At 54.3% G+C, this 113,904-nt stretch carries 112 protein-coding genes (1 of these 112 only partly in view); 34 read left to right on the top strand and 78 right to left on the bottom strand.

The features are described 5' to 3' along the window. Together AC16KF_RS16000 and AC16KF_RS15995 are read right to left on the bottom strand one after the other, a co-directional pair. A protein-coding gene (locus tag AC16KF_RS16000) for a CTP synthase (protein WP_484038349.1) crosses the window boundary here: on the bottom strand, window positions 1-1,300 show its 5' portion. The gene continues 308 nt to the left of window position 1, outside the view; 1,300 of the gene's 1,608 nt are visible here — the first part of the coding sequence; the start codon lies at window positions 1,298-1,300; the stop codon falls past the left edge of the window. A 166-nt stretch (window positions 1,301-1,466) separates the two neighbouring features. Then, window positions 1,467-1,841: a roadblock/LC7 domain-containing protein gene (locus tag AC16KF_RS15995; protein WP_484038348.1), complete on the bottom strand. Its 375-nt coding sequence runs from the start codon at window positions 1,839-1,841 to the stop codon at window positions 1,467-1,469. Window positions 1,842-2,020: 179 nt separating this feature from the next. Between AC16KF_RS15995 and AC16KF_RS15990 the strand changes: the two genes are divergently transcribed. The 3 genes from AC16KF_RS15990 to mfd all read left to right on the top strand — a co-directional run bounded on the left by AC16KF_RS15990 (window position 2,021) and on the right by mfd (window position 6,858). Beyond that, window positions 2,021-2,629, top strand: a complete 609-nt coding sequence (locus AC16KF_RS15990; RefSeq protein WP_484038347.1) for a hypothetical protein — start codon at window positions 2,021-2,023, stop codon at window positions 2,627-2,629. A 31-nt stretch (window positions 2,630-2,660) separates the two neighbouring features. Beyond that, window positions 2,661-3,242 carry an aminoacyl-tRNA hydrolase gene (gene pth, locus AC16KF_RS15985; protein WP_484038346.1) on the top strand — a complete coding sequence of 194 codons (582 nt, stop codon included), beginning with the start codon at window positions 2,661-2,663 and terminating at the stop codon, window positions 3,240-3,242. An 88-nt stretch (window positions 3,243-3,330) separates the two neighbouring features. Then, window positions 3,331-6,858: a transcription-repair coupling factor gene (mfd, locus tag AC16KF_RS15980; protein ID WP_484038345.1), complete on the top strand. Its 3,528-nt coding sequence runs from the start codon at window positions 3,331-3,333 to the stop codon at window positions 6,856-6,858. 129 nt (window positions 6,859-6,987) lie between these two features. Here the strand turns inward: mfd and AC16KF_RS15975 are convergent, their stop codons facing one another. The 3 genes from AC16KF_RS15975 to AC16KF_RS15965 all read right to left on the bottom strand — a co-directional run bounded on the left by AC16KF_RS15975 (window position 6,988) and on the right by AC16KF_RS15965 (window position 8,584). After that, window positions 6,988-7,611, bottom strand: coding sequence for a hypothetical protein (locus AC16KF_RS15975; protein ID WP_484038344.1), 624 nt, complete (start codon window positions 7,609-7,611; stop codon window positions 6,988-6,990). 355 nt (window positions 7,612-7,966) lie between these two features. Then, window positions 7,967-8,380 carry a type II toxin-antitoxin system HicB family antitoxin gene (locus tag AC16KF_RS15970; protein WP_484038343.1) on the bottom strand — a complete coding sequence of 138 codons (414 nt, stop codon included), beginning with the start codon at window positions 8,378-8,380 and terminating at the stop codon, window positions 7,967-7,969. Between the two features lie 6 nt (window positions 8,381-8,386). Beyond that, window positions 8,387-8,584, bottom strand: coding sequence for a type II toxin-antitoxin system HicA family toxin (locus tag AC16KF_RS15965; RefSeq protein ID WP_484038342.1), 198 nt, complete (start codon window positions 8,582-8,584; stop codon window positions 8,387-8,389). Between AC16KF_RS15965 and AC16KF_RS15960 the strand changes: the two genes are divergently transcribed. Further along, window positions 8,583-8,738: a hypothetical protein gene (locus AC16KF_RS15960; RefSeq protein WP_484038341.1), complete on the top strand. Its 156-nt coding sequence runs from the start codon at window positions 8,583-8,585 to the stop codon at window positions 8,736-8,738. The genes AC16KF_RS15965 and AC16KF_RS15960 overlap by 2 nt on opposite strands. Before the next feature lie 100 nt (window positions 8,739-8,838). Here AC16KF_RS15960 and AC16KF_RS15955 read toward each other — a convergent pair whose 3' ends face one another. After that, a complete protein-coding gene (locus AC16KF_RS15955) occupies window positions 8,839-9,426 on the bottom strand; it encodes a hypothetical protein (RefSeq protein ID WP_484038340.1) in 588 nt (195 codons plus the stop codon). Window positions 9,427-9,465: 39 nt separating this feature from the next. Then, window positions 9,466-9,645 (bottom strand): hypothetical protein, encoded by a 180-nt coding sequence (locus AC16KF_RS15950; protein ID WP_484038339.1) that lies wholly within the window; start codon window positions 9,643-9,645, stop codon window positions 9,466-9,468. A gap of 446 nt (window positions 9,646-10,091) precedes the next feature. Between AC16KF_RS15950 and AC16KF_RS15945 the strand changes: the two genes are divergently transcribed. Next, on the top strand, window positions 10,092-12,425 hold the full coding sequence (locus AC16KF_RS15945; protein WP_484038338.1) for a bifunctional metallophosphatase/5'-nucleotidase: 2,334 nt from the start codon (window positions 10,092-10,094) through the stop codon (window positions 12,423-12,425). Window positions 12,426-12,479: 54 nt separating this feature from the next. Here AC16KF_RS15945 and AC16KF_RS15940 read toward each other — a convergent pair whose 3' ends face one another. Next, window positions 12,480-13,247, bottom strand: coding sequence for a class I SAM-dependent methyltransferase (locus tag AC16KF_RS15940; protein WP_484038337.1), 768 nt, complete (start codon window positions 13,245-13,247; stop codon window positions 12,480-12,482). Here AC16KF_RS15940 and AC16KF_RS15935 point away from each other — a divergent pair. The 3 genes from AC16KF_RS15935 to AC16KF_RS15925 are packed head-to-tail and all read left to right on the top strand — an operon-like array spanning window position 13,240 to window position 15,447. Continuing rightward, window positions 13,240-13,425, top strand: coding sequence for a hypothetical protein (locus tag AC16KF_RS15935; protein WP_484038336.1), 186 nt, complete (start codon window positions 13,240-13,242; stop codon window positions 13,423-13,425). The two genes, AC16KF_RS15940 and AC16KF_RS15935, sit on opposite strands and share 8 nt — an antisense overlap. Window positions 13,426-13,473: 48 nt before the next feature. Further along, on the top strand, window positions 13,474-14,526 hold the full coding sequence (locus AC16KF_RS15930) for a hypothetical protein (RefSeq protein ID WP_484038335.1): 1,053 nt from the start codon (window positions 13,474-13,476) through the stop codon (window positions 14,524-14,526). Window positions 14,527-14,538: 12 nt separating this feature from the next. Next, the gene (locus AC16KF_RS15925) at window positions 14,539-15,447 is read left to right on the top strand and encodes a hypothetical protein (RefSeq protein ID WP_484038334.1); all 909 of its coding nucleotides are present in this window, start codon (window positions 14,539-14,541) and stop codon (window positions 15,445-15,447) included. 116 nt (window positions 15,448-15,563) lie between these two features. On the opposite strand, the gene AC16KF_RS15920 is transcribed toward AC16KF_RS15925, so the two are convergent. The 3 genes from AC16KF_RS15920 to AC16KF_RS15910 all read right to left on the bottom strand — a co-directional run bounded on the left by AC16KF_RS15920 (window position 15,564) and on the right by AC16KF_RS15910 (window position 19,761). After that, window positions 15,564-16,724, bottom strand: coding sequence for a LysM peptidoglycan-binding domain-containing protein (locus AC16KF_RS15920; RefSeq protein WP_484038333.1), 1,161 nt, complete (start codon window positions 16,722-16,724; stop codon window positions 15,564-15,566). A 537-nt stretch (window positions 16,725-17,261) separates the two neighbouring features. After that, the gene (locus AC16KF_RS15915) at window positions 17,262-18,590 is read right to left on the bottom strand and encodes an acetyl ornithine aminotransferase family protein (RefSeq protein WP_484038332.1); all 1,329 of its coding nucleotides are present in this window, start codon (window positions 18,588-18,590) and stop codon (window positions 17,262-17,264) included. A gap of 211 nt (window positions 18,591-18,801) precedes the next feature. Next, on the bottom strand, window positions 18,802-19,761 hold the full coding sequence (locus AC16KF_RS15910; protein WP_484038331.1) for an ROK family protein: 960 nt from the start codon (window positions 19,759-19,761) through the stop codon (window positions 18,802-18,804). A gap of 356 nt (window positions 19,762-20,117) precedes the next feature. Between AC16KF_RS15910 and AC16KF_RS15905 the strand changes: the two genes are divergently transcribed. From AC16KF_RS15905 to pyk, 10 genes are all read left to right on the top strand, one after another. Continuing rightward, window positions 20,118-21,449, top strand: coding sequence for a gluconeogenesis factor YvcK family protein (locus AC16KF_RS15905; RefSeq protein ID WP_484038330.1), 1,332 nt, complete (start codon window positions 20,118-20,120; stop codon window positions 21,447-21,449). 210 nt (window positions 21,450-21,659) lie between these two features. Continuing rightward, window positions 21,660-22,670: a type I glyceraldehyde-3-phosphate dehydrogenase gene (gap, locus tag AC16KF_RS15900; protein ID WP_484038329.1), complete on the top strand. Its 1,011-nt coding sequence runs from the start codon at window positions 21,660-21,662 to the stop codon at window positions 22,668-22,670. 85 nt (window positions 22,671-22,755) lie between these two features. Further along, complete coding sequence (locus tag AC16KF_RS15895; protein ID WP_484038328.1) at window positions 22,756-23,928, top strand: phosphoglycerate kinase; 1,173 nt, start codon at window positions 22,756-22,758, stop codon at window positions 23,926-23,928. Between the two features lie 225 nt (window positions 23,929-24,153). Then, a complete protein-coding gene (locus AC16KF_RS15890) occupies window positions 24,154-25,971 on the top strand; it encodes a protein kinase domain-containing protein (protein WP_484038327.1) in 1,818 nt (605 codons plus the stop codon). Window positions 25,972-25,980: 9 nt separating this feature from the next. After that, window positions 25,981-26,742 carry a triose-phosphate isomerase gene (tpiA, locus tag AC16KF_RS15885; RefSeq protein ID WP_484038326.1) on the top strand — a complete coding sequence of 254 codons (762 nt, stop codon included), beginning with the start codon at window positions 25,981-25,983 and terminating at the stop codon, window positions 26,740-26,742. Window positions 26,743-26,809: 67 nt separating this feature from the next. Continuing rightward, window positions 26,810-27,565: a hypothetical protein gene (locus tag AC16KF_RS15880; RefSeq protein ID WP_484038325.1), complete on the top strand. Its 756-nt coding sequence runs from the start codon at window positions 26,810-26,812 to the stop codon at window positions 27,563-27,565. 167 nt (window positions 27,566-27,732) lie between these two features. Then, a complete protein-coding gene (locus AC16KF_RS15875) occupies window positions 27,733-29,475 on the top strand; it encodes a M20/M25/M40 family metallo-hydrolase (RefSeq protein WP_484038324.1) in 1,743 nt (580 codons plus the stop codon). Beyond that, window positions 29,472-30,551, top strand: a complete 1,080-nt coding sequence (gene ald / locus AC16KF_RS15870; RefSeq protein ID WP_484038323.1) for an alanine dehydrogenase — start codon at window positions 29,472-29,474, stop codon at window positions 30,549-30,551. The genes AC16KF_RS15875 and ald overlap by 4 nt, the downstream gene beginning before the upstream one ends. A gap of 1 nt (window position 30,552) precedes the next feature. Continuing rightward, window positions 30,553-31,863 (top strand): acetyl-CoA hydrolase/transferase family protein, encoded by a 1,311-nt coding sequence (locus AC16KF_RS15865; protein ID WP_484038322.1) that lies wholly within the window; start codon window positions 30,553-30,555, stop codon window positions 31,861-31,863. A gap of 110 nt (window positions 31,864-31,973) precedes the next feature. After that, a complete protein-coding gene (gene pyk / locus AC16KF_RS15860) occupies window positions 31,974-33,413 on the top strand; it encodes a pyruvate kinase (RefSeq protein WP_484038321.1) in 1,440 nt (479 codons plus the stop codon). 120 nt (window positions 33,414-33,533) lie between these two features. On the opposite strand, the gene AC16KF_RS15855 is transcribed toward pyk, so the two are convergent. From AC16KF_RS15855 to AC16KF_RS15780, 16 genes are all read right to left on the bottom strand, one after another. After that, entirely contained in the window at window positions 33,534-34,409 is an 876-nt protein-coding gene (locus AC16KF_RS15855) for a DMT family transporter (protein ID WP_484038320.1), read from the bottom strand. 68 nt (window positions 34,410-34,477) lie between these two features. Then, window positions 34,478-34,894, bottom strand: coding sequence for an alternative ribosome rescue aminoacyl-tRNA hydrolase ArfB (gene arfB / locus AC16KF_RS15850; RefSeq protein WP_484038319.1), 417 nt, complete (start codon window positions 34,892-34,894; stop codon window positions 34,478-34,480). Between the two features lie 49 nt (window positions 34,895-34,943). Continuing rightward, window positions 34,944-35,996 carry a 2-oxoacid:ferredoxin oxidoreductase subunit beta gene (locus AC16KF_RS15845; protein WP_484038318.1) on the bottom strand — a complete coding sequence of 351 codons (1,053 nt, stop codon included), beginning with the start codon at window positions 35,994-35,996 and terminating at the stop codon, window positions 34,944-34,946. Beyond that, complete coding sequence (locus tag AC16KF_RS15840; RefSeq protein WP_484038317.1) at window positions 35,996-37,873, bottom strand: 2-oxoacid:acceptor oxidoreductase subunit alpha; 1,878 nt, start codon at window positions 37,871-37,873, stop codon at window positions 35,996-35,998. Before AC16KF_RS15840 ends, AC16KF_RS15845 begins: the two co-directional genes overlap by 1 nt. Before the next feature lie 12 nt (window positions 37,874-37,885). After that, on the bottom strand, window positions 37,886-38,563 hold the full coding sequence (locus tag AC16KF_RS15835; protein WP_484038316.1) for a FadR/GntR family transcriptional regulator: 678 nt from the start codon (window positions 38,561-38,563) through the stop codon (window positions 37,886-37,888). Window positions 38,564-38,907: 344 nt separating this feature from the next. Beyond that, window positions 38,908-39,501, bottom strand: coding sequence for a hypothetical protein (locus AC16KF_RS15830; protein ID WP_484038315.1), 594 nt, complete (start codon window positions 39,499-39,501; stop codon window positions 38,908-38,910). 7 nt (window positions 39,502-39,508) lie between these two features. Further along, window positions 39,509-40,423 carry a hypothetical protein gene (locus tag AC16KF_RS15825; protein ID WP_484038314.1) on the bottom strand — a complete coding sequence of 305 codons (915 nt, stop codon included), beginning with the start codon at window positions 40,421-40,423 and terminating at the stop codon, window positions 39,509-39,511. Window positions 40,424-40,638: 215 nt separating this feature from the next. Beyond that, on the bottom strand, window positions 40,639-41,442 hold the full coding sequence (yqeB, locus tag AC16KF_RS15820; RefSeq protein ID WP_484038313.1) for a selenium-dependent molybdenum cofactor biosynthesis protein YqeB: 804 nt from the start codon (window positions 41,440-41,442) through the stop codon (window positions 40,639-40,641). After that, entirely contained in the window at window positions 41,429-42,187 is a 759-nt protein-coding gene (locus AC16KF_RS15815) for a DUF1361 domain-containing protein (protein WP_484038312.1), read from the bottom strand. The genes yqeB and AC16KF_RS15815 overlap by 14 nt, the downstream gene beginning before the upstream one ends. 7 nt (window positions 42,188-42,194) lie before the next feature. Then, window positions 42,195-42,692 carry a DinB family protein gene (locus AC16KF_RS15810; protein WP_484038311.1) on the bottom strand — a complete coding sequence of 166 codons (498 nt, stop codon included), beginning with the start codon at window positions 42,690-42,692 and terminating at the stop codon, window positions 42,195-42,197. After that, window positions 42,689-43,393, bottom strand: a complete 705-nt coding sequence (locus AC16KF_RS15805) for a DUF1361 domain-containing protein (RefSeq protein ID WP_484038310.1) — start codon at window positions 43,391-43,393, stop codon at window positions 42,689-42,691. The genes AC16KF_RS15810 and AC16KF_RS15805 overlap by 4 nt, the downstream gene beginning before the upstream one ends. Next, the gene (locus AC16KF_RS15800) at window positions 43,390-44,271 is read right to left on the bottom strand and encodes an alpha/beta fold hydrolase (protein ID WP_484038309.1); all 882 of its coding nucleotides are present in this window, start codon (window positions 44,269-44,271) and stop codon (window positions 43,390-43,392) included. Before AC16KF_RS15800 ends, AC16KF_RS15805 begins: the two co-directional genes overlap by 4 nt. An 8-nt stretch (window positions 44,272-44,279) precedes the next feature. Further along, window positions 44,280-46,493 (bottom strand): xanthine dehydrogenase family protein molybdopterin-binding subunit, encoded by a 2,214-nt coding sequence (locus AC16KF_RS15795; protein ID WP_484038308.1) that lies wholly within the window; start codon window positions 46,491-46,493, stop codon window positions 44,280-44,282. 8 nt (window positions 46,494-46,501) lie between these two features. Then, window positions 46,502-46,924: a hypothetical protein gene (locus tag AC16KF_RS15790; RefSeq protein ID WP_484038307.1), complete on the bottom strand. Its 423-nt coding sequence runs from the start codon at window positions 46,922-46,924 to the stop codon at window positions 46,502-46,504. Further along, window positions 46,917-48,374, bottom strand: a complete 1,458-nt coding sequence (locus tag AC16KF_RS15785) for an FAD binding domain-containing protein (RefSeq protein ID WP_484038306.1) — start codon at window positions 48,372-48,374, stop codon at window positions 46,917-46,919. The genes AC16KF_RS15790 and AC16KF_RS15785 overlap by 8 nt, the downstream gene beginning before the upstream one ends. Window positions 48,375-48,481: 107 nt before the next feature. Further along, window positions 48,482-49,003 carry a hypothetical protein gene (locus tag AC16KF_RS15780; protein ID WP_484038305.1) on the bottom strand — a complete coding sequence of 174 codons (522 nt, stop codon included), beginning with the start codon at window positions 49,001-49,003 and terminating at the stop codon, window positions 48,482-48,484. A gap of 198 nt (window positions 49,004-49,201) precedes the next feature. On the opposite strand from AC16KF_RS15780, the gene AC16KF_RS15775 reads away from it, so the two are divergent. Beyond that, window positions 49,202-50,266 (top strand): class I fructose-bisphosphate aldolase, encoded by a 1,065-nt coding sequence (locus tag AC16KF_RS15775; protein WP_484038304.1) that lies wholly within the window; start codon window positions 49,202-49,204, stop codon window positions 50,264-50,266. Between the two features lie 92 nt (window positions 50,267-50,358). Here the strand turns inward: AC16KF_RS15775 and rnk are convergent, their stop codons facing one another. From rnk to AC16KF_RS15755, 4 genes are all read right to left on the bottom strand, one after another. After that, window positions 50,359-50,775 carry a nucleoside diphosphate kinase regulator gene (rnk, locus tag AC16KF_RS15770; RefSeq protein WP_484038303.1) on the bottom strand — a complete coding sequence of 139 codons (417 nt, stop codon included), beginning with the start codon at window positions 50,773-50,775 and terminating at the stop codon, window positions 50,359-50,361. Window positions 50,776-50,978: 203 nt separating this feature from the next. Beyond that, the gene (locus tag AC16KF_RS15765) at window positions 50,979-51,401 is read right to left on the bottom strand and encodes a DUF6194 family protein (RefSeq protein WP_484038302.1); all 423 of its coding nucleotides are present in this window, start codon (window positions 51,399-51,401) and stop codon (window positions 50,979-50,981) included. Between the two features lie 155 nt (window positions 51,402-51,556). Continuing rightward, window positions 51,557-52,045, bottom strand: coding sequence for a hypothetical protein (locus tag AC16KF_RS15760; protein WP_484038301.1), 489 nt, complete (start codon window positions 52,043-52,045; stop codon window positions 51,557-51,559). Between the two features lie 50 nt (window positions 52,046-52,095). Further along, the gene (locus AC16KF_RS15755; RefSeq protein WP_484038300.1) at window positions 52,096-53,304 is read right to left on the bottom strand and encodes a CaiB/BaiF CoA transferase family protein; all 1,209 of its coding nucleotides are present in this window, start codon (window positions 53,302-53,304) and stop codon (window positions 52,096-52,098) included. 176 nt (window positions 53,305-53,480) lie between these two features. Here AC16KF_RS15755 and AC16KF_RS15750 point away from each other — a divergent pair, with 176 nt between their 5' ends. The 5 genes from AC16KF_RS15750 (at window position 53,481) to AC16KF_RS15730 (ending at window position 61,616) form a co-directional block, all read left to right on the top strand. Next, window positions 53,481-55,121: a thiamine pyrophosphate-binding protein gene (locus AC16KF_RS15750; RefSeq protein WP_484038299.1), complete on the top strand. Its 1,641-nt coding sequence runs from the start codon at window positions 53,481-53,483 to the stop codon at window positions 55,119-55,121. Window positions 55,122-55,225: 104 nt separating this feature from the next. Next, window positions 55,226-57,313, top strand: a complete 2,088-nt coding sequence (locus tag AC16KF_RS15745) for a hydantoinase/oxoprolinase family protein (protein ID WP_484038298.1) — start codon at window positions 55,226-55,228, stop codon at window positions 57,311-57,313. 57 nt (window positions 57,314-57,370) lie between these two features. Continuing rightward, window positions 57,371-59,062, top strand: a complete 1,692-nt coding sequence (locus AC16KF_RS15740; RefSeq protein WP_484038297.1) for a hydantoinase B/oxoprolinase family protein — start codon at window positions 57,371-57,373, stop codon at window positions 59,060-59,062. Window positions 59,063-59,185: 123 nt separating this feature from the next. Further along, window positions 59,186-60,568, top strand: coding sequence for an NAD(P)/FAD-dependent oxidoreductase (locus tag AC16KF_RS15735; protein ID WP_484038296.1), 1,383 nt, complete (start codon window positions 59,186-59,188; stop codon window positions 60,566-60,568). A 223-nt stretch (window positions 60,569-60,791) separates the two neighbouring features. Next, the gene (locus tag AC16KF_RS15730) at window positions 60,792-61,616 is read left to right on the top strand and encodes an SDR family NAD(P)-dependent oxidoreductase (RefSeq protein ID WP_484038295.1); all 825 of its coding nucleotides are present in this window, start codon (window positions 60,792-60,794) and stop codon (window positions 61,614-61,616) included. A 68-nt stretch (window positions 61,617-61,684) separates the two neighbouring features. Here the strand turns inward: AC16KF_RS15730 and AC16KF_RS15725 are convergent, their stop codons facing one another. Both AC16KF_RS15725 and AC16KF_RS15720 read right to left on the bottom strand, forming a co-directional pair. Next, window positions 61,685-62,902, bottom strand: a complete 1,218-nt coding sequence (locus tag AC16KF_RS15725; protein WP_484038294.1) for a glycosyltransferase — start codon at window positions 62,900-62,902, stop codon at window positions 61,685-61,687. Window positions 62,903-62,922: 20 nt separating this feature from the next. Further along, the gene (locus AC16KF_RS15720) at window positions 62,923-63,918 is read right to left on the bottom strand and encodes a glycosyltransferase family 4 protein (RefSeq protein WP_484038293.1); all 996 of its coding nucleotides are present in this window, start codon (window positions 63,916-63,918) and stop codon (window positions 62,923-62,925) included. 74 nt (window positions 63,919-63,992) lie between these two features. Between AC16KF_RS15720 and AC16KF_RS15715 the strand changes: the two genes are divergently transcribed. The 5 genes from AC16KF_RS15715 to AC16KF_RS15695 all read left to right on the top strand — a co-directional run bounded on the left by AC16KF_RS15715 (window position 63,993) and on the right by AC16KF_RS15695 (window position 69,512). Beyond that, window positions 63,993-65,387 carry an O-antigen ligase family protein gene (locus tag AC16KF_RS15715; RefSeq protein WP_484038292.1) on the top strand — a complete coding sequence of 465 codons (1,395 nt, stop codon included), beginning with the start codon at window positions 63,993-63,995 and terminating at the stop codon, window positions 65,385-65,387. After that, entirely contained in the window at window positions 65,384-66,889 is a 1,506-nt protein-coding gene (locus AC16KF_RS15710) for a cellulose synthase family protein (RefSeq protein WP_484038291.1), read from the top strand. The genes AC16KF_RS15715 and AC16KF_RS15710 overlap by 4 nt, the downstream gene beginning before the upstream one ends. A gap of 11 nt (window positions 66,890-66,900) precedes the next feature. Next, window positions 66,901-67,839: a hypothetical protein gene (locus AC16KF_RS15705; protein ID WP_484038290.1), complete on the top strand. Its 939-nt coding sequence runs from the start codon at window positions 66,901-66,903 to the stop codon at window positions 67,837-67,839. Continuing rightward, entirely contained in the window at window positions 67,836-69,314 is a 1,479-nt protein-coding gene (locus tag AC16KF_RS15700) for a B12-binding domain-containing radical SAM protein (RefSeq protein ID WP_484038289.1), read from the top strand. Before AC16KF_RS15705 ends, AC16KF_RS15700 begins: the two co-directional genes overlap by 4 nt. Window positions 69,315-69,389: 75 nt before the next feature. Then, window positions 69,390-69,512 carry a hypothetical protein gene (locus AC16KF_RS15695; RefSeq protein ID WP_484038288.1) on the top strand — a complete coding sequence of 41 codons (123 nt, stop codon included), beginning with the start codon at window positions 69,390-69,392 and terminating at the stop codon, window positions 69,510-69,512. On the opposite strand, the gene AC16KF_RS15690 is transcribed toward AC16KF_RS15695, so the two are convergent. Further along, window positions 69,477-70,253, bottom strand: coding sequence for an SDR family NAD(P)-dependent oxidoreductase (locus tag AC16KF_RS15690; RefSeq protein ID WP_484038287.1), 777 nt, complete (start codon window positions 70,251-70,253; stop codon window positions 69,477-69,479). The two genes, AC16KF_RS15695 and AC16KF_RS15690, sit on opposite strands and share 36 nt — an antisense overlap. 98 nt (window positions 70,254-70,351) lie before the next feature. Here AC16KF_RS15690 and AC16KF_RS15685 point away from each other — a divergent pair, with 98 nt between their 5' ends. Beyond that, window positions 70,352-71,161: a hypothetical protein gene (locus AC16KF_RS15685; RefSeq protein ID WP_484038286.1), complete on the top strand. Its 810-nt coding sequence runs from the start codon at window positions 70,352-70,354 to the stop codon at window positions 71,159-71,161. 12 nt (window positions 71,162-71,173) lie between these two features. On the opposite strand, the gene AC16KF_RS15680 is transcribed toward AC16KF_RS15685, so the two are convergent. From AC16KF_RS15680 to AC16KF_RS15560, 25 genes are all read right to left on the bottom strand, one after another. Then, window positions 71,174-72,013, bottom strand: a complete 840-nt coding sequence (locus AC16KF_RS15680; protein ID WP_484038285.1) for a DMT family transporter — start codon at window positions 72,011-72,013, stop codon at window positions 71,174-71,176. Window positions 72,014-72,086: 73 nt separating this feature from the next. After that, complete coding sequence (locus AC16KF_RS15675; protein WP_484038284.1) at window positions 72,087-72,623, bottom strand: REP-associated tyrosine transposase; 537 nt, start codon at window positions 72,621-72,623, stop codon at window positions 72,087-72,089. A 21-nt stretch (window positions 72,624-72,644) separates the two neighbouring features. Then, window positions 72,645-73,529, bottom strand: a complete 885-nt coding sequence (locus AC16KF_RS15670; RefSeq protein WP_484038283.1) for an HpcH/HpaI aldolase/citrate lyase family protein — start codon at window positions 73,527-73,529, stop codon at window positions 72,645-72,647. A gap of 121 nt (window positions 73,530-73,650) precedes the next feature. After that, a complete protein-coding gene (locus tag AC16KF_RS15665) occupies window positions 73,651-74,094 on the bottom strand; it encodes a MaoC family dehydratase (RefSeq protein ID WP_484038282.1) in 444 nt (147 codons plus the stop codon). Between the two features lie 40 nt (window positions 74,095-74,134). Continuing rightward, window positions 74,135-74,635, bottom strand: coding sequence for an acyl-CoA carboxylase biotin carboxyl carrier protein subunit (locus tag AC16KF_RS15660; protein WP_484038281.1), 501 nt, complete (start codon window positions 74,633-74,635; stop codon window positions 74,135-74,137). A gap of 6 nt (window positions 74,636-74,641) precedes the next feature. Then, window positions 74,642-75,124, bottom strand: coding sequence for a hypothetical protein (locus AC16KF_RS15655; RefSeq protein ID WP_484038280.1), 483 nt, complete (start codon window positions 75,122-75,124; stop codon window positions 74,642-74,644). A gap of 4 nt (window positions 75,125-75,128) precedes the next feature. Beyond that, window positions 75,129-75,263 (bottom strand): hypothetical protein, encoded by a 135-nt coding sequence (locus tag AC16KF_RS15650; RefSeq protein WP_484038279.1) that lies wholly within the window; start codon window positions 75,261-75,263, stop codon window positions 75,129-75,131. Then, window positions 75,260-76,129, bottom strand: a complete 870-nt coding sequence (locus AC16KF_RS15645; protein ID WP_484038278.1) for a hypothetical protein — start codon at window positions 76,127-76,129, stop codon at window positions 75,260-75,262. Before AC16KF_RS15645 ends, AC16KF_RS15650 begins: the two co-directional genes overlap by 4 nt. Further along, the gene (locus tag AC16KF_RS15640) at window positions 76,113-77,606 is read right to left on the bottom strand and encodes an acetyl-CoA carboxylase biotin carboxylase subunit (RefSeq protein WP_484038277.1); all 1,494 of its coding nucleotides are present in this window, start codon (window positions 77,604-77,606) and stop codon (window positions 76,113-76,115) included. The genes AC16KF_RS15645 and AC16KF_RS15640 overlap by 17 nt, the downstream gene beginning before the upstream one ends. Next, window positions 77,606-78,091 (bottom strand): DUF1579 domain-containing protein, encoded by a 486-nt coding sequence (locus tag AC16KF_RS15635; protein ID WP_484038276.1) that lies wholly within the window; start codon window positions 78,089-78,091, stop codon window positions 77,606-77,608. Before AC16KF_RS15635 ends, AC16KF_RS15640 begins: the two co-directional genes overlap by 1 nt. Before the next feature lie 120 nt (window positions 78,092-78,211). Next, window positions 78,212-78,709 carry a hypothetical protein gene (locus AC16KF_RS15630; protein ID WP_484038275.1) on the bottom strand — a complete coding sequence of 166 codons (498 nt, stop codon included), beginning with the start codon at window positions 78,707-78,709 and terminating at the stop codon, window positions 78,212-78,214. 28 nt (window positions 78,710-78,737) lie between these two features. Further along, a complete protein-coding gene (locus AC16KF_RS15625) occupies window positions 78,738-80,363 on the bottom strand; it encodes a carboxyl transferase domain-containing protein (RefSeq protein WP_484038274.1) in 1,626 nt (541 codons plus the stop codon). Between the two features lie 166 nt (window positions 80,364-80,529). After that, complete coding sequence (locus AC16KF_RS15620) at window positions 80,530-81,468, bottom strand: carboxylesterase family protein (RefSeq protein ID WP_484038273.1); 939 nt, start codon at window positions 81,466-81,468, stop codon at window positions 80,530-80,532. A 202-nt stretch (window positions 81,469-81,670) separates the two neighbouring features. Then, window positions 81,671-82,717: a sensor histidine kinase gene (locus tag AC16KF_RS15615; RefSeq protein ID WP_484038272.1), complete on the bottom strand. Its 1,047-nt coding sequence runs from the start codon at window positions 82,715-82,717 to the stop codon at window positions 81,671-81,673. A 78-nt stretch (window positions 82,718-82,795) separates the two neighbouring features. Next, window positions 82,796-83,470 carry a response regulator transcription factor gene (locus AC16KF_RS15610; protein WP_484038271.1) on the bottom strand — a complete coding sequence of 225 codons (675 nt, stop codon included), beginning with the start codon at window positions 83,468-83,470 and terminating at the stop codon, window positions 82,796-82,798. A 132-nt stretch (window positions 83,471-83,602) separates the two neighbouring features. After that, the gene (locus AC16KF_RS15605; protein WP_484038270.1) at window positions 83,603-85,147 is read right to left on the bottom strand and encodes an aminotransferase class V-fold PLP-dependent enzyme; all 1,545 of its coding nucleotides are present in this window, start codon (window positions 85,145-85,147) and stop codon (window positions 83,603-83,605) included. A 78-nt stretch (window positions 85,148-85,225) separates the two neighbouring features. After that, entirely contained in the window at window positions 85,226-86,191 is a 966-nt protein-coding gene (locus AC16KF_RS15600; protein ID WP_484038269.1) for an NAD(P)-dependent alcohol dehydrogenase, read from the bottom strand. 210 nt (window positions 86,192-86,401) lie between these two features. Continuing rightward, on the bottom strand, window positions 86,402-86,689 hold the full coding sequence (locus tag AC16KF_RS15595) for a DUF1905 domain-containing protein (protein ID WP_484038268.1): 288 nt from the start codon (window positions 86,687-86,689) through the stop codon (window positions 86,402-86,404). Window positions 86,690-86,691: 2 nt separating this feature from the next. After that, window positions 86,692-86,886 carry a KOW motif-containing protein gene (locus AC16KF_RS15590; RefSeq protein ID WP_484038267.1) on the bottom strand — a complete coding sequence of 65 codons (195 nt, stop codon included), beginning with the start codon at window positions 86,884-86,886 and terminating at the stop codon, window positions 86,692-86,694. A gap of 44 nt (window positions 86,887-86,930) precedes the next feature. Then, entirely contained in the window at window positions 86,931-87,470 is a 540-nt protein-coding gene (locus tag AC16KF_RS15585) for a hypothetical protein (RefSeq protein WP_484038266.1), read from the bottom strand. Continuing rightward, on the bottom strand, window positions 87,454-87,918 hold the full coding sequence (locus tag AC16KF_RS15580; RefSeq protein ID WP_484038265.1) for a hypothetical protein: 465 nt from the start codon (window positions 87,916-87,918) through the stop codon (window positions 87,454-87,456). The genes AC16KF_RS15585 and AC16KF_RS15580 overlap by 17 nt, the downstream gene beginning before the upstream one ends. 62 nt (window positions 87,919-87,980) lie before the next feature. Then, the gene (locus tag AC16KF_RS15575; RefSeq protein ID WP_484038264.1) at window positions 87,981-88,328 is read right to left on the bottom strand and encodes an antibiotic biosynthesis monooxygenase family protein; all 348 of its coding nucleotides are present in this window, start codon (window positions 88,326-88,328) and stop codon (window positions 87,981-87,983) included. Further along, window positions 88,325-88,672, bottom strand: a complete 348-nt coding sequence (locus AC16KF_RS15570; protein WP_484038263.1) for an NIPSNAP family protein — start codon at window positions 88,670-88,672, stop codon at window positions 88,325-88,327. The genes AC16KF_RS15575 and AC16KF_RS15570 overlap by 4 nt, the downstream gene beginning before the upstream one ends. Before the next feature lie 218 nt (window positions 88,673-88,890). After that, on the bottom strand, window positions 88,891-89,259 hold the full coding sequence (locus tag AC16KF_RS15565) for a DUF2200 domain-containing protein (RefSeq protein WP_484038262.1): 369 nt from the start codon (window positions 89,257-89,259) through the stop codon (window positions 88,891-88,893). 232 nt (window positions 89,260-89,491) lie between these two features. Beyond that, the gene (locus AC16KF_RS15560) at window positions 89,492-90,955 is read right to left on the bottom strand and encodes a hypothetical protein (protein ID WP_484038261.1); all 1,464 of its coding nucleotides are present in this window, start codon (window positions 90,953-90,955) and stop codon (window positions 89,492-89,494) included. 157 nt (window positions 90,956-91,112) lie between these two features. On the opposite strand from AC16KF_RS15560, the gene AC16KF_RS15555 reads away from it, so the two are divergent. Beyond that, the gene (locus tag AC16KF_RS15555; RefSeq protein ID WP_484038260.1) at window positions 91,113-91,610 is read left to right on the top strand and encodes an NUDIX hydrolase; all 498 of its coding nucleotides are present in this window, start codon (window positions 91,113-91,115) and stop codon (window positions 91,608-91,610) included. A gap of 38 nt (window positions 91,611-91,648) precedes the next feature. Here the strand turns inward: AC16KF_RS15555 and AC16KF_RS15550 are convergent, their stop codons facing one another. The 7 genes from AC16KF_RS15550 to AC16KF_RS15520 all read right to left on the bottom strand — a co-directional run bounded on the left by AC16KF_RS15550 (window position 91,649) and on the right by AC16KF_RS15520 (window position 98,668). Next, a complete protein-coding gene (locus tag AC16KF_RS15550) occupies window positions 91,649-92,815 on the bottom strand; it encodes an ATP-binding protein (RefSeq protein ID WP_484038259.1) in 1,167 nt (388 codons plus the stop codon). Window positions 92,816-93,109: 294 nt separating this feature from the next. Beyond that, window positions 93,110-93,904 carry a DUF1295 domain-containing protein gene (locus tag AC16KF_RS15545; RefSeq protein WP_484038258.1) on the bottom strand — a complete coding sequence of 265 codons (795 nt, stop codon included), beginning with the start codon at window positions 93,902-93,904 and terminating at the stop codon, window positions 93,110-93,112. Between the two features lie 226 nt (window positions 93,905-94,130). Then, window positions 94,131-94,694 (bottom strand): 16S rRNA (guanine(966)-N(2))-methyltransferase RsmD, encoded by a 564-nt coding sequence (rsmD, locus tag AC16KF_RS15540; RefSeq protein WP_484038257.1) that lies wholly within the window; start codon window positions 94,692-94,694, stop codon window positions 94,131-94,133. Continuing rightward, window positions 94,691-96,340: a hypothetical protein gene (locus AC16KF_RS15535; protein WP_484038256.1), complete on the bottom strand. Its 1,650-nt coding sequence runs from the start codon at window positions 96,338-96,340 to the stop codon at window positions 94,691-94,693. The genes rsmD and AC16KF_RS15535 overlap by 4 nt, the downstream gene beginning before the upstream one ends. Next, window positions 96,337-96,966, bottom strand: coding sequence for a GNAT family N-acetyltransferase (locus AC16KF_RS15530; RefSeq protein WP_484038255.1), 630 nt, complete (start codon window positions 96,964-96,966; stop codon window positions 96,337-96,339). Before AC16KF_RS15530 ends, AC16KF_RS15535 begins: the two co-directional genes overlap by 4 nt. Continuing rightward, window positions 96,963-98,180: a magnesium chelatase ATPase subunit I gene (locus AC16KF_RS15525; protein WP_484038254.1), complete on the bottom strand. Its 1,218-nt coding sequence runs from the start codon at window positions 98,178-98,180 to the stop codon at window positions 96,963-96,965. Before AC16KF_RS15525 ends, AC16KF_RS15530 begins: the two co-directional genes overlap by 4 nt. Next, a complete protein-coding gene (locus AC16KF_RS15520) occupies window positions 98,177-98,668 on the bottom strand; it encodes an acyl-CoA thioesterase (RefSeq protein ID WP_484038253.1) in 492 nt (163 codons plus the stop codon). Before AC16KF_RS15520 ends, AC16KF_RS15525 begins: the two co-directional genes overlap by 4 nt. Window positions 98,669-98,820: 152 nt before the next feature. On the opposite strand from AC16KF_RS15520, the gene AC16KF_RS15515 reads away from it, so the two are divergent. Next, window positions 98,821-101,499 carry a non-ribosomal peptide synthetase gene (locus tag AC16KF_RS15515; RefSeq protein ID WP_484038252.1) on the top strand — a complete coding sequence of 893 codons (2,679 nt, stop codon included), beginning with the start codon at window positions 98,821-98,823 and terminating at the stop codon, window positions 101,497-101,499. Window positions 101,500-101,624: 125 nt separating this feature from the next. Here AC16KF_RS15515 and AC16KF_RS15510 read toward each other — a convergent pair whose 3' ends face one another. Genes AC16KF_RS15510 through AC16KF_RS15490 form a run of 5 tightly spaced genes read right to left on the bottom strand, consistent with a single transcriptional unit; the run spans window position 101,625 to window position 105,654 of the window. Next, a complete protein-coding gene (locus AC16KF_RS15510; protein WP_484038251.1) occupies window positions 101,625-102,008 on the bottom strand; it encodes a 4-fold beta flower protein in 384 nt (127 codons plus the stop codon). A 2-nt stretch (window positions 102,009-102,010) separates the two neighbouring features. Then, complete coding sequence (locus tag AC16KF_RS15505; protein ID WP_484038250.1) at window positions 102,011-102,466, bottom strand: GtrA family protein; 456 nt, start codon at window positions 102,464-102,466, stop codon at window positions 102,011-102,013. Further along, complete coding sequence (locus AC16KF_RS15500; RefSeq protein WP_484038249.1) at window positions 102,463-103,419, bottom strand: UDP-glucuronic acid decarboxylase family protein; 957 nt, start codon at window positions 103,417-103,419, stop codon at window positions 102,463-102,465. Before AC16KF_RS15500 ends, AC16KF_RS15505 begins: the two co-directional genes overlap by 4 nt. Window positions 103,420-103,422: 3 nt before the next feature. Further along, entirely contained in the window at window positions 103,423-105,042 is a 1,620-nt protein-coding gene (locus AC16KF_RS15495) for a G5 domain-containing protein (RefSeq protein WP_484038248.1), read from the bottom strand. A gap of 24 nt (window positions 105,043-105,066) precedes the next feature. Further along, window positions 105,067-105,654, bottom strand: coding sequence for a hypothetical protein (locus AC16KF_RS15490; RefSeq protein WP_484038247.1), 588 nt, complete (start codon window positions 105,652-105,654; stop codon window positions 105,067-105,069). A gap of 122 nt (window positions 105,655-105,776) precedes the next feature. On the opposite strand from AC16KF_RS15490, the gene scpB reads away from it, so the two are divergent. Continuing rightward, window positions 105,777-106,358, top strand: coding sequence for an SMC-Scp complex subunit ScpB (gene scpB / locus AC16KF_RS15485; RefSeq protein ID WP_484038246.1), 582 nt, complete (start codon window positions 105,777-105,779; stop codon window positions 106,356-106,358). A gap of 114 nt (window positions 106,359-106,472) precedes the next feature. On the opposite strand, the gene AC16KF_RS15480 is transcribed toward scpB, so the two are convergent. After that, window positions 106,473-107,453, bottom strand: a complete 981-nt coding sequence (locus tag AC16KF_RS15480; RefSeq protein WP_484038245.1) for a C40 family peptidase — start codon at window positions 107,451-107,453, stop codon at window positions 106,473-106,475. A 122-nt stretch (window positions 107,454-107,575) separates the two neighbouring features. Between AC16KF_RS15480 and AC16KF_RS15475 the strand changes: the two genes are divergently transcribed. Then, window positions 107,576-108,574, top strand: coding sequence for a dipeptide epimerase (locus AC16KF_RS15475; RefSeq protein WP_484038244.1), 999 nt, complete (start codon window positions 107,576-107,578; stop codon window positions 108,572-108,574). Between the two features lie 201 nt (window positions 108,575-108,775). On the opposite strand, the gene AC16KF_RS15470 is transcribed toward AC16KF_RS15475, so the two are convergent. The 6 genes from AC16KF_RS15470 to AC16KF_RS15445 all read right to left on the bottom strand — a co-directional run bounded on the left by AC16KF_RS15470 (window position 108,776) and on the right by AC16KF_RS15445 (window position 113,759). Continuing rightward, window positions 108,776-109,030, bottom strand: coding sequence for a DUF4342 domain-containing protein (locus AC16KF_RS15470; RefSeq protein WP_484038243.1), 255 nt, complete (start codon window positions 109,028-109,030; stop codon window positions 108,776-108,778). A 133-nt stretch (window positions 109,031-109,163) separates the two neighbouring features. Further along, window positions 109,164-109,826, bottom strand: a complete 663-nt coding sequence (locus AC16KF_RS15465) for an REP-associated tyrosine transposase (protein ID WP_484038242.1) — start codon at window positions 109,824-109,826, stop codon at window positions 109,164-109,166. A 63-nt stretch (window positions 109,827-109,889) separates the two neighbouring features. Beyond that, window positions 109,890-110,462, bottom strand: coding sequence for a pyridoxamine 5'-phosphate oxidase family protein (locus AC16KF_RS15460; protein ID WP_484038241.1), 573 nt, complete (start codon window positions 110,460-110,462; stop codon window positions 109,890-109,892). Between the two features lies 1 nt (window position 110,463). Continuing rightward, on the bottom strand, window positions 110,464-111,048 hold the full coding sequence (locus AC16KF_RS15455; protein WP_484038240.1) for a hypothetical protein: 585 nt from the start codon (window positions 111,046-111,048) through the stop codon (window positions 110,464-110,466). Between the two features lies 1 nt (window position 111,049). After that, window positions 111,050-112,288, bottom strand: a complete 1,239-nt coding sequence (locus tag AC16KF_RS15450) for an aminopeptidase (RefSeq protein ID WP_484038239.1) — start codon at window positions 112,286-112,288, stop codon at window positions 111,050-111,052. Between the two features lie 208 nt (window positions 112,289-112,496). Further along, a complete protein-coding gene (locus AC16KF_RS15445) occupies window positions 112,497-113,759 on the bottom strand; it encodes an aminopeptidase (protein WP_484038238.1) in 1,263 nt (420 codons plus the stop codon). Window positions 113,760-113,904 lie beyond the last annotated feature (145 nt).

Genomic DNA, 113,904 nt, shown 5'->3' with positions numbered 1-113,904 from the left:
GCATCGTGCCGCCCATGTCGGTGATCGCGCGTTGGTCGAGCATCAAGTCAATGACGGGATATTCCGAGCCGCGATCAAACTCAGAGGAGTTGGCATCTTCGTGATTCAACACGCCGCGCGCGAATTCAATGCACATCACTTGCATCCCCAAACACAGACCGAGATACGGAACTTTCTTCTCGCGCGCATACCGCGCCGCTAAAATTTTCCCTTCGATGCCGCGCGAGCCGAACCCGCCAGGGACGAGGATGCCATCCGCGTTTTGCACCACATCCCAGCCTTTGTCTTTTTCGAGGTCAGCCGCGTGCACCCAGCCGATCTCCACTTCCACGTCGTTGGCGAGCGCGGCATGTTTCAACGCCTCGCGCACCGACATATACGCGTCTTGCAGTTCGACATATTTTCCAACCAAGGCAACTTTCACCGTTTGCTTCGGTTTTCTCACGCGCTCCACAAGTTTCTCCCATGGCTTCATGTCCACCCTGCGCGTGGCTTTCATGTTCAACTTCTCAACGAGATAATCGCTGACGCCCGCCTTCTCCAACAAAAGCGGGACTTCATACAACACATCGCTCGTGATCATCGGCACGACGGCTTCTTTTTCCACGTCGCAGAACAGCGCGATCTTGTCGCAAATATCTTTGTCAACAGGATAATCTGAACGCGCGATGATCATGTTTGGCGAAATACCGATCGAGCGCAACGCCGCCACGGAGTGTTGCGTGGGCTTGGTCTTGATCTCGCCCGTCGCTTTGATGTACGGCAACCACGTCACGTGGATGAAGAACACGTTCTCGCGCCCGACCTCGTTGCGGAGTTGTCTCAGCACTTCGAGAAACGGCTGCGACTCGATGTCGCCAACCGTCCCGCCGACCTCGACCAGTACAATATCGGCATTCGTCTCTTTGCCAATGGACGCGACTCGCCGCTTGATCTCATTCGTAATGTGCGGAATGACCTGAATCGTCCCGCCAAGAAAATCGCCGCGCCGTTCTTTGCCGATGATCTCGGCGTAGACCTGTCCGCTGGTGAAGTTGGACGAACGGCTGAGGCGGATGTCAATGAATCGTTCGTAGTGACCCAGATCGAGGTCCGTTTCCGCGCCGTCATCGAGCACGTACACCTCTCCATGTTGGTACGGACTCATCGTGCCAGGGTCCACGTTGATATACGGATCCAATTTCTGCACGGTCACATTGAAACCTCGTTCCTTCAGCAAGAGTCCTGTCGCCGCCGCAGTCACGCCTTTGCCAACCGAAGAAACAACCCCGCCCGTGAAAAATAAATATTTTGTGGTCATAAAATAATTCTCCAATTCTCTAATCCTCTAACCTCTAATCCTCTAATTCTCCAATCCTCTGCCTCAACCCCGCCCTGCCTCCACCCCATTAAAAGAAACGGGGAGGGCGTTTCAGCCCTCCCCGTCGGGGATTGCATTTCCTGTGTGTTCTGGCAGTTCTTCGATTTCATCCGACCAGTTTCACAATATCTTCCGCGGCGCGCCGCATCTCGAGAAAGATCAAACCGAGTTTCGCTTCATGCCGCGCCATGGCAGTTAACACTGCTTCCTGCCCAATAGACGTCAACACGATCGACCCCGCATCGCCTTTGATGTACACCTGCTCCAACCCTCCGCGTCCCAACTCGTTGGAGATCCGCTCGCCGAGCGAGAGCATCGCCGCCGACATTGCCGACACGCGATCTTCCTCCACGCCTTGCTGCAAAGCCGAAGCCATGATCAACCCGTCCACAGAAACAACGGCCGAAGCCTCGATATCGGGCGCGGCGGCTTGCATGTTTCGTAATCGGTCCACGATCTGGTCGGCGCGGGATTTTGCCATAACAATTCTCCTAAAATAAATCTGCCAAAGTTTACCATACTTCATTTTGCATGTCATTGCGACGGTTCCGCGCTTCGACTTCGTGGCGCGTGGTGTTCGCGCCACGAAGTCGAAGCGTCACTTGCATCATACAAAATTGACCCATGTATCCCTTCGTGTTAAACTTGAACGTTCGACTAATGAAGACCCGCCTCCTTCTCCCCTTCGTTTTGTTGCTCCTCGCCGCGCAGGATTCGCCGCCCGTAGCGATCACCTCTCCCGCGGCGGGCGAAGTTTTGCATGGAGAAATTACGGTCATCGGCTCGACGGATATTCCAAATTTCTTCTCCGCTCAACTGGACTTCAAATACGCTTCAGACGACGGGGATGGCTGGTTCCCCCTAGCCGCGTTATCTCAGCCCGCGCTTGACTCGCCTCTCTACCTCTGGAACACTGCCTCCATCACCGACGGCGCCTACATCCTGCGCTTGCGCGTCACCCTCGCCGACGGGACATTCCAAGAAGCGACAGTCCCCATCACCATCCAAAACGACGCGCCGATATTCACTCCAACGCCTGTTGTGACTTCCACGCCCGAATCCTCCATTGGAGTACAAATCCCAACCCCATTCCTCCTCGCCGCCTCGCCCACTCCCACCGAAGTCCCGCGCCCAACCCCGACGCCTCTCCCAGCCAACCCCGCCTCATTGACTCGATCCACCATCCTCGCCAGCCTCGCTCGCGGAGCCTTGGTCATCATCGGCTTATTCATTTTCTCCGCCATCCTCCTCCGCCTCCGTAATACTTGAAACTTGAAACATGAAACTTGGAACTTGACACATGACAGACCCCTACCTCCTCATCGGACTCGGCAACCCAGGACGTGAATACGCCAACACACGTCACAACTTTGGCTTCATGGCAATTGACCGTCTCGCAGTGCGACTCAACGCGCGCGGCATGAAAGTCCAATCGAAAGCCATCGTGATGGATTCAAAATATGAGGATCACAAACTCATCCTCGCCAAGCCGCAGACGTACATGAATCTCTCAGGTCAATCGGTGCAGGGACTGGCTCACTTCTATAAGATTCCCAACGAAAACCTAATGATCCTCTCCGATGATCTCGATCTGCCCTTCGGCACCATCCGCATCCGCGCCTCGGGCGGACCTGGCGGACAGCGCGGCTTGTCGTCCATTTTGGAAAAACTCGGCACGAAAGATATTCCCCGCATGAGACTCGGCATCGGTCGCCCGCCTGGTCGCATGGACCCCGCCGATTACGTCCTGCAAAACTTTTCGCGCGACGACTTGAAATCCCTCTCCGAACTCCTCGACCGCGCCGCCGACGCCGCGCTTGAGTTTGTGGTGAATGGTTTGAATGCGGCGATGAATAAATTTAATGGTGACGCAAGAGATTAGATGACTAGAGACTAGATGACTAGAGACTGGTTCGTTACCAATCCTCTACTTTCTACTCTCTAATCCTCTAATCCTCTGCTCTCTACCTATGCTCTCCATCCTCAACTCCATCCGTTCGCTCCCACAATATCAGAATCTTCTTTCCCAACTCAAAGCGGGGAAACAAATCGCTGGGCTGGGACTTCCGCGCGCGGCACGATTGCCTGTGCTTGCGGCGTTGCTGGAGGATATTGGGCAACCAATCCTCTTCATCACCGATCGCGCCGACCACGCGTTGTCCATGTTCGATGAGTTGGGATTTTGGGTCAAGTCGCCGCGTTATCATTTTGCGGAGCCGAATCCGTTGTTTTACGAGCAAGCCGCGTGGGGCGTGACCACTCGCCGCGACCGCCTGCAAGCGTTGACCGCACTTTCCACTTACCATTTACCATTTACTCCAAAACCCGAAGCCCCTCCCGTGTTCGTGACCTCCATTCGCTCGTTGATGACGCGCACGATGCCGCGGCGCGACTTCCTCAAGGCGTGCAAGAAGTTATCGGTCAATCAAACCATTCAACCCGATTCGCTCTTGCGGAGTTGGGCAGAGATCGGCTACCAGCGCGTCAACACCGTGCTGGAGCCTGGACAATTCTCCAGCAGGGGAGGGATTCTCGACATCTGGGCAACTGCCGAGACGATGCCTGTCCGTTTGGATTTCTTCGGCGACGAGATCGAAACGATTCGCAGATTCGACCCCGCCTCCCAGCGCACGATTGAAAAATTGGATTCGGTCCTCGTCACGCCCGCGCGGGAATATTTGGTTCGTCACGATCCGTCAGCAGTTCAACTGCTGACGGAACAATCGAACGAAGAGCAATCCGCAGTTCAACTGCGGATTGAACGGGAAGATAATATTTCCGAATTCCACATCCCTCTTCTTCATTTACAACCCGCGACGTTGCTCGATTATCTCCCTCAAAAAGCCATCGTGTTGATTGACGACCTGTCCATCATCGAATCGATGGCGGAGGAGGTCGAGGCGCAGGCGGTCAAGTTCAGGCAGGAGAGTATCGCGGAAGAGACGTTGTCCGCTGAGTTCCCGTTGCCGTATGTTCCGTGGTCGGAGTTGTACGATGGCGTGCAGGGTGGGTTGGTGGAGTTGGGCTACTCTGCGAGGGAAGAGGTTGGAGAGCAGAGACTAGAGACTGGAGACTTTGAGGAGTCTTTGGCTTCTCGCTTTGGTCATGACGAAAGATTCGGGGGGAGGCTGAAGAATTTTGTTGACTATGTTGCGGGATTGATCTCGAAAAAGGAATCCGTCATCGTCGTGTCGCGGCAGGCTAAAAGGTTGGAGGAACTTTGGGGAGAGGCGAACCAGCCCGACCCGTCGAATGAACCGCCGCTCTTTATCGAGTCATCTTTATCAGAGGGATTCGTCCTCAATCTCCAATCCTCTAATTCTCCAATTCTCGACTCGCAATTACCAATTACTAATTACGAATCTTTACCACGACTTCACTTGATAACCGATTCGGAGATCTTCGGCTGGGAACGCCCTCAACCCCGCACGCGCCAGCGACCTGTTGCCGAGACTCCCGAATCGGTGTATGCCGATTTGAACGTGGGCGATTATGTGGTGCACATTGATCACGGCGTCGGGCGGTTTGGCGGATTGGTGCAACGCGAGTTGGATAATCACGCGCGCGAATTTCTCGCGGTGGAATATGACGGCGGCGGGCAGTTGTTCGTGCCTGTGCATCAAGCGGATCGGTTGACGCGTTATGTGGGCGCGGAGGGCGCGGCGCCCGCGTTGGATCGTTTGGGCGGGCAGGAGTGGCACGAGAAAAAAGGACGCGTGAAAGCCGCGGTGTTGGAAGTGGCGCAAGAGATGTTGGACTTGTACGCGCGCCGTCATGTGGCGCTGGGATATTCTTTCAAGCCCGATACCGCGTGGCAAAAAGAATTGGAAGATTCTTTTCCGTATGTGGAGACCGAGGATCAACTGCGCGCGTTGAACGACATCAAGCGCGATATGGAATCGTCGCGCCCGATGGATCGTTTGTTGTGCGGCGATGTTGGTTATGGAAAAACCGAAGTGGCGTTACGCGCCGCGTTCAAAGCCGTGATGGACGGCAAGCAAGTAGCGATCCTTGTGCCAACGACTGTATTGGCGCAACAACATTACGAAACATTTTTGCAGAGGCTCGCCGCGTTCCCTGTGAAAGTAGAAATGCTTTCGCGCTTCCGCACGCCGCGCGAGCAAACAACAATTCTGCACGGACTCGCCATCGGCGAAATTGATATCGTTGTCGGCACGCATCGTTTGATCTCTGGCGATGTGCAATTCAAAGAACTCGGCTTGGTCGTCATTGACGAAGAGCAACGCTTCGGCGTCACACACAAGGAGCATCTCAAAAAACTCCGCACCGAAGTGGACGTGTTGACTCTCACCGCCACGCCGATCCCGCGCACGTTGTACATGGCGCTCACGGGCGTGCGCGACATTTCGAATCTCAACACGCCGCCCGAGGAGCGACTGCCCATCGTCACGCATGTCGGTCCGTATTCGCCGAAACTTGTGCGGCAGGCGATCCTGCGCGAACTCGAACGCGGCGGACAAATTTTCTTTGTGCATAACCGCGTCCAGACCATCGACGCGATGCGCGCGCATCTCAATCAACTCGTCCCCGAAGCGAACGTGGATATCGGTCACGGGCAGATGCCAGAGAATCAACTCTCGGAAGTGATGCATCGCTTCAACAACGGCGATACCGATATTTTATTGTCAACGACGATCATCGAATCGGGATTGGACATCCCCAACGCGAACACGCTCATCGTGGACCGCGCCGACACCTTCGGCTTGGCTCAACTCTATCAACTACGCGGTCGTGTCGGACGTGGAGCTGCGCGCGCCTACTCCTACTTTTTTCGCCACAACAAGCTGACCCCCACCGTGGACGGTCAACAGCGGCTCGAAGTGATCGCCGAAAACACGCAACTCGGCGCGGGCTATTCGATCGCCATGCGCGACCTTGAGATCCGCGGCGCGGGCGAATTGCTCGGCACGCGTCAATCGGGTCACATTCAAGCGGTGGGATTTCATTTGTACACGCGGTTGTTGGCGGATGCGGTGAGACGGATAAGAACGGTCAAAGGTCAAATGTCAAAAGTTGAAGAACCAAGTTTGACTTTTCGACCTTCGACCTTTGACTTGCCTTTGTCCATGCCCGTGAACGTTGACCTCCCCCTCGCCGTCGGAATCCCTGCTGAGTACATCCCCGATCAGGATTTGCGCTTGCGTCTGTATCGTCGCATCGCGGATTTGCGCGACGAAACCGAAATCGACGCGCTGGCGTCCGAGTTCAAAGATCGCTTTGGCGAATTGCCCGACATGACCGCGAATCTGTTTTACCAGATGCGAGTCAAACTGCGAGCCGAGAAGGCGGGATTGTCATCCATCAATTGGGAAAGCGGACAGATCGTCCTGCGTTACCCAACTCCCACAAACGGCACGGAACCCAAACGCCTCGCTGATCTTGGCGCAGGCATCCGCGGCGGCAAGTCCGCGTATTGGTGTTCGTTCGGGGAGGAATGGGAGGGGAAATTGTTGGATGTGTTGGGGAGGTTAGTTTAACGGCTGGCGTGACTTGCGCTGGGGTGGGCGGCGGTACGCCGTCCGACTGGAAAAATTCCCAGGGGTAGAACAAAGTTTGGAATCGCGCCTGAATCCCCAGCGTTGGGTGCGCGCTTTTTGGAGCAGACTTTATTGTATGAATTCAACTGTGCTTACCATAGACTCAAAAATCTTTTGACCTCGTGTGTACCATGCACCTACATTGTACCTGTGATCTCTGTTTGAAAAACCATATGCAATTAAATATTGGTTCGTAGAAATCTGTAAGACAATTATTTCACCGCTGAAAGTGAATCCCATAAATTTCTCACTCTCAATAATCAATTCTACGGCAGTGCCTTCATTGCCATTTGCAATTATGGAAGTTTCTATTGCTTGAGTTATTACTACTTTTTCCTCCTCTTTATCCATAAAGCTGGACACCCAATAATCCGATAAATCGGATGTAGATTTGAAACGAGGGTCAGTTTTTGTTCCATAAATACAAAAAGTAAACTCATCGTTTTGTATACAGATAGAATGAATATCGTTATCTAATTCGGATAAACTTATTTCATCTTTCGCAGCTTGTTGATATGGTTCAAACGAGAATCCTGCTTGTTGATAGTACAGGCGCCCCCCTATCTCATAATTTGGATCTACGACCAGTTTTCGAGGAGCATCCTTATTGGGCGCAAAATTAATTTGAGGCATGTCGCATCTAAATAATGCAAAAGCCAAGAGAAGAAGCAAAAATTTATGAACTTTTTTCATGCTCATCCTTACAGGTATATTAATTCACATTGTTTTGGTATTTGTCTGCTCAACTAGGGTTATACCGCCGAAAGTTAAAATTTGATGAATAAATTATAGCACTCACTCCCTTGCTCTTTATCCCTTCACAACCTTCCCACCCCTCATCACCAGCGCGATAGTATCGTTGTTCTCCAGTGAACGAATATCCTGAATCGAATTTATTTCCGCCCTCATTCTACATCTTCACCGCCCGCGTGGCAATGTAGTTAGGATGATATTTCCCCAGCGGCGAATCGGTCATCACGTCTTCGTACAGGTCGGTGAGGACGAATCCCGCCGTGCATTGTCCGCCGAGCAGATTGTCCCTTATGCCTTATTCCGCAGTTCCCTCATGCGACGCAATGTATTCGAGAGTCGCTTGAGTGATTAACCCTGAGCGGGTTTCTCCATTGTCGGAGGCGAATTTATCCATCAAGTTCAACACTCGTTCGGGCAACGTAATATTTACCCGCTTCGACTTGCCCGAAAGTTTCGCCGCGTCCACTGAAACGACCGCCCAAACGCCGTCGGCATAGTCGGGGTTGTTCTGATGATATTCGATGGTTTGAGGCGTGGGTATGGCTTCCCCGTCAATTAGCATACCTTCTAAATGTGCCTCGATGGCTTCGACAACTTCCGATAATGCTTCATCGAGGGTTGCGCCCGCGCTAAAGCATCCCGCCACATCTGGAACGGTCACGCCGTAATCGCTGTTAGGGTCTTTGTGAATAACAACTGGATAGCGCATTTTCTCTCACTTTTTCTCTGACCAGGACCAACCTGCCTGACGGTAAATACTGCGAAGGGTTCCGATTGGCAAATCTCTTTTCGGGTGCGGAACAGTCACCCTGCCAGGTTTTACGGGATGTTTGAAATGATGGTGACTGCCGCGCACATGCACAAGTGACCAGCCGTCTGCTTTGAGTTTTGTGATAACATCCCGACTGTTCATGGCGCAATTATACACACCCTACACACTGCGTCAATGCTCACACGAAATGCCTCGCCGATCTGGGCGCGGCATCCGCGGCGGCAAGTCTGCGTATTGGTGTTCGTTTGGCGAGGCGTGGGAAGGGAGGTTGTTGGAGGTGTTGGGGAGGTTGTAACAAAGTCCGTCATTGCGAGCCGAAGGCGAAGCAATCTCCGTTTGGGCGAAGAAAATGCCTGAAAACGTCACAGAATCCCCATAACCAGGTATAGTCGTCGTTAGGTTGTTTTTTCTTCACTCACAACTTTTAATCGTGCTTTTGGTTCGCGAAAAACAAAGATCGCGATAGCCAATCCGATCGCGCCTCCACCGAGTATGCCAAGTAGTCCAAAGATAGGCGGGATTACAAGAATGGTATCTGGCATAGGTTTACTATCAAATTCCCAAACTATGCCTTGATCGTCAATAAGCGCGGTATAACGTCGGAAGCCAGTGCCCCATAAGAATCCTGACTTAAAACATTTATTCTGGAAGGGTGACGGTGCTGGTGAAATAGAAAACTCATAGTCATCGAGAGCACATGGCATCTGAAGCTCATCGACAGCGACGATATCTACCGTTGTCAAATCCTTGACCCACTTACTCTGCGGCTCAGCCTGATAATGATATATGTTGCCGTCGAGAGTTTCAATGTACAGTGGAGGTTCACCTGCAGCCGGAATGAGTCGGATGACCTCCGCAGGCGGTAAGGGAAGTTGCTTCCATGCCGGCTGGTCGGCAGTAAGTGAACTTACACTAATACCGAAGCCGATAAGGTAGCCCACAACAATCATAATAAGAACAATGAGGATTCGAAGAACAAGCATATCAGGAAATTGGAGTCGGAATTTGTCTTCGCGCTCATTCTACATCTTCACCGCCCGCGTGGCAATGTGGTTGGGATGATATTTTCCCAGTGGCGAATCGGTCATCACATCTTCGTACAGGTCGGTGAGGACGAATCCCGTCGCGCATTGCCCGCCGAGCAAATCCGTCAGCGAGTGACCGAATTCGAGGGGTAGACCTTTTGCGAGATATTCATCCAAGTCCTCTTTCGGGAGGCTGGTCGCGTCTGAGTCGTTCGTAGGTCAGGCTTTTAGCCTGACGTGCTTCTAGCATTTGACATATGGCGGGTTAAAAACCCGCCCTACAAATACTTATGCAATAGGTCCAGTTTTTCAACTATCTTTATACCCTCTACATCTTCACCGCCCGCGTGGCAATGTAGTTGGGAAGAAATTTCCCCAGCGGCGAATCGGACATCACAGCTTCGTACAGGTCGGTGATGACGAATCCCGCCGAGCAGGTCGGTCAGTGAGTGACCGAATTCGAGGGGCGTGTAACCTTTTAATTCTTTGAAATTCAGTTTGTGTAACTTATAATAACCCAAGAACTTGATTTCTGTTCATTCAAGGAGGTGGCTGGCAAAGATTTTCAGGGGCGCTCATGAACTAAAGCAAACGATCCAATTAGACAACCATGAGGAGATTGTATGAAACGATCAGTTCGTATGTTAGTTGTATTCCTATTAGTGGGATTGATCCTGATGCCAGCCCAAACCTTGGCGCAGGCATCGAATCTGGCAGGCGTGGGTCTGCTGGACGACTTCAACCGGGCGAACGGGGTATTAAACGGAAATTGGTCTGGCAACCGATCGAAGTATCGCATCTTGAATAACCAGTTGTACGTCAATAGCAACGCGTCGAATGCGGATATTTACTGGAAGACCGCACTTGGCGTCGACCAGGAAGCCTACGTTACATTCGTCGATGTGAAAGACACCGCCACCGAACAAAACCTCCTGCTCAAAGCGCAAAGCAACCGCACGTGGGGCGATGGCGTCATTGAAGTCCTGTATGACGCGAATCAGCACATGGTACAAGTGTGGACGTGGGAGTGGCCCAAAGGCTGGGTCAAATATGGCGGAGATATGCCCGCCACCTTCGCGGACGGCGACACCTTCAGCGCTCGCGCTTATGGCAACGGGTTTGTCGAAGTCTATCAAAACGATACCTTGTTGGGCGCGCGCGATATCACAGCCTGGCCCCATTACGCCAAAGGCGGATATGTCGGTCTGTGGTTCATCGGCGGGCGCGGAGCCATCCTCGATGATTTCGGCGGCGGGACGATCATCGATCCTCCGTACCAGCTTGTCGACCTCCAATTGCTCGCTTTCAACGACTATCACGGGTACCTCGAGACCTCTGGCAACCCGGGACCCGGCAACGTGGGTAGCGACCCGGCTGGCGGCGGCGAATTCCTTTCCGCGAAACTTACCCAACTCCGCGCGGGGAATGCAAACAGCCTCACCGTGGCGGCAGGCGACTTGATCGGCGGTTCGCCCTTCCTCTCCGGCATGTTCCACGATGAGCCATCCGTCGAAACGTTGAATGCCATGGGGCTGGATGTCTCCAGCGTCGGTAATCACGAATTCGATGAAGGCGTGGTGGAACTCCTGCGTATGCAAAACGGCGGCTGTCACCCAGTGGACGGTTGTTACTTCCCCAGTGACCCGTACCCCGGCGCAAACTTCAATTGGCTCGCCGCGAACGTCGTCAACGATGTGACCGGTGAAACGCCCCTGCCTCCGTACTGGATCGATGAGATCGACGGCGTGAAAGTCGGCTTCATCGGCATGACCCTCGAAGCAACCAACACGCTTGTGTCGCAATCCGGCATCAATGGCTGGACCTTCCTCGATGAGGCAGATACCGCCAACGCGCTCGTTCCCGAGTTACAGGCGCAAGGCGTCGAAGCGATTGTGGTGCTCATGCACGAAGGCGGCTCGCAAACGCCTCCTCCGGGCGCGGTTAATGCTTGTGTCGGCATCAGCGGGCCCGTTGTGCAGATCAACAACCTGCTCGACCCCGCCATCGACGTGGTGGTCACAGGACACACGCACCTCCCGTATAACTGTCTGCTCAACGACCCGAATGGGAATCCCCGTATTGTGACGAGCGCGTACTCGTTTGGTCGCGTGGTCTCTGAGATTAACCTCGTTCTTGACCACCGCACAGGCGACATCCGCCGCGACCTCAGCTCCGCCACCAACCATGCCGTCGTTCGCGCGCAATTGACGGCTGATGCCGCCATCACCGCCATCATCAACAAGTGGAAGGTGATCAGCGACCCGATCGGCAAAGCGCAAGTGGGCACGATCACGGCTGATATCCGTCGCGCCTTCAACGGCGCCGCCGAAGATCGCGGCTCCGAGTCGAACGCGGGCAACATGATCGCCGATGCCCAACTCTTTGCAACCCAAGTTAATGGCGCGCAGATCGCGTTCATGAACCCGGGCGGCATCCGCTCCGATTTGATCTTCGCCAAGTCCGGCGCAGAGGCGGTGGATGGTATCGTCACCTACTCGGAAGCGTTCACCTTCCAGCCTTTCAGTAACGTCCTGATGACGATGCCCATGACCGGCGCTCAAGTTCAATCGGTGCTTGAAGATCAGTGCCAGCCTGCCGGCTCGAGCCGTCCGTTCCTGCACCTCGGCGTATCGGTCGGGTTCAGTTACGATCTCTCCAAGACATTTGGCTTGGTGGATCACGACAACAACCCCACGACGGCGCCGATCAACTCGTGCACCTCGATCACGGTCTCGAACATCATGTTGAATGGCGTCCCGCTCAACCCGGCGGATACGTATATGGTAACGGTCAACCAGTTCCTTGCCGACGGCGGCGATAACTTCGTCACCTTCCGCGATATCGACCCGTCCCTGCGTATCGGCGGCGGTATCGACCTCGATGAGTTGATCGCCTACTTTGCGGCGAACAGCCCGGTCTCCCCTCCGGGAACGAATCGAGCCAACGAACTGCCGTAAAAACAAGCAAGTCGTTTCAATGAATCAGGGTCGCAGAAATGCGACCCTGATTTTTTATCCCTTCATCGCCCGCGTGGCAATGTAGTTGGGATGAAATTTCCCCAGCGGCGAATCGGACATCACGTCTTCGTACAGGTCGGTGATGACGAATCCCGCCGCGCATTGTCCGCCGAGCAAATCCGTCAGCGAGTGACCGAATTCGAGAGGCAGACCTTTGGCGAGATATTCGTCCAAGTCCTCTTTCGAGAGGCTGGTCATGTCTGAATAGGGGATCGAGTGCGCGACTTCGAGGATGCCCTCGTCCATTTTGTACAGGTCGAAAATGTAGTGGACGGGATTCATCGAGCCTGTCAACAAAATCCCGCCGTGACGGAGAACGCGATAACATTCGCGCCACACCACGCGGACATCTTGCATGAACACCGTCGAAACGGGATTGAAGATCAAGTCGAATGATTCATCGGGGAACATGGATAAATCCGCCGCGTCACCTTCGATGGTTTTGAGAGTCAAGCCTTCGCGTTCGGCGACGAGCGTGTCTTGCTTGAGTTGGGCAGGGGAGTTGTCGAAGACGGTCACGTTCGCGCCGAGCGCGGCGAAGATGGGTCCCTGCTGACCGCCTCCGCTGGCGAGGCATAACACGTCCGCGCCATTGAGGGGAGGAAACCAGCGATGCGGAGTTGGAATATTTTCCGTGAGCAAAACTTGGAACTCGCCGCGTTTTGCTTGTTCGATGACTTCGTGAGTCACGGGCTGAGTCCAGCGGTTGTTCGATTCGACTTCGCGGTTCCATGCCTCGCGATTGTAGGTGCGGATGTCCATATCACTTCCTTCGTTTTTAATCGGGACGCTGATGAACGCTGAAAACGCAGATTTTATTCTTTTAGAAATCAGCGCAGTCAGCGCGCTTCGCGGTCTGCGTCCAAAAGTTTTCAGCCCAAACAAAACCATCAATCATCCTTGCGGTTCTGTCAATTACAGGGATTTTACATGGGGATAATATTGTTGTAAATCGGATTCGTAGAATCACAGGTAAGGAGAATTGCCCATGAAAAAATTGTTGCCAATTATCGCCCTCTTGTTGTTGGTGTCCGCCTGCGCCGCGCCTGCGACACAATCCGCGCCGACGCAGGCGCCAGTGGTGGAGTCGCCTCCCGCAACGGCGACCCAGCCGCCCGTCGAGAATGAAGCGGCTGTTCCCGTCACAGAAGATTACGCCATCTTCTCGATCAACGTGCAGGATTTTTCGCATCCCGCTGAATCTGCCGCAGTGTTGAATCACATCATTGACTTGCACGAAGAATTGAACGTGCCAGTGGATGTCTATCTCACCGATGTGATGGCAAAGATTTATGCCGAACAATATCCCGACTTGTTGGCGCGTCTGAAAACATCGCCCGTTGTTGCTGTCTCGTATCATTATCGCGCGCCGCGACCGTATGCCAACAATTACGATTGGCTCGGCTTGAGCACGATGAGCGCCGACGAGTTGTATCAAACGGTGATGCGTTACGAAACGCGCGAGGTTGATCCTGTGACGGGGCAAACAACGGATGCGGCGGGCGGTTATCAATACGTGGCGGACATGATCGGGTATGCGCCGTACGCGGCGTCGTCCATTGCGGACTCGGCGGAAATTGACAGCGCGATCTTACAAGTGTTCGACGAACTCGGCGCGCAGATGACGGTGGTGCATGGGCGCGCGTTGAATCTTGGCGACGTGAAAAAAGGTTTGCCGATCCGACCCGAACATTACGATTACAAATTGTTTGAATTCATCGGGCAGGACGCGGTCGCGAGTTTTGAGTCCGCGCTCACGCAGGCGCATCAATCGGGCGGCGTCGCGCCGTATTTCGTCGGCGTGAAGATGCACGATAACGATTTCTTCGCAACAAAATCCGCGTGGCTCACCGTCTATGTCGATGGCGGCAAACGCCCGAACTGGGACACGTCGCTCGCCGCGCCGCTACTCTCACAACCCGAACAAGATGCGATGTGGGCGATGTATGAACAAACCGTTCGTTATGTCGCGTCGCAAATGGATCGCGTGACGCCAGTGAATATTCCGATGGTTTTGGAAATGTTGAAATACCTACACTAAAAAGGATTTCCCATGAAAAGACTTTTCACCCTCGTAATCGGATTTCTTCTTTTGACGGCGTGTGTGACAGCCCCATCAGCGCCTCAGACCCAGCCTCCGCCTGATTCAGTTTCCCCAACCGAATCTCAGCCCACGCTTTCCCCCGCGCCTGAGGCATCTGGCACAACCCTCTACCTCTCCGCCACCTTGCACATCGAATCGAAGTTTGACTCATGGCCCGCAGACACCGAATCCTTCCTCAACTTCCTCCAACAAACAACCGATGCGGGCATCCGCTGGTCCATCGGCGGCGACATTGGCTGGCTCGAGTCCGCGGACAATGCGCAGGAGATCGTGCAACGTTCCGCGGCAATGGGCGCGCAATGGGACAATCACGCGCACAGCCCGAACGACTTGGGGAAGATCGCGTCCATTCTCTCTTCGTGGGGCGTCACGCCAACGGGCGTCGTCAGTGGATTCTTGATTCAAGACTTCGACGGCTTGCAGTCGAGTTACGCGTACCAAGGAAATTCGTGGTCGCCATCCGTGATTTGGGGCGGGGTGGTTTGCCCGGGACATAAAGAGGGATGCGATGATCTCTCTGTAAGTTTATATCGCCCCACGAGCAGTTCGCAATTTGAAGTCCATGACCCGAGTGGGAAATTGATCAAGCTCGGCGGAGGAAGCCACCAGTTGGCAGACGCTGAAGCTCTCGCCGCGCAAATTGCGCAAGGACAGCATCCGTATCCCGTGATCGGGTACACCATCATGGTCGAGCCTGAGACGTTGCGCATCTCAACGTCTGCTACCGATGATGTCAATGTGATTTTGGCTTTTGTCGAGCGCATGAACGCGTATCCGTTCGTCCGCTGGGCGACGATTGCCGAAACCGCGCAAGCATGGACTGACGCGGGCGAGGTCGCGTTTCAGATCAACGAATAAGATAGGACTTACGCAATTGAACCTGTTGCGCCGCAGTGCAACTGCTCGCTAATTGCTAAACTCCTGAAAATAAAACGACTTCCGCGAGGAAGTCGTTTTTATGTTCGTGTTTACATTTACGGATTCGGCGTTCCCTGCACCGCCACGCCAACCCACGTAAACCCGCGTTTCTCGCTAACCGCACCAGCCGAAACCCACACGGGCTGACCTTGCTCGTCCACGCCGTTCTGGCGGACGGTTGTTACCCACCATTGGATCAAGTGTGCAAGATTATCGTTCGGGCGGAAGGATGTGGGAACGATGAATTTCGTATCCGTCACATATTCGGTGATGCGCAATTCGCCTGTGGTCACATCTTCGATGATGACCTGATATCGTTCGTTATCGCGCAATGTTCCCACAGACGCCCACTGCAAGGTGACCACATCGTTGGCAAGGGTGAACGCCGCGCCGTTGGCGGGGAGGAGCAGGCTCGGGGCGGGATAAGGAGGCGGAAGCGTCGCAGTAGGAGTGGGTCCCGGTGTGGCGAATCGGGCGCATAAGGGGATCACCAGGGTTGTCCCAAGTAATACATTGTCCGATGCCAGTCCGTTGTAAAATTTGATCGCATCCTGTGGGACGTTGTAGTTGAGGGAGATCGTTGAAAGGGTGTCGTTTGCCTGCACGGTGTAGAGAGCCGTTTCGCAGGCTTGGAAGGTTTGCGTTGCTTCGTTTGGAATATTGGTAGGCGGCGGCGCGGGCGTTGCCGTTGGGTAGGGAATTTTCAAGGGTTGCCCAACCGAAATCAAACATTCCGATGATAGTTGGTTGGTGATAATAATACTTTGCACTGAAACCTTGAACGTTGCCGCAATGACGCCGCAGGTTTCACCCTGACGCACGGTGTAGTCGAATGGCGGCAGGGGTGTTTCAGTCGGGATGGGCGTTCCCGTTGGGAGTTCCGTCACTGTGGGCGTGATGGTTGCGGTGGCGGTCGTTGTGCCTTCGGCTGTCGGAGTCACAAGCGATGCGCCGGTCGCGCCGGATTGCAACAGGGCATAGATTGCGACAGCGCCGATCGCCAGCACAATGACAATCGCGGCAAGCGCGGCGGGCAGGCTGAGCGTGATCTCAGGCATGCGGCTGGCTTGAACAACCGTTTCGGCTTTCTTGGCTTTGGTTGCGGCTTTGGCGGTGAGTTCTGTCCCGCACACGAGACAACGCGTGGCGTTTTCACTTAAGCGCGTTCCGCAGGTGGGGCAGACTTGTGATTTTTGGGGTGAAGGTTCTTGAAGCATACGGGCGGGAATTATACCATCTAACGTTTTTCGAGATTTTGAACCGTTATCCGCAGTTAAAGTTGCTTTGACTATCGTCAATGCGACATTTTGCAAGTTAAGAACTTAAACGAGCGCTCCTGCCATACCTGATTGAGCCGCGGAGACACCGAGTCGCGGAGTTTTTCACCGGCTCAGGACTTACGCAATTGGCGGGCAGTTGCACTGCCGCCGCAGTGCAACTACGGCGCAACAGGTTCAACCGCAGATGTCCTATGGCTTTATTTCGGCAGGCTCAATACAAGGTCTCTGTGTCCCCATGTCTTAGTGTGCGATCTCTATTGTGTAAGGTGAGTTAATGACTCCTGTAATCCGAGATACATCTCGCCTTTCAGGTTATTCTTGAGCAAGAGCGACATGAGTATCGCGTTATGGGGATCAGGCTGGCTTCAACTGCATAACATCAGTTAATGAAACTGCGGCTGTTCGATTTGCTTGACAGATCGCGCTGAACGCATTCGTTGGCGCGGCAGTCGTGACTGCCGCGCCAACGAATATTTACCTTAACCCCTGTTCTTTCTCCGCCATCGTTACGGCTTCCTCGAAGATGGTAAGTCCCTCATCTGCCTCCTTCTTGGTGATGCACAACGGCGGCGCAAAGCGCATGGTGGACCTGCCGCACCCGAGCGTGAGCAAGCCATGTTCGAAGGCGGTATGCTCGATCATGTTGCGGATTTCCTCGTTGGGTTCTTTCGTATTCTTGTCTTTCACGAACTCCACGCCGATCATTAGCCCCTTGCCGCGCACATCGCCAATGGACGTGTGCCGAGCCTGAATTTCTTCCAGCGCGTCTTTCATGTAGTCGCCCACCTCCGCCGCGTTGGCGAGGTATTTTTCTTCGAGCAGATCAATGGTTGCAAGCGACGCGGCGCAAGCGATGGGGTTCCCGCCATACGTGTTGCCGTGAGTCCCTTTGGGCCACGTCATTACTGATTCGCGCGCAATACACGCGCCCAGCGGCAGACCCGAAGCGATTCCCTTTGCGGAGACAACGATGTCCGGTTCCACATCCCAGTGTTCGATTGCCCACCATTTACCCGTGCGCCCCATGCCGCTTTGCACCTCGTCCACGATGAGCAGGATTCCATATTTATCGCACAACTTCCGCAACGCGGGGAAAAATCCATCCGGTGGGACGACGTAACCGCCCTCGCCCTGGATCGGCTCCACGAGAACGCCGGCGATCTCATCGCCGGGCACATTGTGCGCGATGATCTCCTCTTCGATGAAGCGCACGCAAGTTTCGCCGTAATCCTCGCCCATCTTGCGGTGCAGGATCGGTCGATATTCATCGGGAAATGGCACATGCGTCACGCCAGGCATGAGCGGATAAAACCCGCGATGATAATGCGGCTTGCTGGCGGTGAACGATACCGACCCCATCGTGCGTCCGTGGAACGCGCCGAAGAAACCGATGAAGTTGTGCCGCTTGGTGTGATACTTTGCCAGTTTGATCGCGGTCTCCACTGCTTCGGTCCCCGAATTGGTGAGAAATGTTTTTGCATGTTCTTCAAACGGCGCGATCTCGTCCAGTTTTTCGCTTAGGCGCACCCAACCCTCGTGATAAAAGTCGGACGAGATGTGCAGAAAATTTTCGGCGGCGTCCTTCACCGCTTTGACAACTTTCGGGTGTGAATGTCCCGTGGATAACACCGCAATGCCCGCCATCATATCAATGAAGCGGTTGCCGTCGGCGTCCCATACTTCCACGCCTTTGCCGTGATCCATCACCAGCGGATACGCGCGCGGGTACGACGATGAGACGACCTTCTGGTCTCTCTCCAGCATTGCCTTGGCTTTCGGACCAGGCAGATTCAATTTTTTCATTACGAACTCCTTAGTGGATGAACGTCCCGCAGGTTTATTTGGATGGATTACGTTTTACGAGAAAACCTGCGGGACTATGATAGGCGGATAGAAAACAACGCGTCAGACTCAGGTCAGCCTGAGTCGCCCATGGACAATGTTTCCCCATCCCGGTCCGCGGTCCACCATTTTGTGATCAGCCACAAAGGGGCTGTCACGCAGATCCGACTCTTCATGCCACCCTTGCCATTTCATTGCTTCGTTTGAAGCGCGCCCATGCGAGCGCGCCCAGCAAACCCACATCATCGCCGAGCGCGGCTTTGGCAATGACTAAGTCATCCAAATAATGCGGATGAAACGTATGCTCGCGCAAACTTTTTTCAAACGGCTTGAACAACAGATCGCCCACCTGTGAAACGCCTCCGCCAAAAATTACAATGGACGGATCGAAGATGGCGAGATAATTCGCAACTGCAATGCCGAGATAATGTCCCGCGCGCGCAAAGGCTGAAACAGCGAGCGAGTCGCCTGCAAGCGCCGCCTCCGCTATCTGTTTGGCGGTCAGCTGTCCCTGCGAAGGAAGCGAGGAACTTACTCCTGCTTGAATTTGTTCCATCGTATGTCGCGCGATGGCAGTCCCCGATGAAAATGATTCCACATGTCCGTTTTTGCCGCATCCGCACGGCGGACCGTCCGGGTCGATGATCATGTGACCGAGTTCGGTTGCGAGTCCGTGAAAGCCTTGCAAGAGCGCGTCGTTGCAGATCACGCCGCCGCCGACGCCCGTGCTGATGGTGAGATAAACGAGGTTGTGATGACCCTTGCCCGCGCCGAACGTCCATTCGCCGAAACCCGCCATGTTCGCGTCGTTGTCGAGGTGCACCGGCACGCCGAAACGCGCGGAGAGTTTTTGCGCCAGCGGAAAATTTCGCCACTCGGGAATGTTCGGAGTGGCGAGGATGGTTCCTGTATACGGATCAAGCGGACCGGGGGACGCAACGCCCATCGAAGTGACGTTGGGGTCCCACACATTTTCGATCGCTTGCACGAGGCGATCGAACACGCCGGGCTCATGCGCGTTCGTGCGCGCGCGATAACGAGCAATGGGTGTGATGCTTTCAGAGTTGTATGATGCGGTGCGGATGTGCGTCCCGCCGAGGTCTACGGCTATCGTGAGTGACATGGGGGTCATTATAACCGAGCATCTACCAGCCTAAAGTTTCCGCATGACTTGGGCAATCGCTTACCGCGAAGAACGCTAAGAGCGCGAAGATTAAAAAGATTTTCTTGGCATTCTTCGCGCGCTTTGCGGTTAATGGGTCTCCCGTAATTAACGGGAAAGAGCTTCACCACGAAGGGCACAAAGTCTTGCGCTGAGTTCGTCGAAGCGACACAAAGGCAAAAAAGAGCCTAGATTCCTTGGGTTTTCCTTTGTGACCGTCGTGTCCTTTGTGTTTGAAAAAAGGTTTCCCGTTAAAAACGGTAGAGCCCGGTTAATGAAAAATTGGCAGAGTTGACTCTGTTTTCCATCCCTGCTAGACTCGTTTCATGCCAAACAAAAAGAACTCCCAGGTTACTCGCTTGCTCGAAGAGTTTCGAGAGATCGCCCGTTGGTTTGCGCCGGGGCTGGGAATCAAACGTTGGTTCCTTTTTATCATGGCGGGTATCACACTGCTGGGGGTGGGGCTGGCCATGCTCCTGCTTGATCTCTATCGCACCGATTCAACCAACGAGACCCTCCTGGCGATCCTTTCATATGCCTCGCTTCGATTCTTGCCGCGTATTCTTCGTATTTTGGTGTTCGGCGGGATCGGCCTTTGGCTGGTGGGATACGGCATCGTGCGACTCAACCGCTCGCTTCTTCGCCCTTACCTTCGGTCTGGTCGCATTTTGCTGAACGATTTGACCGACTTTCGCCGCCGCGAACGCGGACCACGTATCGTTGCCGTCGGCGGCGGGCACGGGCTGGCATCCCTGCTTAGAGGTTTGAAAACGTGGACGCGGAATTTAACGGCGGTGGTCACAGTTGCAGACGACGGCGGTTCGTCGGGTCGCCTCCGCGCAGATTTTGGGATTCTGCCTCCGGGCGATATCCGCAACTGTCTCGCCGCCCTTTCCAACGACGAGCAGATGCTCACGCAGTTGTTCCAATATCGCTTCAGCGGCGCGGGCGATCTGAGCGGTCATTCGTTTGGGAATTTATTTATCACCGCGCTGGCAGACATCACCGGCAGTTTCGAAGGCGCGGTTGAGGAATCGGGCAGGGTGCTTTCGGTGAGTGGGCGCGTGCTTCCATCGACACTGCATGACGTGAAACTGGTTGCGGATATGCAATTGCCTCACACGATGAATCAAGTTCGGGTGGAGGGGGAGAGTCGCATCCCACAGATGGCGGGGCGCGTCAGCCGCATCTGGCTGGAACCGAACGACGCGCCGGCGTACCCGCCTGTGTTGAAAGCCATCCTCGGCGCAGATATGATCGTGATCGGACCCGGCAGTTTGTACACCAGCATTCTGCCCAACCTGCTCGTGCAAGACCTGCTGGGAGCCATTCGCGCCAGCCGCGCCGTCAAAGTGTATGTATGCAACCTTGCCACGCAAAGCGGCGAAACGGATTTGTTCTCATGCTACGATCATGTCCGCGCGTTGGAGGAACATGTGGGCGATAACCTGTTCGATGTGGTATTGTGCAACAGTAATTACGAGGGCGCGCTCAACGAAGGCTCGCAATGGGTGAAAGCAGATGAAAAAATCCTCGCCGACGCGCGCGCCTTTTGCACCGACTTGATCCACGAAACGCAACCCTGGCGGCACGACTCATCCAAACTGGCTACCGCGCTGAACGATGTGTTGGAAGAATACTCGAGCCCATTGGGCTGACGGTTACTTTCATCCTCGTTTCACTTCAAACTGTCACATCCCGCGCATTGTTCGTCTTGATCGAAATTTCTCTGTGATAAAATCTCATCGAAACAGATACAGGACTTATGCGTTGGCGGGCAGTTGTACTGCCGCCGCAGTGCGACTGCGGCGCAACAGGTTCGCCTGCGTAAGTTCTAAGATATCAAATATCATTTTCGGAGGATTGAAATGACAGTAAAAATCGGCATTAACGGATTTGGGCGCATTGGGCGGCTCGTGTTCCGCACCATCAAACAACGGCACCCGGGCGAGATCGAAGTAGTTGCGGTGAACGATTTGTTCGACTCCGCGACCAACGCGCATTTATTGAAATACGATTCAACGTATGGCCCATTCGAAGGGACCGTTGAAGTCAAAGATGGCGATCTTGTCATTGACGGCAAGACGGTCAAGGTCACAGCTGAGAAAGACCCCGCGAATATCAAATGGAAAGATATGGGCGTGGATATTGTGATCGAGTCGACGGGATTTTTCACCGACGCGACCAAAGCCAAAGCGCACATCGAATCGGGCGGCGCGAAGAAGGTCATCATCTCCGCGCCTGCAAAGAACGAAGATATCACCGTTGTTCTCGGCGTCAACGACGACAAATACGACCCGAAGAAACATAACATTGTTTCCAACGCTTCCTGCACCACGAACGGACTCGCTCCCGTGGCCAAAGTGCTCAACGATAAATTCGGGATCGACAAAGGTTTTCTCACCACTATTCACGCGTATACCAACTCGCAGAAACTGCAAGACCTCGGCGCGAAAGACGTGCGCGATGCGCGCGCCGCGGCGCAGAACATCGTTCCATCCGCAACGGGCGCGGCAAAAGCAGTGGGGCTTGTCATCCCCGAACTCAAAGGCAAGTTTACCGGCATGGCGTTCCGCGTTCCCACGCCGACCGTTTCGGTTGTGGATTTCACCGCCACCCTCAACAAAGAAGCGACCGCCGACGAAATCCGCGCGGCGATGGTCGAATATGCGCGCGGTCCCATGGAAGGCGTTCTCGATGTGACCGACGAGCCGCTCGTTTCCACCGATCTGCGCGGCACAACGTATTCGTCCGTGTTCAGTTCGATGGACACGATCGTCCTCGGCAACATGGTCAAAGTGGTGGCATGGTACGACAACGAATGGGGCTACGCCTGCCGCACCGCCGATCTCGCCGCGATGATGGCGAAAAGCCTTTAGTCTGTTAGCCTGCTAGTCTGCTAGTCTCCTAGTCTGCTGGTCTTGACTAGGGGACTAATGACAAGAAGACTAGGAGACTATTGCCATGAACAAGAAAACAGTCAAAGATATTGATCTCAAAAACAAGCGCGTGCTCATGCGCGTGGACTTCAACGTGCCGATGGCAGACGGCAAAGTGACCGACGACAAACGCATCCGCGCCGCGTTGCCGACGATTCAATACGTGCTGGATCAAAACGCGTCGTTGATTCTGATGAGTCATTTGGGGCGACCCAAATCCGCTTCGGATTCCCAGTTCAGCCTGCGCGCGGCCGCGGAAGTTTTATCCACGCTTCTGGCGCGTCCCGTTCAAATGGCGCCCGATTGCGTGGGACCCGAAGTGGAAACAATGGCAAAAGACTTGAAGCCCGGCGAAGTGCTGATGCTCGAAAACACGCGCTTCCACCCGGAAGAAGAGAAGAACGATCTCGATTTTGCCAAACGACTCGCCTCGCTCGGCGAAGTCTACGTGAACGACGCGTTCGGCTCGGCGCATCGCGCGCATGCTTCCACCGAAGGCGTGGCGAGATTTCTCCCTGCTGTTTCTGGCTTTCTCATGGAACAGGAACTCGAATACCTCGGTCGGGCGGTAGCGAATCCTGAACATCCCTACATTGCGATTCTCGGCGGCGCGAAGATCAGTGACAAGATTCTCGTCGTCGAAACCCTGCTCTCCCAATGCGACAAACTCATCATCGGCGGCGGCATGGCAAATACATTTCTCGCCGCGCAGGGACTCAACATGCAAGACAGCCTCGTCGAAGAAGCATCGCTTGAAACCGCCAAGGGAATCATGGCAAAGTCTGCCGACAAATTGATCCTGCCTGTGGACGCGGTCATCGCGGATAAATTTGCCGAAGACGCGAACACGCAAGTCGTGGACGTGGGGAAAATCCCTGCTGGCTGGCGCATGTTGGATGTGGGACCGAAAACTGTCGGTGTGTATCAAGCCGCGTTGAGCGGAGCCAAGTTGATCGTCTGGAATGGACCCGTCGGCGTCTTCGAGATGCCGAAGTTTGCCGAAGGGACGTTTGCCCTTGCGCGCATGTTGGCAGAATCCAACGCGGTCACGGTGATCGGCGGCGGCGATTCGGCGAGCGCGGTCAAAAAGGCGGGCGTCGCCAAACAGATGACACACGTCTCCACTGGCGGCGGCGCGTCGCTGGAATTTTTAGAGGGGAAAGAGTTACCCGGCGTCGCGGCGTTGATGGATAAGTAATCAATCAGACCTGACAGGTTTTAAAAACCAGTCAGGTCTATTTCTTTAATTTCAACTTCCCAACAATTTACAAAGCGATAAACCCGGTTTAACAAGCCTCGGCTATAATTTGGCGAGTTGAATTCTTGACCAAGAATGCTTTGCCACAGAGCGCGCAGAGATATTGAGTTTTTCTCAGGGTTCTCTGTGATCTCTGTGGCTAAATAAGATTGCATGGAGCAATGAATGTCTTTCAACGTCGGCGATAACGTCGGACCATACAAGATCATCGAACAGTTGGGGCAGGGCGGCATGGCAACCGTCTACAAAGCCTATCACGCCTCATTGGATCGCTATGTCGCGGTCAAAGCCTTGCATGCGGCGTTCGGTGAAGACGCCACGTTTTCGGCGCGGTTTCAACGCGAGGCGCGTGTCGTTGCAAAACTCGAACATCCGAACATTGTGCCGGTGTACGATTATGCCGAACATGAAAAACGTCCGTATCTCATTATGAAATACATCGAGGGGGATACGCTCAAAGCGCGGTTGAATAAAGCTCCGCTGACCGCGCAGGAGATCGAAAAAGTCGTCGACTCGATCGGTTCCGCGCTGGCGTATGCGCACAAGCAGGGAATCCTCCACCGCGACATCAAGCCGTCGAATGTGTTGGTGGCGAACGACGGTGTGATCTATCTCGCGGACTTCGGCTTGGCGCGTATTGCCCAGTCCGGCGAATCAACGCTTTCCTCCGACATGATCATGGGCACGCCGCAATACATCTCGCCCGAGCAGGCGATGGGCAAGAAAGAGCTCGACAACGGCACGGATATTTATTCGTTCGCCGTGATGTTGTATGAGATGGTGGTGGGGCAGGTGCCGTTCAGCGCGGACACGCCGTTTTCCATTATCCACGATCACATTTACACGCCCCTGCCGCTTCCACAATCGATTAACCCGAAAGTGCCGGAGCCTGTGCAACGTGTGTTGTTGAAGGCGCTTGCCAAAGAACGCGCCGACCGTTATGAAACAGTTGATGGACTGGTTGCGGCTTTTAAGTCCGCATGGAATGAGGCGGGCGTGCCTATGCAGGGCACGTTGATCACGATCGCCAAACCCGTAGAGCCGTCGCCTGCCGATAAAACGCGGATGAAGCCCACTGCCGAGCCGACGAAGATGGCGGCAAAGGCTGGGGCGGCTGAACCCGTTGCACTGGCGGAAAAGAAGCGTTCGCCGTTTGTCTGGGTGGGAGTCATCGCAGTCGTCGCAATTTGTTTGGGGTCTTTGTTTGTCGCGCGTCAGAATCGCCTGTTTACAACATTCTTGAATCGACGCGCCACTGCCACCCCAACGTTTACCGCGCCCGCCACTGTGACGAAACAAGCCGCGCCGCCGGTTCAAACTCCCCTTCGATCGATCACCCCAAACCAACCGTTGAATCTTCCGCCTGAGGCGCTGGTTGCGCAACAACGCGTAAAAGATAACCCCAATGATCTGCAAGCGCGGCTTGATCTTGCGGTGGCGTTATGGTCGGCTGAAATGCCGGGCGCATCGTATGATACCCTGGCGGAATTGATCAAGCTTGCCGGCGCGAATAATGAGGCGTTTTACATTCAAGCCGGGGATAAGTTTGTTGCCATTGAAGGCTGGTTACCGGCGGCGGCGTTATATTTTCAGGCAAGAAAAACATACGGGTTGGGCGGCAATGTGCCGAATAATATATTGGATGGTTTCCACCAATCTTATTACAGAGGCGCAGAGCGCGCCGAAGCCCCGTCTGTTCTGCCGTTTGACAAGGTGGCGCAGGTGGATCAGCCGATCGCATTAGTCGCGCAGGCGCGTAACGCCTTCTATTCCGGTCACATCGACGATGCCGCTACGTTCTTGAATCAGGTGAAGCGGTTGTCGCCGAATATGCCCGAGGCGTTTTTGCTGGAAGCGGAGATGAACTCGGTGACCGGTGAAAATGAAAAAGCGCGGTTGATCGCAAACGGTTTGCTGGCAGACTTGAGCGCGCCGGATTGGGTGCGGGCATTTGCCGAGGAAATCATCAAAAAACTTCCCTGAGGGAGCATCATGAGAAAACCATTGGTTGCCGGTAATTGGAAGATGAACAAGAACTCTGCCGAGGCGCGCGAACTCGTTGCGGCGATGCTGAATCCGTTGCGCGCGATCGCGGGCGTCGAAAAAGTGTTGTGCCCGCCATCCACCTCGTTGCCCGCGATCGCGCCGATGTTGACCGGCTCGGATATCGGTCTTGGCGCGCAGAACATGCATTGGGAGGAGAAGGGCGCGTTCACCGGCGAACTCTCGCCGAACATGGTTAAGGAATTTTGCGCGTACATCATCATCGGTCACTCGGAGCGACGCGCGTATTTCGGTGAAACCGATGAGCAGGTGAACAAGAAATTACATGCCGCGATGAAGGCGGGCTTGATTCCCATCGTGTGCGTGGGCGAGACGCTGGACGAATACGAATCTGGTCGGACGGGGGAGGTTGTTTCGCGCCAGATCAAGCTTGGGTTTGCCAGTGTGGATTCCGCATCCGCATCGCGCATCGTTGTCGCGTATGAGCCGGTGTGGGCGATCGGCACCGGCAAAGCCTCGAGCGGCGAGAATGCCAACGGGGTGGTGAGGCAGGTCATACGTCGCGCATTGAGCGAAGTGTTCAACGAGAATGCCGCGCAATCGATGCGGGTGTTGTATGGCGGGTCGGTCACCGGGTCCAACGCGCCTGAATTTTTCTCCCAGCCCGAAATCGACGGCGCGCTCGTGGGTGGCGCAAGCCTCAAGCCCGATGAGTTCGTGGCGATTACCAAAGCGGCTTCCGCGCGATAGGCAATCGACCGTAGACGATGAACTGTAGTCTATCGTCCGTTGTCTGTGGTTGCGACCGGGGAAATGGATGAATCAACTTGCGGGTTTTTTCTGGTTTGTCTTGATGCTCGCGCCGCTGATCTTTCTACAGCGGCTTTTGCATCGCGAATTGCAAGCGGTCTTTCTGATCGCCACCCGCAGCGCGCGCTTCACGATCGGGTTGTTCCAGTTGATCTTTTTGCCCGGCGTGTTCCTGCACGAATCGAGTCACTATCTGATGGCGAAAGTCCTGCGCGTGCCGACCGGGCGTTTTTCGGTTCTTCCGCGCCCCTTGCCGAATGGGCGACTGCAAATGGGGTATGTCGAAATCGCCCGTTCAGACATTGCGCGCGATTCGCTCATCGGCGCGGCGCCTCTGATCGTGGGAACGCTGTTCACCGCCTATGTGGCAGTGTACGCGCTTGATATGCGGGTGCTGTGGGACACATTGCGTAACGGGCAGATGAGCATGTTTTGGATGGGGATCAACGCCCTGCCAACGGTCAACAACTTTTACCTCTGGGCGTATCTGGCTTTTGTGGTCAGCAGTATGATGATGCCCTCGCAATCGGACCGTCATGCATGGTTGGAACTGGTCATATCGGTGAGCATTTTATTCGTGGTTGCCCTGCTCGTCGGCGCGGGTCCGTGGATGTTGACCAACGTTGCCCCTGCAGTCAGCGATTTTCTCAGTTCGGTGGCGGTGATCTTCGGGTTGAGCGCGGCGGTCCATGGAATTTTGGCGCTTCCCGTTATGCTCCTCCACAAGTTGTTGGCGCGCTTCACCGGCACGGATGTGCGCTAGTCGTTTTATTTTCAGGGCTTACGCAGTGGGCGGGCAGTTGTATTGCCGCCGCCGCTGCAACTACGGCGCAACAGGTTCAACTGCGTAAGCCCTATTTTGATAAAAGTTATATCTTTAGGGGACATTCATAACTTGGAACAAGGCGAAACTTCGGTACAATTCAATCGATGATGAAATATTCCTCCCGCTGGTTCGACACCGTCCGCGAAATGACCGCAACGCTGGTTGCGATTCCCAGCGTCAGCCCGGATGCGGAGGCGGAGAATCGTTGCGCGGAGAGAATCCGCGAGATGCTCTCGGTTGATTCTCTCTCGCCGACTTTCTGGGATACAAACGACGGGCGGAAAAATATCGCGTGTTTGTTGAAGAGCGAGGACCCGAACAACATGGGCGCGACGATCGTGTTGATGAGTCACTTCGACACGGTTGGCGTGGAAGACTTTGCCCGCTTTGGCGATTCAAATCTTGCTTTCCAGCCCGATGAATTGGCAAAGATCATGCAAGCGACTCTCGAACAAAAAGAGTCGCTGACCTCTGCGGAGCAATCCGCGTTGACCGCATTGCACAGCGGCGAGTGGATGTTCGGTCGCGGCTCGGTGGATATGAAATCGGGCGTCGCGGTCAACATTGCGATCATGCGCGAGTTTGCGCGCACGCGGGAGAATGGGAAAAGATTGATCGACGAACTCGCGGGCAACCTGCTCTTCCTCTCCTGCCCCGATGAAGAGACCGAATCAACCGGCATCCTTTCGGCGGTTCCCGAATTGCTCAAACTCCGCGACAAGGAAAACTTGAACTACCTCGGCGTGATCAACACCGATTACACCGCCCCGCGCGATTCGAATCAGGACGCGCGTTTTGTCTACTCCGGCACGGTGGGGAAGTTGCTGCCATCGTTTTACATCCTCGGCGCGCGGACTCACGTTGGCGAGGTCTATCGCGGGGTAGACGCGTCGCATATTGCGGCGGAACTGGTCAGCCGTATCAACCTCAGCCTCGAATGGGTCGACTCGTGGCAGGGCTTGCTGGGAGGGGAGGAGGTCGCCGAAGTTGCCCCTCCGCCGGTGACGTTGCGGATGCGCGACCTCAAGTCTTCGTACAATGTGGAAACGGCTGGCGAAGCGTTTGTGTATTTCAACTGGCTCACCTTGACTCTCGCGCCCGATCACGCCATGACCAAAATGAGGGAAGCCGCTCGCGCCGCGCTGGAGGCGGTTCGTTTCAGGCAGGAGGAATCGTTCAAAGAGTTTTCTCGGCGCGGCGGGCAAACGCGTTCTCCGCTCAAGTGGCACTCGGTTGTGTTCGATTACGCTTCGCTGTGCGAGCAGGCGCAAGCTTGCTGGAACGAGGAGAATGCGGGCGGGGATTTTGCAGAATGGCTGAAAAAACGCATTGAAAAATACGCCGCTCTGACAACAGACCGACGCGAATTGAGCCGCATGATCGTCGCCGAGTTGGCGAAGGTTGCCAAACTCGGCGGACCCGCCGTCGTTGCGTTTTTCTCGCCGCCGTATTATCCGTCCATTGCGCCGCGGGAGAATCAGGTCACACGCGCGATGAATGCCGCGCTGGCGCAGCAGGTTGAGGCGCCGATTCAGAAGCGTGGTTTTTATCCGTATATTTCTGATTTGAGTTATGTCCAGTTGGAATCGAGTGTGCAAATCGAATCGCTCTCGAAGAATATGCCGTTGTTTGGGTTGAAGAATTCTTCAGGCGAGTTGGCATCTGCGCTCGATGAAAAAAAGTTGGAGGAGATCCGCGCGTTGAATTGCGCGGTCGTCAATATCGGTCCGTTTGGGAGCGACGCGCATGGGTTGTACGAGAGAGTCCACATGCCGTATTCGTTCGAGACGGTTCCACAGATTATTTTCGAGACAATACACAGCGTATTGAAGGAGGCGACGACATGATCGTTGGTATACCCAAAGAGACGCGCCCGTTTGAATACCGGGTGGGGTTGAATCCCGCCGGGGCTGAGATTCTCGCCCAACACGGGCATCAGGTGTGCGTCGAGAGAGATGCGGGTGTGGGAGCGGGGTTCAAGGACCGGGAGTACGAATCGGCCGGCGCGCGCATCGTCTACTCCGGCGAGGAAATCTTCGCCCGCGCCGACCTGGTTTTGAAGGTGGCTCGTCCATTGCGAAACGAGCTGGATTGGCTGAAGCCCGGCGCGGCGATCGCGGGCTTGTTGCATCTTGCCTCGGCGCGGCGCGACAAGGTGGAGGCGTTGCTCGAAAAGAAAGTCACGTCCATCGCGTACGAGCAGATCCAATTGGCAGATGGATCACTGCCGCTCTTGCGACCGTTCAGCCAGATCGCGGGGAGCATGACGGCGCAAGTGGCGGCGAGGTTGTTGCAAAATAATTGGGGCGGCAAGGGAATTTTGCTCGGCGGCGCGCCGAGTGTTCCGCCCGCCGAAGTGTTGATCCTGGGTTCGGGCGTGGTTGCCACGCATGCGGCGCAGGCGTTCCTTGGGCTGGGCGCGCACGTGACCGTGATGAGCGACGATCTCGACGGATTGCAAAAACTTCTCGATCGGTTTCCCGGCATCGTCACGATGATGTCTACGAAGCGAAATATCGAACGCGCCACCACGTATGCGGATGTAGTCGTCGGCGCGGCGCTGATCACAGGCGCGCGAACGCCGATCCTGGTCACGCGCGACATGGTGAGCGCGATGAAGCCCCGCTCGGTGGTCATTGACGTGAGCATCGATCAGGGCGGGTGTTTTGAAACCTCGCGCCCGACCACGCACGACCAGCCGACGTTTGTCGACGAAGGCGTAATCCATTATTGCGTGCCGAATATGCCCGGTGTTGTGGCGCGCACGGCGACGCACGCGTTCGTCAATGCCGCCATGCCTTATTTGATTCGGATGACCGACGATGGGATAGCCCCCGCGATTGCGAACGACCCCGCGCTCGAACGAGGCGTCAACACGCATCAGGGCGGGCTTGTTCATCTCACCCTGCTCGAGGAGCGATAACATGGATTGGACAAAGATCTACGAATCGCGCGTCATATCGGCGCGGGAAGCGGTGCAAGCGGTCAAATCCAACAGCCGCATTTTTTTGACCGGCAACGTGTCGGTGCCGCAAAAACTTCTTGGCGCGTTGGCAGACTACGCCCCAAATCTTTCGGAGGTGGAAATTTGCCAGGCGCTGACGATCGGTCCTGCCGAGTACGTCAAGCCCGAACTCGAGGGACATTTGCGCGTCAACACGATGTTCATCAGCGCGAACGTGCGGAAAGCCGTGCAAAGCGGCAAGGCGGATTTCACCCCGGTTCTTCTTTCGGAATTTCCTCTGCTCTTCAAGCGCGGCATTCTCCCGCTGGATGCGGCGCTCATCCACGTTTCGCCTCCCGACGAGCATGGCTTTTGCAGTTTGGGCGTCGAAGTCGGGCTGACGAAATCTGCCGCGGAAACGGCGAAGATCATCATTGCCGAGGTGAACCAGCAAATGCCGCGCACGCTGGGCGACGCGTTCATCCACGTCAGCCGCCTGACGCATATTGTGCCGGTGGATTATCCCATTCCGGAAGTGCCGATGGGAGACGAGGGCGACCCCGCCATTGTGCAGAAGATCGCGGGCTTCATCGCCGAACTCATCCCCGACGGCGCGACGATGCAAATGGGGATCGGCGCGATCCCCGACGCGGTGTTGAAATACCTGCGCGACAAAAAAGACCTCGGCGTGCACAGCGAGTTATTTTCGGACGGCGTGATCGATCTGGTCAACGAAGGCGTGTTGACCGGCGCGCGCAAATCCCTGCATCCGGGCAAGATCATCGCGGGCTTCATCCTCGGCACGAAAAAATTGTACGATTGGGTGGACGATAACCCGCTCATCGAACTGCATCGCACGGAATACATCAACGACCCGTTCGTCATCGCGCAGAACGAGCGCATGGTGGCGATCAACTCTGCCATTGAAGTTGACCTCACCGGTCAAGTCTGCGCCGACAGCATCGGACCCAAGTTATACAGCGGCGTGGGCGGTCAATTGGATTTTATCTACGGCGCGTCGCGCTCGAAGGGCGGGGTGCCGGTCATTGCCCTGCCGAGCACGACCATGCTGAAAGATGGTACACTGGTGAGCCGCATCGCCGGGATGTTGAAACAAGGCGCGGGTGTGGTGACCAGCCGCAATCACGTCCGATTCGTGGTGACCGAGTACGGCGTGGCTGACCTGTACGGCAAATCCATCCGCCAGCGCGCGGGGCAGTTGATCGGCATCGCGCATCCCGATTTCCGCGCCGAGTTGGAAAAGCAGGCGAACGAATTGCATTATCTTTAAGTGCGTCAGAGCGGATGGTATCGCGCGGCTCGCTCTGCCATAAATCGACAGCAACTCACTGCAGGGCGTGGTGTTCTTGCCTGCGGTGAGTTTATTGTATTGAGGATGATATGACGCGTAATGTAAAAATTGTGGCGACGGTGGGACCTGCCAGCCAAAGCGAAGAAATACTCGAACAACTCATTCAAGCGGGTATGAATGTGGCGCGTATGAATTTTTCGCATGGCACGCACGAACAGCACTTGGCGCGGATTGAATTGATCCGCAAGGTCTCGAAAAAACTGGGCGCGCCTGTGGGTATCTTGCAGGATTTGCAGGGTCCGAAGATCCGCGTCGGCGACCTGACAACCCCGCTTCAACTTTCGGACGGGGAGCGGGTTTACCTCTATGCGACTGAGTCTACGCCCCCGGAAGATAGCGGCAAAAAAATCCCTGTGGATTTTCGACAGCTCTTCGATTCGGTGCGGCCCGCAGACCGGCTTCTCCTCGACGATGGGCGCCTGACGTTGGAGGTTGTGTCGGTGATCGGTCGTAACGCGTTGGCGGCAGATGTGGTGATTGGCGGACCCCTGTCTTCTCATAAAGGCATCAATCTCCCCGGTGTTCGCCTGCGTATTGCGGGTTTCACCGAAAAAGACGAGGCTGATCTTGCTTTTGGCATTTCGCAAAATGTAGACGCGGTTGCGATCTCGTTTGTGCGCAGCGCGGAGGATGTGAAAAAAGTCCGCTATGCGATGGAGCGATTCTCCAACGGCAAGCGTATGCCGATGCTCATCGCCAAATTGGAAAAACCCGAAGCGCTCGATAACCTCGACGCGATTTTAGAGATCGTGGATGGCGTGATGGTGGCGCGCGGCGATCTCGGCGTGGAACTTCCGCCGGAGCGCGTGCCGGCGTTGCAGAAACACATCATCCGCGCGGCGAACGCGCGCGCCAAACTTGTGATCACCGCCACGCAAATGCTGGAATCGATGATCTCGAATCCGCTTCCCACGCGGGCAGAGGCGTCGGATGTGGCGAACGCGGTCTTTGACGGGACCGACGCGGTGATGCTCTCCGCCGAGTCGGCGTCTGGAAAATATCCGGTCGAATCGGTTCAGATGATGGACCGCATCGTCCGCGAAGCCGAGTCTCATTTTGTGGAGTGGGGGCTGGAACCCAGTGTGAACGGCTTTGAGCATTCCGACGCGGCTTCGATGGCGCGCGCCGCGCAGGCGTTGGCGAACGATAAAAACGTGACGGCGGTGGCGTGTTTCACCACGCAGGGACGAACCGCATGGTTGATGTCGAAGATCCGTCCGCGCGTGCCGGTGATGGCGTTTACCCCCGATGAAGTAACGTATCAACGGCTGGCTTTCCTGTGGGGTGTGCGTCCGCAATTGATTGCGTTTGCTAATTCGCTGGAGGAAATGCTCGATCTTTTAGACGCGGCATTGATGCGTTCGGATGTGGTGCAAGCCGGTGACCAGGTTGTGTTGATATGCGGATACCCGGTCGGCGATGTGCGCCCGCCGAATATGGCATTGTTGCATACGGTGGGGGAGAATTGAATACATTTTAAACACGAAGGACACAAAGTTCACAAAGGGTTTGAGTCTTAAGGGTTTGTCTCTTCGTGACCTTAGTGTCACTTCGACAGGCTCAGTGCAAGCCTTTGTGGTAAAGTGGTTTTAGTTTTCCCTCGTCGAAATCCAAATCCCGATCCCGATCAACACGCCGCCGAATAAAAACAGCGGCGTGATTTTTTCACCGAGGAAAAACCAGCCGAGTAAAGTGCCGACAACGGGCTGGGCAAAGAAGGTCAGCGATGCGAGCGAAGCGGGCAACTCTTTGAACGCGTAATTCCACATGAACATGGCAACGGCAGTGGAAATGATGCCGAGGTAAAGAATCCCGCCGATGACGCCCGCTGTGATCGTTCCAATTCCTTGCGAGTTGACTTCGTAGAATCCGAGAACTGTGGAAGATGGGATCCCTCCCAACAACATGACCGCGCTGGAGATGAGCAGGTCGCTGTCTCTGGCAACCTTGCGCACAAGCGTGGAATATAACGCCCACGTGAGCCCTGCACAGAACAACAACACATTTCCTGTAAATAATGAGGGAGATAGTTCGGCTGTGCGCGGATCAATGACCGCCAGCACGCCGAACGTTGAGACTGCCAGCGCAAAAACTTGCCTGCCGGTTATCTTTTCCTGAAGCAGGAAGAACGCGAACAACAAAACGAACGCAGGCGTGGCGGAGGTGATCAACGATCCGTTCGAGGCGGTGGAAAGTTTGGTCCCTGTGAATTGGAAGCCGAGCGAAATTCCATAACCCATAACGCCGACGAGAAAACTTTGCCAAAATTCTTTCTGCGTGAACGTGCTTTGTGATTTGCGAAACCAAATTACCGCGCCGAGCGAGAGGCACCCCAGCGCGAGGCGGATCGTCAGCAACGCGAACGGCGGGATGACCTCCAGCACCACTTTGCTGACCACATACATCCCGCCCCAAATAGATGCGGCGCCTAGTCCGCAGAGGAGGGCGATAAACTTTTTGTCCATGAAGTGGGGATTATAACTGGGTTGGATAGCAAATGTTCATGCGGCAGTTCAACTGCCGCATGAACATTTTACTCAAAAGACTTGCTCTGCCTGTTCTTCTTGACTTCCCCTCTTCGTTTCTTCGACTCCAATCTCTTTTCCTTCGCCGCCTTTGTTGGCTTGGTCTTTTTGCGGGGCTTGGGTTTTATCAGAGCCTTTCTCACCAACGCGATCAGTCGTCGAATCGCGTCCTCGCGGTTTTGCTCCTGCGCGCGGAATTGCTTGGCTTCGATGAGCAAAATTCCATCATCCGTGACTCGCTTTCCCGCAAGATGAATCAAACGCGACTTGACCTCATCCGGCAACGACGAAGCGCGGACATCGAATCGCAACTGCACAGCCGTCGCTACTTTGTTCACGTTCTGCCCGCCCGGTCCCGACGCGCGGATATAGTCGAAGGCGAGTTCGTTTTCGCGGATGTAGATGGAGGACGCGATTTGAATCATAAGACAAACCCCTCTTCCCAATGGGAGAGGGGCAGGGGTGAGGGATGACTTAGAACATCAACGCGTTGACTTTGTCGATCATTTCGCGAGCAGGTCGCAGGTCCGCGTCGGTGAGGCGGTTGAGTGGAGTGTCCACGAGGGTATGCGTTTCAGCGAGCGCGGGCTTGTCGGTCGAAACGTAGATCAATCCCGTTGTCAGCCAGTTATTACGCTGCGCTTCTTCGAGCGCGCGCAAGGCTTCAAAGCGGTTGGTAGGATCGTATCCCTTTTCGAGATTCTTGAGGATGATAACCGAACCGTCGTGCATGGCAACTTCGCGGACCTCGCCTTCCGCCAATTCGCGTTCCAGCACGATCTCGTTGCGCGGCGCGATGTAGGTAATATCGTGAAGCGGCTCTTCGTGATCCTTGCCCCAGGCGTACGAATAATGCGCGTTGTCTTGGTTGTTGAACGTAACGCACGGGCTGATGATATCGAGCACGGCGATACCCTTGTGGGCAAAGGCGGCTTTGATCAACTCTTTCACCTGCTTGGCGTTGCCCGCAAACGAACGCGCAACGAACGTGGCGTTCGAGATCAATGCTTCCATACAAATATCCACAGGCATGTAGGGGTTGGTGCCTTGCTTCTTGAGTTCGAGTCCGCGCTCGGCGGTGGCGGAAAATTGACCTTTAGTCAGCCCATATACGCCATTGTTCTCGACGATATACACCATGTTCAAATTGCGGCGCATCACATGTTTGAACTGTCCCATACCGATGCTTGCCGTATCGCCATCGCCGGAAACGCCGATGCCTTTGAGCGAATGATCGCCAAAGAGCGCGCCGGTCGCGATCGAGGGCATACGTCCGTGCAGGCTGTTAAACCCGAACGAGCGGTTCATGAAATACGTGGGGCTTTTGCTCGAACAACCGATGCCGCTGAACTTGATCACGTTTTCCGGTAACACACTCAACTCGTACATGGCGGCAATGATCTGGTTCGAGATCGAGTTGTGACCGCACCCCGCGCACAGCGTCGTCGGCGCGCCGCGATAATCGTTCTTCGTGAGACCCACCGTGTTCACGTTTGCGGGCACGCCCGCCATAGGTAATGCAGACATTATTTCGCTCCTTTTCTAGCGTTCTTCTTGACGGAAGGTTTCTTTGCCGTTGATTTTTTTACGACGGATTTCTGGACAGGCTTCCCAGCCGTCGATTTTGCCAGAATGCCCTCGCGGATCCATTTTGCGGAGGCTGGCAACCCGTCACCGTAGGCGACAGAAATGAGACGCGTTGCCGCTTCGGGATTCGCCAGGCTCAACAATTGATGCAACTGCCCGTCACGGTTCATTTCCACCACGTATAGTTGCTCATGCTCCCGGACAAACTCATCCACCTCAGCGGTGAATGGATAGGCGCGCACGCGGAGGATATCGATCTTCATGCCATGATCGCGCGCCAGTTGGTCTCGCGCCTCCAGGATGGCAGACTCGGTCGACCCGTAGGCAAGGATGCCAATCTTGGCGCCTTTTGCGCCGTGGAGCACAGGTTTCGGCAAATAGGTCTTTGCGGTCTCGTATTTTTTCTTCAAACGCTCCATATTGCGGATGAAGACGCTCGAATCTTCCGTGTATTTTGCGTATTCATCATGACCAGTGCCGCGCGTAAAATACGCGCTCATCGGATGTTTGTTGCCCGGTAAGGTACGGTAGGGAATGCCGTCGCTGTCCTTGTCGAGATAGCGACCCCAATTGCCTTTGATCTCTTCGAGGTCTTTCTCCCAAAGTACCTTGCCGCGATCCATTGGCGTGTTTGGGTATTCAAACGGTTTGCTCATCCACTGGTTCATGCCCATATCGAGATCGGACAGCACAAAGACCGGCGCTTGCATCCTTTCGGCAATATCAAACGCCCGCCAGCCAAACTCGAAACATTCGAACACGTCGCCAGGCAGGAGCACAATGCTGTCGCTGTCGCCATGCCCCATGCCGATGGTGAACGACAAGTCGGCTTGCGAGGTGCGCGTGGGTAAACCGGTAGATGGACCGATACGTTGCACATCCCAGATCACGACCGGCACTTCGGCGTAATAGGCAAGCCCGGCAAACTCGGTCATCAAACTCAAGCCGGGTCCGGAGGTGGAGGTCATCGAGCGTAGACCGCTCCAGCCTGCGCCAACGGTCATACCGATGGCGGCTAGTTCATCCTCCGCCTGCACAACAGCGTAGGTGTGTTTCCCATCCTCGCGTTTTCTGAGCATGGGCATGTAATCATTGATCGCCTCTGCCAGCGAGGAGGCTGGCGTGATCGGGTACCACGCCACAAACTGAGCGCCTCCAAACACAGAGCCGATTGCCGCGGCGGTATTACCGTCAGCCATGATCATGCCGTCGGTTTTATTCATCGGTTCAAGGGAAAACGGGTCTTTCTTTTCAAGGTTCCCCTTTGCCCATTCCATGCCGGCTTGCACGGCATGGAAGTTCATGTCGATGGGTTTTTGCTTGCCTTTGAAATGGAACGTCAGCGCGGCTTGAATTTTTTCAATATCGATGCCGATCATGTGCGCGAGCACGCCCACATACACCATGTTCCCCACCAGGTCGCGATAACCTGCCGGGACGTTCGGGTCCTTCTTTACCAACTCCTTGATGGGCATCGGGTAGATGGCAACGTCTGCGCGGGTGATGGGGAGTTTGATATCGTCGGCGTAGAAAAATGCCCCGCCCGGCGCAACAGACGCAAGGTCGCGGGTGAACGAGTCGGGGTTGATGGCGATGACGATATCCTGCTGATCGCGCCGGCCGAGATAGCCATCCTTGCTGGCGCGGATCGAGTACCACGTGGGCAGTCCCTGAATGTTCGAGGGGAAGAGATTCTTCCCTGAAACTGGAATGCCCATCTTGAAAATTGCCCGCAGGATGGTATTGTTGGCGGTCGAACTGCCGGAGCCGTTCTTTGTGCCTACAATAATGGAAAAATCGTTGACTACTTTGTTCATGTGTTCCTCGTGTTACGGTCTGTGATACAAAAGGTCGGTATGGGCGATCAGCGCCTCATGACCAGCCTTATAGTTTTCATTGCAAATGGATTCGACCATCGCCTGGTGATATCGCCAGACTTCTTGCAAGTATTCATAGCCGCCTGTAAATACGTTTAATCCAACCGCTTCGTAGGCATCCCAATACGCCTCGAGCACCCCGGTGACAAAAGGGTTATCGAGGCGGCTGTAGATCAACAGATGCAGAGCGCGATGTTCTTCATGGGGAACTTGTACCGGCGCATGATTTAATTTTTCGTGGGCGCGCGCGATCAGGGCTCGCAATTCGGCTTTATCTTCGGTCGATAATTTTTCCACCGCTTCGTACCAGAATGCCGCTTCGATGTGATTCCGCAGGTCGGAATATTTGCGGAAGTACTCATCGTTCAGCGCCAGGGCATACCCAAGACTCTGACGGATCGCCGGCGTGAAGGAAAAATTCAACCGCCGTGTCTTTCCTCTCCCTGGTTTGACTTCCACCAGCCCCAGCGCGCGCGCCACTTCCAACTGTTCCCGCAAAGACGCAACGCTCACACCGAGTTCTTGTCCTAATTCGGTGAGGGTGGGTAAGCCGCCTTCCGCCTCTTGATGCGCGGCAAGATATTTGAGAAACTCTGAGATATTTGGAGAAATTCTTTCTCGAACTATCATATTAATCTGATTAATTCGAGTATAAGGCGATGCTTACTGTAAGTCAAGGAGTTATTGCGAAAGCCCGTACTTCATTTGACCTTCGATTCTCTTTTTATCGCGAAGGGCGCGAGGAGCGCCAAGTTTCTAAAGGTTTTCTTTGCGTTCTGCGCAGTTGAGTATTGTCATTTGCGCGGCCGCAAATATATCCATTGCCGTTCATTCGTAGTTGCCTTGCAAACAAACAACCATGACAGAGGTTTTAATAGAGGGCTTACGCAGTTGAACCTGTTGCGCCGTAGTCGCACTGCGTCGGCGGCAGTACAACTGACCGCCAACTGCGTAAGTCCTGTAATATACAGGTCTTATGGAGTTGTAATTGGCACAGGCGTATCGGTGGAGGGCGGAGGTACTGGGGTATCTGGCGGAGGTACTGGGGTGTCTGTTGATGGTTCAGGCACGGGAGTTTCTGTGGGCGGTTCCGTGGAAATTGCTGTGCCGGTGTAGGTGACGATCACGACAGCCGTTTTTGTCGGAGGGAGGGTTGTCGGTTTTGGAGTGGAAGTTGGGGGAATCGCTGTTGGTTGTTGGGGCTGAGACTCTTTCGTCTCGGTTCTTGTTGGAACTACATGTGTTCTGGATGCGGTCATGGTTGCAGTGGGCGAAGAAGTCCATGTTGGGCTGGGTGTGAAGGTGTTGGTAGGGGTGCCTGTGGCTACCAGTTGGGCAAACGCCTGGGCAGTTTGCGCCGCGATAGTATTTAAATTCGAAAATGCCAGGTTGGGAATATCGCGCGCTTCGATCACGATAGGAGTGGGCAGAGATGGGTCAGACAGCGCGATGGCAGAGGTGGCGCAAAACATGCTGAACCCCAACATGCTGGCGGCAAAAATCCATAAGAGCCCGGCGTAATCTCTTGGGCGGTTGGCTAATGCGATATCTTCCTGTTCTGCATTCACAATGGGATTATCTCATACCTTGCATGAAAATTCTATCGAACGTCCGCGATACGAACTCAAGGGTTTGCGCGGGCGTCTCTGGTTCGATCAGGGCGGTATCGGTAAACCCGTGTTTGAATCCTAATTCACGGTTCAAGGTGCGGACATCGTGTCCCACGTTCAATGGATGATAGTTCACAACCGTTTTGCGCCATTTGATCAATTGGTGCAATTTCTCGTATATCTGCCCATCAGATATCTCGCGGGCAGACTCGAACCAGCGCGAACTGACGACGATCACATCCGGGAAGTCGTTGTGATTGAATTCATTCACATCCGCGAGATCGACGTAGCGCGTGATGAATTCGGGAATATAGCCGTGTTGCAAGAAAATACCCTCGAAGCGCGCAAAGTCAGCCTGCTCGCCTGGCGAAATGAAGATATGAATTTTGGCGCAGTAACTTTGCCCCAGCAGATCGGATTCAAAATCAATATCGCGACGGCGAATATTCAACTCTAGCGGCTCATGTCCAGGCTTGGGAAACCATAACTCCATTTCACGGATATTTTGAAGAACACCATCTGAGGGATAACAGGCTTTTACCCGTCCAAAAACTGCCGAGGGACGATACTCAGCCGCCTGCGCGAGGGGAATGAAACAGAAATAACCGGGAGCAACCCAGCCAGGCGTGTCACTCGGAATGAGGATGGGTAGAAAATTGTGAAAGGCTTGCTGGACCTCCCCAAATTTGATGTGAGACAGGCTGTGGTAACTGCCGGAAGATTTCCCGCCTGAATTATGATCCCCGTTTTGCGCATGATTTTGCTTCGGCTCAACCGGCGCCTTGCCTCCAACCCAATGGACTTTTCGGGGCGAGTCGCTACCTGAAGAAATTTCCTGAGGTAGAAAGATAGAGCGCCGAAACGATATGGCAAGCGTCATTTCGCAAGCATACAACGGATGCGCGTTCGTTGCAAGTCTCCCAATACATGGCTTTTGCTAACCCGGGAAAGATTTAACGCGAATTTTTCACGGTTTTCGTTGCGCTCTGAGCGGGCTGTGCGGTTCAACTTTGCCGTTTGCTCGGTAGTAAATTCGCCTTCCAGCGACTCGGTCTTGTCGCGCGACTTTACCAAAGCTCTGAGAACTCTGATATCTTACGCCAATACCTTTGAGCGTATCTCGGGCTTGGCAAGGATCGCCTCCAGTACGCCTCCGCCAATCGCAAGCGATTTGTCGGACACGAGAGCGCAGGCGCCGGGGTCGTTGCGAACATCCACGTCGCCGATCTTCAATCCTTTGGTGACTTGCAAGCCCGAACGAATTAAGCCGCGCAACATGCCGCCGAAGGGGCTGGTCACCGTGTGTTCACTGTCGATCACAGCGACTACTTCACCCTCCACGCAATACTCACCGATATTTTTTATAGCGGTGATGACTCCATTCGCAGGCGCCCGAAGTACGCGGCGCGAATCGCCCTCGGGTTCGCCTGAATCGGGTTGGGTTGACCCCGACCAATACACCCGCCCAAGCGTATGGCTTCGGCGGGTTTCGATCACGGCGTGGCAATCGCTCCCCGCTGTGAAACCAGGTCCAAGTCCGATGTGAAGCGGGGCGGGGGCTGGGAGCGGCGCCGGGCGACTCTTCAAAAGTCGCGCATCGACAACAACCATGAATCCGATCGATGTGAGCAGATTTGCCTCCGGGTCGACGATCACGGGGATGCAATCCGCTTCCTCCCACGCGGACAACTGATGCGCTTCGATCAGCCTTGACCCGACCCCTTCGACTATGTGCGCGCCCTCGTAAACCGCTTCGGAGAATGAGACCGTTCTACGCACCGCCAATGGTTGCGGAAGTTCGGTGATCGCCACGCGCATGCCCGACCGATGCAAACGTAACGCGACGCCTGTGGCGAGATCGCCGCCGCCTCGAATTAAAACCGCTTTATCGCCGCGCATCGGATGGTTGAGTCCCTGCCAGTTGCTCTGGCGTTTCGCTCGCTCTCAGATTTTGTACCTGCAACATGTGACTAAATGAATACAACAGGAGATAAATGTAAATAAAGAAAATCGCATAGAGCAACGTGAATGCCGCCAGCCGCCGGCTGGGGTCGATGACCAGACCAAGGATCCCCATGGCGGTTTCTGCCGGGTTTTGCAGAATGTCCCACGAATTCAAGCGCACGAACCGCCCGATGTAAATCCCAAAACTGCTCAGGGCAGAGATGGCAAAGACGAATATCCAGCCGATGAAACGTCCGAACGACCGCTGGACGATATCTTGCATCAGATAGAGCGAGACAACGCCCAACAACATCGCGGTCCACGAACACCAAACGACGATGATCACGTCGTACCAAAGCGGCGCGCCAAAGGAACCGCGCGCCAGGTCTTGCAGATCAGTGAGCATGTATGGCGCGTTGGGGAAAAAGATCAACCAAAGGAACGAGACGAAGGGGATCAAGATGTACAACGTCAATCGCCGCCAGGAGAAGGCGTGCGCAACGTAGGAGAGGATGAAGGGAATCCACGCGAGGAATAAATTCCAAATCAGGTCCAGCCTCCGCCCGGAATCGGTGTACGCCACGCGCGCGCCGACGAGAGCGATGCACATGGCGCACGCCACATTGAGCAATGTGAAGACCGCCAGGTTGTACCGGTTACGGATGAGGAAATTGCGAAGCCGATTTTTCAAAGGCGTCATGGTTGAGTTACTTGTGTTCCGCCGCAAACCAGATCATGTCAATATCGCCCGGTGAGTGACCGAGAGCCGTGAGGATTGCCGCGGCTTCTGTTTTGTGTTGTGTTCCGTGGTTGACCACGTGCGCCATGGACTGCCACAGGATTCTTGTTAACGCCTTGCCCTCGGTGTTGGTGTAATTGAAGGGATTGTTCAACCGTTCATCGCTCACTTCACCCACAAACTGTAGCAGAAGGCTTTCCTCCTCCAGCCAGCGCGCGCGGAGGGACTCAAGGGTGGGGAACTCCTCGGGTTGGATGCGCTGGGCGGGCGATGTTCCCTCCCAGCGATTCCGCCAGATCCACTCTGCAAACAAGGTGTGGGTGAGCGTGCCGCGCAAGCCTCCTTGTGGAAAACCTGCGGGCGCGAGGAACTGGTCCGGCGTCAGGTTTGACGCGGCGTCCATGATTTTCTTCGTCGACCATTGGTTGTATTTGAAGAGGAATTGAATATCTTGTTTGTTCATCATTGTCCCTGTAAGTTTGCCTGCCGTTCCAATAAAAGATGCCCGAACGTATACAGCGTAATGTATAAGAACAGGAAGAACACTCCGAACAGGCTGGTGAAGCCGATGGATTGCAGGCTGGGTTCTTGAATACTTTGCAACGTGTGTTGCGCCATCCCGGCGGGGTTGTAAAAGATATCCCACGAATTCCAGCGCAGGAAGCGACCGACATACACCCCCGCGCTGCTCAACGCGGCGACCACGGCGACAAATCCCCAGCCAGCCCAACGCCCAAACTCGCGCCGAATGATCTCTTGCATGAGAAACAACGAGACCATTCCCAACAGCAACCCGGTGAACGCGAACCAGATCAGCAACATCACATCGTACCAAACGGGAACGTCGTGCCAATAATCCAGATGCTGAAAATCGGTCAAGATGTAGGGCGCGTTGGGGAAGAAGATCAACCAGAGAAACGCGGCCACCGGCACAACGGCATACACCCACCGCCTCGATAACGTGAGCGTGTAGGTGAAATAGGCAATGAGGAACGGAATCCACGCCAGGAACAAATTCCAGATCAGGAAGTTGTAATTGCCGCTCCCGCTGTACTCCACGCGGAACCGCCAGATGGCGACTGAGAGGACCGTCGCGCCAGCCAGCAGGGAGAACATGGTGAGACGATATTTGTTGTGAGAAAAATAATCGATCGATGCGCGGATCATGCCTGCCTCAAAAATTCCAACAAGATCGGGTTGACCTGTTCGGGCTTCTCGTAATGCGGAAGGTGCCCGCACCCTTCGATGGCGTGAAATTCGATGGTTGAGATTGCCGCGCGAAGCAACGCGCTATGCTCAAATGGGACCGTGTGATCGTTCCGCCCCCACAATAACAGAACGCGCGTTTCTGTGGCGCCGAGTTGCCGATAGATATCCAAAAAGGAGTTGAGCATCCCATGTCGGATCGTGGAAAGGATGGCGCGCATGAATCCCTTGTATTGCATTTGTGCCTTGTACCTTTCCTGAAAATGCGCCACCAGCGCGGGATCGAAGAAATCTTTTGCAATGCTTTTTACCATGAAATCGCTTCCAACCAGATATAAAACTGCTTCTGCCACCTTCGGCAGTTTCGCCGCCCGTAGCAGTGGAGACATGGAGATGGGCTGGGCGCCGGCAGGGTCGATCAGCACAAGGTTGCGAACCCGCTCTGGGTGGCGGAGGGTGAACGCCGAGGCGATGGGTCCGCCCATGGAAAGCCCGACCAAACTGACTGGAGAGGAGAGACGCAGGGCGTCCAGTAAGCCTGCAAGTTGGTCGACGAAGAAGTCGATATCGTATTTGGCTTGCGGGCGGTCCGAATAGCCGCGCCCGAACAAATCATACCGTATGACGCGAAACCCCGATCGTGAAAGAAATTCAAAAGTAGGGTCAAAAATAAAATATGGGACGGAAAAGCCATGCACCAAAACGACAGTATCGCTTGTTTCGTTCCCGCCGGCTTCGTAGTGGGTGACGCCGCCGGGCAGTTGTATGAACGAACCGCCCGCTGAGTTGCGGGCGTCGGCATTGATCTCTTTCGTTTCGTTACGAACAGGGAACAACATTGCCGCATTTAGGATATTTTGCCCAACGCTCTGAGGATGCGCTCGGGCGTGAACGGAAATTCGTCGATCCACACGCCGGTGGCATCGTGGATCGCGGAGGCGATGGCGGGAGCGACGCCGAGGTAGGGGAGTTCTCCCACGCCGCGCGCGCCCCAAGGTCCGTTCGGGTCGGGGATTTCGAGAATGACCGATTCTACTTTTTCGGGAATGTCTCGAATGGTTGGGATGAGATACGTGCTGAGTTGATCGGTCAGCACGCGCCCGTTCTTGGTTTTGTAATCTTCGAGGATGGCATAGCCTTGCGCCTGCACAACCGCGCCTTCGATCTGTCCTTCGACAAGCGCCGGGTTGATCGGCTTGCCCAAATCATCGGCAGAGATGAAGCGGATCACACGCATGTGGCCGGTTTCGGTATCCACTTCCACTTCGGTGGCTTGCGCTACAAAAGCGTAGGCAAAATTGGGTGTGGAGTAACCGGTGTCATGATCGAATTGTGTGGTGCGCGGCGCGAGGTATTTGAACTCGCCAACGGCGGGACGTTCCTCGGAATTCCATTTTTTCAACGCCAAATCAGCCGCGCCCCGGATGGCGTTGCCCGACATGAACGTCATGCGCGAGGCGGAGACCGAACCGGAGTTGCCCGTCCTGGCTGTGTCCGACGCGACCAACTCCACTTTCTCAAACGGAACGCCTGTCGCTTCCGCCGCCATTTGCATCATCACGGTGTGCGCGCCTTGCCCAACTTCCGCGCCGGAGTGATACAAGACCACCCGCTCGATCTTGGTGGCGCCATGCAGTTCGATCTTTGCCCAGCAGTTTTCTTGATAGCCAAAAGAAAAGCCGATGTTCTTGAAGCCCGCGGCGAATCCTTGACCGCGTTTGAGATGGCTTATCCCTCTTTCCTCTTTCTTCCCTTCGAGAGCCTCAGGGCGGCGCTTTCCTTTCTCCCACCCGAACCGATCCCTCGCCGCCTCGATGCACTGCGCCACACTGACCGGACTCGGCGATGGCGTGCCAACGCCCAGCGGGTCGCCGTCGCGCAACGCGTTCTTCAAGCGGAACTCGACCGGGTCCATGCCGAGTTTTTCCGCGAGTTTGTCCATTTGCATTTCAGCCATGAACAATGCCTGCGGCGCGCCGAACCCGCGGAATGCCGCGCCGGGCACATTGTTGGTGTATACGCCGTACACATCGGTTTTCACATTCGGGATGAAGTATGGACCCGTGGACGTGATGGCGGAATTCCCCAGCACCTTGTTCGACGTGTACATGTACGCGCCGCCGTCGCCGATGATCACATTTTCGATCGCATTGATTTTTCCATTATTCGTCGCCCCCCATTTGGCGCGGATGACCGTCGCATGGCGTTTGCCGTGCCCGATCATCGATTCCTGCCGCGACCAGATGATGCGCACCGGGCGCTTTAACTTCCACGCGGCGAGCGCGAGCGCGATCTGCACCGACATATCCTCGCGCCCGCCGAACGCGCCGCCGATCGCCGGGTAGATCACGCGGATCGTTTCGTCTGGCATACCCAGCGCGTGCGCCACTTGATGTTGGTCTTCATGAGTCCATTGCCCGCCGCAGACGAGCGTGATCAGCCCCGCCTCGTCGATGTACGCCAGCCCCGCTTCCGGTTGCAGGTAGGCGTGTTCCTGCACGGGCGTCCGATACTCGCTTTCGACGATCACATCCGATCGTTGGAAGGCTTCGTCCACATTGCCCCGGCGGATCTTGTAGTGAACGCAGATATTCGAATCGCCGATGTGTTCATGGATGCGCGTTGCGCCGGGCTTCATCGCCTCTTCCGCGTCGATCACGACGGGGAGGTCTGCATACTCCACCTCGATCATTTTCACCGCCGACGCGGCTTCGGCTTCGGTGTTTGCCACGACCAACGCAACCTGGTCGCCGACGAATCGGACCACATCCGCGCCGGGCTTTGTGGAGCCGGGTCCGCATAGCACAGGCTGATCCTGCCATTGCAAGCCATACTCGTTGACCGGCACATCCTTTGCCGTATACACCGCCGCCACACCCGGGGCGGTTTCCGCTTTGGACGTGTCGATGCTCAGGATGCGGGCATGCGGCCGCCCGGCGAACAGCATTTTCATGTGGAGCATACCCGGCATCGATAGATCGCCTGAATACGGCGAACTGCCGGTCACTTTTCCGCGCGCATCCACGCGGGGCAGAGATTTGCCGATCGTTTGAACAGTCATTGCAACAATTACCTTTTGTAGCGTTTCACTTTCGCGCGGATCGGAGGCACATCCATGGGACCGTACTCGGAGGGCCCGAGAAAACGGTATAAGTAGCCGAAGAAGATCGCCATGAATCCGCCGATCACCACCCAAACTCCCAGCGCAATAACAATGTTGGCGTAGAGGTTGGTTTGGGTCTGCAAGAATCCAAGGATGTAAGCCAACCCGCTCGACTTCCACAGCCAGGGATGGAACTGCGGTGTTCCCAGCCATTCGGTGGGAAGGGGCCACCCTTTTCCGATTCCATAATTGACCAGAAGCATTGCCACACCGTAGGAAATGACGGGCACGATGATCATGATGAAACACCCCAACCCTTTCATGATCGGGTGCACGCCGCGCACGCGCGCGGTCTCTTTTTGTTTTACCTGGGTTGTATATTTACCCATGCTTCACCTCCGTCATTGACTTGGCATCTTCAATGGCTTGAACGATCTTGTAATAGCCTGTGCATCGGCACAGGTTACCGGTAATTGCCTGTTCGATCTCGTTCTTGGTTGGGTTCTCTTTTTCTTCCATCAACATCGCCGCCGACATGACGAAGCCCGGCGTGCAATATCCGCATTGTACCGCGCCATGCTTAATGAACGCTTCTTGAACGGGGTGCAGCGCTTCGACTGCGGTCTTCGTCTCGCTTCGCTCGCTCAGACCTCCGCTCAGCGCGAGACCTTCGATGGTTGTGATCTCTGCCTCATGCGCGCGCGGGGCAGGGACGAGACATGCCATCACTGCTTTGCCGTTGAGGAAAATTGTACACGCGCCGCATTCGCCCTCGGCGCATCCCTCTTTTGTGCCGGTCAAGCCGATGTCTTCGCGCAGGAAACGCAGTAATGTTTTTTCGTGACCGGTCTTCAGCGAATATTTTTTGCCATTGATCGTTGTTTCAATTTCTGCATGTGGCTCAGGGCGGACTGAAAGTCCGCGTTCCGTAGATTGTTTGCCCCACAACAAAACCGCATCAGACGGCATCCCGGCTTGTTCCTGCCCATCGCGGATTGACTTCAGTCCGCGCATTGTACACACGCGGACCATCTCGCGGCGATATGACGCGCTTCCGCGAATGTCGTCAATCGGTTTGGAGGCGTCCATTGTCAATCGCGCGGCTTCGGCGATGACATCGTCTGTCAGTTTTTTGCCAGCGAGATATTTTTCCGCTTCGGGCGCGTGGATGATCGTCGGGGCGACGGCTCCAAGCGTGATGGAGGCTGAGGAAACTGAATCAGAATCAAGGTCGAGAAGAATCGCCGCGTCCACGAGAGAGATGGCTTGCGCGCGGCGTAACGCGAGTTTGATGAACGTGCCGCGCTGGGTCGTCTTCATCGCGAGGAAAGAAATGTCCACGAGCATTTCATCCGCTTGCATCACGGTCTTGCGGACGCCGGTGTAAAAGTTTTTGAGCGCTATCGTGCGCGTTCCGTTCACCGATCGCAATGTGACCGACGCGCCGAGCGCCATGAGCGGCGTGATGGTGTCGTTGGCGGGCGAGGCGGTGATGAGGTTGCCCGCGATCGTGCCGCGATTGCGGATCTGCGGCGCGCCCACTTCCCACGCCGCGCGCGCGAGCGGATAGGCGCGTTCGCGGATCAATTTCGATTCGACGCAATGGTTGTGTGTAACGAGCGGACCGAGATGGATGACGCCGTCTTCGTCCATGGTGATCTTGTCGAGGCCGGGGATGCGCGTCACGTCTATGATGGTTTCGATCCCCTTGCGGACGCCGCGCTCGAGTTCGAGAATTAAATCGGTTCCCCCGGCGATGATGCGGCTGTGTTCCCCCTTGGCATGGATCGTCTGTAATACGTCCTCAATGGTTGTTGCGTTGATGTAGGTATGCCACATGTTATTATCTCGTCATTGCGAGGAGGGCTTCGCCCGACGAAGCAATCTCCAACACAATGACGGAGATTGCTTCGCCGCCTTCGGCGTCTCGCAATGACGGAGGGGTGTTATTTCGATCCCGTCACAACTTCGTCGCGTTTTTCGTAAAGTTCCACGGCTTGACGCGCTATGGTGGCGAGGTTGCGGATGGCGGCGGGGAGCGCGGCATCGTCGCCGAGCGATTGCTCCACGTTATCGTTCGCGCGTCCCACTTGTTCGGCGAGGTCGAAGAATGCCGCGTCGAATTGGTAGATCGCTTCGAGTTCCTTCTCGTTGATCTTCACCGCATCGAACAGACCGGAATATCCGCGCGGGGCGCGGCTGATCTTGTCAATGAACGTTTGGAGTTTGATCGCCGCCTTCTCCATGTCGTCCACGAATTCGATCTTGCCCGCGCTGACGAGTTCGGTTTGCAGTTGCGAAGCGCGTTTGTGTTGTTCCTCAAAGCGCCGCGCCACTGTGTCGCGCAGGAGTTTGTCCGCGTCGCGGCGGTTCTGCCGCTCGATGTAGCCGCCGAAACCGGGGATGAACGACACCAATTTCTTGAACGGGTCTTGCATGCTGGTTACTTTTTGAAAAAAATCATCCATGTGAGCCTCCAAAAAAGATATACGAGTCAGAGTGTGGTAAGTCGCGCAAACCCATTATAATCAAGAAAACTAAATTCCAGAGCGACTGGTTAGGTACCGTAGCCATAGAGCGCGCAGAGATTTTGAGAATTAAAACTCAGAGAACTCTGTGGCTAAGAAAACGCCACGTCGCTCAATAAATCAAACTGGAGAATTACCATGCCAACCGATATTCAATCCTTGCTGGGCGATAAAGCCGAATCGCTTCTCAACTTCAACTCCCCGAAAATTTCAAAAGATAGACTTCACTTGCCGGGCGGCGACTCGGTAGACCGCGTCTTCGGTCATTCGGATCGGAACAACCGCGTCTTACGCAATTTGAACTGGATTCACAACTCGGGCCGACTCGCCGGGACGGGCTACGTGTCCATCCTGCCCGTAGACCAAGGCATCGAACATTCCGGCGGCGCGAGTTTCGCCAAGAACCCCGATTACTTCGACCCGGAGAATATCGTCAAACTTGCGGTTGAAGGCGGATGCAACGCCGTCGCTTCGACGTTCGGCGTGCTGGGAATTGTCGCGCGCAAATACGCTCACAAAATCCCGTTCATCGTGAAGATCAATCACAACGAATTGTTGACCTACCCGAATAGCTTCGAGCAGATCCTATTCGGCACGGTCAAGCAGGCGCACGAGATGGGAGCGGCGGCAATCGGCGCGACGATCTACTTCGGCTCGGACGATTCGCACCGCGAGATCATCGAGATCGCGCAAGCCTTCGCCCTCGCGCACGAACTCGGCATGGCGACCGTGTTGTGGTGTTACCTCCGCAATAAAGCTTTCAAATCGGACAAAGACTACCACGTGTCGTCCGATCTCACGGGTCAGGCGAACCATCTTGGCGTCACGATCGAAGCGGACATCATCAAGCAGAAACTTGCCGAGAACAACGGCGGCTATCTCGCGCTGAACAAAGACGGCGTCTCGTTCGGCAAATTCGACAAGCGCATGTACACCGACTTGATCAGCGACCATCCCATTGACCTGTGCCGCTATCAGGTGGCGAACTGCTACATGGGCCGCATCGGACTCATTAACAGCGGCGGCGCGTCGGGCGAGAACGATTTTGCCGAAGCCGCGGCAACAGCCGTCATCAACAAACGCGCGGGCGGCATGGGTCTCATCTCCGGGCGCAAAGCGTTCCAACGCCCAATGGCGGAGGGCGTGAAGTTGCTGAATACGATTCAAGATGTGTATTTGGATAAGAGCGTGACAGTGGCGTAACACGAAACATCCCGAAGCGAAATGCTTCGGGATGTTTTTTATCGAGACTCCGTAACGCGACATTCATGTCGCTTTTATTGAGGGCATTAACTCTACCGATCAAAATCCCCCGAAGCCTCGGGCTGATACAGTATTTTCTTGATTTGCAGTCTACGCTTGCCTGCAGGGACGTCCCATTCAAAGGTGTCGCCGACTTCGTACCCGAGCATGGCGGTTCCGATGGGCGCCAAAATAGAAACCTTTCCTTCTCGAACGTTGGCGTCCTCCGGGAAGACCAGCGTGTACACTTCCTCTTCCTTCGTGTCGAGGTCTACGATGCTGACGGTGGAATTCATGGTGACCACGTCGCTTGGAATGTCTTTTGGCTCGACCACCTGCGCGCGATGAATCTCCGCTTGAAGTTTTTCCAGATATTCGCTTTTGCGGTAGTCGGTGGCTTGCGCGTCTACAAGTAACTTTTGCAAACGCTCAAGGTCGAATTGGGTGATCTGTATCGCTTTACCGCTCATGATTCTTTTTTACTCCTGTGTGATTTGGTGCGGGAACACTCCAATGGTAGCACATATTCATCTTTATTGTTACTTTTCTGAGATTTTTTCGAAGGCTCCCCGTGTTCTCCACGGAAAAGGTGCTCTTTACACGCTTGCTTCGCCATACCCTGCGCATGGGATGCGATTGCCTGTTTCTGAGTAGCCAGGTTTCGCAAGATAGCCTAAACTTGTTTGCTCCTTCTGTTGAATTTCCGAACCGCGATCTCATACGCTTCCGCAAGCAACGGGCGGACTTTCTCAAACGTTTCATCGCTCGGCGAAAGGACGCAGATGAAAAACTGCGCGGAATAATCGGGATGGGGCAGGAGGGTATCTAACACGGTGAAGTCGTAGTCGCTGACGTTGACCTTGTCCGCTCCAAACATATACTTGAATGTCTCGCGGCTCACGCCGATGTTCAAACGATAAACGCCCGGGCGGTCGAGTTTTGATACCTGCTCATACTCATTGCCTGTGGACGCGATGGTTGCAAACGCGTGGATACGCTCCTCGCGATAGAAAAAGAAGGTGTAGCCGAGGTTTGTGGTTGTTTCGACGTTGGGGAAGGTTTGGGTGATGTAGTTTGTGATTGAGGATTCAGTCATGAGGAAATCTCTCTGCTACTTTAACGGTGAGAGTTACTGGTGTTAGAGTGGGTATGCATTCTTTTTGAGAGCAGAGGAAACTCGAAGTCAGAAAAGCGCTTATAAATTGAGCGGTCTCCCATACCTCAGATGTCTGCTATGTCTTTTAATGTACACTAACTATCGTTGTGTTTCGCCGCCGCCACGAGATTTGAATAGGCGCCGTAAAGATAAGCGTGAGCCAACGCGAACGAATCAATAAACGCGAGTTCCTTTCGATCAGTAGCAACCTGAATATATGGGACTACCATGGCTCCGTCTTCAATTACTGATAATTTCGACGGAAGCTTCTCAAAACCGACCTGAAGCTTTTTTGCGTGGATAATTCGATTTAAGGCATCCCAGAGATCTCGCACCATTTCGCCACGTACCGAAGGTTCCCAGTTCCAACGAGGCTGAACGAGAGGAAACTTGTCTTTTCTGGGCAGTATTTCCATGGCTCGACGCGCGTTTAAGGCAAAGCTACTCGCTGTCTCAATGACTGATGCTGCTACCACGTTAAGAATTAGCTGATGTTGCGTTGGGTACTGCGCGCTGGCAAGTGCCCAAAGTCGCACGGCTTCGTCTGTGGCGCGGTTTAGTGAGTGTTGTGTGATTACTTCCATATTGCGACCTAACCATGTATTGCTTAGAAACTTTCCATAAGACTCTCGTATTATATCGCCCCTTTATCCCTCACCTCCTCCACAACCTCGCGCGAATAACCCAACAACCCCGTCAACACCTCCTCCGTGTGTTGACCCAGCGTCGGCGGCGGCTTTTGGATTTCTGCCGGGGTGGCGGAAAATTTATACGGGAAGCCGGGCAGTTTCACCGTCCCGGCAGAGGCGTGTTCGGTTTCCAGAATCATGTCGCGGGCTTGAGTCTGCGGATGCGCGAAGACTTCGGGGATCGAGTTGATGCGTCCGCAGGGGAGTCCCGCTTTCACCAAGTCCGTGAGCCAGTCGTCCACATTTTTTTGCGCGAACGTGTTGTTGAGTTCATCCACGAGCGCGGCGCGGTTCGTCACGCGCTTGCCGTTCGACGCGAATCGCTCGTCGGCTTTCAAGTCGGCGCGGACGAGTGCGTCGCACAACAAACCCCATTGCTTTTCGTTGGCGACGCCCAAAATGAACCAGCCATCGCGGGCGCGAAACGAATCGTACGGGACAAGATTCGGATGCGCGTTACCGAGGCGGCGCGGCGGATTGCCTCCGACCAAATAATTGGACGCGACGTTGGTGAGCAATGCGAGATGCGAATCGAACAGCGAAATATCCACGTGTTGACCTTCGCCCGTGAGATCGCGCGCGCGCAACGCGGCAAGGATGGCTGCCGCGGCGAACATGCCCGACGTGATGTCGGTGATCGGGATGCCGACGCGCGAGGGAGGTCCGTCTACGGGACCGGTGATGCTCATCATGCCGCCCTCGCCCTGGATGACCGCGTCGTACCCCGGGCGGTCTGCGTACGGACCCGTGCGGCCGTAGCCACTCACCGAGCAGTAGATCAATTTCGGATTCACGCTGTGCAGATCGGTATAGCCCAAGCCGAGTTTATCGAGATCGCCCGTGCGATAATTTTCCACCAACGCATCCGACATGCCCGCCAGTTTGCGGACGATCTCCTGCCCATCCTTCGATTGGATGTTGACGGTCACGCTCCGTTTGTTTCGGTTCGCCGCGAGGAAGTACGCCGACTCGCCGGGATAATTCCCGTATGGCTCGCCAACGAACGGAGGTCCCCACCCACGCGTTTCATCGCCCATGCCGGGACGTTCGATCTTGATGACGTCTGCTCCCAGGTCGCCGAGCATCATCGTGCAATACGGTCCCGCCAGCGCGCGGGTGATATCGAGAATGCGAATGTTTTGAAGAGGGTGCATGGAATTTCACTTTCTTCTATTTGTTATTCGAACAATTTTACTTTATCACACACGCTTCGACTGCGCTTCTTGTCGGAAATATTTCCGTCCTGAGCGGAGTGAGGAGCGTTCTTTGCGACGAACGCAGTCGAAGGACGCTCCGCTCAGCGCGGAATCTTCGCAACGACATATCTGGCATGTATAATCCCACCATGCTGACCCTCTCCGAACTCATCGCCCAGAAATTATCCGAAGCAAAAGTGGATGTGGTCTTCGGTCTGCCCGGCGGTGAAAACGTGGAGGTGTTGGATGCCCTGCGCAAACGCGGCATGGACTTTGTGCTCGCGCGGAACGAATCCAGCGCGGTGTTCATGGCAGATACGCATGCGCGGCTCACCGGCGGGATCGGAGTCGCGCTCACCACGCTGGGTCCCGGCGCGACGAACGTCTACGCCGGCATCGCGCACGCTTTTCTCGATCGCGCGCCTGTCCTTTTACTCACCGCGCAATCCGACCCGAAGCTCGCTGGTTTGCACACGCATCAAGCGCTGGACTTGCAAGCCGTCTTCCGCCCCGTAACAAAATTCACATCGTCGCTCACGCCCGAAAACGCGGATGCTGCCCTCACGCGCGCGCTCGAACTGTTGCGCTCAGGCAGGCCGGGTCCCGCGCATTTGAGCATCCCTGCGGCATTAGCGAATCAACAAGTTGATTCGATCTCGCTCCCAACGCCGTCATCATCGGTCAACTCGGTGGATGAAAACAAAATTGCCAAAGCCAAAGAAATTCTTTCTTCATGTCGCCGCCCGGTCATCGTGGCGGGCTTGGGCTTGGAGCCTGATCAACCGTATCCGCAACTCCGCGCGCTTGCCGAAAAACTTCATGCGCCGGTGATCGACCTGCCGAAAAGCAAAGGCGCGTTGCCTGCAGATCATCCTTTGTTTGCCGGCACGTTGGGTCTCACGATGAACGATCCCGCGTATGAAATTCTCGACGCATCCGATTGCATCATCGCGATTGGTTTTGATGTGGTTGAACTCGTCAAACCGTGGAAGCAACCACAGCCGACGATCTGGGTTTCCAATTGGGAGAACGACGATCCGTGCATCGATACGGCGTGTGAGCTGGTTGGCGATCTCAACGCATTGCTGGATGCCTTGCTCGACTCCACCGTCCGCGTGGATGATGCGTGGGGTGAGAAGCAGATGTCCACGTGGAGAGAAGCGCATCATCCGCAGGCTGACCCTTCGACTTCGCTCGACGATCGCTCGCTCCGCTCAGGGAGGCATCCTGCTCCGAATAGAATTTTCCCCGCTGACGTGTTGTCCTCCATCCGCCATCACACTCCGCCCGAAGTGATCGTCACCACCGACGTGGGCTCGCATAAAATTTTCACGTCGCTGAATTGGAAGGCGTTGCGACCGAATACATTTTTCGTCTCGAACGGACTCTCCGTGATGGGATTCGGAGTCGCCGCCGCAATTGCCGCCGCGCGCGTGACGCGTGAGCCAACGGTGTGCATCACCGGCGACGCGGGCTTGGCGATGGTGTTGGGCGAACTCGCGCTGGCTGTGGAACTCGACCTGCCGTTGATCGTGGTCGTGATGAACGACTCCGCGCTCGACCTGATCCGCTTCGCGCAAACGAAACGCGATCTGCAAGTCTTCGGCACCGAGTTCGTCAACCCGAATTACGAATTCATCGCGCGCGGATACAATTTTGCATACGCGCGCGTGACGAATAGAGATGAATGTGATGTTGCCATACAAACCGCCGTCGCCTCGCGCAAACCCGCGCTGTTGGAAATGATGATAGACCCGAAAGGGTATAGAAAATAGAACTGTCATTCTGAGCCGCGCTCTTGCTCTTTGCGGCGAAGAATCTCCACGATCATCTCGGAGACCCTTCGCTGTCGCTCAGGGTGACATGCAAAAGGAATTCCATGCCCAACCCCTCCCACCTCCTCGCCGTTGACATTGGCGGCACATTCACCGACATTGTTTTATTCGATACCGAATCGAATCACATCGCTGTCGGCAAAGTGCTCACCACGTATCCCGACCCATCGCAGGCGGTGTTGAGCGGAGTGACTCAGTTGTTGAAAGATCACAACATTGACCCTGCCTCTGTTCGACAAGTCATTCATGGAACGACACTCGTCACCAACACGCTCATCGAAAGGAAAGGCGCGCACACGGCGTTGATCGCCACCGAAGGATTCCGCGACGCGCTCGAGATTGGCAACGAAGGTCGCTACGACATTTACGATCTGGGTCTGGTCAAACCACCGCCGCTGGTGGAACGTCGTCTGCGCTTCGGCATCCATGAACGGATGGCGGCAAACGGGGAGGTGTTGCATCCGCTCGACGCGAACGCGGTGGCTGAGTTGTGCAAACAGTTGAATGCGGAGGGAATCGAGTCGGTGGCAATTTGTCTGCTTCACGCGTTCACCAATCCGCGCCACGAACTCGACGTGTACGAAATTGTGCGCGATGAAATGCCGAACGCTTCGATCTCCATCTCGCATCAAGTCTCGCCTGCCATGCGCGAATATCAACGGACATCAACAACGGTGGCGAATGCGTACGTGCAACCCATCACGTCGAATTATCTCGAACGTATTCAATCGGGTTTGGCGCAGGCGGGGTTAAACGCTCCGCTCAATGTGATGCTCTCCAGCGGCGGCACAACCGACATCGAAACCGCCACGCGCTTTCCGATCCGCCTTGTCGAGTCGGGTCCCTCGGGCGGCGCGTTGGCGGGCGTGTATTGGGGCAAACAAAACGGCTTCAACGACATCTTCGCCTTCGACATGGGCGGCACAACCGCGAAAGCCATCCTCACGCATAAATCCGAATTGAGCATCACGTCGGTTTCTGAGGTGGCGCACGTGCATCGCTTCAAACGTGGCAGTGGACTTCCCCTGCTTGTGCCGATGATCGAGATGATCGAGATCGGCGCGGGCGGAGGGAGTGTGGCGCATGTGAACAATCTCGGCTTGCCTGCGGTTGGACCTGAAAGCGCCGGTTCGACTCCCGGTCCAGCCTGCTACGCCCGCGGAGGTTTGAATCCCACCGTGACGGATGCCGACTTGCTCATCGGCTACCTCAACGCGGATTATTTTGCGAACGGTTCGATTCGACTCGACGCCTCAGCCGCCGAGAAAGCCTTCGAAAGTTTGGCAAAGGAACTGGATATTTCAATCACAAAAGCCGCGTGGGGGATTCATCAACTCGTGAATGAAAACATGGCGGCGGCGGCGCGCGTCCATGCGGCGGAGCGGGGCTTGGACATTCAAAAGTACGCGATGGTGACGACGGGCGGCGCGGGTCCTGTCCATGCGAGCGGGGTGGCGGAGCGGTTGAACGTCCGCACAGTGATCGTCCCTCCCATTGCGGGAGTCGGTTCAGCGTTCGGATTTTTGCTTGCGCCGATCTCGTTCGATTTCACGCGCAGTTATCTCACGCGCATCGATCAGGTGGACGCGAATCTGTTGATGAAGATTTTGCGCGACCTCGAATCCGAGGGGCGGGGAATCGTGATGAACGCGGGAGTCGCGGCGGAAGATATTCACGTGACTCGCAGTGTGGACATGCGTTATCTGCGGCAGGGGTATGAGATCCGCGTGGAGTTCGAGGGGAATGAGATCAACGCGCAAACGTTGTCCATGCTCGAAAAACGTTTTGAAGAAGAGTACATGCGTTTCTATGGCGTGTTGTGCGAGGGTGTTCCGATCCAGGCGGTGAATTGGCGCGTGGTGGTGTCGGGTCCCGCGTTGGAGATCGAAGGGCGGGCGCTGAAAGTGGGAGAAGAGTCGCAGAGGGCGAACCAGCCGTATGGGAGTCGGAACGTGGTTTTCAATCCCGATAATGGCGCGGCATTGACTCCCGTCTATCGGCGCGAGTCGCTTTCATCTTCGTTCAAAGCGAACGGTCCCGCGATCATCGAAGAAGCAGAGTCCACCACAATTGTTTTGCCGAATTGGTCCGCGCGCGTGGATGTGAATGGTTGTTTGGTGTTGACTCGGTAACGCGACATTTATGTCGCCAGTGATGCGCGAGATAAATCTCGCGTTACAGGTGCAAACATGATTGATTCAATTTTGCTCGAAGTGTTATGGAAGCGATTGCTTTCCATCGTCAACGAACAGGCGGCGGCGTTGATCCATTCGTCGTTCACCACGTTGGTGCGCGAAGCGGGCGATCTTTCGGCGGGCGTGTTCGACGCGCAAGGACGCATGCTCGCGCAAGCGGTGACGGGCACGCCTGGGCACATCAACACGATGGCGAATTGCGTGCGCGATCACGTGGTGAAGCAATTTCCAATTGAAACACTTCAGCCTGGCGACACGATCATCACGAATGATCCGTGGGCGGCGTCGGGACATTTGTTCGACCAGACGATTGTCTCGCCTGTGTTTTACAAAGGCAAAGGCATCGGCTGGTTTGCCAGCACGTGTCACGCCATGGACATCGGCGGCTTGACGATGGGCGGTGACGCGACGGAATTATTCGAAGAGGGTTTGTTCATCCCGTTGATGAAGTTGTTCAAAGCGGGCGAGCCCAACAAAGATCTGTTCGACATCATCCGCGCCAACGTGCGCGTGCCAGATGAAGTGATCGGAGATATTTATGCCCAGCAAGCGGGCAACATGGTGGGGAGCCGCAAGTTGATCGAGATGATGGACGAATACAAACTCGAATCGCTTGCCGAACTTTCAGAGTTGATTCTGGATCGCACCGAAAAAGGATTGCGCGACGCGATCGAAAAAATTCCGAACGGCATCTACCAAAGCGCGGTGACGATTGACGGCTTCGACGATCCCGTGACGATTCACTGCAAGGTCACAGTCAACGACCGCGATATCGTCGTGGATTTCGACGGCACGTCGCCGCAGATTCGGCGCGGCATCAATGTGGTGATGAATTACACGCACGCCTATTCCACCTACACGTTGATGTGCGCGGTCGCGCCCGATATTCCGAACAACGAAGGCGCGTTTCGTCCGATTCGAGTCATCGCGCCCGAAGGTTCGATCCTCAATTGCCGCCGACCCGCGCCCGTGAGCGCGCGTCATCTCATTGGGCATTTCGTCTCACAGCCGATCCTGCACGCGCTTTCGAATCCGATTCCAATTCATGTGATTGCCGATGGTTCAGCAGGTTTATGGAACACGATGTTCGAGGGCGAGTTAAAAGATTCGCACGACGTGTTCGCCTACATTTATTTTTCGGCGGGCGGCATGGGCGCGCGTCCGTATCGCGACGGGTTGTCTGCCACCGCCTTTCCCAGCGGCATCACCGGCGTGCCTGCCGAGGTGATCGAGTCGGTCGCGCCGATTCGCATGCATAAACGCGAACTGCTCGCCGACACCGGCGGCGCGGGAAAATTTCGCGGCGGCTTGGGGCAGGAAATGATCCTCGAAGTGTTGACCGGCAAACCCGCGACTCATTCGTGCATGTATGATCGCACGAAGTTTTCCGCGCGAGGTTTCCATGGCGGGCTGGATGGCACACCGGGCGAAGTGATTCGTTCGGACGGCTATCGCCCGCATCCGAAGAGTCGCTACACCCTCCAGCCGGGTCAAACCGTGACGTTACGTCTGCCCGGCGGTGGCGGCTTTTATTCGCCCCTCGAGCGCGATCCCGCCTCCGTGCTGGAGGATGTGAAGCAGGGATATGTCTCTCTCGATGCCGCGCGAGAAAAATATGGCGTGGTGATCGTGGAGGGGAAGGTGGATGAGGAGGGGACGAAAGAGGAAAGAAGAAAGAGGATGTGATCTCCCCCTCATCCCCAGCCCTTCTCCCAAAGGGAGAAGGGAGTCGAGTCCCCTCTCCCCACGGGAGAGGGTTAGGGTGAGGGCGTATCGCGCGCGGATGTTTTTGTAACGGAGCAAAAATTTATGACAAATAGCAACACAGCCGACATCGTCATCTGCGGAGCGGGGATCGCTGGAATTTCAGCGGCTTATCAACTCGCGGTGAAACATGACGCGAAAAACATCGTCATCGTTGATCCGCTGCCGCCGCTGACTCTCACCAGCGACAAATCATCAGAGTCGTATCGCAACTGGTGGCCCGGTCCCGGTGACGACATGGTGCGGCTGATGAACCGCAGTATCGACATTATGGAAGGGTTGCACCGCGAAGCGCCGAGTCGCTTGGCGATGCACAGGCGTGGATATTTATACGCCACTGGCGACCCAAGCGGCGTCGAGGCAATGATCGCCAACGCGGAGGAGATCACCAGTCTCGGCGCGGGCGATCTGCGTGTGTATCGCAACTCCAGCGATGATCCGAAATATATCCCAGTGAGCGAGCATGGCTTGTTCGATGCCCCCACAGGAGCCGACTTGTTTCTCGACCGGTCGTTGATCCGCAAGCAATTCCCGTATGTGACTGAAAATGCGTTGGCGCTCGTCCACGCGCGGAGGTGCGGATGGTTCGCGGCGCAACAGTTCGGCATGTACATGTTGGAAAAAGCGTTGGAGCGGGGCGTCAAACTCGTCAAAGGGAAAGTGGAAAGTGTGGATGTGGAGGGCAATCGAATTAAGTCCGTGAAGGTGGCGGCAAATGATGGCGAGCAGGTTATCTCCACTCGGAATTTTGTCATCGCGGCGGGACCGTTGCAAAGATCGGTTGGCAAAATGATCGGCGTGGACTTGCCCATCCTGTGCGAGCCGCACCTCAAGATGATGTTCAACGATTCGTATCGTGTTGTGCCGCGCGATATGGGCTTGTTCATCTGGAACGACCCGGTCACGTTGATGTGGTCAGACGAGGAACGCGCCGCGCTTGCAGAAGATGAAGAGACGCGCTGGTTGACGAAGGATTTTCCAGCGGGCGTGCACAGCCGACCCGAAGGCGATGGGAACACGGTCTTGTTGCAGTGGGCGTATCACGATGAAGCGTTGGAAGAGCCGGTCTATCCCATTCCGCTCGACCCGCAATTGCCCGAGGTGGTGTTGCGCGGCATGGCGCGGGTGATCCCCGGCTTGTCGAAATATTTCAACCAACTCCCCAAGCCGTTCATCGACGGAGGCTACTACGCCCGCACGCCGGAGAATCGTCCGCTGATCGGACCGTTGCCAATGGATGGCGCGTACATCATCGGCGGCTTCGGCGGGTTCGGGATGCAAGTCGCATGCGGCGCGTCTGATTTGCTGGCGAAACACATCATTGGCGTTGAGTTGCCCAGTTATGCCCCCGCGTTTTTGTTCAGCCGATACGACGACCCGCGTTATCAAGAATTAATGAAACAATGGGGCGCTTCGGGACAGATATAGAGTCTCCGCGCTGAGCGGAGCGTCCCTCGACTTCGTTCGTCGCAACTTGCGCTCCTCACTCCGCTCAGGACGGAGATAGTTAGCAAAGAGCGAAGTCGAAGCGTTGGTAGGAAAACAACTTCAAATTAAAGAGAGCGCCTCTCTTGCTCTTTGGCGGCGAGGAGATTGCTTCGGGCGAAAGTTCACCGCCCTTGCAACGACATATCTTTGAAAGGAATTCACCATGAAACTACAAAACAAAATTGCCGTCATCACCGGCGGGGCGCAGGGAATCGGAGCCGCGATCAGCGCGCGATTTTCAGAAGAAGGCGCGAAGGTCGTCATCGCCGACCTCAACGAAGAAAAATCGAAGGCGCTTGCGAGTCAACTCAACGCGTCATACGTGTTATGCGACGTGTCGAACGCCGAACAGGTGGACGATCTATTCAAGAAAGTGATCGTGCAATACGGCAGGCTGGATATCCTCGTCAACAACGCCGCGCTCGTGCATCATCCCGATTCCAACAAAAATTTTCTCGAGTTGACCCAAGCCGCATGGACTCGCGCGTTGGAGATCAATCTCACCGGCATGTTCCTGTGCAGTCAACGCGCCGGACGGATCTTCGTGAAGCAAAACCCCGAAGGAAAATCGGCGGGCGGCGCGATCATCAACATGAGTTCGGGCGGCGGGTTGCGCGCGCATCGTCAACTCATGGCGTACGACACAACGAAAGGCGGGATCGAAGCCGCCACACGCGCAATGGCAATGGACCTCGCCCCGTGGAAGATTCGCGTCAACGTGGTGGTGCCGGGCAACATCACCGTAGATAACGCCCTCGGCGGCGCGACCGGTCCCGAAGCCGCCGCGCGGACGATTCCCTTCGGTAAAGCGGGAGCGCCAGCCGACATCGCCTCTGCCGCCGTGTTTCTTGCCTCTGATGACGCCGCGTACATCACCGGTCAACGCTTGGTGGTGGATGGCGGCATGGAAGCGCAGTTGAGGTCGCCCGCGGTGGACGCGCAAATTGATGTGTCGGGTATCACAAGCCGCTTAGCAACTGCTTCTTAACTCTTTCTTTGCCACACATCGTCCCGATGCCTTTCGGGAGAGCGCACAGAGAACTCTGAGAAAACCCCTTAAAAATCTCTGTGAACTCGGTGTTCTCTGTGGCTGAGGTTTTTTTCCACGCCTTTAAGAAACACTCTCTTTGGTTCACCCGAAACGAATTCTCGAAACTCATCCAAAAAACGCGCCTTGTTGAATCGCTCGGCGCGTTTTTTTATTTCCCGCGCGTCGAACGTTTGATTTATTTTTTCAAACCGATGGAATGTCTCGATCAAACTCGCTTCGGTCTGCTCCGCAAAAAACAAACCCGTGACTCCCTCCTCCACCGTTTCCAACGCGCCGCCCGCGCCATATGCAATGACGGGACATCCCGCCGCCTGCGCCTCCACGATGGCGATGCCGAAATCCTCCTCCGCCGCGCAGACGAAGGCGCGCGCGTTGCCCAGCAATTCGGCAACTTTTTCATCCGACTGAAATCCCAGCAATCGAATATTCGAATTTGCCATCGCTTTCAAACGCGGCTGTTCGGGTCCATCGCCGACGATGACGAGCGGAAGATTCAATTGATTGAACGCCCGCACAAGCAAGTCGACTCGCTTGTGCGGGACGAGGCGCGTGACGGTGATGAAATAATTTTCGCGTTTCAGGCTGGGACGAAACCGCGTCACCTCGACGGGCGGATGGATTACCTTCGCTTCGAGTTGATACGCCTCCCGAATCCGCTCGCGGACGGTGTGCGAATTCGTCGCCATCGCATGGACGCGCGACGCGGCTCGTCTATCCCACGCGCGGAAGGATCGCATGTATCGGTCGAGGAGGAAATTGCGGCGCGTGTGTTTTCCGTTGATGTTGATGTTCGTCCATGCGTAGCGCAAGGGCGTGTGCGTGTACGAAACGTGATGCGCTCCATGAGGAGTCCGCGCTCCGTTCGCCACCGCGTAGTGAAATGAAACAATGGTGTCATAGCCGCTCAAATTGATTTGCTCAATCGCGGAAGGCATGAGCGGAAGCAAGTAACGGTGATGCGTGTGTGCGAACGGAAGCGAATCGAGCCACGAAGTATTTACTTTGCGATTCGCAATCGGCGAATTGACAAACACTTTTCGGTTGTAGATCAGCGTGAAAATATCCGCGCGTGGATACGCCTCCAACGCGGCAAACAACACCTTCTCCCCGCCGCCGATGGAGGGGAGCGTATCAAGAACAAAGGCGATGCGCGGTGTAGAAAAAGTCGGGATCATGTCATTCTGAGGAGCCGCGAAGCGGCGGCGAAGAATCTTTGTCGCCACAAGCAAGTTTCCAGCAGAGGTTAGAGTTCATTCAAGGTTCTCCAGATCAAATCTGCTGTATTCTGCCATGAGAAATCTTTCGCTCGCGCCAATCCATTTTCAAAAAGCGACTTGCGTAGACTCTCGTCGCTCAAACATTTCTCCATTGTCTGTGCAAGGTTATCAGGCTCCTCTAAATGGAAAACGAGTCCCGCCTCGCCGACTGTTTCTGGCAATGCGCCGCCATCCGAAACAATGACCGGTGTCCCGCACGCCATCGCCTCGAGCGCGGGCAAGCCGAAACCTTCGTCAAAGGATGGGAGTACGAACAACTCCGCGTTGACGTATAAAGCGGACAATTCCTCCTCTGAAACATAATTCAAAAAGCGGATTCGCTCATCCGCAAAGAATTTTACCGAACGAAACACGTGTCCCGAATCCCCTGCAACGACCAGCCAGGTATCCGCAAACTTATCTTTGACTTGATGCCATGCCCTCATCAACCCTTCAAGATTCTTGCGCGGTTGAAGCGAACCGACGAACAAAACATACTTTTTTGGGAAATCAATTACACCATGTTTTGTTTCGGGTCGAAATACAGACGTATCTACTCCGTTCGGCGTGACGATCACATTCTCAACCCCGAACCGCCTTATTACCTTTTGCTTTACATACTCCGAAGGCGTGAAAATAACGCGGACTCGTTTGGCGAGCCTCGGCAAAAACAAACGATACCAAGCCGAATAACCTCTCGTAAACCATTCGGAATGTTCAAGCGGACTCAGGTCGTGGATCGTCAATGCTTGATTCTGAATCGCAAGCGGTCCCGAATTTGCGGGCGACCATAAAATCGAATCGCGCTTCAACTTTGTCGGCAGGATGAACTGTTCCCACGCATGACCCAAAATTCCTTGCGCGCGAGTCTGCTCAACTCGATGTTCATTCTTAAAGCGACGCAGGATCTCGCGCCCGTATCGTTCATTTCCCGTCACGCGCCGCGCGAGGAACCGTCCGTTGACCACGATGTCACGCGGCATGATAGTCCGTTTGTGTGAGGAAGATATATTCAGACATGGGCGTCTAATTCATCATTATAATAAGCCTTCCGAAAATGGTCCTCGCATCCCCATACCCCGCGTCACATTGGACAAAGAACCTTGCGCGAAGCGCGTTTTATGTAACGCTCATACTTGCCCCCGTTCGCTTGCGAATGATGTTGCAGTCGCGGCCGAGTCATGCGATCTACAGCGATTACACCGACTTCCTCCTCTTTCTGCCCGATATCGCGTTGCTTGTTATGTTGATCGCCTGGGGATTCGCAAAGCGATTCGATCCCAAGCCGTTGCGATTCGGGCCGCCGCTCGTGTGGATTCCGCTCGCAGGGCTGACCGCCTCTGCCCTGATTTCATCTGCCTCAAGCGTGGACGGCTCTCTCTCCCTTTATCACTCTGTCCGTTTGTGCCTGTTATTTCTCTTTTATCTTTTCATTGTCAACGAACAAATTTCGATTTTCAACGTCGCCTTCGCGGTGGGACTGCAAAGCATGTTGCAAACGGCGGTTGCGATTCCTCAATCTATTCTGCAACGTTCGGTCGGGTTACAAGTTCTCGGCGAATATCTGCTCGATCCAACCTGGTCCGGCGTGTCCATCATTTCGGATGGGGCGACCCGCATCCTCCGCGCCTACGGACTCTCCGATCATCCCAACATTTTGGGCGGGTGCCTCGCCTTCAGCCTCCTCGTCCTGTTGACCGTCTATCTTCGTGGCAACAGAAAAAATTCTCTACTTCTCGGCTCTGTTTTTGTTTTGATAAGCCTCGCGTTGTTGATGACTTTCTCCCGATCCGCGTGGCTGGCTTTCGCGGCGGGATCAATCTTCATCGTCTGGTTTGAAGCGAGGGCGCGCGGATGGGGATTCATCAAATCTCTTGCGTTGCTTTTCGTTTGCACGATAATTGTTTTACTTCCATTCATCGCGCGGAATTCCAGTTACTTCGGCGCGCGCTTCAATGCGGGGAGTTCGTTCGAGACGGTCCGCTCTGAGCGCGGCGCGGTGCAAGAGCGGATATTCCTCATCGCATCCGCCAATCATATTTTTTCCCAACACCCGTTGACCGGAGTCGGCGTGTCCGCTTCGCCGCTCGCGCTTCGAGAGGAAATTCCTCAACTCCCCGAAACCTTCAATTACCAGCCGCCTCATTTTGTCTTGCTGACCGTCGGCTTGGAGACCGGCATGTTCGGCGCGATCTTCTACTTCCTGTTGATGATTCTTCCCTGGGTCGCATTTTCACGGAACGTGGAGGCGCGCAAAAATCCGCACGTGATCGGCGCGATGGGAATACTCCTCGCCGTCACCATCGTCGGCTTCTTCGATTACTACACATGGTTTTCCACCCCCGGCCGAATCTGGCAATGGCTCGCCTGGGGATTGATTGCGGTATCCATAGAGTCCCCCTCTCCCTTAGGGAGAGGGGTTAGGGGTGAGGGTGAAATCAAATCATCATGACCTCCCTCGATACCCTCTTCATCCCCGTCACCGTGATTTACTTCCTCGTCGTCACCACCCTGTTCATCTACGGCTTGAACTTTTTATATCTTTCTTATCACGCGTGGAAGAAACGCGACGCGCTCGCCTCCAAACCTTTGCCGCTAAACACAGAGTCAGTGCCGTTCGTCACGATTCAATTGCCGATCTACAACGAGTTGTACGTCGCCGAGCGGTTGATCGAATCCGCCGCCGCGCTCGACTATCCGCGCAGCCGATTCGAAATCCAGGTGTTGGATGATTCCACAGACGAGACAGTTTCACTCGTCGCGCGAACCGTGGATCGAATCAAAGCGCAAGGGATAAACATCCACCATCTGCATCGAACAGAACGTGTCGGATTCAAAGCAGGCGCGTTGGCTGACGGGTTGCAAACCGCGCAGGGAGAATTCATCGCCATCTTCGACGCGGACTTTGTTCCCAAGCCTGATTTTCTCAAAAAGATTCTTCCATACTTCGATGAAGATAACATCGCGTTCGTGCAAGCGCGGTGGGGACATTTGAATGGCGGTTATTCTCTGTTGACTTTTTTGCAATCGCTTTCGCTTGACGCGCATTTTGCGGTGGAGCAACTTGCGCGTTCGCAACTCGGTTTGTGGTTTAACTTCAACGGCACGGCGGGCGTGTGGCGCAAAACGGCGATCATTGACTCGGGCGGATGGAAAGCCGAGACTCTCACCGAAGACCTCGATCTTTCGTATCGCGCGTACTTGCGCGGATGGCGCGCGCGCTATGCGGGCGAGGTCGAAGTGCCGTCTGAATTGCCCGTGAGTTTCACCGCGTTTCGCCGCCAGCAACATCGTTGGGCGCACGGCGGATTCGATTGCGCGATTCGTTATATCCCCGTCATTTGGAAATCGGATGCAACCCTCGCGCGAAAGATTCAAGCGAGCCTGCATCTCACGGGCTATTTGATTCATTTGTTGTTGTTCATGTGCGTGTTTTTATATCCGCTCGTCGTTGCGATTTCAGAAAGATATCCGGGCTTGATCAGTTTGTTCGGCATCGCCGTCGTTTTCAACTTCACCGCGCTCGCGCCGATCGCGTTGGTGGCGGTCGCGCAAAAGTCGCTTCACAAACGTTGGTTCGCAATTCTGCCTTACATCGTCACGCTTGCCGCGCTCGGCGCGGGGCTGATGCTCAACACATTGCGAGCCGCACTGCAAGTGTGGGCGGGTCGCCGCGGCGCGTTCGAGCGGACGCCGAAATACGGCATCACCGCGCGCGCGCAAAAATGGGAATCTCGTCGCTACTACGTCAACGTAGATCGGCTTGTCGTTTTTGAAATCCTCCTCGCCCTGTTTAATCTTGGCACGGTCTGGCTCGCGTGGCAAAATTCCAACTGGCTGATCGCGTTGTACGCGGCGATCTTCGCGGCTGGACTCTTCTTCAACTCCGGTCTGACGATCCTTCAAGCGATTCAAAGACGCTTCCCTCCGCGACTTCTAACTGATTCACCCTAGCGACATTTCTCATGCCCTCCGCTTCCCTCTCCCTCGCCATCCTCGAAGCGCTCACCTACTCGGACATCTTCGCCTATCCCTTACGCTTCGACGAGTTGCATCGCTATCTTCCCATTCGCGCAAACGCGGAGGAATTGTCTGTCGCTTTAGATTCAATGCGCGGACAAGTTGAACAACAAGACGGATTTCATTTTCTTGCAGGACGCGATGAAATTGTTGATACTCGCAAAGCACGCGAGACACGTTCACGAAAGTTGTTGCCGATTGCCCTGCGCTACGGACGCATCCTCGGCTCTCTGCCCTTCGTCCGCATGGTCGCGTTGACAGGCTCTCTCGCCGTCTTGAACATTTCTAAAAATGCGGACTTCGATTACATGCTCGTCACCGCCAAAGGTCGTGTGTGGACAGCGCGCGCCTTCGCTTTGTTGTTCAACCGACTCGTGCGTCCATTCGGTCACACCATTTGCCCGAACCTCATCGTCTCCGAATCCGCGCTCGAATGGCATCTGCATGATCTATATTCTGCCCGCGAGTTGGTTCAAATGATTCCCATTTCAGGGATGGATGTGTATCAGGAAGTCATGGACGTCAACTCTTGGGTTACGGAATTCGTACCGCAAAGTTCACTTTGCGGTAGTCGTGCCAAAACAGCGACTGACCCCAGAGGGGCGCTTCGCGGAGTCGCTACTACGATTAAGCGTTTTCTTCAATTTCCCCTGCGCGGCAAACTCGGAGACTACTTCGAATCATGGGAAATGACCCGCAAGATCGCGCGCTTCTCCCATCAACCCGGCTTCGGCGAAGAGACCATCTTCACCGCCGAGGTCTGTCAGGGAAATTTCCACCATCACAGAAAATGGACACACGAAATATTTTTGCAGAAACTCGGTAAATTGGGCGACAGTTCCCCTCTCCCTTTGGGAGAGGGGATAGGGGTGAGGGTGGTATGACCCAAATCCTCCTCGGTCAATCCTACTACCTGCGTTTCGACCCCAAACTATGGGAAGCCATGCAACCCTATCCGCCACTAGGGACGTTGTACGCCGCGAGTTGGCTCCGTCAGCACGGATACGATATCGCGTTGTTCGATGCCATGCTGGCAGACTCGGAAGAGGAGTGGGCAAAGTCACTGGATGAACATAAGCCGCGCTACGCCATCATCTACGAAGATAATTTCAACTATCTTTCCAAGATGTGTTTGCTCAGAATGCGCGAAGCCGCGTTCAACATGATCCACATGGCAAAATCGCGCGGATGCGTCGTCATCCTCTGCGGCGCCGACGCGACCGATCATTTCAAAGACTACCTCGAACACGGCGCAGACTACTGCATCCTCGGCGAAGGGGAGGAGACCCTGCTTGAGTTGCTGAATCAGCTTGAAGGCGCCGCCCTGAGCTTGTCGAAGGGGAAGAGAGATGCGGGGCTTGAATCCATTCTCGGTCTTGCGTACGAATCTCCAGTCTCCAATCTCCAGTCTCCATTTCCCCAATTCTCCAATTCTCCAATCCTCTCCAATCCCCGCCGTCCCGACATCACCAACCTCGACTCGTTACCCTTCCCCGCCTGGGATTTGGTGGACATCGAAAAATATCGAAGCCTCTGGTTGCAACATCACGGATATTTTTCAATGAACATGGTCACCACGCGCGGCTGTCCGTATCACTGTAACTGGTGCGCCAAACCGATCTGGGGACAGCGTTACAACTCGCGCTCGCCTGAAAATGTGGTTGCCGAGATGAAATGGATCAAGGAAACTTTCGCGCCCGATCACATCTGGTTCGCGGATGATATTTTGGGATTGAAGCCGAGGTGGATCGAAAAGTTTGCCGCGCTGTTGAACGAAGCCGACGCGGTGATTCCCTTCAAATGTTTGCAACGCGCAGACTTGATCAATGAAAAAACCGCGCCCGCGCTGGCGAAGGCGGGATGCAAAACCGCATGGCTCGGCGCGGAGTCGGGTTCGCAAAAAATTCTCGACGCGATGGACAAAGGCGACACCGTGGAAGATATTTACAACGCCGCGCGGTTGTTGAAAGCCAACGGCATCGAAGTGGGATTCTTCTTGCAGTTCGGCTACCCCGGCGAAACATGGGACGATGTGCGGAAAACATTGAAGATGGTGCGCGACTGCGTGCCCGATGACATCGGTATTTCGGTCTCATACCCGTTGCCCGGCACAAAATTTTTCGAGCGGGTGAAATTGGAATTGGGCGAAAAACAAAACTGGGTCGACTCGGAAGACTTGGAGATGCTCTATCGCGGTCCGTTCCCAACGGAGTTTTACCGCGTGTTGCATGGACGAGTCCATTATGAGTTCCGCGCGAGGAAAGCGTTCAGACAGAGATCGTTGAGAGGGCTGGCGAATGTGCCGAGAAATATTTTTGGATTAGTGCGAAGCGAATGGCAGTTGAGGAGATTTGTTTGATGTGTGCCCGGTGGTTGAGTAGCCCGAGGCGATAGCCGAGGGCGTATCGAAACCACCGCTTCAAGGAGCAAACCAATGAACAATGTCACTGATACATCCCTTGAAACCATCGCCGAAGCCTTCTCGCGCGCGGCTGGGTCTTGCCGATCGCTGTTCAACGCCTTACTGCGCCGTATTGCCGCCGTCTACCAACAATAAATGTCCTGTCATAAACGATGAATCATCCGAAGCCAGGAACAACACCGCCTTGGCGATCTCTTCGGGTTTGCCGAAGCGACCCATCGGCAAATAGGCGCTGGCTTTCTTGATCTCATTTTCCAAATAGGCGGCGTCTGAAGAATTAAATTGCTCCGTCTCGAGCCAGCGATCCACGAACGTGTCGCCGGGGCAGACTGCGTTCACGCGGATGTTATCGCGCGCGTAATCGAGCGCCATCGCTTTGGTCATCATCCCCACCGCGCCTTTGCTCGCGATATATGGAAACGCGTTTTTACCTCCCACTACTGACCAATCGGATCCGCAGTTGACGATCACGCCTCCGCCTTGCGCTTTCATCACGGGCAAGACCAATTTGCACATGCGCCACACCGCCGTCACGTTGATTGCCAGCGTCTCATTCCAAATGTCATCCGAGATCGATTCGGCTGTGCCATGTGTGACGATGCCCGCGTTGTTGAACAAGATGTCCATGCGACCGAACGAGGCGAGAGTCTGGCTGACGACGTGGGAGCAAGCCTCCCCGTCGGCATGATCGGCTTGGATGAATTCGCATCGGACCCCCTTACGGCTGATCTCCTCCCTGACGCGTTGTCCCAACTCCGCGCGGCGTCCCGTGATGACGACATCCGCGCCTTCGTCCGCAAACAATAACGCGGTGGCTTTGCCGATGCCCGATGTCGCGCCTGTGATCATTGCCACCTTGCCTGAAAGTTTACCCATGTTGTAGACTCCTTGCGAATGATTTTACTCTCATACCTTGAGGATGGAAGAAAGACGGGAGTTGTGAGAGAATTACCGAAAAATTTTCAGGAGAGTGAATGAAGGCTTTTGGACTTTCGCTGGATGGCGAAATCGAAAACACGCGCGAATCAAAGATGCGACACGCGCGGGTCGGCGCTCTGTTCGGATTGGTTGCCGGTCTCGCGTTTGCCGTTTCCGCTGCGGGTGTGGATTTGCTTACGCATCGAGACCTGCCGCTTGGTTTTGAGTTCGATTTTCTTCTATCCTATGGGTTGGCTGTCAGCGCGGTGTTGAGCATTGTCGGCTTTATGACGTGTTGGGCTGTTGAAACCTGGCGCGGATTGGCGTACGGCGCGCTTGCCACAAGCTCGATCGTTTTGGCTGGTTCGTTGTTGCAACCCAGCGAAGCGACCACGGGCATGAAGATCATTGCTCTGGCATTCACCCTTGTGCCGGTGGCGGCGCTTGCCCTGCCCATTTCGTGGACGCTCCGCTGGCTGACTGAAAGGTATGCGCGCGCGCGTTATGTAAGGTTTTCGGCGTTGAAGATTGCCCTGCTCGTGGCTGTGACTCTGACACTCGGCGCGGCGGGCGGATGGTTCATGCGAATGCCTCCGCGCGCAGTGGAAGCTGTCCATTTTATGAATGGGTTGATTCGGATCGCGCCGAATCACGAAGATAACGCGCTGCGGCGGGTGGCTGGTTTTGAGGATCATCTGAGCGCAGGGTATCACTTGTATGAAAAGCCGTCGACTGGCTCAACCGAAGGGTTTGTAGTCACTGCCGAGTATGAGGATGGGTATCAACTTTCTTGCACGGTAGTTGTCTTTCCCGGGAGCGACCCGTTTTTGTCATCGTGCAATGATGACAAAAATGAAAATCCTTGAGAATTGGGTTCGTTAGATCGCAAACAAATAAATTGCCGCAAACGCAAGCGCGATGCCAATCACTTGGTTGCGCGAAATATGTTCCTTGAGGATGAGCCACGCAAGGATGACCGTCGCGCCGGGATATAACGAACTGAGAATGGCGGAAATATCGAGCCTGCCCGCTTTGCTGGCAAGGATGAAAAAGAGATTGCCGCCGAGGTCGAGAGTGGCGTTGATGCCGACAACTCCCCATGCCTCGCGCGGAACGGGGAACGATTCTCGCCGCGCCAACACGATGAGGAAGACCAAAAGAGTCCCTGCGAGGCGCGAGAGGATCATGGGCCACAACAGCGCGTCGGGGTCGCTGACGGCGTTGTGAATGAAGATGAAGTAGCAACCAAACCCCACGCCCGCGAGAATCGGAAATTTCAAGTCGGAGAGTTTGCCGATATGGAATCCGCCGTCGCCTTGCGAGATCAGCCACACGGCGGCGAGCGCGAGCGCGAATCCGACAAATTGAATCTTGCTGGGCAGTCCTTGCGTGAACGCGCCAAAGATGACAGGAAGCAACGCCGCGAACAATGCCGAGACCGGCGCGGCGATGCTCATCTGACCGATGCTCAGGCTGTAATACAAGATGAGCAAGCCGCACGAACCGAGCGCGCCGCCGATGAACGCGTTGAGCGCAACGTTTGCAGACGGAAACGATTCGCGATAAAAGATCAATGCGGCGATGACGATCAATAAGCCGAAGAAGTCCGCGTATAACACTGCGCGATACGCGCCGACCTTGCGGCTGGCGAGACCGCCCGCGAAATCTCCCGCGCCCCATGATAAAGATGATGCAATGCCGTAAATGATGGAAAGCAAATGAAACCTCCGGAATGCGGACTTCAGCCCGCTATTCATATGAAAAAAATGGCGGACTGAAGTCCGCGCTCCGTTAATAATTATCGTCGTCAAACAGAGTCAAAACAGGAAATTCTTGCGCGCATTCTTTCATCCACACTTCGCCGTTGTCGCTGATGTGTTGGCGATAACTGGAAAACAGCCAACCCTCGGGCTGTTGGACATAGCCATGTTTGACAGGATTGTAATGGATGTAGTTGAAACGTGTCCAAAAATCTCGCTCGCCCCGGATGCAAGTATCCCAATAGGTGTACCAAACGGTTCTGCCGCGTGTGTTATCCAGTCCGTTCAATTGGAAAGCCGTGCTCCCATTGAGCCGCTTCATGAATTTTCCAAGATCAAGCCCGTGTTGCGGAAGAAAGAGGAAGTGATAATGGTTTGCGAGAATGACCCATGCCATAAGTTTCGCGTTGAACTCGGCGATCAATGCGTTGAATGTTTTGATCCACAAATTGAAATGCGCGTCGGAAGATAAAATATGCGCCTTGCCAACCGTTGATGCGGTGACGAAATACCATGCGTCGTCCAAGTAGAGATGCGGCGGGCGGTGTGGGGAGGTTGACCATTTCATATACGTATGCGGAATGCGGACTTAAGTCCGCGCTCCTGTTCTCGTCGCCGCCTTTGCCCGCTCCAACACCTTCTGCGCGTTCTTCAGCAACGGCATATCAATCATCTTGCCGTCCAGCGCGTACGCGCCTTTGCCCTCTTTTTGACTCGACTCGAACGACTCGACGATCCGCTTTGCATACTCGATCGCTTCATTGGATGGAGTGAACGCCTCTTGCGCCGCCTCGACCTGATTCGGGTGTATGATCTGTTTCCCGCTGAAGCCGAACCGCGCTCCCTCTTCGGCTTCGAGGCGCAGACCATCGGGGTCTTTGAAGTCAATGAAGACGATGTCAATTGCCTGCAGATCGTTCGCCGCGCACGCCGTGACCACCGCCTGCCGCGCGTAGAGCAACTCGGTCGCGGCTTTCGTCCGCACCGCGCCAATGGATGCGGCGAAGTCCTCGCCGCCGAAGATGATGGCTTCGAGTCGTTTATCCGCTTCGGCAATCTCTTTCAGGTTCATGATTCCCTTCGCCGTTTCCACGCCCACCAGCAAGCGGACGCTCCCAATGTTCAACTTGCTCGAAAGTTCGTAGGTTTCGATATGCTCGCTAACCCATTTCACTTGTTCGGCAGTTTCGATCTTCGGCACAACGATCGTATCGGGATTTGTCGCCAACGCCGCGACGAGGTCGCGCTTCTCCAAGCCTGAACCAATTTGGTTGATGCGAATACACCGCTCGGACTTGCCGAAGTCCAGTTCCTTCATCGCCCCTGCAATGACCTCCCGCGCTTCGGTCTTTTTGTTCGCCGCCACGCCGTCTTCCATGTCCATGCAAATGGAGTCGACTCCCAGCGTGGTCGCTTTTTGGATCTTGCGGCGGTCGTCGCCTGGCATGTAGAGTATCGCGCGTCGTGAGTGCATGGAATCTCCTGGGTGGTACACAGGTAAACACAGAAACACGTAAACAGGTGGTAACTCGTAACTCGTAACGCGTCTACCTGTGTACCTGTCTACTTGTCTACTTGTTTACTTGTGTACCTGTTTACTTCTTCAAAAACATCGCCGTCCGTTCGAACTCGACCACAATTGTACCGTCTGGTTTCCTGCCCCAGCATTTGATTCGCACGATGCCAACTTCGGGTCTCGATTTCGACTCGCGCTTCTCGATGATCTCGCTTTCGGCGTAGACTGTGTCGCCGTGAAAGACGGGATTGGGATGCGCGACCTTGTCGTATCCCAAATTTGCCACGATGGTTCCATCGGTGAGATCGGCGACGGTCAAGCCAACAACGAGACCGAAGGTGAACACTCCATTCACCAATCGCTGACCGAACTCGGTCTTCGAGGCGAAATCCTCGTTGAGGTGCAGAGGCTGTGTGTTCATCGTCAACGCGGTGAAGAGCACGTTGTCCATTTCGGTGACGGTGCGCCCGCCGTGTTTGAATTTCATCCCAACTTCGAGTTCGTCGAAAAATTTTCCAGCCATAAGACTCCTTTGTCGAAGGTTGAAGGTCACAAGTCAAAGGTCAGACCTTCGACGTTTGACTTTCGACATTGATCAGTTCTTGCTCACGCTCCACCGTTTGACCAACCTTCACCGCCAGCGATTTCACCACGCCATCCATCGGCGCTTGGATTCTAATCTCCATTTTCATCGCTTCCAACACCATCAGCGTTTGACCTTTCGTCACCGACTCGTCCACGACGACGTTCACGCTTCGCACCACGCCTGGCATTGGCGCGGCTAATCCTGACGCATGATCGCCGCCCGCGCTTCTTCGCTTTGCGCCAGACGATTTGGTCAGCACGAATGTTTGCCTGCCCACCGTCACCCAGCGTTTGGCGTTGTCCGATGAAACATACGCGGTGACGCGCTTGCCGTCAATGAGTAAATCCAACTTTCCGTTTTCGGCGCGGATGATTTCAACGTCAACAGTTTTATCGTCCAAAGTGGCGCGATAGGATTTGCCTGTTGGGATCAGATCAACAGATGTGGATGTAGAATTAAAGTCAAAAGATAGTTTCATATAAACTTATGGCTGTAATGTGATTTCTGTATAAGCTGCGACTTCTTTTATGCCATTATTGGTTTTCATATTGCCAATTACATAGATGCGAATATAATATTTCCTGAAGGGGTTTTGTAGATCAGGAAAAAACACAACCACTTGGACCGCTGGCATTTCTATTGGTGGAGAAAGTACGATATCGCTTAGGGGAAATCGATAAGTTGGTTTCTCTTTTAATTCAACCCACATTTCATCTGATCTTTCAAATATCTTCAAGTTGTAGTCATACGGAAAAATAATTTCCTGGTCGGAATTGTATTTGAGTTCCAGATTTATAGGGTCTCTGGTTTTATAGGTATTTGAATAACTCGAAACTCTTAGCAAAACCTGCTGGTTTAAATAAGCGTCTTCGAAAGATAACGGTGGAGGGTTGCTGGCGTTTGTGCATGATGACAGCAGAGTTTGAATTGCGACTAAGAAAAGTATTAAGCAGGTTGAGTGTTTCATTGGTCTAATTCCTAAAGCCGCTCGATTTCTTCTGTGGATTGTAACGATCAACTTCGCCGGAACGCGAAACCTGAGATTTGCCCGAAGGGACGATGTCAATGCTATACGACTTGGAATTATGCTCGAAGTTTGTTTTCATCCGTATCCTAGAATCCGAATCACCGCCACCAGCCACATGCCGATCACGGCGAGCACAAGTTCGAGGTTGCGTTGCATCAAGCCTGCCAACACGCTGACCCACGAATGATACGCGAGATACGGCGAGAGGAACGGCGACGCCGCCATCGCCTGATCTTTGCGTCGGTTGCGGACTGCGAGAACGGTCAACGCGAAACCGATGGGGAATGCCCAGGGCCACAGGCTGGCGTTCCATGTGGATTGCAGAAGATCGTTCGACCTGCCGATGGAGGCGGTGCCAAAAATCAGGAGAGAAAGAATCGTCGCAACGGTAGCAGGCAGAAAGGCGAGAAGAAGCGATTTCCATCCGCCAGCGCGCCATGTCTCGAACATCCAAAATGGGATCATCGCGATGCCCATCTGCGGTTTGATGAGGATGAAAAATAATCCGATCTGCGGCGGGAGGATGAAGCCGACGAGCGCGAGCGCGTCCACGTTCAACATGCGCATCCCGTAGACAACGGGCGAAGATAAAAGGAACGCGATCAACGCGACGCGGCTGGCTTTCAATCGGACGGCGACCCACGTATACAACGCGAGCGTGAGGATGAAATACAAATCACCGCTGACGCGTTCGGAAAATATCGCCAACGGCAGCATGGGGATCAACGTCCACGGCAGGTTGCGAAACGTGGGCGCGGCAAGATATGGATTATTTCCTTCCAGCACGGCGCGCGCGGCGGGGTAATACGTCTCGCGCCAATCAATGCCCACTGCGGTTCCCAAACTATCCGCGCCGAAGTAGAGGAGGATGAGGAGCGCCGCGCTTGCAACGATGAGTCGAAGGTCAATTTTTTTCTTTTCCATAAATTTAATTTCTGAATCCATTTGGATTTTTCCACGGGCTGTAAGGATCGTGCTCATTTACGATTTGCGATTGACGATTTTCGATTGATGTATCAGCAAGCGCGGCGGAGACAAGCGCTTCAAACGACGGGGCGGGCTGACTCCACGTAGGTTGATCTTCCACCCAGCGTGTGTAGACTCGTCCAGCGGCAAAATCGGGATGAGCTAAAACATCTTGCATGAAATCCACGTTGCTCGTCACGCCATGCACGACGAAGTCGCGCAACGCGGCTTGCATTTTTTGAATGGCGATTTCTCTCGATTCGCCAAACACAATTAACTTCGCCAACAGCGGATCGTAAAAATGTGTCACCTCATCGCCTGCGCGGAAGCCTGAGTCGACGCGGATGCCAGGTCCGCGCGGCTCGATGTATTGCAAAAGTTTTCCTGTGCTGGGTAAAAATCCGTTGGCGGGGTCTTCGGCGTAGACGCGGCATTCGATGGCGTGTCCGCGTTGAGTCAGTTGTTCCTGCGAATATGGAAACCGCTCGCCTGCCGCAACGCGGATCTGCCATTGGACGAGGTCGAGTCCGGTGGTGAGTTCGGTGATGGGGTGTTCCACTTGGAGACGAGTGTTCATTTCGAGAAAGTAAAAAGGTTGAAGGTCGAAGGTCGAAGGTCTGGGGTCGAAGATAAATTCAATTGTCCCTGCATTGAAATAATTTACAGCCTTCGCCGCGGCAACTGCGGCATCTCCCATTTGTTTCCGCAGTTCTGGCGTGAGCAATGGCGATGGAGTCTCTTCGATAATTTTTTGATAACGCCTCTGCGTCGAACATTCGCGCTCGAATAAATGCACGAGATGTCCGTGCTGGTCGCCGAAGACTTGAAACTCGATGTGATGCGCGTTCGGGATATATTTTTCGACGAGCAGACGTTCATCGCCGAACGCGTTCAGCGCTTCGCCGCGCGCGGACTCGATCGCTTCTTTCAACTCTTCGGGCTGATTCACCACCCTCATGCCTTTGCCTCCGCCTCCCGCCGCGGCTTTAACGAGAACGGGATAGCCGATCTCCTGCGCGGCTTTCTTGAAATCGGATTCGGATTCGAGTCCCTCGAAGCCTGGGACTGTCGGCACGCCTGCCTGCTTCATGCGAATCTTCGACTCGGCTTTGTCGCCCATGGCGCGGATCGAGTCCGCTGAGGGACCGATAAAGGTCAAATGGGCTGAGGCAACCCTCCCTGCGAATGAGGCGTTTTCCGAGAGGAAGCCATAGCCCGGGTGGATGGCATCCGCTTGGGAGGCGAGGGCGGCTTGAATTAAGACATCCGCATTTAAATACGATTCTTTCGGCGAAGAGGCGCCGATGTGAATCGCTTCGTCGGCGAGTTGCGCGTGTTGTGAATTTTTGTCCGCGTCGGAATAGACGGCGACCGTTTTGACGCCGAGTTCTTTGCAGGCGCGCAGGATGCGAATGGCGATCTCGCCGCGGTTGGCAATGAGAATTTTTTTGAACATTATTTGATGCGCGTCATCGTCGCTTCGGTGGCTTTGGCTTCGCCGTATTCGGGGTGGATGTTGTATGCGGTGATGACCAAATGATTGGCGTCAATCATTTCGACTTGCGTGCGCCAGCCCCAGTCGGGTCCGCCAGAGGGATCGGGATAACTGCCGAGGACGGAGAATCCGTTTTCGGTGGCGTTCCCCGTGCAGAACATGATGGCGGTGTTGTTGTGGAAGGAGTCGACCCATGAGGCTTCGTAACGATTGAGTTGGGTGTTGTAACCAAACGTGAACATTCCGTGTTGCGGCTCGCCTTCGATGGATGATTGATAGAGGAAGAGAGCAAAGCGTCCATCGAGGAGGAGTTGGATATTACCAACGAGAGGCGATTCACCAGCAAGTTTATCTGGCTCAAGCCAGAGTTTGGAAATACCTGACCAACCTCCTGCTAATTGAGATAGAAAATGATGTGGGCTACCTGAAGATTTTTCGAATGTCATGTTTGTCTCCGTAATTGGTAATTATGTCACCCTGAGCGAGAGTAAAGGGTCTCTGCTTGCGGGAGTAAGAGACTCTTCGGTCGCGGCAAACGCTCCCTCAGAGTGACATTTCTTGTCAGGCTAAAATTTAGAAGCAGTATATGCACCAAGCCAAGCTCCCAATAATAAGCCTGTAGCTATAGCTAATGGACTGTCCTTGAGTTCTATCTCACCAAGAATTATTCCCGCACCAGCTAATGCCAACCCACCTAGAAAAATTGCTCCAATCACAGCTCCAATTTTTACCTTTTTCGGGCTTTCGTAAGTTTGGTATCCTATCAGTGTACCCATGAATACAAAAATCAAAGGCATTGTAATTAAGTCCTGTTTTTGTCTGCCAATGACTGCTGATAACAATCCCAAGCAGGCGCCGAAAATTACCCACAAAAAGATTTGGTACTTTTTGTCCGCATACCCAAGCGCAAATCCAATGCCACTCAGTAATCCCCACACGATCCATAAATAAAAACCCCAGCCTTCTGTTTTTACATTTATGGAAACTACATATCCCGCAAGTCCAAAAACTGCAATTATCAGTATTTGGATAAATCGGTTGATTTGTGAAGTTACTTTACTCATTTTGATTGAATCCTTGAGATTGCTTGTATCACATCCTAAACACGCCAAAATTATTTTCTTCCACAGGTGAATTCAAAACAACAGATAATGCTAGACCAAGCACTTGACGCGTATCCACAGGATCAATCACGCCATCATCCCACAATCTTGCGGTGGAATGATAGGGATTGCCTTCATCTTCGTATTTTTCTAGAATAGGGCGTTTGAACTCGTCGGCTTCTTGTTTCGTCATGGCAGGTTTGCCTTCACGGGCGAGTTGGTCTTGTTTGATGGTGAGCAGGACGTTCGCGGCTTGTTCCCCGCCCATGACGGAGATTCTTGCGTTGGGCCACATCCATAAGAATCGTGAGCCGTAGGCGCGACCTGACATGGCATAGTTGCCCGCGCCGAACGAGCCGCCGATGACGACGGTTAACTTCGGCACGCGAGTCGTCGCCACCGCATGGACCATCTTCGCGCCGTCTTTGGCGATGCCGCCGACTTCGGCTTCACGTCCCACCATGAAGCCAGTGATGTTTTGCAGGAACACGAGCGGGATGCCGCGTTGGTCACAGAGTTCGATGAAGTGAGTCGCTTTGAGCGCGGACTCGCTGAACAAGACTCCGTTGTTGGCGATGATGCCGACGGGGTATCCATGAATCCGCGCGAACCCGCAGACGAGAGTCGTGCCGTAGCGCGCTTTGAACTCGCGGAATTTGCTTCCATCCACGAGGCGGGCGATGATCTCATGAACATCGTAGGTCTCGCGGAACGTCGCGGGCAGGATGCCGTAGATTTCTTCGGCGGGATAAAGAGGTTCCTCGGGTTTAGAAAGTGGAAAGTAGAAAGATGACTTTCCACTTTCTACTTTCGACGGAAGTGTCTCAACAATATTCCTCAGAATCTCAATCGCATGATCGTCATCCTCCGCAAAATGATCCGCAACCCCGCTTCGCCGCGTGTGGACGTCTGCTCCGCCCAAATCTTCCGCGCTCACATCCTCGCCTGTTGCCGCCTTCACGAGCGGAGGTCCGCCGAGGAAGATCGTGCCTGTGCCTTTGACGATGATGGCTTCGTCGCTCATCGCAGGGACGTACGCGCCGCCCGCCGTGCACGAGCCCATCACCGCCGCGATCTGCGGAATCTTTTTCGCGGACATTCTTGCCTGATTGTAAAAGATGCGACCGAAATGATTCACATCGGGGAAGACTTCGTCTTGCAATGGCAAAAACGCTCCCCCCGAATCGACGAGATACAGGCAGGGCAGATGATTCTCTTCGGCGATCTGTTGCGCGCGCAGATGTTTCTTGACCGTCATCGGGAGATACGATCCGCCTTTGACGGTCGCGTCGTTGGCGACGATGAGGACTTCGCGGTTGGACACGCGCCCGATGCCCGTGACGATACCCGCGCCTGGACCTTCGTTATCGTAAAGATCGGTCGCGGCAAGCGCGGAGAATTCGAGAAATGGAGAATTGGGGTCGAGCAGGCGTTCGATCCGCTCGCGGACGAAGAGTTTGCCCTGCGACTCGTGTCGCTTGCGATATTTTTCCCCGCCACCCTCGCGAACTTTAGCGAGGCGTCCCTTGAGTTCGTTCGCTAATGAACGATGGTGTTCGGAGTTTTGTTTGAATTCAGTCGAGGAGGTGTTGATGGAGGAGGAGATGGTTTCCATGATGTAATTGGTAATTGGATGGGTTTGTAGTTATCGAGAGTCTAGCACATTCCCCAGGAAAACATAACATTGAAATGAATTAAGGGAGGCAAAGACCGTCCACTTGAACCTGAAACTTGGAACCTGAAACTTGACACCGATTGTACCCCACCACTTTCCACGCAAATCACTTCAACGACTGCGCCAGCATCCACGTATAAAGTTCTTGATCCTGATAGACCCTGCCGCTGATATCGTGGTCGCCGTCAGGATACACCGTGAACTGGATGTTGCCATCGCACGCCTTCAACGCATCCACGAGGGATTGTTCCGCCTCGAGCGGCACGATCGTATCGACTGCGCCATGAAACGCCCAAATGGGTTTGTTTTTCAAATCGCAAATATTTGCAGGGACATGGAAGCCGGTTGTGTCGCCGACAAACCCCATCACTGGCGCGAGCGCGGCGAACGTGTCTGGGTGACGCAGTCCATACTCCCACACCCCGTTTCCGCCGATGCTCACACCCGTCAGGTAGACGCGCGTCGTGTCCACGGCGTATGATGCGGTCACTTCATCGAGCAGGGAAAAAACAGACGCCTCCACCTTATCTTGAAACCAATACTCATCGCCCGGTTTGCCGGTCAATTGCGGCGAGAGCACAATAAACGGAAAGTCCGGCGTGAACCCCAAAATTTGAGGCAGGGCTTCGTAGAGAAGCATGTCGGTGTTCGAACTGCTCGTCCCTGAGCCGTGTAGAAAAAGGATCAGGGGAAATTTCTGCGCGGGGTCTTTTCCGTAATTTGAGGGCAGGAAGAGCAGATAGTTCCGACCTCCCGATTGGGATGTGAATGGATGTTGACCCGTGAGAATGTTCGACGGGAGCGCGGGCGCGTCGGTGACCGGAAGTGTGGCTGTCGTTTCCGTAGTCGGCGTGACCGGCTGGGTGGCAGGGGGAGCCGAAGTATCGGTGGGGAGTGACGACGGTTGGGTAGGAGGCGCGGCCATATCGGTTGGGCTGGGCGCGGGTGATCCACATCCAGCCGCCAGGGTGGCGATCAATGGCAGAAGGATGAGGCGTGTTACGGTGTCTGAAATTTGGCTCGTGATGAGGCGATTGTTTTTCATGCGACAAGTCTAGCATAAAAATTTACAGCGCCGCAAAGTAAACTTTGCGGTGACGGATTGTGACAAGACAGAAAAATTATCCCCAACTTCAGTATTTCATATTTTACGAAAGTTTATGCGACAGTTCGATTTGCCAAGCAAATCGTGTCGTATTCCTTGACGCAGTGCAACGTCGTCAAGGGCGTGTTTTCGTGTCTGCTGATTATCCGCGGGGTAACTCGATGATGAACGTTGTGCCTGTTCCCAGTTCGCTTTGCGCTTCGATCGTGCCGCCATGCGCGTGGATGAGTTGTTTCGTGATGGCGAGTCCGAGTCCGCTGTGGGCGCGTTCACTGCGCGATCTGTCGCCGCGCCAGAAGCGGTCGAAGATGAAGGGGAGATCGGCGGGGGGGATGCCAGAGCCAGTGTCTTGTATCGTAATGCGTACTGCGTATTGCGTATCGCGCGCGGATTCGGTTTCGATGGAAATTCTCCCGCCATGAGGAGTGTGGCGCAGGGCGTTCGAGATGAGATTCGATAGGACTTGATTCAAGCGGTCATAATCGGCGGTGACTTGTTGATGTTCATCGGCGAGGCGCGTTTGCAGGTCGATGCCGAGGGACGCGGCTTGGGAGGAAAAACTCGAAGTGAGATCATGCAGAAGGTCGGCGAGCAGAAATAAGGTGGGATGAAGCGGGAGTTGTCCCGTTTCGGCGAGGGAGAGAGTCTGCAAGTCGTTCACGAGGTGGGTGAGGAGGCGAGTCTCATCCAATGTGTTGTTGATGTGTTCGGGCGTGGGCTGATAGACGCCATCCACGATGCCTTCGAGGTTGCCTTGAATGATGTGGAGCGGCGTGCGGAGTTCGTGCGCGATGTCGGCGGTGAGGTTGCGGCGTTGTTGCGCGGCGCGTTCGAGTTCGCCGACCATCTTGTTGAAGCGTTTGATGAGATCGCTGAACATATCGGATTTATTCTCAGGCACGCGCGCCGAGAGATTGCCCTCTTCGACGGCATTGATCGTTTTGAAAAACTCTTCGAGAGGTTTGCCGTAGCGAAGATAGAGGTTGAAGGCGGTAATGAAAAGGATGACGACCAGAACGACGGGCGCGCCACAGACGAGGATCCAAATGTTTCTGATGTTGGTGTATTGCGAAAAGAGCAGGTAAAGAAGAGCGGCGATGCCCCCGACAAAAAGGAAAACGGTGAGGATGAAGAAGATGACGAGGAGGACGAAGCGGTGTCGGCGTTTGGGAGGAGGGGAGGTGGACATGAGGAGAGTGGAAAGAGGAAAGTAGCGAGTGGAAAGTGGAAAGTCAGTGAGCAGTGACCAGTGCGATGAGGAAAGAGGTTATTCGATGAAGCGGTAACCGATTCCGTAGACCGTTTCGATCATGGATTTGCCTGAGGCGGCTTCGAGTTTTTTACGCAGGTTCTTGATGTGCGAATCGACACTGCGATCCATGCTGGAGGATGTGCCGTGCAGGTCTTCGAGTAATTGCTCGCGTGTGAGCGTTTGGCTGGGACGGCTGGCGAGCAGGACCAGCAATTTGAATTCGTTGGGAGTTAACTTGATCGGACTGTTGTTGAAAGACACTGCGTATTTTTCCGAATCAATTTCAAGCCCGCCCACGCGGATGAGGCTCGGCGCTTTGACATCGCCGCGCGTTCGGCGGAGCAACGCCCGCACACGCGCCACCAACGCGCGGACGGAGAACGGCTTGGTGATGTAATCGTCCGCGCCGATTTCGAGACCCGTCACTTGATCTATTTCTTCGGAGAGGGCGGTGAGCATGATGATGGGCACGTCGCTTTCGCGGCGCAGGATGCGGCAGACTTCGCGCCCGTCCATTTGTGGGAGCATCAGGTCGAGGATGAGGAGGTCGGGTTTTTCGCGGCGGGCAATCGTCAGCGCGGATTGACCGTCGGCGGCGGTGACGACGCGGAATCCGTTCTTCTCCAGATAATCTCGCGCGAGGCGCGCGATCTTGGGTTCGTCATCCACGACGAGGATGAGGGGTGGCATGGGGGGAGTATAAGGGAGGAAAGGGGAATGATGAAGGATGAATTATCAAGGATGAGTTATGAAAGTTTTTGGCACGCAAAGTAGAGAGAATGAGGTAGAAAGTAGAAAGGGGAGAGTGGAGGATGTTTTCTTTTAGTTGACCTTGTCCGGTTCGAGGATTGTGACGTTTTGCCCGGCGTATTTTTCGTACAGGTCACTGCGGCGCTTTCTCCAGCCGTCCAGCCCGCCGCGCAGGTTGGTGATTTTCTTGAAGCCTTTCGATTTCAGGTAATACGAGATCATCACCGAAAGCCCGCCGCCCGGGCAGTACACCAAAATATTTTTATCGCGCGGAAGTTGTTTCAAGTAGTTTTCGACTCGGAGCGGGTTGACCTGGTGAGAATTTGGCAGACCCTCGAATTTTTTACGGTCATCGCCTGGGCGCACATCGAGGATGAAAGTTTTCTCGTCGAAGAGAATGTTTTCATTCAATTGCGCGGGCGCGAGCATGTTGACGAAAGAGATTCGTCCTTCAATGTAATCTTGGATTACCTGTGTCGCGTATCGGATGTCGCGTGATGAAGTTTCATGCCCGAGACTGATTCGAATCGTCTCGCGGGCGGCTTGGTCGGATACGCCGATCGCTTTCAACACGTGGGAGGGCGTATCTTCGCCGGTACTGCACGCCGACCCGGCAGAGACGGCGATGCCGCGATAGTCCAACATTCCCATCAACCCGGCATTCTCCACGCCGGGGAAGGTAACGCTAAGCGTGTTCGGCAGGGATTCTGATTCTGGCGAGTTGATCACGCAATCTGGCTTGATCTCTTTGAGCCGTTGAGTCAATTGTCGCTTCAATGTTTGAGTTCGTTTGCTCTGCGCGAGGAGTTTATCCACGTCCTGACAAGCCGCGCCAAAGCCGACGATGTTGTGAAGGCTTTCCGTCCCAGCTCGCAGTCCGCTTTCCTGATGACCGCCATGGAGCAACGGAGTAAATGGACTTCCCTGTTTGATGTACAACGCGCCGATGCCTTTCGGTCCATATAGTTTGTGCGCCGAGAAGGAAGCGTAGTCAACATCCCATGAGTGGAGGTCAATCGGAATTTTTCCCAACGCTTGCACGCAGTCTGTCAATACCAACGCGCCGTGTTGATGCGCGATCTTCGTCACCGCTTTGATGTCTTGAATGACGCCGGTTTCATTGTTTGCCAACATGCAACAGACAAGGAAGGTATCCTCATCGATCATCTTTTCCAATTCGACGAGTTGTACACGCCCTTTGTCGTCAACTGGACAATATTTGACGATCACTCCTTGGGTTTCGAGATAGTCCAGCGTTTTCAACACAGAAGGGTGTTCGATGGGCGTGGAAACAATCTTCTTCTTTTTCGGATAAAAATGCGCGGCAACCGATTTGAGCGCAGCGTTATTTGACTCGGTCGCGCAGGCAGTGAAATAAACATCCGACGGGTCGGCGTGAATCGCTTTTGCCACGTGTTGACGGGCTTCTTCGAGCAACTCTGCCGATTTTCTGCCAATACCATAGAACGATGATGGATTGCCGTATTGGTTTCTCAACACCTGTTCCATCTTTCTACGGACATGGTCGCTCACAGGCGTCGTCGCATTGTGATCGAGATAGACCTGCCGATTGAAGCGAATGAGGTGTTTCAAGAATTCAAAGTATCTAAGTTCCATTGGATTACCTCTCCGAGCGCCACATTTTGATTCTCATATACGTGATCGTACAAAGCGAGTTGATATTGCGGGGTTCGTTTATGTCATTGTGACAACGATCTTGCCTCGCGCATGACCGTTGCCAAGATGTGTCATGGCGTCAACGATGCGCGTCATTGGGTAAGCCTTCTCGACAAACGGTTTCACTTTTCCGCTTTCGACCAGTTCTTTCAAGGTTTGCATATCCGCGCGGTTGAATTGGGCGGTGAAAAACACGAATTTTTGACTCGCGCCCAGCATCGAAACTTTCATCTTGACCAAAAGACTGACTGGACCGATCAATTCCGTCTTGGGTCCTCCGATGAGCACAAAGGTTGCGTCTGGCTTGAGAACGCGTTTGTAATCAGACCACGAACGCCCGCCATTGACATTGAGCAGTAGATCATATTTTTTGCCGTTGCGCGTAAAGTCCTCTTTGGTGTAATCAATCACATGATCGGCGCCCAGCCTGCGAGCGTGTTCAACATTGTTCGTACTGCACACAGCCGTCACGTCCGCGCCGAGCGCTTTGGCGATCTGAATCGCAAACGATCCGACTCCGCCCGACGCGCCGTGGATCAGGACTTTCTGCCCGGGCTGGATTTTCCCGTGATCGCGCAGTCCCTGCAACGCGGTGATTCCCGCTGTGGGGACGGACGCCGCTTCTTCCATCGTGACGTTGGCTGGTTTCAACGCGATGGCATTTTTCACGCTGACGTATTCCGCATACGCTCCGCTTCTCCCGCCGAAGACTTCGTCGCCGCGCTTGAAATCGGTGACGTTTTTGCCGACCGCTTCGACCACGCCCGCAAAATCCGCGCCGAGACGCGTGTCTTTCGGCTTGACGAGTCCGCCGCCCAGAATGCGGGCGATGGGCAAGCCTGTCATACCGTACCATTCCGCAACATTGATCGAGGAGGCGCGCACGCGAACTAGCACGGCATCATCTGAAACTTCTGGCTTTGCGATCTCTTTGATCTTCAATACATCTGGCTGACCATACGACTCAAACATAACTGCTTTCATGGTTGATTCTCCTTTTATGTCACTCTGAGCGGAGCGAAGAGTCTCGTTTGTTGCGGTAGAGATTCTTCGTCGTGGAGTTTACCCTGAGTAAGTCGAAGGGCGGCTCAGAATGACATGCCTATATTTGCTGTAAGGTTATCAACTCATTGTGGAGGAAATATGGACGAGCCTGTCAGGGATTGTGGAGGTTGTTCCCCCCCCGTGTTATGTTTACAAACGGATTTCAAGCCGTATCTTCACATTATCCCCCTCGCCGATCTCTTCCGCTTTTTGGACCACCATCTTGATCGGCACAAGATAGAGACCGTCTTTCGGGAACAGGGAGGTCTTAAACTCGGTCTTGCCGATCCGCGCGTGGACGGGAATCACTCCCCAGCCATACGTGACCTCTCTTGAGATGGCTTGGATATCGCGGCTTTGCTTTTCTGGCACAGCGACGAAAAGATACGGAGCAGGTCCGCGCCAATGGAAGATCGCGCCGCTGAACTCGAAGGTCATGGTCAGGCTCTACCGCGCGGCTTGACGAGAATATTTCGCGCAAGCGTCTTGAACCGCTCGCCATTCTTTTGCACAATGGTGATAGTGACATGACCCGTCTTGCTCATCTTGCTGTCTCTGACGGTTCCAGATTTACCCGCGTGTGTTCCGCGAATCACTTCGCAAAAGTCGCCGTCTTTTGGTTGTCTACTGTTCATGTGTATTGCTCCTGTTCGTTTCAATGGACCGCGCCGCATTCCATTCATTGCTCCATGGATTGCAGCCATAGTTTCGCATCGTCCGCTTTCACGGCGCGCTCCGCTTCGTGAAGCAGTGCATTCAAACTTCTTCTGCGTCCGATTTGCTTAGCAAATCGCGGCGCATTCGGCGGCAAGTAGGAAGTCGGCAGAGGCGTCGGCTGACTATTCAGTGAAACGTTGAAACACGGCGACCAGCGCTCGATCAACAGCCGCTCCGAAGCGGATAAATCATTCCCAACGACATCGAATTGCTCCGACTGTGAACTCAACAATTCAATCGTGAAACTCATAGACTTGGGCCAGTTGACCCACACGAATCGACCCACAATCGAGTGTCCCTTGAATCCGCCGAGGAGATGTTCCCACACGCGAGCAAAGGCGAGTTGTGATTGCCCGACGTAAAACGCTGTGTCGTTATCTCGGAATAGGTAGAGATCGAAGTCCTTCCACTCGGGAGGACATTCTCCGATGAGCAGGAAGCGCTTTAGTGGAACTACGATGGTGTCTTGCTCATGCGGAGGTCTGTCAGCGTGGTTTTGCATCGAAACGCGCCTTAAGTCTTTTATGTCTGTGTCTAAAAACTGTTTGATAGATCAGAGCCGCCAACCCGCCGATGATCCTAATCCTTGGCGTAAACTCCACCACATCATGGATCTTGCAAGATGCGCCGTCGGGTGCGACTGTCCGTTTGTGCGCCCATAACGAATTCATCCATGAGGAGGAGCGCTCCTCGAACCCATGCGCCGACACCCTCTCCATGTAAAACGAATGGACGTCAATTGGGAATACCCAAAGCGCGAAAATCACACTGCGGAACAGCGGCGTACCCGTCTGCCATTCGGTTAATGGTCTCTGCTCCCATTGTTTTGGGCACGTCATTTTGAGAAAAGGTCCTAACTCATAATTTACGCCGCCCATCGTTAAATGTTTTTCAATGAATTCGGTTGCCGAGAGGTTGATATGACTACTTTCTTCAAATTTCAGGGGCATGGAAATTCTCGTCTAGGCAGGGACAGCGCGCGCCTTGTTGGGTAGCGGCGGTTGGCTTGAACTCAGCCACCGTGAACCTGTCGCGAATCGTCAGGCGCATCCATGCGGTCGTTTAATCCATAGTCTCGGATGACTTGCGCCACGCGCAGGCGATACTCTGCAAAAACGTACTGTCTACCCGCAGATTGGGCGCGTCGGTGCGCGTCGAGGTTTCGCCACTGCTTCACAGCCTCTTCATCCCGCCAGAAGGACAAAGACAAAATTTTACCCGGCTCAGTCAGGCTTTCGAATCGTTCAATTGATATGAAGCCGTCAATATGCTCCAAGTGGGATCTCAAATCGGCGGCGAAGTCTAGGTAAACTTGCTTTTGATCTGGATGCGGCAACACTTCAAAAATCACGGCGATCAAGAGGAACCTCCCATCAGGCTTGCAGGAATACCAAACGTGCCATCAACGACTTCCACGAAAGTCCGTTCTTCGTGAAGGATAAACCGCTTCGCCTGCGCCATTTCAAAGTTTTTACGACCTTCCTGGTCTGACTTGAGGCGCGCGCGATAGGCTTCATACGATGCCAGACTATCAAAGGCGATCAATCCCCATGCGATGTTATTTGTTCCCTCGTGAGGTAGGAAGTAGCCAACAAGATGTCCTCCACAGCGGGGAATGATGCGTCCCCAATTCTCCGCGTATTCCTTGAAAGCATCCCGCTGAAAAGGATCGATCTCGTAGCGGATGAAACAAGTGATCGTCATTGCAAAACTCCTATGTAGTGATGGTCAGTACTTCACGAAAGTTCAGGCGACAGTTCGATTGACCAAACAAATCGTGCCGACTGCCTTGACGCGGTGTAACCGCATCAAGATCCTATTTTCGTGATCTACTCATAGCAGAAACTATGGCGGTTGGGCGCCCAACGGATTGCGCCATTACGCTGGGGTGGAGACGGCAAACCGTCCAAGCAGAATCAGCCTCAAGCGGGGGATGACCGCAGAATCTTCTCCATCGCCTTCCCTTTGGCGAGTTCATCCACCAGTTTATCCAAATAACGGATTTTTTGCATCAGCGGGTCTTCGATCTCTTCGATGCGCACGCCGCACACGACGCCCGTGATGAGCGACCGATTTGGGTTCATGGCTGGCGCTTCAGCGAAGAATGTTTTTAGGTCATTTCCCTTTTTGATCTGCTGTTGCAGACCCGCCTGAGTGTAGCCAGTCAACCAACAGATGACCTGGTCAACTTCTTTCTTCGTGCGATTCTTTCGCTCCGCTTTTTGAATGTATAGCGGATATACATTCGCAAATATATATCGAAAAACCCGATCGTTAGATTTATTGTTCATGGCTTGGTTCCTCGTTAGGCGCGGACTTTACAGAAACACTATTTTTTCGCGGTTTGCCATAGGATTTGGTTGATATGCCCGTCCTGCGACTTTATATTCTTATATGACTTTTGCGCGATCTGTTCAAGGGTCGGCAATTTTACAGCACACAATCAAATTAATTGCCGCGTTGACTCGTTGGGCGCAGATGAGTTTTTCTTTGCAGGTTAACGGTTGGCGTTTAGCGAACAGATTATGGTTGAAGTGTAAATTTTTGTGAAGTATCGTCCCAAACATATATCTCATACTGTTTTTCAAGAGAGAAACATTCAAATGTTGTGACGCAATCTTCTTTATGATATGGTAATCCAATAGTTAACAAAATGTGTTTATCTTTTAACTGCACTTGTACGCCTGCCGTATCTTCGTCATGAACTATACCACTTGCTTTATATATTAATTCTGCGCCTTTTTCAACATCAAAAATCCATGCTGTTTGATGTAGAAAACCAGATCTTATAACCAATTCGGGAAATGAAGTTTGGGTGATATTTACCCATTGGAAAGAAAGGAAATTAGAGTCGCAGCCTTCAACTTTTTGCTTTGTAATAAACCTCATCTGCTCTAAAGAAGAAATGTTCCCGTCGTTGGAATTCCATGTCCAAATAACCATATCGCACTTTTCATTAACTGCAACATAATAGGATTTATCGTTTAAGTGGTAGTCGGTCATGAGTATATTTTTTGGAACCCAAATTGGGTTTTGGTCTCCTTTCAACTCAAAACAAGGGAGCGTAAGGGGTGACTCGGTAGTATCATCCTTGATGCCGAAAAAATCATTATAAGTTTCCATTTGATGTTGGGGGGATGCGTTTTCTCCTGCAAAAGAATTAATCATGAAAACCGCGCGCCCATCGCCATAACTATCTGAGGATATATTCACATTGAATCCAGGTATTTCTTTGGAATTTATCTCAGTAAATTTATCATTTTCCCAGATGTATTTTTTCGTGATATGAGGGTTGACAGTGTGTGTGGGTTGAAACACGCTGTTGTACCACAGATTTCCAGACGGGTCACAAACTTCATTTGTTGTGTAGTTGCTGCTTTGTTTATATCCCACAACATTGATTTCAATATGACTATCTATAATAGATGACGTTCCTTTTGAATATCCCCAAGATGATTGGCGTCCATCTCCTGAGCGTCCTTCATAGTAACGGGTAAATGAAATTGAGTCGCATTTTTCTTCTTTACACCTGACGATATTTCGGTCAATAGCAACAGAGAAAACACCTGTCCCGCCCCAACTTCCTAAGAAATCTACAAATATGTAGGGATGTGAAAATTTTTGCTGAACTAATGAGTCGTACCATCCACGTGATTCTAAAAAATAAATCTCTCCCCATTGGTCAGATGTATCCAATTGATAGATTGAAAAAAAAGACCATTTGGGGAGTGAAATCGAGCCTGAGATAAGTATCTCTTTTTTTCCATCTTCATTTACATCTATATCTTCTCGTTGGTAAATAACATCTCCCGCAAACTGTTCAAATGTTGGTTTGTCCCCATTGCCTACGGCGGAGATGTTGTGATTTTCATAGAAAATACGCAAAATATCATTATCTGGTACGGAACTTTCTTTGCCCTGCCTGATACATGAATTTATAAAAATAGTTACTAATATTAAAACAATGCTTGCCGTTTTGTTTTTCATGCTTTCTCAGATTCCCAATTAGCCAGCCAACTACGTCTTAATCCTACTTTTTGCCGTATAAGACGCCGTAAGGGTGGTTGTCCGTCAAAATCGTTGTATAATTACCCATGCGCGACATTATACGTCACATTTCTAAAAGGCAGTCATCTTATAACTCATGCCTCAATCCGATCAAGGACTCAACAACGCCCGCTACACCCTCATCCCGCGCACGGCGATATTGTTGCGGCGCGGAGACTCATACCTGCTCCTCAAAGGCGCGCCGACGAAACGTCTGTGGGCGAATAAGTACAACGGACTCGGCGGTCACGTGGAGAGAGGGGAGGATGTTCTCGCGTCTGCGAAGCGTGAGTTGCTTGAAGAGACCGGTCTTACGGCGGATCTATGGCTGTGCGGAACGGTCATCGTTGACGCGGGCGAAACAGGGATATGTTTATTTATGTTCACGGGGAATGTAACGGGCGGCGAATTAATCGCCTCGGAAGAAGGTTTGGCGGAGTGGGTTGAATACAAGAAGATTGGAGAATTGGACGTTGTCGAGGATTTGCCGATTCTGCTGGGGAGAATTCATGGCATGAAGCGCGGCGATCCGCCGTTCAGCGCGCGGTCGTTTTACGATGAGGCGGGGAAATTGGTTGTGAGGTTTGAGGAGTAAATCCCCTCTCCCTTTGGGAGAGGGTTAGGGTGAGGGTTTTAACTTCCCTTTTTCAGTATGATCGTAAATGTGCTGCCCCTGCCCGGCGTGCTGGTCACGGTCAACTTTCCCTGATGTTGTTCGATGACCTGTTTCGTGATGGCGAGTCCCAGCCCGATGCCGCCGAAGAGATCGTTCTCGTGTCGTTCGAGATGATAGAAGCGGTCGAAGACATTCGTCAACTTTTCTTTTTCGATCCCAATGCCGTGATCCTCCACCGAAAGCAAAATATCATCGGCGCGCGCGCTGAGGCGCACATCCACGTCTCCGCCTTTGGGGCTGAACTTGATGGCGTTGTCCACCAGAGCCGAGAGAGCGCGCTCGAGGGATTTCGAGTCGCCGAACGCGCGAGGCAGGCTGACGTTGGGAGCGAAGCGCAGGTTTACATTCCGCTCGACGGCTTTAGGCGCATATTTATCCGTCACGTTTTTTGCGACCGAGTTCAAATCCACCGCTTGAAATTCGGGGAGGACGAGGTCCATCTCTTGCAAGAACAGGATGTCGTTGACGAGGCTGACGATCTGCTGGACGTTGCGACTCACCGTTTCTATCCCAGTGGAGATCTGGTCGCCGCTCATCGCGCCTTTTTGCAACATCTGGAGATACCCGCTCGCCGCCATCAGCGGAGTCCGCAACTCGTGCGCGATGTTGGAGAGAAACTCGCGGCGGGCGAGGTCTTGCTCGGCAAGTTTTTGATACGCCTCGGCGAGTTCGCTCGCGCGCAAGCGGAGGTCGTCCACCGCCATTTGATCGTTCGAGCGTAAGCGGTTGCTGATCTCGCTGACCATCGCCATGGCGATACTGCTGGAGGAATGAAGCACGCGGTCGAAACCGGGCTTGTCGAGTTCGAGCGCGGTGAGCGCGGTCTTTGCGGTGACGGTCGCGGCGCGCGGCGCGTTGTGGATGAGCGCCATCTCGCCGAAGAAATCGCCGGGTCCTAGAGTTTTGAGCAGGCGCGTTTCGGAGTTGTTGATGACCTTGGTCACTTCGGCGTCGCCTTCGAGGATCATGTAGAAGCGGGCTTCCACCGCGTTCTCGCGGCACAACACCGCGCCGGGCGCGTACGCGTGTACCTGGCTGTTCTTGATCAATTCCTCGATCTCGTCCGGTTTGATGCCGGGGAAGGCTCGCGGGATGATCTTCGACGGGGCGCGGAGGTTCGTCATGGTGCGATTATTTTAGCATGGCGGGAGATTCGAATCGAAGCCCCATTTGAACTAAAAGGAAATTGCAAGGATGAATCTCGTAGCGCGAAATGCCATTTCGCCTTTGATACCTTATACAACCCCTTTGGACGCAGACCCTTGCACCGCCCGCAAGGGCAGGTGAAAACGCTGACCCCGCTGATTCAAAGACAAGACTTACGCAGTTGGCGGACAGTTGCACTGCCGCCGCCGCAGTGCAACTACGGCACAACAGGTTCAACTGCGTAAGTCCTAAAAGAAAGAAAATCTGCGTATTCAGCGTGAATCAGCGTCCCGATTTTTCGGGAACCATGGAAAGAACGCGCTGGTCTTTCGCATGTACTCCTCGTAACCGGGCTTGCTTTGCATCGTCCGTTCGAGCATTGCCACGCCGGAGACGCGGAGCAAAAGCCACGTCATCAAGATGGGGGAGAGGATCGTCCACCACGCGCCAACCGCGAGGGCGATGATGAAGATTCCCCACCATACGATTGTTTCACCAAAATAGTTCGGGTGACGTGAGAACTTCCACAAACCCGACGTAAGCAATTTCCCCTTGTTTTTTGGATTACGCTTGAACAAAGTCAACTGCAAGTCCGCGATGGATTCAAAGAGCAAACCGAATCCCCAGATCAACGCGCCGAGCAAATCCATTGGCGTGAGGATGACAGGGTATCCAAACGATTGCGCGGCAAGGATAGGCGCGCTGATGAGCCACATCAAGAATCCCTGTAGGAGAAATACTTTGAAGAATGAAATCCACCACCAGCGCGGACCGTTCTCTTCGCGCCATTTGGCATAGCGGAAATCTTCGGGCTTGTTCCAATTGCGGAGTCCGATGTGAAGCGCGAGGCGCAGTCCCCAGAGCGTGACCATTACGCACATCCATTGTTTGCGCGGGATGTAGCCGTATCCGTATGAAAATCCCAGCCACGCAACGACGATAAAGCCAATGCCCCAGAAAATATCCACGATGCTGGAGTTCTTCAGCGCGAGACTCAATAGCCAGAGCAGGGTCATCAGGCAGAGAATGACGAGCCCACTGTTGAGGAAAAGTATCGTGAATGGCATAGTAATTTTGAAATTAATTTCGGGGGCTGGACAGATTACTTTTCCAAATTAATCCAACAACAAAACCTTCCTCGCTGAGCGGAGCGTCCTTCGACTGCGTTCGTCGCAACGAACGCTCCTCACTCCGCTCAGGACGAAACATGATTTGGGATGAGCGTAGACGAAGCGCAGGCTGGAAGACGCGATGGGATTGCTAGATTTAATTGTAAAAATGCAAAATCTCGCGTTACGAATGTCGTTGATAAAACACCAGCAATGTCGTTCCGTATTTCCGCTCATCGAACTTTTCAAGATTCTTCAACTCGACCGTGTTGAACTTGAATTCGCGCGGCGCGATCTGCACAATGACCCAGCCGTCATCCGTGAGCCATTCGAGATTATCGTCCACGAGTTCCAGCGCTTTCACCCACATATCCTTGTACTGCGGGGGAGCGATGTAGATGTATTCAAACTTTTTATCGGCTGGCGATGCGAGATACGCGAACGCATCTGCCCGGCGGATTTCTGACTGCGCCGTGAATCCGCAATGCTCCACGTTGGATTTGATCGTCTCGACGGGTTCGCGATTCGAATCCGTAAAGCGGACGGATGCCGCGCCTCGGCTCAACGCTTCGATGCCGACTGCCCCGGTGCCTGCGAACAGGTCCCACCAGTTGGAGTCGATCACGTCGCTGGCGATGATGTTGAACAACGCCTCCTTGACACGGTCGGTGATGGGGCGCGTCGTATCGCCCGTCACCGATTTCAATTTACGACCTCTTGCTTTGCCAGAAATGACTCGTAGACTCATGGAATTTGTTTGACCTCGCAGAATATCGCATCTCCCCGGCGGATTTGGATCACCGGCGGCGCGTCTCTGAAAATGGAGCGGTCATTATTTGTGCGTGTGTTGACCAGAACATAGTCGCCTGATTTCACTTCGCTCATTTCGTTCCGTAGATCGCGGACGATGGTGTTGCTCCCGGAATAATAGTCGGCAATGTATGCTTCACGCAGGACAAAGACATTCGCTGGTTGACTCAAACTCGCGTCCAATTTTTGCATCGCTTCTTTATAACAAGTAAGCCAGTATTCCGTTTCGTATTTGCGAAAGACTCCGCTCGTGCCGCCGACAAACGAATTGTAATACGCGTATTCGTAGGGATGGAGCTGGACGATCCCGTTGATGCCCGGCAAAAGGATCAGTAAAACAAGTCCAGCGCGTAGCCAAACTGGTTGAGTTGCTCGAATTGAGATTTGCTCAAATACAATTGTGATTTGCTCAAATACAAATTCAAATACGAAACCAGCAAAGATAAACACCGGCGGCAGGATAAAAAGGAAATGACGCAAGCCATCGTACACGGCTGGTCGAAGGATGAGGACGTAAGCGACGAGAAGGATGAACCAAGCGAGGGTCAAAGCCAGAGATGCAAATTCTTTTGAATTCGTTTTGAATTTCCAAAAACCGATCAGAACTCCAACCGCGAATAAAATCCATGTCGGTTCGGTGAGCGTTGACCACAGCATGAAGGGGAGGTAGCGGCGCGGCATGTCGTTGGCGCGGAATATCTCGCCGTTGAATAACACAGCCAATTGCGTCGGGTTATCGGACATGAACTTGAGCGTTCCGAAGAGTCCTGCAATTGGATTTTCCCAAAGATAGGGCCAGGTGAGGAGCATCACCGCGATGGCAACTACAACATAAATCATAAATGGTCGAAAATATTTTTTCGGTGAAGCCGAGTCCGCTTGAGCGGACTTGGTAGGAATAGTCGCGGATTTCAATCCGCGGCGGGCAAAGATGATGAAGATGGCATAACCAAGCACAATCATTCCAGCCAGAGGTCCCAGCACGCGGATGGATGTTGCGATGCCTAAACAAAACGATGCGGCGAGAACTTTCCACCAACTATTTTTTGCGCCTGTTGTAATTTCGTCCACCACCTCGAAGCCGAGACAGACTGACGCGAGAAAGAAAACTAAAAAGGGAGGGTCTTTCGGGTTGATGAAGGCATGTCCCCACAATAAAGGTTGATAGGAAAAAAACGCAGTCGTTGCGAGCGCGGCGGACGGTTTCATCCAGCGCGTGGACAGCCGATAGAGGAAATAAACTCCAAGTTGGAAAAAGACGAAATTGACGAGGTGCCAGGCTGAGGCGCGGTCAGAACCGAGGTCTTCCAATCCGTAGGCAAAATTGCGCGCAAGAAAAAGGTAGGCGGGTCCGCGCGTCTTGTGATCCTCCGCGCTGGGCCCGTATGAATTTTCGAGATCGAAATGTCCGCTGAACCATTCATGCGGCGAATAGGCATATCCGAGCGCGTCGGCATAATCGTAAAAGAGCGGCTCGTCCCATGAAAGCCCGTAGTCGCGGAAAACAAAAACGCCGACCAATAGATTGACGGCGAGCAAGATGTAAATCGGTTTTTGGATGATTCGCCCAAAAAGGGATTTCATAACAACGTGTTGCCGGCGGCGTCAAAAGCCTTGATCTCCGCTTTGACCGCTGGGCTGTTCGGGTACTCGCTTTCGAGCAGACCCCAGATCATCGAGTCGCTCCACTCATCGAGAAACGGCGTTTTTGCGCGGAGCGTGCCTTCGTGCGTGAAGCCGAGTTTGCGCGGCACAGCGGCAGAGGCTGTGTTGCGAGGGTCGCAATGAATTTCAATTCGGTGAATGTGGATAATTTCAAAAGCGACTTTGATTAACGCGGCGGTGGATTCGGTCACGAGTCCTTGTTTGACAAAATCTTTGTGAATCCAATACCCGATCTCAAGTTCTTTTTCGCCGAGCCGCGTGTGGAATCCTGTTCCGCCGAGCAACCGCGTTTCTTCGCGGTTGAAAATCCCATAAGTGAAATCTTGTCCCAGATCGAATTTGCCGCGAAATTCCAAAACACGCTTTGCCTTGTATTCAAACGGCTCAGGTTCATTGTGCGCCCACGGCATCCATGGCTTGAGATGCTCCACGCTTTCGCGCACCGAGTCCTCGAGCAACGTCGCGTCCGTCGGCTGATAGCATCGCACCACAAGCCGCGCGGTTTCGATTCGATACGCTGGGTTGGCAACTTTTGAATCGCTCATTTTCTTTTACCAGACTTTTTCTTCGTAGGTTTTTTGCCAAACCCGTTCAGCAACGCGTTCATCTCTTTTTCCTCGCCCGCCTGCCCTTTGAAATAATCGTTCATGAACACAGACCGCCGCAAACGCAACGCCATCGGCGCGACAATTTTCAGATCCTCATTCGTCACTTCATTGCGTCCATCCGCCGCCGCATACGCGCGCGCCGACTCAAACCACGTGATCTCAGCGCGCAGTGAATCGATTCCCATTTTTTGGACGAGCGCGATGGCGGGATTCGCAATCGAATCGGGGATGGTGACTCTCTTCATCTGCTCGCGCGCGCTGCGGATTTCTCCAGCCGCCGCTTCCATCTCCGGGGCAAACTGGTTCACCAAGTGACGCGGATTCGCCAGGTACGCATGGACTCGGCGGTACGCCTCCAGCCTCAGCGACGCATCGTCCAAGCCGCGGACGATAACCCGGAGTCCGAAGCGATCCAAAATTTGCGGGCGGAGTCTGCCCTCTTCGGGATTCATCGAGCCGATCAACACGAAGCGCGAGCGATACGTCGCCGCGACGGGTCCGCGCCGAACGGTGTACGATCCCTGCGCGGCGGCGTCGAGGATCGAATCAACGACATCGTCTGCGAGCAGGTTGATCTCGTCAATGTACAACAAGTTGCGATCTGCTTGTGCAAGTATTCCCCGACGAATTCGCATCCGTTCGTGGATGGCGGCTCGTTCGTCAATGCCGCCGACCACATCTTCAAGCCGCGCGTTCAACGGCAGTTCGATCAAGCGGACTTTGTCCGGCGCGGTGAGCGGTTTGCCCTCGGCGAATTTCTTCGCGCAGTCCGGGCAAACGGCATCCACTCCGCCCGCTTCAATGTCTTCAGGCAGACAACCGTACGGGCATGTGCTTCGCTCGACCATTGGGAGCAAATCCAAAAGACTTCGTACAGCCGTCGTCTTCGCCGTGCCGCGCGGACCGACCAGTAAAATCCCGCCCACATTCGGGTTGATCAACGCGAGCAACAGCGCGAGTTTCATTTCCTGTTGCCCGACGATGGCGAGGAACGGGAAGGGAAGCGCTTCGGTCACGCGCCCATCTTCCGAGGTGAGCGGCGGGAGATTTTTCCCGGAAACAAAATCCACCAGTTCGCGCAGACTTTTGAACGAGTGCGCGACCGGTTCTTTTTCTTCCGATTCGGGTTGGGTGAGTTCGGGTTCGGTCATTGCGATTCTCGCAGTTTCTTTTCAGTCAAACGTCGCGCCTGTCTTTCTTTTGCCTGCAACAGTTTTTGGGTTTCTTCCTCATTTTCAGCCGTCAATTGCGGAATTTCCAGCGGCTTGCCGCTATCGTCAAGCGCGACATAGACGAGGTAGGCAGTGTTGGTGTGCGAGCGTTCGCGGGTTAGCGGGTTTTCGGCAAGCACATCCACTTTCGCTTCCATGGACGTTCTGCCGGTGTATGTGACTTCCGCGTTCAGGGTAACGAGGTCGCCGATCTTGATCGGCTCGCGGAAGGTCATCGAATCGATGGCGACGGTCACGACTTTGCATTGGGCGTGGCGCATACAAGCGAGCGCGCCCGCCTCGTCCGCGAGTTTCATGATCCAGCCGCCGTGCACGTTGCCCAGCAGGTTGGCATGTTCGAGGTGCATGAGTTGAGACAGGGTGACGCGCGATGCGCTGATGGGTTTGGGCGTTTGGATGGTTGTCATAGTTGTAAGAAAGTTTACCATGCGACAGGACGAATGTGGGATGTGAACAAGGCTAGCGCGCGTAACCTTTCTGATGTTTCTCCGACATGGAGTAGATGCGGCTGCATTTTGTCCATCAACATTCTAGCGTCACAGTTAACCCTGCTAACAATATGCCAAACTCATTGTCTCTTGAAACTCACACACAGGAACTATTGGTCCATGAATTAATTGCCTATCAGGCGGAAAGATCGCCGCAAAAACCCGCTATCCAGTTTGGCGGCGAGTGTGTCACCTACGCGGAGTTGATCGGGCGCGCCAACCAATTGGCGCGGTATTTGCGCGGCGAGGGAGTTGTGGCTGGCGCGCGGATCGCCATCTCGCTGAATCGCTCCATCGAGATGGTAACAGGCATTTTAGGATGTCTCATCGCTGGAGCGGCGTATATCCCGATCGACCCGGCATATCCTCGGGAGCGTGTGGCGGAAATCCTTGCAAATTCCAATTCCCTATTTTGCATTACTCAAACCGGTCTGTTTCGATCTTCGCCGAAATCCGCTGTGAAAGTTATTTTGTTAGACGCCGTGTCAAAGAGCATCCAGCGCCTCCCTTCGGATGGTTTGGAAAATATGTCCGCCGAGAAAGACCTGGCTTATATTATTTATACTTCGGGCTCGACCGGGGCGCCGAAAGGCGTGATGGTATCTCATGACAGCCTTCGAAATTTTGTCAGGGTCTCTCAATCCGGGCTGGATGTCGCTTCGGATGATGTGTATCTTCAGAGCGCGTCCATTTCTTACGCGTTGGCTGTGCGTCAAATTATGGTGCCGTTATCGCGTGGCGCCACGCTGGTCGTCGCCTCCGACGAACAAATGCGCGACCCTCTGAGATTATTCGAGGAAATCAAGAGAACTCGCGTCACTTTGATGGATGTAGTGCCCTCATTTTGGCGGATGATCAATAAACGGTTGCAGGATTTGCCAGAGGCTTGCCGCAGCGATTTGTTGCAAAACCATCTGCGCAGGATCGTATGCGTGGGGGAGGCTTTGCGCATGGAAACTCCGCGAGATTGGAGGGCGCTAGCGGGCAACAAGGTAGAGCTTGTCAATATTTTTGGGCAAACGGAAACGACAGGCGTGGTTGCCACTTATCCAATCCCGGCCGCCGGTGATGATGGGCTTGCTTGCGCTGTGCCAATTGGACAGGCGATTGCTCAGACGCGCCTATACATCCTGAATGACCACATGGAGTCGGTCTTGCCGGGGCAAAGCGGAGAATTATTCATCAGCAACCCATGTCTGGCAGATGGTTATATACATTTGCCTGAACTCACGGCAAAGAAATTCATTAGCAACCCCTTTGACGATGGGATCAATTGCCGTCTCTACCGGACAGGGGACGTTGTGCGACAACGTGAAGATGGAAATATCGAGTTCGTGGGCCGCAGTGACTCCCAGATAAAGATCCGCGGTCAGCGACTCGAACTGGGCGAGGTGGAATCGGTTCTACGAAGTTGCCCCGAGGTGGAGGATTGCGCGATCCTTGTGTTAAAAGATCAAGCCGACGAGAATTATCTGGCGGCATATATTGTTCCCGCGCATGAAAATGTTGCCCTGGCAGAGATCCGCGCGTATTGTCGGCGAAAAATGCCCGACTTCATGATCCCCTCTCGATTTGTTACGCTACAAACGATGCCTCTCTCGACCAACGGGAAGCTGGATCGTCGGGCGCTTGCTCAGATTCGGGGCGCGAAATCCCTGGCGTCCACCATTGAGCCGCCGGGAAATAGTGTTGAGAGCCGGCTCATGGTCATCTGGCGCGAGTTGTTACAGCAGTCTGAATTTGGAATCCATGATGATTTCTTTGATCTTGGCGGACATTCTTTCATGGCAGTGAGGTTGATTTCCCGGATTGAGCGCGAATTTGGAATTCACCTTTCCGTAGGGGCTATTTTGAATGCTCCCACAATTTCCAGCCAGGCGGCGTTGCTGGAACATGCCAACACGGGTCTGTATCAAGAGCAGATTCTGGTTCCCATTAATCCCAGGGGGAACAAGCCCATCTTGTTCGGTGTCCATGGACATGAAGGAGGGGTGCTGTACTTCCGCTTCATCGCAAGACAGTTACCTGCCGATCAGCCCTTCTATGCTCTTCAAGCGCAAGGCGTGGACGGCGTAACTCCAGCCCTTCCGCGCATCGAGGATATGGCTCTGCTCTATCTTCAAGAAATTAAGAAACTTCAACCTCATGGACCGTATTATCTTTGTGGGTTTTCATTGGGAGGGGAGATCGCCTACGAGATGGCACAGCAACTCCTGAAGCAAGGCGAGCAGGTTAAGTTGTTATTGATGCTTGACACACGAAACCCGGAGCGGTTGGCGCGAACCCAGGTGTTTGCGGAGAATCAGCCTTTTCTCGATGGAACGGTTCGAACCATGCAGTGGCATCTCCGCCGCCTGTCACAGGCAGGTTTCAAGGGAAAAGTTGGGTATGTTGGGATGCTTATCCAGACAAAGATCTTGCGTATCGCGCTTTTCGGTCTGGTTGCCCTTGCATTTGCGATGAAGTGGCGTCTTTCAGATCGTCTGTTGCTTGCCTACTTGCGCACAACGCATAGTAAAGCATTGCATGAATATTTCCCCCAGCCCTACGCGGGCAAAGTGACATTGTTCCGATCGAGCCAGACCGAAGAGCAAAGTTGCGATCAAGTTCCCTGGAGTTGGGAGGCTCTTGCCCTGGGCGGTTTTGAGAAACATCGCTTTATTGCATCGCATAACATAATCGCCGAAGAGTATGCTCCTGAGGTGGCGCGGAAAATCAAGGAATGCCTTGAGCGCGCCAGCGAGGATTGAACATTAGACTTTTCTCTACCGCACATTTCTGCCACTAAGTTCTTAACTTGGCGCTCTTCGCGGTAAAAAGGGAGGTGTACGGTGGAGAGAATTATTTTGGAGAGAGGGCAACGTATCGTCAACCTTCAATCCATATCCTGTCGCAGGTCGCCGCTATCCAGAGTGTGGAGTAGTTCGGGGCTCTCGGCGAGAACATCGATGATGCCGTAGGATAGTTCCTGCATCATCGGCGCGAGAGGCACCTGCGCGGGCGGGGAAATGCGTTTTGGGGTTGGAGGACAAGCCATATGCGGCTTGTCTGAGTCTTCAGCCCGCTTGCGAATGATGCGCGGGTCGTTGGTCAAAGAACCGACGTAGTACCCCATCACAGAATACACTTCGCGCTGGGGGGTGACCCATCCGATATATTCGCCGGAACGGTTGAAAATATAAGGGTATACGAGGAAAGCGTCCGCTTCGCCTTGCGAGTTATAGATGGGGATAATACGGGTATGGGCTTGGGTTGCCATGCTTATTCCACATCATTATACGTCCAGTAGCGGTTCACGAAATAATTCCAAAGCATTACAATTCCGATAGCGATGGCGAGGGTGGCGTTTTTTGCCAGCGTTTCCGGCGTGAACGCGGAGAGTATGCTGAGGGAGGCGAAAAGCCCTTCCATGGGCGGCTCAACATAATGGAGGATGGGAACGCGAATGGCGATCCCCGCCGCGTTGACCACGAAGAACATCCCTAGTTGTTGCAGGATGTGGCGCGAGCGCGATTCTGGGTACGTCCAGTAGCGGTTGCCGGTAAAGTTGTTGGCAACCGCGCAAACGAACGAAATTGTCCCCGCGTAGACGAGCCGCATGGCGAATAGGCGGGTGAGCAGGTTCATCACGCCAAAATCGACCAGCGAGCCAATGGCGCCTACAGTGGCAAATTTCAGGAAGCGGATGCGTTCGATCTTGTTGGTTTGGGCGGTCATAGCCCCAGTTTGGATTTGAAATAGGGAATGGTTTTGGCGATCCCTTCCTCGAGGGAGACTTTCGGCTCCCACTGGAGGATGGCGCGGGCGCGGGTGATATCGGGGCGGCGCTGTTGCGGGTCTCGCACACTGCGCGCGTCTTTGACGTAGGTGATGCCCGCCTGGTTACCGGTGATCTTGTTGATGGCTTCGGCGAATTCGAGCAGGCTGATCTCGCGCTGGTTGCCGATGTTGACCGGCAAATGTTCGTCGGAATAAAGCAACCGCACGATACCGTCCACCAGGTCGTCCACGTAGCAGAACGAGCGGGTTTGTTTTCCCTCGCCGTACACGGTGAGCGGTTGCTCGAGCAATGCCTGTTTCAGCAGGTTCGGCAAGGCGCGCCCGTCCTCAAGGTCCATGCGCGGACCGTAGGTGTTGAAGATGCGCACGATGCGCGTGTCTACGCCGTGATAGCGGTGATATGCCATGGTGATCGATTCGGCGAACCGTTTCGCCTCATCGTACACGGCGCGCGGACCGGCGGGATCGACGTTGCCGGTGTAATCCTCCGTTTGCGGGTGAACCAGCGGATCGCCGTAAATCTCACTTGTGGATGCCAGCAGGAATCTCGCTTTGTTGGCTTTTGCCACGCCCAGGCAGTTGTGTGTGCCGAGCGCGCCGGCTTTCATGGTCTGGATCGGGAGGTTGAAGTAGCCCGATGGCGATTGAGGGTTGGGGCTGGCTGGCGAAGCGAAGTGCATCACCGCGTCCACTTTGCCGGGGATGAAGATGTAATTCGATACATCGTGTTTGTAGAACGAAAATTTTTCATTCCCCATCAAGTGGGCGAGGTTGCCCGGGTTGCCGGTGATGAAGTTGTCCAGCCCGACGATCTCGTGACCGTCGGCGAGCAACCGGTCGCTTAAGTGTGAGCCGAGGAATCCCGCGGCTCCGGTGATCAAAATGCGCATGTGTTATCTCCAATCGATTTTTGTGACCAGCCCATCGCCCGTCACTTGAAATGCCTGACCGTTGCCGGTATCCACCAGCCAAAGATTCCCCTGGTAAACGACCGCCAGGAAGTAGCCAGATTGCCCGTCGATTTGACGCGGCGCCCAGGCGGGGATTTGCGGCTCGAGACCCGGCGCGTCATTCGCAGGGAAAACTGTTCGCCGGTTGGAGCCATCGCGGTCCATGACGACGACCCGGTAGCGGCTGGTTTCGCTCTGTTCGTGAAAGATGGCTTGCAGGTACGCCACTTGATACTGTCGTTCGCGCGAACTGGCTTGGGTCGGCGACGCGTTTGGGTAGGCGAACATGCCGGTCTGCGAGGCGATGTCGACAGTGGCGTCGTTTTCAAATGAGGTGGCGCGGATGTCAAAGAACGGCGAATCTTCAGCGTTCACTAGACTGGGCGGGGGCGCATGAGTTACATAATAGAGGGTATTTCCGTCGGCGCCCCACGAGATGGACGGAAGCCACGCCCAGTCGCTGTGAGTGTTGAGGGGGACGATGTCGATGAGTGGTTTGATGTATTTGCCGTCCAAATCGACCGTGCCGATGCCGTCCGGGCGGGCGTATGCCAGTTTCCCGTTTGAGGAGAAGGCGAACGTCATGCCCCACCAGCCGTAGACGCCGCCGGCGTTCGCGTCCAGTATTTTTTTCTTTTCGCCGGTCGAGATGCTGTATCGCCAGAGGTCGTTGTTTGCCTGCCAGCCGGGCGCGGTGGCGCGCGGTTCCACTGTGGTGTAGGCGACGGAGCTTGTGCCGGGAATCCAATCGGCGAAGTGGACTACATTCGATACGCTGGTGGGGAAGGGTTTACTGCCAGGGTTGGTGCGAACCGCCCACAAGACGTTGATCTCTTTGCCGGCGGGCTTGGTAGATTTGCGGGTGTAGATGAGGTAATCGCCGCGCGGCGAGATGCGGAAGATGCGCCCGTCGAGGTCGCCGGTGGTGACGAGTGGAAAACGATTTGCGGTGGAGGTGTCGATGACCCATGCGTTGCCGCCCGCGATGTAGGCAAGTTTGCCGGGGATGGGCAGGGGCGCGAAGGACGTCTGCGCGCCGATCATCACGATCTCCGGTATCGCCTCCACGAGAATTACGGATTTGACGATGGATTTGCTGATTTCCACGCCGTCTTCCAGCACGCGGCGGTAGGTTACTTCTTGCGAGCCGTTTGCGCCGGCTTGCACGAGGCGCGTTTCGCCTTCGGGCAATGATTCGTTTCGCACAATTTGTTTGTCAAAGGGGATGACTTGTTCTTCGGTTTCGAAGATTTCGCGCACGCGAATGATGACGACCGAATCTCCATCGTTGAGCACCGTGTAGACCGGCGGATCGGCGCGATCCAAATTTCCGAATGCGATACCGGCGATTTGCAATGCCTGTTGCACGGTGCTCCCGGCGGGAATGGTGGAGGTTTGCGTCGCGCCATCGACAGTGACGGAGATGGTCGCCTCTGGGCTGGCGAACTGCGGGGAGCGGCATCCGTTTAGGAGGAGGCTAAGGTTGAGGAGCAGGAGCAGGCTTCCCCTGAGTCGACGCGCTGGTTTCGTCGAAGCGTTTCGCGTGAAAAAGATTCGGCGCATTTTATCCGGTGTATAATCCGTGCGCTATCGGATTCGACCGACGATGGTCATGAGTCCGTCGGCAATGGCGATGGTTTCGATGCGAAGCCCGGTGGCAACGGGACCGAACGAGCCGGTGTACGCCTCTTCGATGATGGCGGTGATGGTTTCGTTGATGCCCTCCGGCGCGGGGAACGGACCGAAGTCGGCTGAGGCGATCTCGATGGTTGGTTTACCTTCCGCGTCGACGCCGACATTGACGATGATGCCGATGTTGGCGGCGAACACGCCTTGCTGGGTCTTGCCGTAAATTTTCATTTGCCCGTCGCGCAAATACACTTGCGGGTCGGTGATGAGCGGCGTGGAATTCTCTTGTTGCAGGCTCGGGTCGTTTTGCAGGCGCAAGGCAAGATAGGATGTGATCTGCGGCTCGGTGATGGTGATGGTTACCACGCCGCTGACTAAACCATCTTCGATGGATTTTTGGATGCCGTCTTGCAGGCTTTGCGCGGCTTCGGTCGACACTGGGATGGGCGCGAGGTCTGAGTAGTCGGGTCCGCCGGCGTACAGCGTGCAGGCGAGCGATGCGAGGATGAGCGCGATGAAAAAGATGCTGGGTTTGGTTCGTTTCATTCCTGGGTGTTCCGTACGGTGTAGTTCGTATTTCGTAAGTGGTCGGCGTGGTCTCGATGCGCCCTCAATAAACATTTGGGCGACTCGACCATCGTAAATCGTACATCGAAGGGTATTATAGCATGAGCGATTCTGAGGCTTCTACGGCGCAAAATTCCGAAACTGAATTGTCACTTTCAGCAAAACTGGAAGCAATGTTGTTTGTATCAGGCGAGCCTGTGGCGACCGCGCAGTTAGCGGCCGCGCTGGACGTTGCCCCTTCGGTCATCGAACGCGGGCTGAATGAGTTGGATGCGGCGCTCGCTAGTCGCGGTTTGCGCCTTCAGCGGAACGCCGGGCGAGCGCAGTTAACGACCGCGCCGCAACTCGCCGAACTTGTGGAGCATTTCCTTGGGCTTGAAGCCACGTCTCATCTTAGCCGCGCCGCGCTGGAAACGTTGGCGATCATCGCCTATCAGCAACCGGTCACGCGCCCGCAAATTGATTCGATTCGCGGCGTGAATAGCGACAGTATGATGAAGAGTCTCCTGCACAAGAATTTGATCCTCGAATCGGGTCGCGCCGATGGACCGGGTCGCCCGATCTTGTATTCCACCACGCCTGAATTTTTGCAACACTTTGGGTTGAACTCGATCCTCGAAATGCCATCGCTGGCAAAGCCTGAGGATGAGGAGTCGAAACAGGATGAGTTGTTGAAAGGGTAGGCGCATTTGAGCGCGGATACCTGCCCTTGCTTGCGCCATTGAAAACGCTGATTACGCGGAGTGTACAATCTACGTAATCAGCGTTCTGTTTTATTTCCGATCGATGCCGGCGGGTTACCTCAAATAACTTCCCGCGCTGACGAAAATATCTTTCAAGAATTTCACTTCCTCAATATCGTCCACGTACACGCCGTTGCGCGAGCGCGAGGAGTGGATCATCTTCCAGCCGCCGAGACTCATGCCGACGTGGGTGATACGTTTGTCGTCGTCTTCGCTGAAGAAGATCAGGTCGCCGATCTCGAACGGAGGCTCAACGGGTTTCGCGGCGTCGCATTGCATGTCGGCGTCGCGCGGAATTTCGATTCCCACCCAGCGGTGAAGCAGTTGCGCGAAGCCCGAACAGTCAATGCCGTTGCCACTGCTTCCGCCCCAGAGATACGGCACGCCGATCATCCGTTGTGAATCGGATTCAAGCATCGTGCGTTTTTCTTCAACATCTTGCGGGATGTCGGTGAGCGCGCGCAGATGACGCGACTCGACCCAGCCGACTCGGTTCGCGCGGACTTTTGACCACCCATCCTGCGTCTCTTCGACGGGGAGGCTGGTTCCGCTTACGAGACGAGTTATCACCACGCTGACGGGATTCGGCTCGGCGCGGAGTTCGATCACTGGCGCAATCACGAGGTGCGTGGATGTGGGGGCGAGTCCTTCACTGAGATAGGGACGATATGCCCAGCCCAAATATCCATCCGTTTGGCGGACGAAGACCCACTTGCCTTGTTCTTCCAATACTTCGAGTTCTGTGCCGAAGGTCAACTCGCTGAGGAGTGGAACGCGAAACGTGGGCTTTTCATGCAAGCCTGTGAGATTCGTGGCGACATGGACGCGCTCGTTCGCGTCGGTGTGGAGAGCGTTGACGGAAGCCGTATCAAGTTTCAATTGAGGAAAGAGGCGGGGCAGTTCATCCAATTGAGATTTATGGAGGACGCGTCCGCTGAGGGTGAGAGAGTCGCTTGTCTGCGAAGCGATCTTCACATCGAAGACGGTGGTGCGTTTGTCGAGCGTTTTGGCGAAGTCATCGAGGATGGTTTGCATGGAACGATTCTCTTTTGAATGATATAGTTTGCGCGATCTGGCGTTAGAGAACGCCAAGTACACAACGATGGAACGATTCTACCATCTGTGTTAATATGCGCCCCTATTTGGGAGATTGAGCAATGAAACTTTCTTGGGAACCGATCACACTGAATCTGCGGACGACTTTCCGCGTGGCGCATGGGGCGAGCGACCAGCGTCATAATGTGTTGGTGTTTCTCGATGACGGGGTGGGCGAAGCGGCGGCGGTGCCGTATTATGGCGAGACGCAAGAGGGGATCATCGAGTATTTGAAATCTGTGCCAGACTTGGGCGACGATCTTTTTGACATGGACAATGTTTTGGCGCGGCGACCTGCTGGCTCGCGCGCGGCGCGGTCTGCGATTGACGAGGCGTTGCACGATCTGTGGGGAAAAAAGTTGGGACAGCCGTTGTATAAATTGTTCGGGTTGAACCCGAAGAAGATTCCTTTGACTTCGTTCACGATTGGAATGGATGAGCCGCATGTGATGGCGGAACAGGCGAAAGCATCGGGTCATCCGATCCTGAAGATCAAGTTGGGAGGGGAGGAGGATGAGGCGCGAGTCAAAGCCATTCGCGGCGCGACCAACTCCAAATTGCGAGTCGACGCGAACGCGGGGTGGAGTCGTGAACAGGCGCTGAGACTCATCCCGCGTTTGGCGGAATACGATCTGGAGTTCATCGAACAGCCGCTGGCTGTGGATGATGTGGATGGATATTTTTGGTTGAAGGATGAGTTACGCGCTCAGCGAATTGACATTCCCATCTTTGCGGATGAGACGGCGAAGAATTCGCGCGATGTCGCCAAGTTGGCGGGCGCGATTGACGGCGTGGTGGTGAAGACAATGAAGAGCGAGGGAATCCGCGAGGCGTTGCGGATGATCCATGCGGCGCGGGCGCACGATATGCGGATCATGTTGAGTTGCATGGTCGAGTCGTCGGTGGGAGTCACTGCCGCGGCGCATCTCGCTCCGCTGTGCGATTATGCCGACCTGGATGGTCCGCTGTTGATCAAGAACGATCCCTATCGCGGGGTGACGTATGATGGGGCGAAGATGTTTTTGCCCGATGGCGCGGGGATCGGGGTGGAGAGAATTTAATTTATTGCTTCATTTTGCGCAAGACAAAGACCCCGAAGGGGTCATATGATTATAGAATCGATTTATCACGAGGGGGACAACCCCGAAGGGGTGTCAGAGATGGTAAAGATATGTCATCCCTTCGGGATTTGAAATCGATCATCACAATTTTCTATAACCCTACCATCCCTTCGGGATTGACAGGAGTGTAGGTTTAGTTGTTCAAACCGCTCTTTTTTCGACCACAACAGTCGCTTCACCCAATAGCGCGGCAATTGCGCCGATGGCGGCGAGTTGCGGCGCTATCAACGCGCCGACGACGCCAAACGTGAGGGGAATCTCAAAGATAACTTTACCTTCCTTGTCCTTGATGATCACGCGGCGGATGTTGCCCTCGTTGATGAGGTTCTTGATCTTGCGAAGCAGTTCTTCGCCGTCCACGCGGAATTCTTCGGTGCGAAATTTTTCTTCGGACATGTTGACTCCTCTACTTGTTGCGTCAGCAGTTGCACTGCTGACGCTTTATCCGTCACCAAAGTTCATCCGCAGTTGTGCTGTGGATGAACCTTCGGCAGTACAACTGCCGAAAGAACGGGATGAAACTGACGCCTTACCCTGTCACCAAAATATCTATCGGGGGATATGTTTCCTCGCCAAGAATATACGCGCGAGCGCTGGAATAAAGCCATTGTTCTGGCGACTGAACTAAACCTGCTCGTACAGGGTTCATGTGGATGTAATCCATTTTCTGGCGGGCAAACTTTTCGGTGAAAATTGCTTCTGGGTGAGACCCCTCCTGCCAAACCTGATACTTCGACACATCTTGCGCGCGGTTTTTGATTCGAGCATTCTCAAAAACGTTCAAAAAATCTGTTGCACTTTGTCTTTCCGCTTCTTGTGATATTTTTCTGGATGTATGGCGTTTAAAGTCTCTCGTAACATCGGAAAGATTAATCCCGATTTTGGGCCATAGTATTGCGTGAAGGTGCGATGACATGATTACAAAAGCATTGAGTTGGGTTTTCTTTTCTGTCCGCAAATAATTCAGCGAATCTAAAATAATTTGGCGGTAGGATTCTTTGTCGAATAGATACAGCCAATCAACCAGCGTCCATGTGACGAAATAGGCATAATGGGTATCAGAGAATACGCGATACGCTCTCGACATGTTTACTCCTCCATGCGGCAGTGCAACTGCCGCATGATCTGTGCAACTACCACGCGATTTAATCAATTGATCATCCAGCAGTTGTACTGCTGGATGGAGTTGCATAGTAGCCCAATATTCGTACAAGCACAATCAATCGGCAGTGCAACTGCCGATTGATCTATTTATCTATTCAAACCATTTTTCATCGAGCGGCGTCCACTCATCGGATTGATCGGCGCGGTCTGCCCAGTTTTCTTTGCCGCTCCAACTTTTAATTGCAATGGCATAGATCGAAGTGGCGCGCAATTCTTTGTCGGTGATCTCGCGGTATTCTTTGCCAGCCGTCATGGCGGGGAAATATTTTCCGATGAGACCATACAACAACTCACGCGCTTCGGCGGGATCGTCCACCAGCCGCGCGTCGCCGTAGACGACCACACTGCGGAATTGAAGCGAGAACTCGAGCGCGACGTTCGATGGCAGGAACTTCCCCAACTCGCTCGCCTCCAAACTGACCTTCGGGTTGGCTTCCACATTCGAGCGGACTCGCCCCGCGACATTCGAGTGAAACGCGATCTGATGATTCGCTTCGTCGTACCAAAACATCGTCGGGTTGATGAACGGCTGTCCGTCAATGGACGTGGCGATGTGTCCTATTTTTGCTTCATTGAGAAACGAGCGAATCCAATCGTCGTCTTTGGTGAGATGCGGGCGGCGTTGGAACGCGGCGGGAGGTTGTGGGATGTAGTCGCGGGGCATATTAATTCAACGCTCGTTTGTAAATACCGATCTGTAAAAAGATGACCACGATTCCGCACGCGGCAGAGATCAGCCAGTTAACCCATGTATTCAAGCCCATTGCATATTGCGCGAAGTAGACCGACGCGGTGAACGTCACGCCGCTGAGGATAGCGGCTTCACGCGCTTGATAAAAAGAGATGCTCGTCTTTTTGTGTAACGGGGGAAGGGTGTGCGATGTCCAGCGGAACGCCTTTGATATTTCTTTGTTCTGCGAGATCATGAATTCTTTGAGCTGATTCATCGCCAGCATAGACTCGTACCACGCTGCGCGAAGTTTTGCCAGTTGCACGATGGTGCTTGTGCCCATCAACGTAAGCAGAAGAAATATCCCGCTGAAGATGAATTTGACGCCTCGCGTGAAGAAATCCGCGTCGAAGAATTGCGTGCCGAAGATGGCGGCGATCAGCGAACCGACGGCAATAAGGTAAAAGGACGAAATCCGCGCGCGGTCTTCGTTCGCCTGCGCGGCGGTCTGCGCGATGTATTCGTATTCCTCGGTGAGGAATTCGTCTGTGTTGACGGGTTGGGATTTTTGTTTGGGCATCCTACACCTTCACCGTCCACTCGCCCTTCCGAAACACTGCCACGCGCGAACCATCCGCTTTGACTCCATCAATATCCAACTTGTCTGAGCCGATCATAAAATCTACGTGCGTGAGGCTTTTGTTGCCTCCTGCGGCGGCGAACTCTTCCTCGGTCATATCTTCGCCGCCGACGATGGTGTCTCGGTAGGAATTTCCAATCGCAACGTGGCACGAAGCGTTCTCGTCGAAGAGCGTGTTGTAAAACAGAATCTTGCGCTGGCTGATCGGCGAACTGTTCGGCACGAGCGCGCATTCGCCGAGCCGCGCCGCGTTCTCGTCGGTCTCGATCAATTTCTTCAACGTCTCTTCGCCCTTTTTCGCGGACACTTTCACCGCGCGTCCGTTCTCGAACGTCAGACTAAAATCTTCGATCAACACGCCGCTGTAATTCAACGGCATCGTGGACGCGACGGTTCCGTCCACTTGATCTTTGTGCGGCGTGGTGAACACTTCCTCGGTGGGGAGGTTGGGGATGCCCGTGATCCCGTTTTTGAATTCGGCTTGCGCTCCCTGCCAGAGATGTTGTTCGGGCAAGCCGATGGTCAAGTCCGTGCCGGGAGATTGATAATGCAGAGCCGTGAATTTTTGAGCGTTCAGATAATTACGATACTTTTTGAGTTTCTCGACGTGTTCCTGCCACGCGGCGACCGGGTCCGCTTCGTAGATTCGACAACTGGCGAAGATCTCCGCCCATAATTTTTCCACCGCTTCTTTCGCAGGGACGGCTGGGAACACCTTCCGCGCCCACGCCGGTGACGCGGTTGCCACCACGCACCAGTTGGTCGTGTTTTCATACTTGCGGAGCGGTTCGAACTTTTCCGCGGATGCTTTGCGATTCTTCGCGATCAACTCCGGGTCAATGCCTGCCAGCAATTCGGGATCGGAGGAATGGATGGCGAGTTCCGCGTCCATGCGTTCGTAATATTCCTCGTAGCGCGTCAGCATCCAATTAGGCACTTCGGTCAGCGACTCATGGTCGGCATGTTCAAAACGGATGCGGGCGATGCGCTCGTCCGTGTAGATCGGCTCGACGTAAACCGCGCCAGCCTTGTACGCGCTTTCGGCTACTTTGCGCATCAATGGCGCGTCTTCAAGGATTCCGCGCAGGAGCAGGCGTTGTCCCTTGCGGAGGTTGAGTCCGATGCGGACAACGACATCGGCGTATTTTGAGAGCAGTTGATCGAATTCTGATTCTGTCATGGAAATCCCTTTTGAACCGCGAAGAAAACCTTTTTGAACCGCTAAGCGCGCGAAGGTCGCTAAGAAAAATCTTTGCGTTCTTAGCGCTCTTCGCGGTTAATTTTTTATCCTTTTTGAACCGCGAAGAAAACCTTTTTGAACCGCTAAGCGCGCAAAGGTCGCTAAGAAAAATCTTTGCGTTCTTAGCGCCCTTCGCGGTTAATTGATTTTACGCCTCGAACGCCCACTCGCCCGATCGCATCACAGGTTCGCGCGCGCCGTCGTCTTTGATCCCGTCAATGTCCATGTGCGGCGAGCCGATCATGAAATCCACGTGGTTGAGGCTGACGTTGCCTCCAGCGGCGATAAATTCCTCGTCGGTCAACTCAGCCCCACCCGTGAGCGTGAAGCGGTAGGCGCGTCCGATGGCGATGTGACAGGAGGCGTTCTCGTCGAAGAGCGTGTTGTAAAAAAGATGACCGCGTTTGCCGATGGGCGAGGTCGCGTTGACCAGCGCCACCTCGCCGAGCCGCGTTGAGCCTTCGTCGGTGTCCACCAGTTTTTGCAGGAGGGCTTGATTCTTTTTCGCGTTCACTTTCACGATGCGCCCGTTCTCGAACGTGACGCTGAAATCTTCGATGAGGCTTCCGCCGTAACTGAGCGGGAAGGTCGCGGCGACGGTTCCCTCCGCGCGGTTGCGATCGGGCAGTGTGAAGATTTCTTCGGTGGGCATGTTGGCGGTGAAGATCACGCCGTTCTCCGCCATCGCCTGCGCGCCGCCCCAAATGTGACCGTAGGGCAAGCCGAGGGTGAAGTCGGTGCCGGGACCTTTGTAATGAAGCGCGGAATATTTTTTTGCTTGCATGTACTTGGCGCGGGCTTTCAAGTTTTTGATGTGCGCTTCCCACGCGGCGACCGGGTCAGGGAGGGTGGCGCGAGTCGTCTCGAAGATGGCTTGCCATAATTTTTCTTCCGCTTCCTCTGGCTTGAGGTCGGGGAAAACTTTCGCCGCCCACGCCGGGCTCCCCGAAGCGACCACGCACCAGTTGATCGCGTTGCGGCTGACTTGCGCTCCGATCGCATTGTAATGACTCAAATGAGTTTTTTGCATTGCCGCGATTCGTTCGGAATCCAGACCAGCAAGCGCGTCGGGATCGTTGGCATAAACCGAAAGCAACGCGTCGCCGTTCTTGATCATGTTCATCGTGGCGTCAACGATATGATTCGAATACTCGTCGAACGAATCGACGGGCGCGTGTTGCAAGCGGAGGCGGAGCATTTCCTCGTCGCCCCAAATGACCTCCACATATTTCGCGCCTGCGGCATACGCGGCTTTCGTCACCGCATAGACGAACTCTCGCCCCGCAGGCGGCACTCCGCGCGAGGTGGCATTGGTGATGATGAGCCGCTGTCCCTTGCGCAGGTTCAGCCCCACGCGCACCACCGCTTCGGCATATTTTTCAAGCAATTCCTGGTGTTGTTTTGATGGCATGGCATCTCCCTTTTATAACCATGTCATTCTGAATACTATGAAGCCGTCAAGGTTTTTTGAAAAACCAGGGGATTGACAGCAACATAGTTGGGAAGGTAGGGTTGTTGCGAGCGGACGACAGCACAAGCAATCTTGAGGATCTTGT

It is taken from the genome of Candidatus Defluviilinea gracilis, assembly GCF_057138825.1.
This window is presented reverse-complemented; position numbering and strand designations above follow the sequence as displayed.

Coding starts and splice junctions, on each gene's coding strand:
- AC16KF_RS15475 (WP_484038244.1), top strand. CDS start 107,576: ATGAAACTTTCTTGGGAACCGATCACACTGAATCTGCGGACGACTTTC.
- AC16KF_RS15765 (WP_484038302.1), bottom strand. CDS start 51,401: ATGACTGAATCCTCAATCACAAACTACATCACCCAAACCTTCCCCAAC.
- rsmD (WP_484038257.1), bottom strand. CDS start 94,694: ATGAGTCTACGAGTCATTTCTGGCAAAGCAAGAGGTCGTAAATTGAAA.
- AC16KF_RS15650 (WP_484038279.1), bottom strand. CDS start 75,263: ATGAAAACAAACTTCGAGCATAATTCCAAGTCGTATAGCATTGACATC.
- AC16KF_RS15970 (WP_484038343.1), bottom strand. CDS start 8,380: ATGCGCTATCCAGTTGTTATTCACAAAGACCCTAACAGCGATTACGGC.
- AC16KF_RS15710 (WP_484038291.1), top strand. CDS start 65,384: ATGACCTCCCTCGATACCCTCTTCATCCCCGTCACCGTGATTTACTTC.
- AC16KF_RS15520 (WP_484038253.1), bottom strand. CDS start 98,668: ATGACAACCATCCAAACGCCCAAACCCATCAGCGCATCGCGCGTCACC.
- AC16KF_RS15530 (WP_484038255.1), bottom strand. CDS start 96,966: ATGAGCGATTCAAAAGTTGCCAACCCAGCGTATCGAATCGAAACCGCG.
- AC16KF_RS15865 (WP_484038322.1), top strand. CDS start 30,553: ATGGATTGGACAAAGATCTACGAATCGCGCGTCATATCGGCGCGGGAA.
- AC16KF_RS15505 (WP_484038250.1), bottom strand. CDS start 102,466: ATGACCGCCCAAACCAACAAGATCGAACGCATCCGCTTCCTGAAATTT.
- AC16KF_RS15610 (WP_484038271.1), bottom strand. CDS start 83,470: ATGCCACCCCTCATCCTCGTCGTGGATGACGAACCCAAGATCGCGCGC.
- AC16KF_RS15445 (WP_484038238.1), bottom strand. CDS start 113,759: ATGCCATCAAAACAACACCAGGAATTGCTTGAAAAATATGCCGAAGCG.
- AC16KF_RS15930 (WP_484038335.1), top strand. CDS start 13,474: ATGAAAAAATTGTTGCCAATTATCGCCCTCTTGTTGTTGGTGTCCGCC.
- AC16KF_RS15660 (WP_484038281.1), bottom strand. CDS start 74,635: ATGAAACTATCTTTTGACTTTAATTCTACATCCACATCTGTTGATCTG.
- AC16KF_RS15915 (WP_484038332.1), bottom strand. CDS start 18,590: ATGAAAAAATTGAATCTGCCTGGTCCGAAAGCCAAGGCAATGCTGGAG.
- AC16KF_RS15525 (WP_484038254.1), bottom strand. CDS start 98,180: ATGACCGAACCCGAACTCACCCAACCCGAATCGGAAGAAAAAGAACCG.
- tpiA (WP_484038326.1), top strand. CDS start 25,981: ATGAGAAAACCATTGGTTGCCGGTAATTGGAAGATGAACAAGAACTCT.
- AC16KF_RS15855 (WP_484038320.1), bottom strand. CDS start 34,409: ATGGACAAAAAGTTTATCGCCCTCCTCTGCGGACTAGGCGCCGCATCT.
- AC16KF_RS15670 (WP_484038283.1), bottom strand. CDS start 73,529: ATGCACTCACGACGCGCGATACTCTACATGCCAGGCGACGACCGCCGC.
- AC16KF_RS15815 (WP_484038312.1), bottom strand. CDS start 42,187: ATGACGCCTTTGAAAAATCGGCTTCGCAATTTCCTCATCCGTAACCGG.
- AC16KF_RS15605 (WP_484038270.1), bottom strand. CDS start 85,147: ATGGAACTTAGATACTTTGAATTCTTGAAACACCTCATTCGCTTCAAT.
- AC16KF_RS15965 (WP_484038342.1), bottom strand. CDS start 8,584: ATGAACAGTCGGGATGTTATCACAAAACTCAAAGCAGACGGCTGGTCA.
- AC16KF_RS15645 (WP_484038278.1), bottom strand. CDS start 76,129: ATGGATTCAGAAATTAAATTTATGGAAAAGAAAAAAATTGACCTTCGA.
- AC16KF_RS15640 (WP_484038277.1), bottom strand. CDS start 77,606: ATGTTCAAAAAAATTCTCATTGCCAACCGCGGCGAGATCGCCATTCGC.
- AC16KF_RS15450 (WP_484038239.1), bottom strand. CDS start 112,288: ATGACAGAATCAGAATTCGATCAACTGCTCTCAAAATACGCCGATGTC.
- AC16KF_RS15785 (WP_484038306.1), bottom strand. CDS start 48,374: ATGTGGCATACCTACATCAACGCAACAACCATTGAGGACGTATTACAG.
- AC16KF_RS15745 (WP_484038298.1), top strand. CDS start 55,226: ATGCCCAACCCCTCCCACCTCCTCGCCGTTGACATTGGCGGCACATTC.
- mfd (WP_484038345.1), top strand. CDS start 3,331: ATGCTCTCCATCCTCAACTCCATCCGTTCGCTCCCACAATATCAGAAT.
- AC16KF_RS15955 (WP_484038340.1), bottom strand. CDS start 9,426: ATGCTTGTTCTTCGAATCCTCATTGTTCTTATTATGATTGTTGTGGGC.
- AC16KF_RS15800 (WP_484038309.1), bottom strand. CDS start 44,271: ATGTTGTTCCCTGTTCGTAACGAAACGAAAGAGATCAATGCCGACGCC.
- AC16KF_RS15590 (WP_484038267.1), bottom strand. CDS start 86,886: ATGAACAGTAGACAACCAAAAGACGGCGACTTTTGCGAAGTGATTCGC.
- AC16KF_RS15880 (WP_484038325.1), top strand. CDS start 26,810: ATGAATCAACTTGCGGGTTTTTTCTGGTTTGTCTTGATGCTCGCGCCG.
- AC16KF_RS15490 (WP_484038247.1), bottom strand. CDS start 105,654: ATGAAACGAACCAAACCCAGCATCTTTTTCATCGCGCTCATCCTCGCA.
- AC16KF_RS15995 (WP_484038348.1), bottom strand. CDS start 1,841: ATGGCAAAATCCCGCGCCGACCAGATCGTGGACCGATTACGAAACATG.
- AC16KF_RS15665 (WP_484038282.1), bottom strand. CDS start 74,094: ATGGCTGGAAAATTTTTCGACGAACTCGAAGTTGGGATGAAATTCAAA.
- AC16KF_RS15560 (WP_484038261.1), bottom strand. CDS start 90,955: ATGAAAAACAAAACGGCAAGCATTGTTTTAATATTAGTAACTATTTTT.
- ald (WP_484038323.1), top strand. CDS start 29,472: ATGATCGTTGGTATACCCAAAGAGACGCGCCCGTTTGAATACCGGGTG.
- AC16KF_RS15625 (WP_484038274.1), bottom strand. CDS start 80,363: ATGGAAACCATCTCCTCCTCCATCAACACCTCCTCGACTGAATTCAAA.
- arfB (WP_484038319.1), bottom strand. CDS start 34,894: ATGATTCAAATCGCGTCCTCCATCTACATCCGCGAAAACGAACTCGCC.
- AC16KF_RS15705 (WP_484038290.1), top strand. CDS start 66,901: ATGCCCTCCGCTTCCCTCTCCCTCGCCATCCTCGAAGCGCTCACCTAC.
- AC16KF_RS15910 (WP_484038331.1), bottom strand. CDS start 19,761: ATGACCCCCATGTCACTCACGATAGCCGTAGACCTCGGCGGGACGCAC.
- AC16KF_RS15925 (WP_484038334.1), top strand. CDS start 14,539: ATGAAAAGACTTTTCACCCTCGTAATCGGATTTCTTCTTTTGACGGCG.
- AC16KF_RS15940 (WP_484038337.1), bottom strand. CDS start 13,247: ATGGACATCCGCACCTACAATCGCGAGGCATGGAACCGCGAAGTCGAA.
- AC16KF_RS15715 (WP_484038292.1), top strand. CDS start 63,993: ATGGTCCTCGCATCCCCATACCCCGCGTCACATTGGACAAAGAACCTT.
- AC16KF_RS15510 (WP_484038251.1), bottom strand. CDS start 102,008: ATGGCAACCCAAGCCCATACCCGTATTATCCCCATCTATAACTCGCAA.
- AC16KF_RS15945 (WP_484038338.1), top strand. CDS start 10,092: ATGAAACGATCAGTTCGTATGTTAGTTGTATTCCTATTAGTGGGATTG.
- AC16KF_RS15635 (WP_484038276.1), bottom strand. CDS start 78,091: ATGACATTCGAAAAATCTTCAGGTAGCCCACATCATTTTCTATCTCAA.
- AC16KF_RS15580 (WP_484038265.1), bottom strand. CDS start 87,918: ATGCCCCTGAAATTTGAAGAAAGTAGTCATATCAACCTCTCGGCAACC.
- AC16KF_RS15500 (WP_484038249.1), bottom strand. CDS start 103,419: ATGCGCATTTTGATCACCGGAGCCGCGGGATTCCTCGGCTCACACTTA.
- AC16KF_RS15810 (WP_484038311.1), bottom strand. CDS start 42,692: ATGATGAACAAACAAGATATTCAATTCCTCTTCAAATACAACCAATGG.
- AC16KF_RS15845 (WP_484038318.1), bottom strand. CDS start 35,996: ATGTCTGCATTACCTATGGCGGGCGTGCCCGCAAACGTGAACACGGTG.
- AC16KF_RS15495 (WP_484038248.1), bottom strand. CDS start 105,042: ATGCGCCGAATCTTTTTCACGCGAAACGCTTCGACGAAACCAGCGCGT.
- AC16KF_RS15740 (WP_484038297.1), top strand. CDS start 57,371: ATGATTGATTCAATTTTGCTCGAAGTGTTATGGAAGCGATTGCTTTCC.
- AC16KF_RS15690 (WP_484038287.1), bottom strand. CDS start 70,253: ATGGGTAAACTTTCAGGCAAGGTGGCAATGATCACAGGCGCGACATCG.
- AC16KF_RS15905 (WP_484038330.1), top strand. CDS start 20,118: ATGCCAAACAAAAAGAACTCCCAGGTTACTCGCTTGCTCGAAGAGTTT.
- AC16KF_RS15555 (WP_484038260.1), top strand. CDS start 91,113: ATGCCTCAATCCGATCAAGGACTCAACAACGCCCGCTACACCCTCATC.
- AC16KF_RS15480 (WP_484038245.1), bottom strand. CDS start 107,453: ATGCAAACCATCCTCGATGACTTCGCCAAAACGCTCGACAAACGCACC.
- AC16KF_RS15515 (WP_484038252.1), top strand. CDS start 98,821: ATGCCAAACTCATTGTCTCTTGAAACTCACACACAGGAACTATTGGTC.
- AC16KF_RS15620 (WP_484038273.1), bottom strand. CDS start 81,468: ATGAAAAACAATCGCCTCATCACGAGCCAAATTTCAGACACCGTAACA.
- AC16KF_RS15655 (WP_484038280.1), bottom strand. CDS start 75,124: ATGAAACACTCAACCTGCTTAATACTTTTCTTAGTCGCAATTCAAACT.
- AC16KF_RS15875 (WP_484038324.1), top strand. CDS start 27,733: ATGATGAAATATTCCTCCCGCTGGTTCGACACCGTCCGCGAAATGACC.
- AC16KF_RS15585 (WP_484038266.1), bottom strand. CDS start 87,470: ATGCAAAACCACGCTGACAGACCTCCGCATGAGCAAGACACCATCGTA.
- AC16KF_RS15700 (WP_484038289.1), top strand. CDS start 67,836: ATGACCCAAATCCTCCTCGGTCAATCCTACTACCTGCGTTTCGACCCC.
- AC16KF_RS15920 (WP_484038333.1), bottom strand. CDS start 16,724: ATGCTTCAAGAACCTTCACCCCAAAAATCACAAGTCTGCCCCACCTGC.
- AC16KF_RS15600 (WP_484038269.1), bottom strand. CDS start 86,191: ATGAAAGCAGTTATGTTTGAGTCGTATGGTCAGCCAGATGTATTGAAG.
- AC16KF_RS15795 (WP_484038308.1), bottom strand. CDS start 46,493: ATGACTGTTCAAACGATCGGCAAATCTCTGCCCCGCGTGGATGCGCGC.
- yqeB (WP_484038313.1), bottom strand. CDS start 41,442: ATGCGCGGCGATAAAGCGGTTTTAATTCGAGGCGGCGGCGATCTCGCC.
- AC16KF_RS15470 (WP_484038243.1), bottom strand. CDS start 109,030: ATGTCCGAAGAAAAATTTCGCACCGAAGAATTCCGCGTGGACGGCGAA.
- AC16KF_RS15460 (WP_484038241.1), bottom strand. CDS start 110,462: ATGCCCCGCGACTACATCCCACAACCTCCCGCCGCGTTCCAACGCCGC.
- pyk (WP_484038321.1), top strand. CDS start 31,974: ATGACGCGTAATGTAAAAATTGTGGCGACGGTGGGACCTGCCAGCCAA.
- AC16KF_RS15545 (WP_484038258.1), bottom strand. CDS start 93,904: ATGCCATTCACGATACTTTTCCTCAACAGTGGGCTCGTCATTCTCTGC.
- AC16KF_RS15535 (WP_484038256.1), bottom strand. CDS start 96,340: ATGAAATCCCTTTTTGGGCGAATCATCCAAAAACCGATTTACATCTTG.
- AC16KF_RS15790 (WP_484038307.1), bottom strand. CDS start 46,924: ATGGGTAAATATACAACCCAGGTAAAACAAAAAGAGACCGCGCGCGTG.
- AC16KF_RS15975 (WP_484038344.1), bottom strand. CDS start 7,611: ATGAAAAAAGTTCATAAATTTTTGCTTCTTCTCTTGGCTTTTGCATTA.
- AC16KF_RS15565 (WP_484038262.1), bottom strand. CDS start 89,259: ATGAACAATAAATCTAACGATCGGGTTTTTCGATATATATTTGCGAAT.
- AC16KF_RS15720 (WP_484038293.1), bottom strand. CDS start 63,918: ATGCCGCGTGACATCGTGGTCAACGGACGGTTCCTCGCGCGGCGCGTG.
- AC16KF_RS15760 (WP_484038301.1), bottom strand. CDS start 52,045: ATGGAAGTAATCACACAACACTCACTAAACCGCGCCACAGACGAAGCC.
- AC16KF_RS15465 (WP_484038242.1), bottom strand. CDS start 109,826: ATGCAACTCCATCCAGCAGTACAACTGCTGGATGATCAATTGATTAAA.
- AC16KF_RS15595 (WP_484038268.1), bottom strand. CDS start 86,689: ATGACCTTCGAGTTCAGCGGCGCGATCTTCCATTGGCGCGGACCTGCT.
- AC16KF_RS15835 (WP_484038316.1), bottom strand. CDS start 38,563: ATGATAGTTCGAGAAAGAATTTCTCCAAATATCTCAGAGTTTCTCAAA.
- AC16KF_RS15675 (WP_484038284.1), bottom strand. CDS start 72,623: ATGAAATGGTCAACCTCCCCACACCGCCCGCCGCATCTCTACTTGGAC.
- AC16KF_RS15755 (WP_484038300.1), bottom strand. CDS start 53,304: ATGCACCCTCTTCAAAACATTCGCATTCTCGATATCACCCGCGCGCTG.
- AC16KF_RS15615 (WP_484038272.1), bottom strand. CDS start 82,717: ATGTCCACCTCCCCTCCTCCCAAACGCCGACACCGCTTCGTCCTCCTC.
- AC16KF_RS15630 (WP_484038275.1), bottom strand. CDS start 78,709: ATGAGTAAAGTAACTTCACAAATCAACCGATTTATCCAAATACTGATA.
- AC16KF_RS15825 (WP_484038314.1), bottom strand. CDS start 40,423: ATGACGCTTGCCATATCGTTTCGGCGCTCTATCTTTCTACCTCAGGAA.
- AC16KF_RS15990 (WP_484038347.1), top strand. CDS start 2,021: ATGAAGACCCGCCTCCTTCTCCCCTTCGTTTTGTTGCTCCTCGCCGCG.
- AC16KF_RS15780 (WP_484038305.1), bottom strand. CDS start 49,003: ATGGATGATTTTTTTCAAAAAGTAACCAGCATGCAAGACCCGTTCAAG.
- AC16KF_RS15890 (WP_484038327.1), top strand. CDS start 24,154: ATGTCTTTCAACGTCGGCGATAACGTCGGACCATACAAGATCATCGAA.
- AC16KF_RS15730 (WP_484038295.1), top strand. CDS start 60,792: ATGAAACTACAAAACAAAATTGCCGTCATCACCGGCGGGGCGCAGGGA.
- AC16KF_RS15805 (WP_484038310.1), bottom strand. CDS start 43,393: ATGATCCGCGCATCGATCGATTATTTTTCTCACAACAAATATCGTCTC.
- AC16KF_RS15750 (WP_484038299.1), top strand. CDS start 53,481: ATGTATAATCCCACCATGCTGACCCTCTCCGAACTCATCGCCCAGAAA.
- AC16KF_RS15695 (WP_484038288.1), top strand. CDS start 69,390: ATGAACAATGTCACTGATACATCCCTTGAAACCATCGCCGAAGCCTTC.
- AC16KF_RS15570 (WP_484038263.1), bottom strand. CDS start 88,672: ATGACGATCACTTGTTTCATCCGCTACGAGATCGATCCTTTTCAGCGG.
- AC16KF_RS15840 (WP_484038317.1), bottom strand. CDS start 37,873: ATGAACAAAGTAGTCAACGATTTTTCCATTATTGTAGGCACAAAGAAC.
- scpB (WP_484038246.1), top strand. CDS start 105,777: ATGAGCGATTCTGAGGCTTCTACGGCGCAAAATTCCGAAACTGAATTG.
- rnk (WP_484038303.1), bottom strand. CDS start 50,775: ATGAGCGGTAAAGCGATACAGATCACCCAATTCGACCTTGAGCGTTTG.
- AC16KF_RS15685 (WP_484038286.1), top strand. CDS start 70,352: ATGAAGGCTTTTGGACTTTCGCTGGATGGCGAAATCGAAAACACGCGC.
- AC16KF_RS15895 (WP_484038328.1), top strand. CDS start 22,756: ATGAACAAGAAAACAGTCAAAGATATTGATCTCAAAAACAAGCGCGTG.
- AC16KF_RS15775 (WP_484038304.1), top strand. CDS start 49,202: ATGCCAACCGATATTCAATCCTTGCTGGGCGATAAAGCCGAATCGCTT.
- AC16KF_RS15960 (WP_484038341.1), top strand. CDS start 8,583: ATGGCGCAATTATACACACCCTACACACTGCGTCAATGCTCACACGAA.
- gap (WP_484038329.1), top strand. CDS start 21,660: ATGACAGTAAAAATCGGCATTAACGGATTTGGGCGCATTGGGCGGCTC.
- AC16KF_RS15455 (WP_484038240.1), bottom strand. CDS start 111,048: ATGCCCAAACAAAAATCCCAACCCGTCAACACAGACGAATTCCTCACC.
- AC16KF_RS15935 (WP_484038336.1), top strand. CDS start 13,240: ATGTCCATATCACTTCCTTCGTTTTTAATCGGGACGCTGATGAACGCT.
- AC16KF_RS15735 (WP_484038296.1), top strand. CDS start 59,186: ATGACAAATAGCAACACAGCCGACATCGTCATCTGCGGAGCGGGGATC.
- pth (WP_484038346.1), top strand. CDS start 2,661: ATGACAGACCCCTACCTCCTCATCGGACTCGGCAACCCAGGACGTGAA.
- AC16KF_RS15550 (WP_484038259.1), bottom strand. CDS start 92,815: ATGACGAACCTCCGCGCCCCGTCGAAGATCATCCCGCGAGCCTTCCCC.